This window comes from Arthrobacter sp. Soil762 (genome assembly GCF_001428335.1).
Lineage (GTDB): Bacteria > Actinomycetota > Actinomycetes > Actinomycetales > Micrococcaceae > Arthrobacter.
Genome location: NZ_LMSG01000012.1, coordinates 346,030 through 457,547 on the forward strand (window position 1 = coordinate 346,030; position 111,518 = coordinate 457,547).

Below are 111,518 nucleotides of genomic sequence, written 5' to 3' on the forward strand. Positions count from 1 at the left end.
GTTGCCGGACCGTCGGCGATGATGCCGCCGACCTCGAGGCGCTGGCCTTCGTTCACCAGGACACGGTTGTTGTAGCAGTTGCCCTGGTTGGAGCGTGCGAACTTGTTGATGCGGTAGTTGGTTTCCGTACCGTCGTCGTTGAGCATGATGACGAGCTCAGCGGAGACCTCGGTAACCACACCGGCCTTCTTCGCAATGGTGACATCACCGGCGTCGACGGCTGCGGCGCGCTCCATGCCGGTACCCACGAACGGGGCCTCGGAACGGACCAGCGGCACGGCCTGGCGCTGCATGTTGGCACCCATGAGTGCGCGGTTAGCATCGTCATGCTCGAGGAACGGGATCAGGGCCGTAGCCACGGACACCATCTGGCGCGGGGAAACGTCCATGAACTCGACCTCGCCGGCGGGAACGAGCACAGGCTCGCCTCCACCACCACGGGCGCGGACCAGGACGGTCTCTTCGGCGAACTTCTTGTTCTCATCCAGCGGAGCGTTGGCCTGTGCGATCAGGACCTCTGCCTCGTCGTCGGCCGTGAGGTACTGGACCTCATCGGAGACAACGCCTTCAGCGACGAGACGGTAAGGAGTCTCGATGAAGCCGAACGGGTTGATGCGGCCGTAGGATGCCAGCGAACCGATCAGACCAATGTTCGGGCCTTCAGGGGTTTCGATGGGGCACATACGTCCGTAGTGGGACGGGTGAACGTCTCGAACTTCCATGCCTGCGCGGTCACGGGACAGACCACCCGGGCCAAGCGCGGACAGACGGCGCTTGTGGGTCAGACCCGACAGCGGGTTGTTCTGGTCCATGAACTGCGACAGCTGGGAAGTTCCGAAGAACTCCTTGATGGCCGCAACGACAGGGCGGATGTTGATCAGTGTCTGCGGCGTGATGGCCTCGACGTCCTGGGTGGTCATCCGCTCGCGGACAACGCGCTCCATACGGGACAGGCCGGTGCGGACCTGGTTCTCGATGAGCTCGCCGACGGCGCGGATACGACGGTTGCCGAAGTGGTCGATGTCATCGATATCGACGCGCAGCTCGTGGTCCTGGCCGTCGCGCTTGCCCGTGAGGGTCTTCTCGCCGGCGTGCAGGGCAACCAGGAACTTGATCATGGCCACGATGTCTTCAACGTGCAGGACCGAAGCTTCCTTGTCGCCAAGGGAGCGGTCGATGCCAAGCTTGCGGTTGATCTTGTAACGGCCAACCTTGGCCAGATCGTAGCGCTTGGAGTTGAAGTACAGGTTGTCCAGGAGGGACTGGGCAGCCTCGACTGTGGGCGGCTCGCCCGGTCGCAGCTTCCGGTAGATGTCCAGCAACGCGTCTTCGCGGGTCTCGGTGGCGTCCTTCTCCAGCGTTGCACGCATGGAGTCGTACTGGCCGAACTCTTCGAGGATCTGGCCTTCGGTCCAGCCGAGGGCCTTCAGCAGAACGGTGACGGATTGCTTGCGCTTGCGGTCGAGGCGAACGCCGACCTGGTCGCGCTTGTCGATCTCGAGTTCAAACCATGCACCGCGGGACGGGATGATCTTGGCAGTGAAGATGTCCTTGTCACTGGTCTTGTCGGCGGTGCGCTCAAAGTAGGCGCCCGGTGAACGGACCAGCTGGGAGACGACCACGCGCTCGGTGCCGTTGACGACGAAGGTGCCCTTCTCCGTCATGAGGGGGAAGTCGCCCATGAACACGGTCTGCTGCTTGATTTCGCCCGTGTTGTTGTTCATGAACTCGGCCTTGACGTACAGCGGTGCCGAGTACGTTGCGTCCCGGTCCTTGCACTCGGCCATGGTGTACTTCGGGTCAGCGAACTCCGGATCGGAGAAGCTCAGGGACATGGTGCCCTGGAAGTCCTCGATCGGGGAGATCTCTTCAAAGATGTCCGACAGTCCGGACGAGGTGGCGACGCTGAGATCGTTTTCTTCGACGGCCTTCGCTACGCGCGCCTGCCAGCGTTCGTTTCCGACCAGCCAGTCGAAGCTGTCCGTCTGCAGGGCAAGGAGATTCGGAACGTCCAGCGGTTCGTGAATCTTTGCGAATGAGAGCCGGCGAGTGGCACCATCAGTGCTGTCGGCGGTGTTAGCGGTTTCGTTATTAGAGGTGCTCGAGGCGACCAAGAGGGATCCTTCCACAGACCTTCAGGCGTTTTCAGATCTCCCCCGCTGTGCACCCTGCGGAATGACTCCGCAGTGCTACCATCCGGTTCCGCTATATGACCCGGGCCGGGGCTTTCCATACAATGACGTTGTTGACGGCACGTTGATGGTCAGCTGCCAGGCAAAGCCCACCGCTATATGAAGGCTGAAGGTAAACAGGGAAGACGCAAATATCTACGATACGGCAAAACCAATTACGTGTCTACCCCACAACCGGACTTATTGCAAGCACTGATTTTTTGATACCGGAAGCGGCATCAGAGCCGGAGCGTAACGTCCTCAGCCGTGCAGGCCTGGGCGTTTGCGAAGACAGCATCACGCACACCATCCTTGGAAGCCTGCTCGGGATCGCCGCCGCTTTTCGCGGCCGTGGAGTGGTCAAGCGCGAGGACGCTGAGCGAGGTAAACAGTCCCACCAGGTTCCCCGACACCGTGTCCTTGGCGTCCTGCGCGGCAAAGTAGATGTCCTCGTAGGCGTTGGAATCGTCCTGGATGGCCTTGTAGTCGGCGTAGAGCGAGTTGAACGTCTCGCAGGCTCCCTTGACACCACCGGCCGGGGGCGCTGCTGACGGACTGGAAGAGCGCGACGGCGACGCGGTGGATGGTGCGGACGTGGACGCAGTGGGGGCTGCTGTGGATGAAGTGCTGTCCGGCGCAGGAGTGGCCACGCTGCAGGCGGTGAGTCCGGCGAGGCTGGCCATGGCTGCCGCCGCGAGGATTTTCTTCAAGATGCTGCTCCCTGTTTTGCGTTGCTCTGTTGCTTTCGTCTTCGCCGTCCACCCTACGCACCGCCGCGAGCACGCGCACATCCGGCGGATGGGTAGTTCTCCCCTGGTGGCCACGGCCCGCACGAATGGAATCACCGGCGCCCCTGCGGCGTTGGGATAAATAGGTGACAGGCCTCACGGTAGCCTTGGAAGTACATCGATTCAGAGCGGAAGAGATCACAATGGGCAACTCCAACGACAACAATGACGTGGTCATCCTGGCCGGTACGCGTACACCGCAGGGCCGGCTCAACGGGCAACTGGCGAGCTTCACCGCCGTCGAACTCGGAGCGCACGCGATCAGGTCCGCGATTGCCGCCAGCGGCGTGGAGGCCGGCCAGGTGGACGCCGTCATCATGGGCCAGGTACTGCAGGCCGGCGCCGGGCAGAACCCCGCACGCCAGAGCGCCATCGGAGCGGGAATCGGCTGGAACGTTCCCACGGTCACCATCAACAAGGTGTGCCTGTCCGGGCTGACCGCGGTGATCGACGCCGCCAGGATGATCCGCAGCGGCGACGCCACCGTGGTGGTGGCCGGCGGCCAGGAATCCATGACCCGTGCGCCCCACCTGCTGCCGGGTTCCCGCCAGGGCTGGACCTATGGCGCCATCCAGGCGCTGGATGTTGCGGCGCACGACGGCCTCACGGATGCGTTCGACGGACAGTCCATGGGCCTGTCCACCGAGACCAAGAACATGACCCTGGGCATTGACCGGACCTCGCAGGACAACGTGGCCGCCCACTCGCACCAGCGTGCGGCGCTGGCGGCGAAGAACGGCGTCTTCGACGACGAAATCGCGCCCATCAGCGTCAAGCAGCGCAGGGGAGATCCCATCGTTGTCTCCACCGATGAAGGGGTACGGCCCAACACGTCCATCGAGTCCCTGGCCGGGCTGCGGGCAGCCTTTGTCAGCGACGGAACCATCACCGCAGGCAACTCATCTCCCCTGTCCGACGGCGCCTCCGCACTGGTGCTGGCATCGCGCCGGTTCGCGGAGGAGAACGGCCTGGAATACCTGGCTGTGGTGGGGAAGCCCGGACAGGTTGCCGGTCCGGACAATTCCCTGCATTCGCAGCCGTCCCACGCGATCATGAACGCACTGCAGCGGGCGGAATGGAGCACCGCGGACCTGGACTTCATCGAAATTAACGAAGCGTTCGGTTCGGTCGCGGTGCAGTCGCTGAAAGACCTGGACTACCCGCTGGAGAAGTGCAACATCCACGGCGGCGCCATTGCCCTGGGCCACCCGATCGGGGCGTCCGGTGCGCGGTTGGCGCTGCACGCGGCCCATGAACTCAAACGGCGGGGCAGCGGGAAGGCCGCGGTCTCCCTGTGCGGCGGCGGCGGTCAGGGCGAAGCGCTCCTGCTGTACCGCGACTGATGGCGGGCAGGGACTGATGGCGGGGCAGGCGGACAACGGGGGCGCCGCCGTCGGACGTCAGCGCTTCCTTGCTGACGCCGCCGCACGCGGCCTGGACGTGCAGCTTGTGGAGCGGCTGGCTGCGCGGAGCCTCGAGGAGGCTGCCGGGATTCTGGGCATCACGCCCGCGGATATCGTGAAGTCCCTGGTGGTCAAGCACAAGGACGGGACGTTCCTGTTCGCGCTGATTCCGGGTGACCGGCAGATCTCCTGGCCAAAACTGCGGACCCTTGTGGGCGTCAACAAACTCTCGTTGCCGCCCGCGGCCGTGGCGCTTGGTGCGACCGGCTACGAACGCGGGACCATCACCCCGCTCGGCAGCACCACCGCCTGGCCGGTGTACGCGGACGCCACCATTGCCGGCCGCCGGATCTCCATGGGCGCCGGCGAACACGGCTACAGCGCGTTTGTGGACGCCGATGCGCTCACCGCAGCACTGGGCGCCGTCGTCGCCGATATCTCCGAACCGAACTAGGCACCACACCCAAGTAGGTCGCACTAACAGTCGTTTTGAGCGCTCATAACGACAGTTAGTGCGACCTACTTGGGTTAAATGCAGGAAAACCCCGCCCACCGAAGTGGACGGGGTTTTCCGTGAAGCGGCGTGAGTTACTTGAGGGTAACGGTTGCGCCGGCAGCCTGGAGCTGCTCCACTGCCTTTTCGGCAGCTTCCTTGGTGACGCCTTCGAGGACAGCCTTGGGGGCGCTGTCAACAACGTCCTTAGCTTCCTTCAGACCCAGGGAAGTGATTGCGCGAACTTCCTTGATCACTGCGATCTTCTTTTCGCCAGCTGATTCGAGGATAACGTCGAATTCAGTCTGCTCTTCAGCTTCTTCAGCTGCGCCGCCACCGGCGGGGCCAGCAACAGCAACTGCAGCTGCAGTAACTTCGAAGGTCTCTTCGAAGAGCTTGACGAACTCGGAGAGCTCGATGATGGTCAGTTCCTTGAAAGCTTCAATGAGCTCTTCGTTGGTGAGCTTCGCCATGGTGTGGCGTCCTTCCTATAGGTGGTGCTTGGCGGCCTGGGCCATTGCCTTCACACCGGAGTCTGGTGGGTGAAGAGAAACTAGTTCTCTTCGGCAGCGGGTGCTTCGGCGGGAGCCTCTGCAGCTGCTTCGGGGGCTTCGTCTGCGGCCGGAGCTTCTTCAGCGGCGGGAGCCTCGGCAGCTGCCGGTGCACCGTTCTCTTCTTCAAGCTTGAGGCGCAGAGCGTCAATCGTGCGTGCAGCGGCGGCAGCAGGAGCCTTGAGGATGCCTGCAACCTTGGCGAGCTGCAGCTCGCGGGACTCGAGTGCTGCCAGGGCAGCGACTTCGCTCGCGTTCAGTGCCTTGCCCTCGAAGTAACCGGTCTTGATGACCAGCTGCTTGTTGGCCTTGGCAAAATCCGTCAGGCTCTTGGCAGCGGCAACTGCGTCACCCTTGATGAACGCGATTGCAGTAGGGCCGGAGAGCTGGTCGTTGAATGCTTCGACACCAGCTTCCTTGGCTGCAATGGCGGTCAGGGTGTTCTTGACGACCGAGAACTTGGTGTCCTGGCCGAGAGAAACACGCAGCTGCTTGAGCTGTGCAACGGTGAGCCCGCGGTATTCGGTCAGGACAGCGGCGTTCGATTCCTTGAAATCGTTAGTGATCTCAGCTACTGCTGAAACCTTTGTAGGCGTTGCCATAACCCTCCTTCCGGGGATAGTGCCGGTATGCGACGGTCCCCGCTCAGATGAGCTAAAACTAAAAAACGCCCCGCGCAGATGCACGGGGCTTGGCTCAACACGGATTTCACTGTGGAGCGTTGCTTCGTTCACCTGCGCCGGCCGCCCTATGTTCAGGGTCCTTCGTCCAGAAATACATTTGGCCTCCCGCACGCAACTGCAGAGTTGAGCTGCGTTCAGGAGAATGGATTTCCAACAACCGACGGTCTTTGGTACTTCAAGCTTACGGGACCGGCCGCCGGACCACCAAATCGGCCTTAGCTCTTGCTGGTCCCCAGGTACGGGAGTTCCTTCTGCCAGATGCCGGTCACGCCGGCGGTGGTGAAGCCGAGCTGCTGGTTGACAGTCAGCAAGTACCTGTTCTCGGGGGCGTTCCAAGTGTAGATGACACGGGCATCGGGGAACTGCTCGGTGAGCCGCTCCATGTTGGCCACCTTGATCAGCAGCCCCAGCTTGTTCCCCCGGTGCTCCTGCAGGACCAGGGTGTCGTCCTGGAACACCACATCGGGCCGGTGGGCCAGGACGCTGATGGTGGTCAAGCCCACCAGGGCCCCGGTGGCCAGATGCTCGACGGCGGTGACCACCGTCCGCCGCCCCTGCGCGATGGTGACCTCTTCAGCCTCGCGGAGGATGCCGCCGTCGAACACCATGTCCTGCTCAACGGGAGGCTCAAGGGAAGGATCGACGTCGGCACCCGCCTGGTTCTCGAGGACGGCCACGGCTTCCAGCCACTCATCCGGGCAGCGGTCCGTCCAGTGATGGAGCCGGTACCGCCCGCTATTGGCTTCATCCGCCTCGGCCTGCAGATCCGCCACGAGTTTGGTGTCCAGCGGCAGGGCACAGGAGCTGAACTGTTCGATGTGCTGAAGCGTGTAGCCGGTCCGGCGCGCGAATTCGACTTCCCGGCTGTCCAGCGGCACAAAGCCCTGGCCTGAACCCGGCACCAGTTGGCCGGTCTCAAACTCGTGCAGGGACGCGCCGGGATGGTTGGTGTCAACGAGGATCAGAGTGCGGCCCTCGCTGCGCGCCAGGTGTTCAGCCGCGAGGAGCAGCTTGCGGCCCACTCCCTGGCGCTGGAATTCCGGCAGGATGTCCAGGGTGAACTCCGCCATATCCAGGTTGTCGGTCAGCGGCAGGGCAATGTCAACCGTACCGATGATCTGCTCCCCGGCCTTGGCCACCAGAATGACCTGGCGCTCATAGGGGTCGGCCAGCTCCAGGAGCTTCTCCAGCGGCGTGTACGCGAGGTCGTCGCTGCCCCAGGTCTGCATCCGGACTTTGCGGCCCACCTCGACGGCAGCCAGGAAATCCACCGCGTCAGGTGCGTCCAGGGTGTCCGGGATCCACAGCTGCTCAATCCGTACGTCTTCTGCCATAAGGTGCGTCATCCCAGCCGTTTCTGCCATTCGCCCTCATAACCAGCAGGTTTGAATCCAAGCAAATTATTTATCGCCAGCATATGCCGGTTTTCCACGGCGTTCCATGTCAGCACCGACCGCGCCGCCGGCCATCGATGCTGCGCGGCTCGGAGGTTCGCCGCCTTGATCAGCAATCCCAGCCTCTTCCCGCGGTGCCCGGAAGAAACCAGGGTGTCCTGCTGGGCAATGCTTGCAGGAATGCCCGGCCGCCAGTTCAGGACCGTGTAGGCGACGAGCTTGCCGGTAGACCCGTGCAGCGCCGCCGCGACCTGGCACTGCACGCCGCTGCGGCTGTTCGACTGCTCCTCCTGCCGGACCCTGGCAGGGTCCCAGTCCTCGGCTTCCCAGTCCAGGCCGGCAATGGGGACATCCTTGCTCATCCGGTTCTTGAGGACTGCGTATTCAGCCACGAGTTCGTCAGGACACGTATCAGACCAGCCCACCAGGACGTAGCCGGTTGCCCGTGCAGACGCCTCCATCTCCAGGGCGTCGAGTTGATTCGCCGGTACCGGCAGCGTGAGCCGGCTGGCCCTCTCCACCTGCTCAAGTTCGTAGCCCGCGCGTGCTGCAAAGGCCACGGCAGGGTCATCTGCAGGGAGCCCGCCCGCGCCGGATTTGGCGGGGATCAGCCTGGCCGCGTTCTCCACCGGTCCGGCGGGCAGCTCACAGTAGGCATCCAGGGAAGTGCGGCCGTTTTCCGCGGCCACAGCCTCGGCGTGCTCCAGCAGCCGGCGGCCCCACCCCTGGCGCCGGAAGGCTGCCGCCACGTCCACCATGATCCCTGCCGTGTACGTGTTTTCACGCAGGGGCAGGGTTACGGAGCAGGTTCCCACGCTTTGCTGGCCCAGCTGTGCTATGAACAGCAGGCGATCCTCATACTCATTGCCGCGCCAGTATTCCAGGCTCTCCATGGCTGTGGGGCAGCGGTCCAGGTCGCCCCACTTCTCCAGTTCATGTTTCTCGCGCAAGGCGTGGCACACGTGGAAGTCCATCACGCCGCCGGTGCCGCCCGCACTGGGGCCTGTCCCGGCGTCGAGCGCTGAAGGAATGGCGACTGCGGAGATCTTCAGCTGCTGGCCGGTCATGCCCCCCAGCCTAACCATCCGTTCGGTTTGGTCGCGGGCAGGCGGAGGCCGTTTGGTCCAGGGCTGTTGGTTTAAACCAAAGGACCGCCCGGCGCAGTGCCGGGCGGTCCTTTGGTGTGCCGGAATCCCGGCCGAAGTGCTGTTGAGGACTAGACCTCGGTCAGGACCTTCGTGACGTTGGGGTCGACGGCGATGCCGGGACCGAACGTGGTGGCCACGGTGGCCTTCTGGATGTAGCGGCCCTTGGAAGCGGACGGCTTCAAACGAAGCACCTCTTCCAGTGCTGCTGCGTAGTTCTCGGCCAGCTTGAGGGCGTCGAAGGAAACCTTGCCGATGATGAAGTGCAGGTTCGAGTGCTTGTCGACGCGGAAGTCGATCTTGCCACCCTTGATGTCGTTGACAGCCTTGGCGACGTCTGCGGTCACGGTGCCCGTCTTCGGGTTCGGCATCAGGTTACGGGGACCCAGGACCTTACCAAGACGGCCAACCTTGCCCATGAGGTCAGGGGTGGCCACGGCTGCGTCGAAGTCGGTCCAGCCGGCTGCGATCTTTTCGATCAGGTCATCGGAACCAACGAAGTCGGCGCCGGCAGCGATTGCTGCCTCAGCCTTGTCGCCCGTTGCGAAGACCAGGACGCGGGAGACCTTACCGGTGCCGTGGGGCAGGATAACGGTGCCGCGGACCATCTGGTCAGCCTTGCGAGGGTCAACGCCCAGGCGGAAGGCAACCTCAACGGTGGCGTCGAACTTGGACGGGTTGGTGTCCTTGGCGAGCGTTACTGCCTCGAACGGCGCGTAGAACTTCTCCGCGTCGATCTTGGCGGCTGCTGCCTCATATGCTTTGCTGCGCTTTGCCATGCTGCTTATTTCTCCTTGTGCAGTTGTGGTCTGCGGACCGCGCTGGGCCCTGCCACAGCCGAGGATCCTGGAAGGACCCTACGGCATTACGGTTTGTGCCGGTTGTCCGGCAGTGGTGCCGGTTTCCCGACGGTGAAGGCTATTAGCCTTCTACGGTTATACCCATGGAGCGGGCGGTACCGGCGATGATCTTCGCTGCGCCTTCGAGGCTGGTGGCGTTGAGATCTTCCATCTTGGTGGTGGCGATCTCGTTGACCTGCGCCTGAGTCAGCTTGGCAACCTTGACGGTGTGCGGGGTGGGTGAACCCTTGGCAACGCCTGCAGCCTTCTTGATGAGCTCTGCAGCCGGCGGGGTCTTGGTGATGAACGTGAAGGAACGGTCTTCGTAGACCGTGATTTCCACGGGGATAACGTTTCCGCGCTGGGCTTCTGTGGCAGCGTTGTACGCCTTGCAGAATTCCATGATGTTGACACCGTGCTGGCCAAGCGCAGGACCGATCGGCGGGGCCGGGTTAGCGGCGCCTGCCTGGATCTGCAGCTTGATGAGGCCGGTGACCTTCTTCTTGGGAGCCAATGTAAGGTCCTTCTCTCAATATCTTCCTGGGACACAGGAGCGTGCCTCAGGTTGTTGGCCGCCATGGCGAGGCGACCGGCCGTTCCGGGGCTGCTAAGCGGGCAGTCCGGAACGAATTCTGTGCGGCTAACTAGATCTTGCTGACCTGGTTGAATGCCAGCGTGACGGGGGTTTCGCGTTCGAAGATCGACACGAGCACCACGAGGGTCTGGGATTCCACCTTGATCTCGGAGATCGTGGCGGGGAGGGTCTCGAACGGACCTTCCTTGACGATGACCGATTCGCCGACCTCGAAGTCGACGTCAATCTGGGCGGCAGCATGCTTGACGGGCTTGCCCTTTTCGGCCTGCTCTTCTTCGAAGACCGGCGCGAGCATGGAGAAGACTTCGTCGAGGCGCAGCGGCACCGGGTTGTGGGCGTTGCCCACGAAGCCGGTAACACCGGGAGTGTGCCGGACGGCGCCCCAGGAGGCATCCGTCAGGTCCATGCGGACCAGGACGTAGCCGGGGATCCGGACGCGGTTGATGACCTTGCGCTGAGCGTTCTTGATCTCAACGACCTCTTCCATGGGCACCTGGATTTCGAAGATGTAATCTTCCATGTCCAGGGTCTGGATGCGGGTCTCAAGGTTGGCCTTGACGCGGTTTTCGTAGCCGGCGTAGGAGTGGATGACGTACCAGTCACCCTCCTGGCGGCGCAGCTTGGCTTTGAATTCGTCGGCGGGGTCAACCTCGGCCTTGGCGGCCGCAGCTGCCAGGGCGTCTGCATCGGCGTCGTCGCCCTCCGAGTCGCCTTCAGCCGGTTCGCCTTCTACGGCGTCATCCTCTGAATCGTCTGAATCGTCGGCGGAATCGGCGTCGGCGGATTCGGGCGCAGCGGACTCAACCTCGGACTCTTCACCGGCTTCAGCCGTGGGGGCCGCCGTGTTGTCCGTGGACTCTTCCAGCTCAGTCTCGGTTACCTCGAGCTCCTGCTCAGACACTTGGTCTCCTGCTTCCTCATTGCCTAACATGCCTATTTAAATGGCTCAATTCCGCACACCGCGTGGATTCTTCCGGTTTACCCGGACAAGGCCACGCGGCCTGCGGACGATTCGCCTTAGCGGTCCCCGGGAGCTATCCCGCCGAAGACCCAGCTGACCGCGGTTCCAAAACCGATGTCCAGCAGGCTGACGATCACCATCATGATGGCAACGAACACCAGCACCACGAGCGTGTAGTTGATCAGTTCCTTGCGGGTTGGTGCAACAACCTTCTTCAGTTCGCCGATGACCTGGCGAATGAAAAGTGCAATTCGAGCGAAGAAGTTTGCCTTGGCGTCCTTCTTAGCTGGGCGGCCCTTGGAGCTGCTGGCAGCTGTTTCGGTCACCTGGTCCTCGCTCATCTTTTGCAATGTTGGATTACCCGGTCCTGATCAGAACCATGGTTGCTGCGCTTGCTCCGGCATTCCGCCGGAACAGCTTGCGCAGGGCAGACAGGACTCGAACCTGCAACCTGCGGTTTTGGAGACCGCTGCGCTACCAATTGCGCCACTACCCTATGGATCGAAAACAGCATCCTGACAAACTTCCGCAGTTTGCACTGGGGCGCACGTCATCATCCGTGTTTTCAACACCGGAGAACCAGTCTACGCAACAACTTCGTCTACGTCGAACCAGCCTCATTCCGGACCGTCCAATCCGCCCTTGTGGGTGAGTTGACCTGCAGTCACATCCACGCCGGCAGCCCGAACGATCCGCTGAACAGCATAGAGTAGATCACGTCGAATTCCACCATTCAGCCTCCTGGCTGCAAGCGAAGAACGGACCCTGCCATGTCTGCCGCCCGCGTTTCCCAGCGCATTTCCGCAATTGCCGAATCCGCAACCCTGGCTGTTGATGCCAAGGCCAAGGCGCTGAAGGCAGCTGGCCGGCCGGTTATTGGCTTCGGGGCAGGGGAACCGGATTTCCCCACTCCGGACTACATTGTCAAGGCATCCATTGAGGCCGCCAGCCAGCCCAAGTACCACCGCTACTCCCCCGCCGCCGGCCTGCCGGAGCTCAAGAAGGCCATCGCCGAGAAGACTCTCCGCGACTCCGGCTACGCGGTGGATCCGTCCCAGGTCCTGGTGACGAACGGCGGCAAGCAGGCCGTGTACAACACCTTCGCCACGCTGGTGGATCCGGGCGACGAAGTGATTGTTCCCACGCCGTTCTGGACCACCTACCCGGAGGCCATCAGGCTGGCCGGCGGTGTCCCCGTTGAGGTTTTCGCCGGACCTGAGCAGGACTACCTGGTCACTATTGAGCAGCTTGAGGCCGCCGTGACGGACAAGAGCAAGATCCTGCTGTTTGTCTCGCCGTCCAACCCCACGGGCTCCGTGTACAGCCCGGAGCAGGTGGCTGAGATCGGCAAGTGGGCCGCCGCCAAGGGGCTCTGGGTGGTCACCGACGAGATCTACGAGCACCTGACGTACGACGGCGTCCCTTTCACGTCTATCGCTACCGCTGCCCCGGAACTGGGCGACAAGGTGGTCATCCTCAACGGTGTCGCCAAGACTTATGCGATGACCGGCTGGCGTGTGGGCTGGATGATCGGCCCGGCCGACGTCATCAAGGCGGCCACCAACCTGCAGTCACACGCCACGTCCAACGTTTCGAACATCATGCAGATTGCAGCCCTCGCCGCCGTCTCCGGACCGCTGACCGCCGTCGACGAAATGAAGGTGGCGTTTGACCGCCGCCGCAAGGCGATCGTTGCCGGCCTAAACGCGATCGACGGTGTTGAATGCCCGACGCCGAAGGGTGCGTTCTACGTCTACGCGGACGTCCGTGCGCTGCTGGGGAAGGAATTCCCGACGGCGGCAGGTACCGCAACGCCGTCGACCTCCGCCGAACTGGCTGCTTTGATTCTGGATGAGGTTGAAGTAGCCGTGGTGCCGGGCGAGGCGTTCGGCCCTTCAGGCTACCTGCGGCTCTCTTACGCCCTGGGCGACGAGGACCTGGCCACCGGTGTTGCCCGGCTTCAGGACTTCCTGGGCAAGGCCAAGTAGGCACGCTCTCTCACGTCCTGCAGGAAAAACCCAAACGCTCTATCACTCTCTTTAGGAAGAGTGATAGAGCGTTTGCTCTTAAGCCGCATCAAGTGAGAGAGCGTTCAGGAAAAAGGCACTTTAAGTGAGAGAGCGTCCGGGGTGGGCTAGAGCAGGCGGCGTTCGGCGGCCCACTTGGTCAGCTCGTGCCGGCTGGAGAGCTGCAGCTTGCGCAGCACCGCCGACACGTGGGTTTCCACGGTTTTGATGCTGATGAACAGCTCCTTGGCCACCTCCTTGTAGCTGTAGCCCCGGGCGATCAGACGCATCACTTCAAGCTCGCGGGCGGACAGCCTGTCCAGCTCGTCGTCGGCAATGTCGGCCGGAGCGGTGCCGAAGGCGTCCAGCACGAAGCCGGCGAGCCGGGGCGAGAACACGGCGTCGCCGCCGGCGACTCGGAACACGGCGTCGGTGATTTCGGCCCCGGAGATGGTCTTGGTGACGTACCCGCGGGCGCCGGCGCGGATGACCGAAACCACGTCCTCGGCGGCGTCGGAGACGCTCAGGGCCAGGAACTTGGTGGTGGCCAGGAGCGATGCGGAACCCGCGATGACTTCCCGGCCGCCGCCGCCGAGGCCGCCGGGCAGGTGCACGTCCAGGAGCACCACTTCCGGACGTTCCTGCGCGATCACGGCGATGGCCTGCTCAACCGTTGCCGCTTCCCCGACTACGTGGATGCTCTGATCGAGGTCGGCTTTGAGTCCCGAGCGGAAGATGGCGTGGTCGTCCACGATCACCACCCGGACCGGCGTTGCGGGGCGGATGGGCCCGGTCCCCTGTACGTTGTTCATGATTTCCCTTCAGCGTTGTCCGTTTGGAGCGCCGGCATTCCCAGCCGCACTTCCGTGCCGTCCGGCGTGCTGGTGATGGAGGCGGTCCCGCCGTGGCGTTTCATGCGTCCGATGATCGATTCGCGGACGCCGAGACGGTCTTCAGGCACCTCCTGCAGGTCGAAGCCCGGCCCCCTGTCCTTGATGAAGATTTCCGTCCGGCCATCGGAAACTTCGAGGTAGACAGAGACGGTCCCGCCGCCGTGCCGGGAGGCATTGAGCATCGCCTCACGGCTGGCCTGGACCAGGGCTTCATGGGATTCGGTCATGGCGGTGTCCCCGACGCTCACCACTTCCACGGCGTTGCCGAGCGAGTCTTCCACCTCGGCACCCACGGCCTTGATGCGGTCCGAAAGCTGGCCCGCCTCCTTGCCGGGGTCCTGGAACAGCCAGCTCCTGAGTTCGCGTTCCTGGGCCCGGGCGAGCCGGACGACGTCGTGCTCATTTGCCGCCCGCCGCTGGATCAGGGCGAGGGTCTGGAGGACGGAGTCGTGCAGGTGGGCAGCGATCTCGGCCCGCTCGGTCTCACGGATACGGCCCGCCCGCTCAGTTTCCAGGTCCCGCCAGAATTTGAGGGCCCACGGAAGAAGTACCAGCACCACGCCGCCCAGCACCGCCACCGATGCCAGCAGCGCCAGCCAGGTCTGTTCCCAGGATCCGGAACCGGACACCATCACCAGCACGCCGGCAACCACCAGCGCCAATCCGGCGGCCAGGCGCGCCCAGCCGCCTGCCTGATCGGCCTTGGTTTTGTCCACGAGCCCGGCGCGGCGGGTTTCGTCGAGCTGCATCCAGGCGATGGCTGCACCGCCCAGCACGGCAGCCGCGGGGATAAGGGTCTCCAGGGGCACGTCCACGCCCAGGAGCCGGGCAATCATGATGCCCGCCACGAGGAGGAGGCCTGCGCCCAGCAGAATCTCCTTGCCATAGCGCATGCTGCGGACCCGGAACCACGGCGGCCGCACGGCGGGCCCGTAGCTCGACCCGTAGCCGGCACCGGGACCGCCGGGGGAAACCCCCGGGGCGTTAGTGCCGGCGTCGGGATTTCCCCACCAGGGAGCGGCCGCGGGCGAGCCCTGCGACGGCGCCGCCGAGGGCGGCCCAGCGCTGAATGCCGGGTCAAGGCTGACGGCCGGGGCAATGGGCGACGCCGGACGTCTGGCATTACGGCGGGCACTTTCGTCGGCGGTGGGGACCATGATCCACAGCCACGCATAGAAGGCCAACCCGGCGCCACCGGCGAGGGTCGCGAGTGCCATGCCGATCCGCACGCTTTTCACCGGCCAGCCCAGATGCGCCGCGAGGCCGGCACATACGCCCGCGATGACGCGGTCGCTGCTGCGGACAAGCGGTGGGCGGGTGAGGGCGGTGGTCATGTGTCAATCCAAGCACGGATCAGGGTTCCCCGGACCCGATTCCGGCCTGAACCGGGGGTAACTCAGGGGCGAGTCAGGGTGTTCCCCAGTAGAGCTGCGCCGCCCCGGACGGCAGGATCGAAGTATGAACTCCCAGACCCCCACCCCCGATGACGGCCAGCCCACGGAACCGCTCCCCCCACGCGACCGGGACCAGCCAACCGAACCCCTGCTGCCACCCTCGGCTGCTTCGCAGGACACACCCCCGGACGCCGGTCCCTACGCCGGCCCGTATGCCGGCCCCTACGCAAGCCCGTCTCCGGGCCCGTACTCCAGCGCCAAAGCACCGGGCCAGTCCGGTGACTTCTTCACCTGGGTCCGGAGCCACGGCATCCAGCGCGGACGCGACCGGTGGATCGGCGGTGTCTCCAGCGGCATCGCGCACCGGATGGGCATCGATCCGCTGATTGTCCGCGGCATCTTCATTGTCCTCACCCTCTTCGCCGGAATCGGCGTCCTGCTCTACGGCCTGGCCTGGGCATTCCTTCCCGAACCCGACGGGCGCATCCACGTCCAGGAAGCCGGCGCCGGCCGCTGGTCCAGCGGCATGACAGGCGCCCTGATCACCACAGTGGTGGGACTCACCGGGCTGGGCGGCGGATTCTGGGGCTGGAGCCGCAACGGCTTTGGCGGATTCCTCTGGACCGTCTTCTGGGTGGGCGGCGCCATCTACTTCATCTACTACCTGACCCAACGCAGCAAGGCCCGGAATGGAGCTCCCATGAACGCGACACCGCAGCCGGCCGGCGGAGACTCCGGTTACTCGGCCTCCTATCCCACAACCCCCTATGCCGCGCCGTTTGCGGCCACGGACTCTGCTTCGACCGGCACGGCCGGCACGTCCGGCAGCGCACCCTACCTTCCGGTCCCGCCGTCGAGCGTCAACCCGCCCTATGGCGGCGACACTTACGGCGGCGGCAGCTACGGTGGAGGCGGCAGCGACGGCGGTGCCTACGGCGGCTACCAGCCACCGCAGGGCCCGGCACGCGCACCCAAGGTCCGCCCCTCCGGCCCCGGCGCCCCGGCAGTAGCCATTACAGCCGGAACAGCACTCCTGGTGGGTGGAGGGCTCAAGGCCCTGGACGCCGGCAACGTGATCAACCTCGGTGACGCCGCCAATGCGATCGTCTGGGCCAGTGGCGCAGCCGTCCTGGGCCTGGGCATCCTCATCGCGGGCCTTCGCGGCCGGACGTCCGGAATCCTCGGTTTCTTCGCCGTTGTTGCCCTGGTGATCGGCGGCATCTTCAACGTAGTGGGCAACGGCGACAGGGTCCGCTTCAGCCAGGTCGACTGGGCACCGACGAGCCAGCAGCAGGCGGCCGATGGCTTCAGCGTCACCGGCGGCCGGGGAACCGTTGACCTCACCCAATTGGCCGCTCACGCCCCGCTGGACTCAGACGTCGCGGTTCCCCTGGACATCACGGCGAGCAACGTCACCGTGATCCTCCCCAGCAACATTCCCGTGGACGTGAGGGCAGACATGACGCTGGGGAACCTCAACGAAGGCACCAACCACCGGGGCGGCATTACCTCCCGGGAGTCCAGCTACAACACCGACAAGCCAGGCGGCCACCTGATCATCCGGATCGACGGCACCGTCAGCAACGTCACCATCCAGGAAGGAAACTGACATGAGCAGCTTCGATCCGGCACCGGATTCATCTACCCCGCAAACCCCGACGACGGCCGGCCACCCCGGAGCCGACGCCCCACAGCAGCCATCCGCCCGCGTGGGCACCATAGTTTGGGGCCTCATCGTGATGGCGCTGGCCGCTCTGATCATCATCGCCCAGTTGGGTGTGGTGACCCTGAACGGCACCTACGTACTGATCGGCCTTATGATCGGCGCTGGCGCCGCGCTGGTGATCGGCGGGCTGCTTTCGGCCAGAAAGCGTGACAACGAAGCCACAACAGGGAAGTCTTGAACCATGGACAAGTTCTTCAGCATCGTCAGGGGCTTCGGCCTGAAACGTGGACCCCAACGCTGGCTGGGAGGTGTGTGCGGCGGCATTGCGGCAAAGCTCAACGTGGATGTGGCATTCGTCCGGATCGCTTTCCTGGTCTTCTGCCTCCTCCCCGGCCCCGCCGTCGTCCTCTACATCGCAGCGTGGCTGGTCCTTCCTGACCAGCAGAACTCCATCCCACTGCAGAAATTCCTGGACCGCCGCTCCATCAGCTGACCTCAGGCAGGAACCGCAAGGCCCCCGCTCCCCGGAATCGTTCCGGGAGCGGGGGCCTTTCTGCTGTCCTTGTCCACCGGCCGGTGGACAACAGGTTCAACCGGCCGGTGGACAACAGGTTCAACCGGCCGGGCCTGTTTGCCGGCACTCCGGGACTGCAACGCTGGAAGCATGAACACCTCCCTCATCCCCGGGCAGCGGCAATCCCCTGATGCCATCACCGTGCGCGGCCTCAACAAAATGTACGGCCTGCCCAAAGGCGGGACCCTCACGGCCGTGGACCAGCTGGACCTCACCATCCGTGCCGGCGAAACCTACGCCCTCCTGGGCCCCAACGGCGCCGGCAAGTCCACCACCATCGAGATCCTGGAAGGCCACCGGAAACCTGACAGCGGCGAGGTCATGGTTCTGGGAACGCGTCCCTGGAAGGCCCCGTCCTTCCGCGCCCGGATCGGCATTGTGCTCCAGGAGGCCACAGACTCCGGGGAACTCAGGGTTTCAGAGGCCCTGCGGTCACTGGCTGCCTGTTTCCCGGCGCCCCGGCCGGTGGACGAGGTCATTGAGGCCGTGGGGCTCGGGGGCAAGGGCGGCGTCCGCATCTCAACCCTTTCGGGCGGCCAGCGGCGAAGGCTGGACGTGGCGCTGGGGGTCATCGGCAACCCGGAAGTCCTGTTCCTGGACGAACCCACCACAGGCTTCGATCCGGAGGCCCGGCGCCAGTTCTGGGACCTCATCCGCCAGCTGAGCAGCGGCGGCACCACCATTGTCCTCACCACGCACTACCTGGACGAGGCCGAGCAGCTGGCGGGCCGGATCGGCGTCATCAACCACGGGCGGCTGATCGCCGAAGGCAGCCCGCAGGAGATCGGCGGCCCGGGCTTCCGGGTTCCCCGCGTCCGGTGGCGGGATGGCTCCGGCCTTCGGGAAGTGGTGACCGAGCAGCCGGCTTCCCTGGTCGCGTCGCTGTCCGACGGCGGCGCGATAGAGCCGGCGGAGCTCGCCGTCGTCCGTCCCAGCCTCGAGGACATCTACCTCCAGCTCATCGGCGCCGAACCCTCTGCCGTGCATCCATCCCGCCCGCCACCGACCGTCCGGCCTGGCGCCCATCAGTCCTGCGCCTGGGGCTTGGCCGGGTCCTGCTGGAGATCAAACTATTTAACCGTGACGTGCTATCTCTGGTCCTGTTCTTCCCGATCCTGATGATGTCCCTGTTTTGGAACTGTGTTCGGTGATGAGCCGGTCTTCGGAGCCGGCCCGGACGGTCAGGGCGGCATCACCCCGGCGCACTACTATCTGCCCGGTATGCTTGCGCTGAGCACCATCCTGAGCGGGTTCCAGAACCTGGGCACCCACGTGGCCACCGAGCGTTTCAACGGCACGGTGAAGCGGCTGGCCGGTACGCCATTGCCCGCAGCTTCGTACTTCATCGGGAAGACAGGCCAGACGCTCTACCTGATCGTGGCCCAGACTGTTCTCCTGCTGCTCGCGGCAGCCGTCCTGTTCGACGTCCCGCTGCCCCGGGACGCCGGGCAGTGGGGCCTGGTGGCGCTGCTGATGGTCCTGGCCACGGCAGCCTGGGCCACCGTGGCCATCGCGTTCACCGCTTTGCCCAAGTCGGCACAAAGCGCGTCCACGCTGGCGGTCCTGCCCGTACTACTGGCGGCACTGAAGCGGCTGCCGGATACCCTGCACCTGGACAGCCTCCGGCTGACCGTGGAGCTGCCCGACAGCCTGCCCCCGCTGCCGTCCACGCAGCAGGTGGCGCTGCTCCGGACAGCCCAGGAGGCACTCAACAACGTCCGCAGGCATTCCGGAGCCACGGCCGCGAAGGTACTGATGGATATCCCTGCCGGCGGCCCGCCGCTGCTCCGGCTGACCGTCACGGACAACGGGCAGGGTTTTGAAGTCTCGGCGGATCGCCAGGGATTCGGCCTGAAGTCGATGGCTGCCCGGCTGGACGAAATCGGTGGCCGGCTCCAGCTCACTTCCGCGCCGGGCGCCACCCGGCTGGTGGCGGTGGTCCCCACCGAGGCCCTCGGGCCCGGCGGCACGGACGCCGAGCCAGGGACCCGCGGTACGGACGCACCCCTGGCCGGAGCCGTGACATGAGCCTCCCGGAAACTGTGACTGTTGTCCTCGCCGATGACCACCCCGTGGTCCGGAGCGGCCTTGCTGCGCTGATGGACCTGCGGATGCCCATCCTTGACGGCGCCGGCGCCACCGCGCAGATCCGGGACCGGTTTCCTGACACCAAGGTGCTGGTGCTGACCACGTACGACGACGACTCCGACATCATGCACGCCGTGGAGTCCGGGGCGGTGGGCTATCTCCTGAAGGACACCGCCGGGGACCGCATCATCAAGGCCGTGCGCGCTGCAGCACGCGGTGAGACGGTTCTCGCCCCGCCGGTGGCGGCACGCCTGGTCTCGCGGCTGCGCGCGCCTGAACTGCCGCGGCTGACGGCCCGGGAGGTGGAGGTCCTCCGCTGCGTGGCACAGGGATTGAGCAATCCCCAGGTGGCCACGGCGCTCCACATTGCCGATGCGACGGTCAAGACCCACCTGCTGCGGGTCTTCAACAAACTCGATGTGGACGACAGGACCCGTGCCGTGGTCCTTGCCATGGAACGGGGTCTTTTGTAACCGGTTTGTGTCGTACCCCACACCGACCACTAGAATCTAGGGTGAGCTCAGCGTGGCGCTCTGCCTGTAAACCTTCACACCAGGATTTGAGCCGAGACATGAAAATTGGAATTCTTACCAGCGGTGGCGACTGCCCCGGACTGAACGCTGTCATCCGCGGTGCCGTCCTCAAGGGCATCGCCATCCACGGCCACGAATTCGTGGGGTTCCTGGACGGCTGGCGGGGTGTCGTCGAAGGCGACATCATCGACATCCCCCGCAGCATGGTCCGCGGCATCGCCAAGCAGGGCGGCACCATCCTGGGCACCTCCCGCACCAACCCCTTTGAAAACGGCGGCGGGCCGGAGGTCATCAAGGCCCACATGGACCGCCTCGGCATCGACGCCATCATCGCGATAGGCGGCGAAGGGACCCTCGCGGCCGCGAAACGCCTTACCGACGTCGGTCTCAAGATCGTGGGTGTCCCCAAGACCGTGGACAACGATCTTGACGCCACCGACTACACCTTCGGTTTTGATACGGCGGTCCAGATCGCCACCGAGGCCATCGACCGGCTCCGGACCACGGGCGAGTCCCACCACCGCTGCATGATCGCCGAGGTCATGGGCCGCCATGTGGGCTGGATTGCCCTGCACGCCGGCATGGCCGCCGGCGCCCACGCCATCCTGATCCCCGAGCAGAAGGTCAGCATCGAGCAGATCACCGAATGGGTCCAGGAAGCCCACGACCGTGGCCGCGCCCCGCTGATTGTTGTGGCCGAGGGCTTTGTTCCGGACCACATGGAATCCCCCCACTCCGAGCGCGGCCTGGACACGTTCGGCCGGCCCCGGCTGGGCGGCATCGCCGACCGGCTCGCCCCCGAGATCGAAAAGCGCACGGGCATCGAGACCCGCGCCACGATCCTGGGGCACATCCAGCGCGGCGGCGTCCCCTCAGCCTTCGACCGTGTCCTCGCCACCCGCCTGGGCATGGCCGCCATCGACTCCGTGGTGGAGGGCTACTGGGGCACCATGGTGGCGCTCAAGGGCACCGACATTGAACACGTGAGCTTCGACAAGGCCCTGGGCCAGCTGAAGACCGTCCCGCAGAACCGCTACGACGAGGCTGCGGTCCTGTTCGGCTAAACCCGATCAGCGCGAACGGACGCTTGAGGCCCCTCCGCTGTGGGGCCTCAAGTGTCCGTTCGCGCTTCCCTGTGCTGGGTAGGCTGGGGATATGACTCTTGACCCCGGTTCCGCCGCCATCATCCAGCTCGCTTGGGCCCGGCATTTGGGGCTCGACGACGGCGCTTTCGCTGCGTCTCTGACTTCCGGCGAGCGTATGGTCAGGGCCGACGACGCTGCAGAGACTGTGGAGTTCGTCAGGCTGTTCGGCAGCTCGGCACTGGTGGGGCCCCAATGGGTCATTGACGCCGCCGCCGCAATTCCGGACGAGGAGATGGCGCATCATGTGACCCTCCTGACCCTGACGCGGTCCCATGGAGGCCACGGCCTGGGCTCGGCGGCGTTGTTCTTCGCCGACGACCTGCCCCTGCGCCAGCCTTCCGAAGAGCTGACCGTGTCCCACGGAAACCCGGAGGCGATCGAGCTCGAAGGCCTGTGCCCGCCGGACGACGTCAACGAAGTGCACCTGTCAGAACTCGAAAACCGCTACACGATCCTCCACGAGGTGGACGGGCTGCGTGTTCCGGTGGCCTGCGGCGCCTACGGGGAATGGGAAGGACTTCTCGCGCAGATGGGGGTCCTGGTGGACCCCGAGTGGCGGCGCCGCGGACTGGGATCCGTGGCCGCATCGATCGCTGCCCACGAGGCCCTCGCGGCGGGCCTCATCGTCCAGTGGCGTGCCGAAGTCAGCAACACCGGCGCCGTGGCCCTGGCGCGGCAGCTGGGCCTGTCCACCGGCGGCATCCAGACCAGCGTGCACCTGGGCTGACGCCGTCTAGGACGGCTGCCCACTTTTGGGACGCTGCCTAGGACGCCCGGGTGGCACCCTCTACGGCCGGAGCCGCCGGCTGACCGCCCCAGCCCGCTGCTACCTTGGGCTTGGCGAAGAACAGTGCCACGGCTGCGCCCACCAGGATCATACCGGCAGGAAGCAGGATGGACTGTCCCATCGCCGTCGAGAATCCCTCATGGAGCGCCTCAGGCAACAGTCCGGAGAATTCCATTCCGCCGGACCCGGGACCTTGCGCGGGAAGCTCCGCGGCCAGGCGCGCCTGGATGAGCACGGCGATGGCCGCGCTGCCCAATACCGCGCCGATCTGGCGGGTGGTGTTGTAGACCCCGGAACCTGCCCCGGCCTGACGCGGGGGCAGGTTGCGCGTGGCCGTGGAGCTCAGGGGCGCCCAGATGCCGGCATTCGCGAACCCCAGGACAGCACTGGGCAGGAGGAAGAGCAGGATGGGGGTATCCGGGTGCATCAGGGCAGAGTTCCAGAACAGCGCCACGGCCATCAGGACCAGCCCGCCGGCAGTGATGTACTTCGGATCGACCCGGTCGATGATTTTGCCCACCACGGGCGCCAGTCCACCGGAGATGAGGGCCATGGGAACCATCATGAGCGCCGATTCGGTGGGCGTCATGCCCCGCACCAGCTGGTAGTAGAAAATGAGCGGCAGCGCGAAGGCGGTCACGGTGAAGCCAACGGTGGTGATCCCGATGTTTGCCAGGGAAAAATTGCGGTCCCGGAACAGGCCCAGCGGCAGCAGGGGCTCGCCCTTGTTGAAGCGCTGCCAGAGTATGAACGCCCCAAGCACCAGCAGGCCGGAGATGATAAGACCCCAGACGCTGACGGGGCCCACGATGGTCCCCCAGTTGTAGGTCTCGCCTTCCTGGATGCCGAACACCAGGAGGAAGAGCCCGACGGCGCTGAGCAGCACGCCGGGGATGTCGAACTTATGGGAGTGCGTGCTGAGGGTGGGGACGAACCGCCAGGCGAGGATAAATCCAACGATGCCGACCGGCACGTTGATGAAGAAGATCCATTCCCAGCCGAGGCTGTCCACGAGCAGGCCGCCCAGGATTGGTCCCACCAGCGTGGCCAGGCCCGCAGTGGCGCCCCACAGGCCCATGGCGGCCCCCCTGCGGTCCGGCGGGAAGATCCTGGTGATTACCGCCATGGTCTGCGGCGTCATGATGGCGGCACCCAGACCCTGGAAGATCCGTGCGGTGATCAGCGTCTGGACGTCACCGGCCAGTCCGCACCAGAGGGAGGCGAGCGTGAACACCACGAGGCCGGAGAGGTAGAGCTTCTTGGGTCCGAAGCGGTCGCCGAGCCGGCCAGTGATCAGCAGCGGCACGGCGTAGGCCAGCAGGTAGGCGCTGGTCACCCAAATCACGGCGTTGATGTCCGTTCCCAGTCCCTCCATGATGCTGGGGTTGGCCACCGAAACAATGGTGGTGTCGATCAGGATCATAAAGAACCCGATGACCAGGGACCAGAGGGCTGGCCAAGGCCGCGCTACATTTTCCAAGCCTCAGTTGCCCAGCAGATCGAGGATGTCCGTGCGGGCGAACATCTGCGCGGCAGCCCGGGCGGAGGGGCTGCCGGCGTCGGGATCTGCACCGGCGTCCAGCAACACGCGGGACACGTCCGTATACCCCTTGAATGCTGCACCGGCCAAGGGGGTCTGGCCGCGGTCGTTGGCCGTGTTGGCCTCTCCGCCGTGCTCAAGGATCAGCTGTACCGTCTCCGCGTGGCCGTGGTAGGCGGCCAACATCAGCAGCGAATCGCCCGCGGTGTTGGTCATGGTGGCGGGCGCCCCGGCCTCGAGATAGTTCCGCAGCAGACCGGTGTCCCCCTCCCGGGCAGCCTGGAAGAGCCGGTGCGCCAGTGCCACGGCTTCGTCGTTGGTCGTGGCCTCGGATTTGGCCGCGCCGGGCGTAGCGGCGTCGGGTGCGGTGTTCTCAGTCATGAGCGGGTCCCCCTCAGGAATCCAGTCTGGCGCCCCACTACCTGGCCGGCGTCGGGAGCAACAATTACTTCCTGGGCAGCGATATAAGGCTCCTCGCCGTCCAGCACGGTCAGCATTTCGTCCGGTGCGACAGACCGCTTGATGACGGCCAGCGCCACCGGGCCCATTTCGTAGTGCTGGGCAACGGACGTCACCGTCCCGACCTTCCGCTCGCCGAGCATGACCTGGCTGCCGGGCGCGGGCATTGTGTGCTGCGACCCGTCCAGCTGCAGGAACACCAGGCGCCGCGGCGGATGGCCCAGGTTGTGCACGCGGGCGATGGTCTCCTGGCCCTTGTAGCAGCCTTTGGACAGGTGCACGGCGGTACGGAGGAGGTCCAGTTCGTGCGGAATGGTTTTGTCGTCGGTTTCGGCGCCCAGCCTGGGGCGCCACGCAGCGATGCGGAGGGCTTCGGCCGCCATAACGCCGGCGAGCGGGCGGTCCGCCACGGTGTTCTCGAGTTCGGCGGCCGGCACCAGGTACTCGATCCAGGGCCGCTCCAGCCCCGGGTGTCCTTCCTCCGGGACCACGGCGTAGGAGTAGCCGCCGGCGCCGACATGCGGCCACGGATCCTGCCACGCCAGCAGTCCGGACCATTCCTCCACAGTCTTAGTGGACCCGAGAACTGCCCAGTCGGCGGAGACGTCGGTGACCTCGACGCGAAGCATGAACTTCATTTTGTTCAGCCACTCAGCCAGCGGTGCAGCCTCGGCGGCCTCAACGATCAGCCAGGTGGTCCCGCCGTCGTCCACTACGCGGGCGTCAAACTCGATCCGGCCCTGGACACTCAGCAGCAGAAGCTCGCTTGACTCCCCAGGCTGCAGGCCGGTGACTTGCTGGGAAGACAGGGTGTTCAGCCAGGTCAGCCGGTCCGGACCGCTGACGGTCACCACGCCGCGGTGGGAGAGGTCGACGACGGCGGTACCGGCTGCGAGGGCGCGCTGCTCACGCAGCGGCTCACCGTAGTGGGATGCGACGCCGGCGTCCGCGCCGGTGGCCTCGACGGCGCCGGGGCGCGACAGTAGTGGGCTGGGAGTAGTCATATTGGGGGAACGTCCTTAGGTCAGTAGGTATTCCGGTCTCGGGCAGCGGTCTCTCCTAGCTCCACCACCGTGGGTCGGCCACCTGGGGGCGGCGTCAGCGGTATTCGGGGTTCTCGAAGTCGAAGCGGGTTCCGGCTTTCCATTCTTCAGGAAGATTGCCGTACGCGGGAATCCCGCCGGCGTCCTTGAGCATCCGGGCAAAATGCAGCAGGTTCCAGGTCATAAACGTGGTGTTGCGGTTGGTGAAGTCGGATTCGGGACCGCCGGAGCCTTCGTCCAGGTAGCTCGGGCCGGGACCCACCGGGCCGATCCAGCCGGCGTCGGCCTGCGGCGGGATGGTGAAGCCGACATGCTGCAGGCTGTACAGCACGTTCATGGAACAGTGCTTGATGCCGTCCTCGTTGCCGGTGATCAGGCAGCCGCCAACCTTGGGGTAGAACACCCACTGGCCCTTGTGGTTCAGTTCCCCCGAATGGGCGTAGAGCCGTTCGATCAGCTTCTTGGTCTGGGAGGAGTTGTCGCCCAGCCAGATCGGACCGGCAACCACCACAATGTCGGCTTCTTCAACAGCCGGGTACAGTTCCGGCCACTCATCGGAGGGCCATCCGTGCTCGGTCATGTCGGGGTAAACACCGCTGGCGATGTCGTGATCGACAGTCCTGATCACCCGGGTGCTGACGCCCTGCTTCTCCATGATGAGGCGGCTGACGTTGATCAAGCCCTCGGTGTTGCTGATCTCCGGCGACCGTTTAAGGGTCCCGTTGAAGAACACAGCCTTCAGGTCGCTGTAATCCGTAGAGTCCTGCGGTGCAGCCATGACGCTCCCTTGATTCACTCGCCGGTGTTGCCCAGAAAGCCAAGTCTACTGATGACCGGTGACACGGCAGGGCGTCAGGAAACCTTTTTCAGGAAAGCCGAGGCGTGCGCTTCGAGGCCCTTGCCGGGCTGCGACGTTCCGCCGGTGGCCACGTCCCAGCGCCAGAGCAGGTTGCCGTCCACCAGCCCGAAGATCCGCGTGGCCGCGCTGTAGTCCTTGGAATGGCTCCCACGCATCACCATGTCGGTGGTCAGCTGGATCTGCGGGCCCTTGATCTGGCCGTAGTAGAGCTCGGAGATCCCGCCGGGATGTGAGATGGACACAGAGATATCGAACCCGCCGTCTTTATTGCGGAGCGCTTCGACTTCGTCGGCGCTCTTGAGTGCGGGAACAATATCGGCCGGAATCAGGCCCGGTCCGCCGTCGGCATCAAGCTGTTTGCGCTCCAGCGCCCAAAAACCGGTCTCAACTGTCAGCGGCCGCAGGCGCGTGCCGTCGTCGTCGGTTAACCAGCTCTCCGCGCGGTACTGAAGGTACGGCAGGCCGTTGTGCGTGAAGGAGACATGCTGGAGGAAGTGTTCCGAGTCCTCGTCCCCGCTGCCGAGCCGGCCGCTGCCTTCCCACTCACCGATGAGCCAGGAAAGCGGAACAAGTTCGGGTGTCAGATCTGTAGGAATTTCTATCGGCACGGCAATTACCTCAGGAAAATGCTATCTCGTTGAACGGGTTTACTTCTGGCCTTTGAAGAGGCGGTAAACCACAAAGCCGGCGAACCAGGCCATGGACAGGCTGGCGATGCCGAGCAGGACGAGGAAGAAGATTTCAAAAGCAAGTACGGACATGATGCCATCCTAACCGGTTAGTAGATGAGTAGTTTGTCTATGAAGTAAGCCAGCGAGCCCACGGCCGAAACCGGCGCAAGCCCCATGCTAACCGCAGCCAAAAGATTCAGCGGACCGCCGCGGAGTGTTACGAGGCGGCGGAAGCTGACCAGCACGGCGCCCACCACAACGCCGAAGATCGCCGCCGGCAGAACTGCAATGTCGGAGAAGACCAGGCCAGCGAGCGGCCCGGCAAGTCCTGCCATCACGATGCCGAGGGGGGCCACGATACTGTCCGGCCAGCGGATGAGGCCGGCCAGCAGCGCCACGGCAGCGCTGATGGCTGCCACCAGGAGCATCTCGCGGACGCCGTTGAAGCGCGCGCCGGCTATCCAGCCTGCCCCCAGGCACGAGAGGAGCACCCCGGCGCAGCAGCCCAGGGTGGACTCAAGCCGTTGGGCCTGGCCCGTGCCTCGGATGAGCTGCACCACAAACACAGCCATCATTCCCAACGCCATGAACGCCGGCGTCCAGTCCAGGAAACCCGGGGCGGGGACAAAACCGGCAGCGAGCGCCGATCCGACGCCGGGCAGCGCGATGACGGCTGCAAGGGTCTTTTTCGCGGGGATGCGGAGAAAGTGGGGCCAGCCGATGCCTACCGCCACAGCAATCACCACAGCGACGCCGATGAGTGCCTCGCGTGAGATGTAGACGCCGGCGATGATCGCTACGAGTCCCGCCACTCCGACAACACCGATGACCCACGAGCCCAGTGACTTTGCCGGGGCCTGAACCTCGGCGGTCATCGGGAACCCGGCCGGCCGGTTCGCTTCGGCTTCGACTCTGCACTCAATTCGTGGCATCCCATTCTGGCTGTGGACCCGGCGGCTCGGCCTTCGGTGTCAGGGCGTTCTGCCCGACGGTTCAATCCTGCCTTATGTGACCCGGATATGTCGCAAAACGAAGGTTTGAGGGGGCGGAATCCGTGCTGTCGTGCAGGCCGGTGGGTATACTCAGAGTTCAGCTACGCTTCCTGCTACGGATGCCGGCCGGATTGATTCTTGGTCGGCCAAGTCCGCTGCAGTGAGATAGTACCGGCCGGTGAAAACCCGGTTCAGTCGCCCGAAGATGCGCGGACGCCCCTTGGAGGAACAATGTCGCACATCCTGCTATTGACGAACAGCACCGGTTCTTCGGTGGACATTCTGCCTGCCCTGGAATTGCTGAACCACCGCGTGCACATCCTCGCCGCGGAACCCACAGCCCTGCTGGAGACCGATCCCTGCGATATTGTGCTTCTCGACGCCCGCAAGGACCTGGTGGGCGCCCGCTCCCTCACCCAGCTGCTCAAGGCCACAGGTCTGAGCGCACCCCTGGTCCTGATCCTGACCGAGGGCGGCATGGCTGCAGTTTCTTCAGCCTGGGCCGTGGATGACATCGTGCTCGATTCAGCCGGTCCCGCCGAAGTGGAAGCCCGCATCAGGCTCTCCGTAGCGCGGGCCGTGCCGGACAAGGATGACGCCCCCACGGAGATCCGGGCGGCAGGCGTGGTCATCGATGAAGCGAGCTATACGGCCCGCGTCAACGGAGCGCCCCTGAACCTGACGTTCAAGGAATTCGAACTCCTCAAATACCTGGCCCAGCACCCCGGCCGCGTCTTCACCCGCCAGCAGCTGCTCACCGAGGTGTGGGGGTATGACTACTATGGCGGCACGCGCACCGTGGACGTCCACGTCCGGCGGTTGCGTGCCAAGCTTGGCGCCGACCACGAAAACCTGATCAGTACGGTCCGGAACGTCGGCTACCGGCTGACTCTTGTGCGGCAGCAGGAAGACGAACTGACGGAAGCCTGACACCGTTCAATACAGGAACAGCCCCGGACCGCTGGTCCGGGGCTGTTGCTGTCTTAGTGATGCTGTATTTGTGGAGGACATACGGGTCGAACGTATCGAGGCCACCCCACTGGTGGATCCCCCTCGTTCCCACCGTTACCGGCGGGTGAGATATCGACTATACGTGCCTGCCCCGGGGCCATCAAATCGGAGCGCCTTCCGGCCGGGGCGTATAGCCTAGCCTCATGAGTCCTGCGCACCCGGAAAAATGGCCCGTCCTTATTGTCCACGGCGGTCTGGAAGAACAGCTGCTGACGGACTGCGTGGCGCTCCTCGCAGCTGCCGAGGAGTCTGACGGCAACCCCTCGCTTTCCGAGCAAACGGTGATGACGCTCCGCGCCGGGGACTCTGCAGAGCATTCCCTCCTGACCCTGGCGCTCTACGCGCCGGACGAGGACTCCGATCCCTCCTCCGGCCAGGACCTGGCCGGGTTTGCCGTTGTTGTGGAGGATCCGGACGGCAGCGGAGTGCTGGAAATTGCCGTCCACCCCAGCTACCGCAACCAGGGCGTGGCGGACCGGCTTGTTGGCGCACTCCAGTCCGGGCGAGGCCTGGATGGACTGAAGGCGTGGTCCCATGGCAACCACGAGGCAGCCGCGGACCTCGCCGCCCGCTACGGCTACGGTCCAGTGCGCGAACTCTGGAAGATGAGGCTGACCACCGCAACGGCAGAACTGCCCGACGTCGGCCTACCGGATGGCGTCACACTCCGCCCCTTTGTACGGGGCAAGGACGAGGACCGCTGGCTGGCTGCGAACCGCGCCGCATTTGCCCACCACCCCGAGCAGGGCTCGATGTCCCGCGCGGACCTGGATGCCCGCATGGCCGAGGACTGGTTTGATCCCGCCGGCTTCCTGTTGGCCGTGGACGCCGAGGACCGGTTGCTGGGATTCCACTGGACCAAGGTGCATCCGCGCCACGGCGCCCACCCGGCGATCGGCGAGGTCTACGCGGTGGGCGTCACACCGGCCGCGCAGGGTATGGGCCTGGGCAAAGCACTCACAGTGGCTGGCATCAGGCATCTGCAGGGCCTGGGGCTTCACGCCGTCATGCTCTACACGGATGCCGACAACACCCCTGCCGTTTCCCTCTACCGGGCCCTGGGCTTCACACGCTGGGATATGGACGTGATGTACGGACCGCTGGCCTCCGTTTAGTGGCGCCCGGGTGAGTTATCCCGCTCGTGTGACTAACGCCTTCGGGTGGCCCGAATCTAGGGCTTGTGGACGCTGATTGATTGTAAGGTTGGTAAAGAACCGCGCCGGCCGAGGGCCAGCATCAAGCGCCAGGTAAGAGGAGAGACCATGAAACCGGAACCCGCCGGAACAGTCACGTCCGAGGGCGCTTCAGCGCCGGTGCGCGCGCGCTTCGGCTCATCCGAAGTCCCTGCCTCGCGCGCAACGCAGGACCGGATCGACATCCCCGAGTTTGCGCCCAACCTTGTGCCCGAAGGGGACATCCGGCCGGACCGTTTCCTGGACCGCGAGCTCAGCTGGCTGGCTTTCAACTCCCGCGTCCTGGAACTCGCCGAAGATCCCACGCTCCACCTCCTGGAACGCGTGGCCTTCCTGTCCATCTTCGCGTCCAACCTGGACGAGTTCTTTATGGTCCGGGTGGCGGGCCTGAAGCGGCGCATCGCCACCAACCTCGCCGTGCCCTCCCCTGCCGGCCTCAGCCCTGTCGAGGTGCTGGAGAAGATCGGCGACGAAGCCCACCGCCTCCAGCAGCGCCATGCCCAGGTCTACGCCGAACAGATCCGCCCCGCCCTGGCCTATGAGCACATCCACCTGATGCACTGGGACGAACTGGACGACACCGCCAAGCAGCAGCTCAGCGCCATGTTCGCCGAAAAGGTCTTCCCGATCCTGACGCCGCTGGCCGTGGACCCGGCACACCCGTTCCCCTACATTTCGGGCCTCTCCCTCAACCTGGCCGTGGTGGTCCGCAACCCCGTGAGTGACAAGGAACTTTTCGCCCGCCTCAAGGTTCCGGACCAGCTTCCCCGACTGATCTCCATCGACGGTCCGCGGGCCGGGGCCGTGGCGGGACGCGTGGCGCGTTTCATCGCGCTTGAGGAAGTCATCGCCGTCCACCTGGACAAGCTCTTCGCCGGCATGGAAGTCCTGGAACACCACATCTTCCGCGTCACCCGCAACGAGGACCTCGAAGTGGAAGAGGACGACGCCGAGAACCTCCTGCAGGCGCTGGAGAAGGAACTGCTGCGCCGCCGGTTCGGCCCGCCCGTCCGCCTCGAAGTCACCCACGACATCAACCCGAACATCCGGGCCCTGCTCATCCGTGAGCTCGGAGTGGACGAGTCCGAGGTGTACTCGCTCCCGGCTCCGCTGGACCTCCGCGGCCTGTCAGTCATTGCCGGAATTGACCGTGCCGACCTTCACTACCCCAAGCACATGCCGCACACGTCCCGGTTCCTCAACGAGTCCGAGACGTCCAAGGCCGCCAACGTTTTCTCGGCCATGCGCCGCCGCGACATCCTGCTCCACCACCCATACGACTCCTTCTCCACCTCGGTGCAGGCGTTCCTGGAACAGGCGGCCGCGGACCCCAAGGTCCAAGCCATCAAGCAGACCCTGTACCGGACCTCGGGCGACTCCCCCATCGTTGACGCCCTGATCGATGCCGCCGAAGCCGGCAAGCAGGTGCTGGCCCTCGTGGAGATCAAGGCCCGGTTCGACGAGCAGGCCAATATCTCCTGGGCCCGCAAGCTGGAACAGGCGGGCGTCCACGTGGTCTACGGCATCGTGGGCCTGAAAACCCACTGCAAGCTGTCGCTGGTGGTCCGCCAGGAAGTGGACGGGCTACGCCGCTACTGCCACATCGGCACCGGCAACTATCATCCCCGCACGGCCCGCTACTACGAGGACCTTGGCCTGCTGACCGCCAATGACCAGGTGGGCGAGGACCTTTCCAAACTGTTCAACCAGCTCTCCGGCTATGCGCCGAAGTCCACGTTCAAGCGGCTCCTGGTTGCTCCGCGCTCCGTCCGCTCCGGGCTGATCGACCGCATCGAGACCGAGATCCGCAACGCCCGGGCCGGGCTGGCCGCCAGGGTGCAGATCAAGGTCAACTCCATGGTGGATGAAGCCATCATCGACTCCCTTTACCGCGCGTCCCAGGCCGGCGTGATGGTGGACGTCATTGTGCGCGGCATCTGCTCGCTGCGTCCCGGCGTTCCGGGCCTCAGCGACAACATCACGGTGCGCTCCGTGCTGGGCCGATTCCTGGAACACTCCCGCGTGTTCGCCTTTGCCAACGGCGGCGATCCTGTGGTTTACATCGGCTCGGCGGACATGATGCACCGGAACCTGGACCGCAGGGTCGAGGCCCTGGTCCAGCTGTCCAATCCCGACGACATCAGCTACGTCCTTAACCTGCTGCGCCGCTACATGGATCCGGAGACAGCCAGCTGGCATCTGGATAGCCAGGGCCTATGGAACCGGCACCACATTGCCGACGACGGCAGCCACCTCGACGACATCCAGTCCTGGCTGCTGGCGTCGCGCACGCGCCAGCGCAGCCTGAGCCGTCGGTAGGGCTACGGCGTTGGCGAGCGACATCCTCGTAGCAGACCAAACAGAACATTCCGGCGAGGCAGTCGCCGTCGTCGCAGCCGGGGCGCTGCCCTGGCGTATCAACTCTGAAGGTCTCGAAGTCCTGCTGATCCATCGTCCGCGGTATGACGACTGGTCCTGGCCCAAGGGCAAGATCGACGCCGGTGAGACCCTTCCTGAATGCGCGGCCCGTGAGGTGCAGGAGGAGATCGGACTGGATGCGCCCCTGGGCATTCCGCTGCCGCCCATCCACTACCGGGTGCCTGCTGGGCTGAAGGTGGTCCACTATTGGGCGGTCCACGTCAACGGAGCCCCCCTCGTTCCCGACGGCAAGGAGGTGGACCGCGTGGTGTGGTGCGCCCCTGAAACGGCCGCGGGGCTGCTGTCCAATCCGACCGACGTCGTTCCCTTGGAGTACCTGCGGGCAGCCCATGGCCGGGGTGATCTCAATACGTGGCCGCTGATTGTGGTGCGGCATGCAAAGGCCAAGCCCCGCTCGTCCTGGTCCAAAGCCGAGGGTGAACGGCCCCTGGCCGCGACGGGAATCAGGCAGGCGCAGGCCGTGGGCCGGCTGCTGCAAGCCTGGAAGCCACCGCGCGTGGTGACGAGTCCCTGGCAGCGCTGCGTGTCAACCGTGGCCCCATACCTGAGGGCAACAGGGGCCAAGGTCAAACTGGTGGAAGCGCTGACGGAACACCGGCACGCCAGGACTCCCAAAAAAACCGCTGCCGCCATTGAGTCGCTCTTGGAGAAGGCACGGCCCGTCGCCGTCTGCACGCACCGTCCCGCACTGCCCACCATCCTGGGCCAGCTGGGCAAGCACATGCCAGGCCGCGTGCGCGCGCTCCTGCCGGACGCCGACCCGTACCTGTCCCCTGGTGAGCTGGTGGTGTGCCACGTGGCCATCGACAACAGGCGCCGCATCGTGGCAGTGGAGCAGTTCAAGCCCTTCGACGACTAGCGTTTTTTGGTCAATGCCGGGCGCGACGCCACAGCCTGTTGACCCCGAGATGTTTGTATCAAATACTTAGTACATTGATGCGCAAAATCTGGGGGATGATGTGCCGGGCGTCGACGGTCTCGAAATAGCGGTTCACAACGTGCCGCCCATGGTCCCGTTGTGGCCGTTCCTGTTGGCCGCCGGCCTGTACCTGCTGTTGCGGTGGGTGATCAGGGCCCCGGGCGGCGGGACCACCGCCGTGACGGTTTCCCAGCATGCGCTGTGGATCGGCGTGATCGGATGGTTGGCTAGCTCCCTGCAGGCCGCGTGGACTGCGGGCATCCTTCCGGCGGGCAACACATCGCCCACCCTGGCCACGCCAACAAGCATCCTCGGAGCTTTGGCGTGGCCGGTCCTGGGCTGCCTCGCGGTCCATGCCGTGGGGCAGCTGAGCTACCCCGGACCCCGGCTCCCCCGCCGGCTGGCCTCCCTGGAGATCCGCCGCATCCCGTACTACCTGCCCCGTCCCCTCGCCTGGACTGTCGCCGCGATCTTTCTGGGTTCGGCGCTGCAGATCGGGTTTGTGGCTGGCCTTCCCGCCTACGACTCCATCCCGTATGGCGCTTTGCAGGAAGACCCCAGCAGTTTCAGGCGCACCGGTGGGGACGGCCGGATCCAGGGCTACGTTTTGGCCGCCTGCCTGGGCGCCGCCTGGCTGACCCTGGCGTTGGGAACCGCGCTGGTGCTCAAACTCATCAGCCACCGGAGGCAGCTCGAGGCCCTGGATGCACCGGAGAATGACCTGCTGCGGACCATCGCCATGAACAGGCTTTTGAGGACCGTCGCAACCATCGCCGTCGGGCTTGCCGCGGTGGCAGGCAATTTTGCTGCCCGGCCCGATCCGGCCGCCAATGTAGCCAGTTGGACCAACCCGGCCGGATTCGCGGCGTTCGTAGTGCTGCTGGTCATGTGGGGGTGGGCGCCACCCAAGCTGCCCAGCGTCCAGGTCAACGGCAAGGGGAACAGGGCGGCGCTCTTAGAATCACCGGCCGCCGCGCATCCGGCAACCCGTCTCGTTGTTTCCCTCGGGGCAGCCATGGGGTTCACTCCGGTAGCAGTCGCCGTACTGGGATTGTTCGTGCCCGGTCTCTATTTCCCCGGCCCCGGTCTTCCGGGGCTGCCGGTGCTGTTTGTCGCGCTGATGGCGGCAGCCGTTCTGCTGGTGCCTGGGGCCGGCGAGCTGCTGCTCCAGCGCAGCTATGGCACCCACGGGATACCGCGGACATGGCCGCGGCAGGTGGTGAGCCCGGCCTTGCTCACCACGGCGATCGTCGCCGTCGTACTCTTCGTCGCGATCACGGTGCTGACTGCTGCGGGGGAATGGGACCTGCGTGAGGCCGGGCTGGACGGTTTCCTGCGCCCGGGCGGCACGCCCCCCGATGGTTCTCCCGGCTGGGTGATCGCGGCGGTTGCGACGGCGGCCGTCGCGGCCATCGCCGGCCTGCCGGTTGTTGCGGCCCGGAGGCGTCGCAGCATATCCACCGACATCCACGGCCTGGACGCCGCACTGCGGGCCATCACGGTCCATCGTGTGGTGCGGACGTTTGCCGCCTACTGCACAGCCCAAGCAGGCGTGCTGCTGATGACGGCAAGCCGGGCCTGGCCGCCGTTGCTGGGCCTGCCGGCAACAACCTGGGCAGCCCCGTGGCAGCCGGCCATCATTGCGGGGGTGCTGCTCGCGGCCGCCGGCGTGGTGGTCGCCGTCATCCCGGTCAAGGGTTTCGCCCGGACTCCGGCCGCCCCGGTGAAGCCTGCCCGGGAAGGGGTGCCGTGAACTCCGGCATCTCCGTCGACCTGCGCTCGGCAACCCCGCCGTTTGAACAGATCCGCTCGCAGATCAGCGCCCTGATCGCCACCGGAACACTCACCGCCGGAAGCAGGCTGCCCACTGTCCGCAGCCTGGCCGCCGATCTGGGCATCGCCGCCGGAACTGTCGCGCGGGCGTACAAGGAACTTGAGGCTGCCGGATTCATTGAATCCCGACGGCGGAACGGCACCGTCGTCGCGCAGCCGGCACCGGGCGGCGCCCAGCAAGCAGGCGGGCCGGTGCCGGAAGCGGTGACTGCCGCCGTCGACCTTTTGGTCAATGCCGGGCGCGACGCCCGGCTCACCGATGAACTGCTGCTCGATCTGGTCCGTAGCAGGCAGAGGAAGGGCTGATCCGATGCGCGGCAGGCGGCCAGCGTTGAGGCCAGCCGCGGGACCCTTGCGGGGTCGGCAGGGCTTCGCCCGGTAGACTTTAGCCGTGAGCATCCCGACGCCTTATGAAGACCTCCTGCGCGACGTCCTGGCCCATGGCACGCACAAATCCGACCGCACGGGCACCGGAACCACCAGCGTTTTCGGCCGTCAACTGCGCTTTGACCTTGGCCGGAGCTTCCCGCTGATCACCACCAAACGCGTGCATTTCAAGTCCGTGGCGGTGGAGCTGCTGTGGTTCCTGCGCGGCGAATCGAACGTCAAATGGATGCAGGACCAGGGCGTCAGCATCTGGAACGAGTGGGCCGACGCGGAAGGCGAACTGGGTCCCGTCTACGGCGTCCAGTGGCGCAGCTGGCCCACCCCTGACGGCGGCCATGTTGACCAGATCGCCGAGCTGGTGGAGAACCTCAAGACCAACCCGGACTCGCGCCGGCACATCGTGTCTGCCTGGAACGTCTCCGAGCTCAAGGACATGGCACTGCCCCCGTGCCACGCGTTCTTCCAGTTCTACGTGGCCGACGGCAAACTGTCCTGCCAGCTGTACCAGCGCTCTGCGGACATGTTCCTGGGCGTGCCCTTCAACATTGCCTCCTACGCCCTGCTCACCTGCATGATTGCGCAGCAGGTGGGGCTGGAGCCTGGCGAGTTTGTATGGACAGGCGGCGACGTCCACATCTACGAGAACCACATGGACCAGGTCCTGAAGCAGCTGGACCGGGAACCGTATGAATACCCGCAGCTGAAGATCACCCGGAAGCCGGCCTCGATCTTCGACTACACGCTCGAGGACTTCGAAGTGGTGGGCTACCGGCACCACCCCACAATCAAGGCCCCAATCGCCGTATGAGCACCGAGAACGCAGCAGACCCCCAGGACTTCACGCAGGAACTCGCCGGTTCCGTGACCGGCGTCGGCCTTGTGTGGGCGCAGACGTCGGGCGGTGTGATCGGCAAGGACGGCGACATGCCCTGGCACCTCCCTGAGGACCTCAAGCACTTCAACCGGCTGACCATGGGGCACCCTGTGATCATGGGGCGCAAGACGTGGCTGTCGTTCGCGGACAAGTACCGTCCCCTGCCCGGCCGGACAAACATTGTGATAACCCGGCAGAAAAACTGGGGCGAATCGCCCGAGGCGGATGGCGCCGTCGTGGTCCCCTCCCTGGATGATGCCCTCCTTGAGTCGCAGTTCGTCGACGGCGGCGGGACCGTCTGGATCCTGGGCGGCGGGGAAGTCTTCCGCCAGTCCACCGAACTCGCCAACGTCGCGGTGGTCACCACCATCGATATGGAGGCCGACGGCGACACGTTCGCTCCGGAGCTCGACGAGACCTGGGAGGCGGCGGCCTCCGTCCCGCCAGACGGGTGGCTGACGGCGGCCAACGGAACGCGCTACAGGTTTACCAAATGGATTAGGACGCAGGGCTGAGATGTTGAAAAAACCGGAAACACTGTTTGTGCTGGGCTACATGCTGCTGCCGCTGCTCGCGCTGCTCTCTGCGATCGTGGGCCTGACCATGATCCTGGGCGGCAACAAGATCGCGGGGGCCATCGTGCTTGTGGTGGTGACGCAGGTGTTTGCCTTCGGCGCCTTCTACGCGTTGCGACTCCGCAAAGCCGCGGTGCTGGAGGAAACCAACCGCAGCTGACGCCTGTTTCCTCCCGCACGCCGTCGTACGCATCCCCGCGCGAGTGACGTAACCGACTGCGACCTGCGCGATCCGGCGTCTAAACTGGACGAATGACTACAGCAGCTACCCCCTCCGTCGGCCTGGTCGGATGGCGCGGCATGGTCGGCTCCGTCCTGATGCAGCGCATGCAGGACGAGGGCGACTTCGCCAACATCAACCCGGTGTTCTTCTCCACGTCAAACGCGGGAGGCGCCGCCCCGTCGATTGCCGGTGCTGCCGCTGGCGCCGCCGGCAAGCTTGAGGACGCGTTCGACGTCGACACGCTGGCTAAGCTGCCCATTATTGTCACCGCCCAGGGCGGGGACTACACCAAGCGCGTGCACACCGAGCTGCGAGGCCGCGGCTGGGACGGCCTCTGGATCGACGCCGCCTCCACGCTGCGCATGAACGACGACTCGATCATCGTGCTTGACCCGATCAACCGCGACGTCATCGACAAGGGCCTGGTCAACGGCACCAAGGACTTCATTGGCGGCAACTGCACCGTTTCCTGCATGCTCATGGGCCTCGGCGGGCTGTTCAAGAACGGCCTCGTCGAGTGGGGCACATCCATGACCTACCAGGCGGCCTCCGGCGGCGGCGCCCGGCACATGCGCGAACTGCTCAGCCAGTTCGGCACGCTCAACGCCGAGGTCAGCTCGGAACTGGACGACCCGGCGTCGGCCATCCTGGAAATTGACCGCAAGGTCCTGGCCCACCAGCGCTCCGACATCGACGCCACCCAGTTCGGCGTGCCACTGGCCGGCTCCCTCATCCCGTGGATCGACGCGGACCTCGGCAACGGACAGTCCAAGGAAGAGTGGAAGGCCGGGGTTGAAACCAACAAGATCCTGGGCACCTCGGACGAAAACCGGATCATGATGGACGGCCTGTGCATCCGGATCGGGGCCATGCGTTCGCACTCGCAGGCGCTGACGCTCAAGCTCCGCGAGGACCTCTCCGTGGCCGAGATCGAGAAGCTCCTCGCCGAGGACAACGAGTGGGCCAAGGTCATCCCGAACACCAAGGAAGACTCCATGGCGGGCCTGACCCCCGTGGCCGCGTCCGGCACCCTGGACATCCCCGTGGGCCGCATCCGCAAGATGGAAATGGGCCCGGAGTACATCAGCGCCTTCACCGTGGGTGACCAGCTGCTCTGGGGCGCCGCCGAGCCGCTGCGCCGCATGCTCAACATCGCCACCGGGAACCTCTAACCTCCCGCGGCTCCCCGCTACTTGAACGGCCCTGCCCCGCAGGAACGGTGCTGCCCCGCACCGCTTTTGCGGGGCCGGGCCGGTCGTGTTCTGCAGGGCGGCGAATGGGGCCTGGCTTAGCTGTCCAGGAATGCGAGGTACTGTACCGCGGCCTTGCTGAACACGGCCTGCGCAGCGGGTCCAAGTGGCTGCGAGTCATCAAACAGTTCAGGCACGACGGCGGCGCTGCGGCTGGTTCCGGCCCGCGCCCACGTGCCGATCACCACTCCCCCGGCCACGACGGTCTTCTTGAATACTCCGTTGCCGCCCGGGACGATCTTGTTGGCGTGCTCCCGCGCCAACACCAGGCTGCGGTCCTGATAGCCCAGCAGGAACTCGTCGAAGCCCGGCAGCAGGAGCACGGAGCGTTGCCCGGGCACGCCGTCGTCGAGCATTGATGCAGTCTCCGGTGACATCCAGTAGTGGACGCCCCCGAATTCCAGCTCCACCAGCTGCCCGCTGACCAGCTCAAACGCCGCCCGAACGTCGGTCAGGGGAATCTGCGTCCACCAGGCGAAGTCGCGGACGGTGGCAGGGCCGTGGCTGCGAAAGTAGCGCAACATGAACTCGGCGATCGCTTCCTGCCGCTCAAGCTCGCGCGACACCGGAATCCAGTCATCGAACGCCACCAGCAGCTGCTGGTTCCCCGCCAATGGCCCTTGAACCAGCCAGGCGTTCCGGCACAGCGTCCCCAAGAGGTGGATCCCCCGCTGGCCGCTGGTGGGCTGCCCGGCTGCCTCAAACACCTCGAAGAGTTCGGTCCGGCTCACGGGACCGCCGGCCGCAATCCGCTCCAAGGCAACGTCGCGGCACTTCTCGATGTCCGCCCAGGTGATGTCCAGTTCCCGGTGCCGGCCGGCAATGATGCGGCTAAGACGCTCGGTGGTGAGGTCCAGCATCCAGCGCAGATCCTCTGGAGCAACGAAGTGCAGGGTGCCGCGCATCGGCCAGGACCGGACCACCCTTCCGCTGTCCAACGCGGCGCGAACGTCAGTCAACCCTGCGCCCGGAACGCGGACGCCGATGGCCCAGAACGCGGCCTGCAGGTCCTGAGCCTGCGTGGCCGTCATCCAGCGGACCGCGGCCTCTACGGAGCCGAGTCCGGGGCCAAACAGTCCTTGGGAGGCGAGGCGTAACCTGCCCATCACCTTGGGGCTTACATGGTTCACTGCCATGTCCTCATCGTAGGACCCGGCCCGATAGGGTGTAAGCATGACTTTGGGGAGTTTGTGGCAATTGTTCGCGCGCGGAACACAGGCATGGCTGGTGGCAGGGACCGTATCCGTCCTGGCCGGCGTGGCCATCGGGCTGGCCCCGGCCATTGGTTTCCAGCCCCTGGGATTCCCGGGAGGCGGCGGCGAGGCACCCCTGGAACTCTTATTGCCTTCCCTGTTCCTGTCGCTCGGCGGAGGGTACGCCGTGCTTTTTCCCGGCATCCGGGTGGGCCGCGGCAAGGTCCGCATTGTGCGCGACTGGAAGCTCTATCCCGTCAGCGGCCGGCTGATCTGGGTCCTCGCCCATGCCACCGCCGTGATCGGTTTGGTGGCCTGCATCGTCGCGGCCGCGACCCACCCCGCAGTTCCCGGACTTTTGGTCTGGCTGTTTATGGGTCCATATTTGGCGCTGACCGGCTGGGCCGCCGCCCTGCTGGGCATGGCCACGAACGTCCGGCTGACGGGCGCCGTTGACGGGCGCACGGCGCCGGTCACGCAAGCAAGCTGACGCCTTCAACGAGCTGAACGCTAGAGCGTCACGCCGATGAGCAGCGGTTCCGGGTGCAGTTCAATGCCAAAGCGTTCGACGACGCCGGCGCGCACCTCGCGCGCGATGGCCAGCATGTCCTTGGCGCTGGCCGAGCCGCGGTTGGTGATGGCCAGCGTGTGTTTCGTGGACAGTGACGCCCGCCCGCCTGAGGCGCTGCCTTCCTCCAGGCCATAACCCTTGCCGAACCCTGCCTGGTCGATCAGCCACGCGGCGGACAGCTTCACCAGCCCGTCCGCCCCGGCGGGGTACTGCGGCGCGGACTCCGGCAGCGTTGCCGCCACGTTCACAGGGACTACCGGGTTGGTGAAGAAGGAGCCGGTGGAATAGGTGTCCCGGTCCTCGGGATCCAGGACCATGCCTTTGGATGCCCGCAGCCTCAGGACCTCCCGGCGGACATCGTTGGAGTACGCGCGCTTGCCTGCCTCCACGCCCAGGGAGCGGGCCAGCTCGGCGTAGCGGATGGGTGCGCTCATCCGGCCCAGCGGGAGCTGGAATTCCACGGTCAGCACGATGTAGCGGGGTGATCCCTCGACAGTGGTCTGCTTCAGGATGGAATCGCGGTAGCCGAACTTCAGCTCGGAGTTGGTGAAGGTCTGGACCGCGTTCCGGGTCCGGTCCCATGTGCGTACCGCCGCGATGGTCTGGGAGACGTCAGATCCGTAGGCCCCGACGTTCTGCACCGGCGTGGCGCCTGTGGCTCCCGGGATGCCGGAGAGTGCTTCAATGCCGGACCACGCATGCAGCACGGCGTGCTCCACCAGGGCATCCCAGTTGTGGCCGGCCTGGACCACCACTGCCACGCCGCCGCAGGAATCCTCGGCGTTGACGGTGAACCCTTCCGAGGCGATCCTGATCACGGTGCCGGGGAACCCGTCGTCGGAAATCAGGAGGTTGGAGCCGCCGCCGATGATGAGTACCCGCTCCCCCGCGGCGTCTGCCGTGCGGACGGCGTCGATGATCTCCGCCTCGGTGCTGGCCTCAATGTACTTGCCGGCGGGTCCCCCGACGGCGGCGGTGGTCAGGTGGGAGAGCAAAATGGAAGTCACCAGACCACACTATAGGGAAACCTAGGCAATCTTCCGGGCCACCGGCGAGAGCAGGAAGGTGGCCACCAGCATGACCATCACGGCCAGCAGCGAGTGCAGGATGCCCACGTGTTCGGCCAGCAGCCCCAACAACGGCGGCCCGCACAGGAAGGCGCCGTAGCCGATGGTGGACACGACGGAGACGCGGGCCGCGGCCTTGGCGGGATCGTCCGCCGCGGCCGACATGCCCACCGGGAACCCCAGCGAGGCGCCGAGTCCCCAGATGGCCAGGGCCACAAAGGCCAGCCATGGAACGGGGGCAAACACAAACAGGCCGAGCCCGAACACTGCCAGCGCGGCGCACCAGCGCATAACCGGAACGCGGCCGAAGCGGTCCAGGACCACCGTGCCAGCGAACCGTCCGATGGTCATAAAGGTCACGAAGAGCCCGTAGCCGGCGGCTCCGGCGGCGTCGGTCTGGCCGTGCCCGTCGGCGAGGGCCAGGGCCACCCAGTCCCCTGCTGCACCTTCGGCCAAGGCAAGCCCCAGGACCATGACTCCGAGCAGCAGAGTGCGCCGGTCGCGCCAGGCCTCCGCAATTTTCCGCTTGTTGTCCAGCGGTGCACCGGAACCGTCAGCCGGCGCCCCGGCGGTGACAATGGGGATCGGGCCCGTGAACGGGTCCTCGAAGTTGTCCGGTACATACGTCCGCTCCCCCGCGACCGGGGTGACATCCGCACGGAACCAGGCTGCCGCCGTCGTCACCGAGACGGCAACCACGACGCCGGCCGCCGCCAGGTGCCAAAACACCGGGACCGAGGCGGCTGCGGCCCACGCGCCAAGGCCGGCACCTGCCACGGTGCCGAGGCTGAACGCGCCGTGCAGCCTGGGCATGATGTGCCGGCCCACCGCGCGTTCCACCGAGGCGCCCTCGACGTTGGAGGCGGTACTCCAGCTGGCGGAACCCAATCCGATGACGGCAAGTCCCATGGCCACCGCAATAGGCGTGGCCAGGACCGATGTTCCAAATCCGGCGATCGCCATGCCGCAGGCCACCATGATGGCGCCGGCGCGGATGGTCCGTTTGGAGCCCAGGCGGAGCACGATCAGCCCCGATGCGGACACAGAGATAAACGACCCCAGCGTCATGCAGAGCAGCAGCAAACCGACAGTGCCGGGGGTCAGGTCCAGCCCGTCGCGGATCGCCGGAAGCCGGGACACCCAGGACGCGAAGGCAAATCCGCTGCCGGCATAGGCAACCACCACGGCATTGCGCCAGGCAGTGACCTCGGCAGTTGTGTTTACGGTCAAAGGATCATGAAAGCCTGACGACGGCCTGGGCCTTCATCAGCACTTTCTGGCCGGCGGCAACCACGGTGAGGTCAACACGGGCGGTGCCCGCCTCGGCGTCGAGCTTTCCGATGGCGCCGCTGACCTCGATGGTGGCCCCGGGCTCCGTGGTTCCGGTGGTGTCGGTGACCAGGACCGGCTTGGTGAAGCGGGTCTGGAAGTCGACGACGGCGGCGGGGTCGCCTGCCCAGTCGGTCACCAGCTGGACGGCGGCACCCATGGTGAACATGCCGTGGGCGATCACACCGGGCAGTTCCACGCCGGTGGCGAAGGCTTCGTTCCAATGGATGGGGTTGAAGTCGCCGGACGCGCCGGCGTACTTGACCAAGTCCGTGCGGCTGACCTCGACGGTGCGGCTGCCGATGTCCTGGCCTGCCGAAAGTTCGCTGAAAGTGGGGCTCATGGTTACTGTCCCTCTCCGCGGACGAGGATGGATGAGGTGGTGGTGGCGACGCTCTCACGCGAATCGTCTGCGGCGAGGGCAAAGATTTCCTGGCGGGTGGTGATCATGGCCCCGCCACCCATGGCGCGGACGCCGTCAACGTGCAGTTCCGCCACCAGCCGGTCGCCGGCGAAGATGGGGCGGTGGTGGATGAAACGCTGGTCGGCGTGGACCACGCGGGTGAAGTCGATGCCCGCATCCGGATCCTCGATCAGCTGGGCGTCGGCGCGCTGCGCGATGATGATGGCGAACGTGGGCGGCGCCACCAGGTCACTGTGGCCCAGGGCCTTGGCTGCCTCGACGTCGAAGTGGGCTGGGTGCGTGGCCTTGACGGCGCGGGCGAACTCGCGGATTTTCTCGCGGCCGACGTCGTATACCTCTGCGGCAGGGTAACTGCGGCCCTGCAGGTCCGGATTGATAGTCATGACCTCAAGCCTATCGTTGCCAAGCGTCCGGGAGGGCCTTGCAGGGTCCTGATATGATGAATTCATCATTCCATCAAGTCACGGCCGTTGTTTTGCGGTGCTTGCCTGGACCGCCATTCCGCACAGGAGCGCCGCCCATGTTGTCTCCCGCCCAGGCTCCGCTCTATGAGATCAAGGCCAACCTGTTCAAGGCCCTTGCCCACCCGGCACGGATTCGGATCCTGGAACTGTTGGCTGCCGCTCCGGAGAACACGGCTGCCGTGAGTTCCCTCCTCGCCGAAACCGGGCTCGAGGCCTCCCACCTCTCCCAGCACCTGGCCACCCTGCGCAAGCACAAAGTGGTCACCTCAGTGCGGTCCGCCAACTCCGTGACTTACCGCCTGGCACACCCGGGAGTTTCGGAACTTCTCGCCATCGCGCGGACCTTCCTGCTGGACAGCCTCACCGACTCCAACGAACAGCTCCGGCTGGCGCAGCAGCTGCCGGCGGGGCCCCTCCCGGAGGGATCCGCCCCGTGAGTTACGACCATCGCCCGGTCTCGCGGGGAATCAGCAGGCTCCTGCCATCCCGGGTCGACTATATGGGCATCCGGCAATCTTGGCGGGTGGATCTGCTGGCCGGCATTACGGTAGGCATCGTGGCGCTGCCGCTGGCCTTGGCGTTCGGCGTCAGCTCCGGGGTGGGCGCCGAGGCCGGTCTCATCACGGCGATCGTGGCCGGGCTGGTGGCGGCCGTGATGGGAGGCTCCCCTGTCCAGGTATCGGGACCCACAGGCGCCATGGTGGTGGTCCTTGCCCCGGTGGTGGCAGTCCACGGCACCGGCAGCGTGGCACTGCTGTCCCTCATGGCTGGACTGCTGGTCTGCATGCTGGGAATCAGCGGCCTGGGCCGGGCAGTGGCGTTCATCCCCTGGCCGGTTGTGGAAGGTTTCACGCTGGGCATCGCCGCCATCATCTTCCTCCAGCAGGTTCCGCTCGCCACCGGCACCTCCGGCATCCCGGGACACAATACCCTGCTGGCAGCCGTCGAAGCGGCATCCGGCGCTGTGGCTCCAACAGTCCTGCTGACCCTCGCCCTCGTGGCGGGCGTCGCCGTCGTGATGGTCCTGGTGCAGCGGCTGTTCCGGGCCCTACCTGCGAGCCTGCTCGCGGTGCTCCTGGCGACCACGGCCGCCGAACTCCTGCAGCTGGAGATCCCGCGGATCGGCCCGCTGCCGCACTCCCTGCCATCCCCTACCCTCCCCGCCTTCGATCCGGCTTCGCTGGGCAGCCTGGCCATGCCCGCCGTGGCAATTGCGGTCCTGGCCTCGATCGAATCCCTGCTCTCCGCCCGGGTGGCCGCAGGCATGACCGGGCCGGACGGCGCACCAAGCGGGGCCTACAGCCCCGACCGGGAGCTCACAGGCCAGGGCCTGGCTTCCATCGCCGCGGGCCTGTTCGGCGGCATGCCGGCCACCGGCGCGATCGCACGAACGGCCGTCAATGTGCGGTCCGGAGCCAAAACCCGGATGGCCGCCGCGGTCCATGCCGTGGTGCTTCTGGGCATTGTCTACCTGGCATCGGGAATGGTCAGCCGGATCCCGCTGGCAGCCCTGGGCGGGGTCCTGATGGTCACCGCGGCGCGGATGGTGTCCCGCCGCACCGTTGCCGCGATCCTCCGCTCAACGCGATCGGACGCGGCGGTTTTTATCCTCACGGCAATCGTCACTGTGGCTTTCGACCTGATCGTCGCGATCCAGATCGGCCTGGCCGCAGCAGCGCTCTTCACCCTGCGGAAGTTCGCCTCGCTGAGCAGTGTGGAGCGCGAGGAGATTTCGGGGCCGAGCAGCGAAGGTGATGAGCATATTGCCATCTTCCGGCTGGATGGTGCCATGTTCTTCGGCGCGGCGGAACGGATACTCCAGGAGATCAGCCAGGTGAAGGACGTCCAGGTGGCCATTATCAGGCTCTCCCAGCTGCGGATGCTCGACGCCACAGGCGCCCATGCCCTCGTGGAAGTCATTTCTGCCCTGGAGCTGCGCGGCATCACGGTGCTGCTCAAGGGTGTCCGGCCGGACCATCTTGCCCTGGTAACGAACGTTGGGGTGATCCGTTCGCTCCGCCACCACAAGCATCTGTTCGAGGACCTTGCAGCGGCCGTGGAACACGCCCGCAGCCATGTCCGCAGGAACGCGGCTTATCGCTTGTAGTTCTTCCGGATGGTCTGGCCGCGCACCACAATCCCGGCGATGTGCAGGAGGAGGCCGACACCGATCAGCGGCAGGGAAGCTGTGGCCAGGCCCTGGTTTCCGGAGGTGTTGCCGATCAGGTTCAGGATGATCCCGACGCCGATGAGGCCCATGGCGCCGAAGACCAGGACTTTGTACGAGGTGGGCGCTGACTCCCAGAATTCTTTGAGCACCGTGACAGTCTACCGAGCAGGTTCAGAACAGGGATTCCTGCACGGCCGGCACCTCCGAGGCGAAGTCCCCGAGGACGATGGTCCGGGCAGCCAGCCGGCCAAGGTTCACTACAAAGGCCGCATCCGTTCCGGCCAGGCTGACGAGGGCGTTGGTCCCGCTCAGCGAGGTGATGCCGAAGCCGTGCTTTCCCTGCTCCAGCGGATGGGGGTACGCGTGGCGCGGCGTTGGGGCGCAGAGCCCTGCCACCTGCGCCGGCCGCACCCAGAGTTCGTCCACAATGCTGAAACCTTCTGGGCTGAAATCGTCGACGGCGGCCTGGCCCAGCAGCGTGCGGACCGCGGCCGCGTGCCGCTCATTGATGCCGTCCAGGGCTGCCGCGGGCAACGGCTCCGCGAGGGCCTCGGCTTTGGCGGCGGAGCGGACCTGCTGGGCGAGGCCTGCCTCGCGCGTCACCATGTCCTCGAGGAGCCGCACCACCCGGCCGTCCTCCGCCCTGGCAACGTACCGCGCTACCACCGCGCCCTGCTCCGCGAGCCGGTTCCATTTCCTCACGTGGGACGCCGTGCCCACCTTGCTGGCTCCGCCGGCGAAGGTGGCCACGTAGAGCCAGTGATCCTGCAGAAGGTACGTGCGCAGCCCGTCCGGAACACGGCCGCCCCGGTGGAAATCGTGGATGAGGCGGGAATCGTCCAACACAAAGCAGCGTTCGCACTGCTTGCCCTTCACGGCGGGGGCGCTGGCCGGGCACAGGATGTGGTCGCGGCTGCTGGCTGAGTGGACCTTGTGGTGCCCCAGGCAGAACCTGCCGTGATCGGCCACCGCGAAACCGAGCCTGGCGCCCGCCTCAAGGCTGACCTCGCGGAGATCCCCGGCCGGTGACTGGATGCGCAGAACCGGGCTGCCGCCGTCGTGCCTTACCGTCTGCGCCGGGGCGCCATCCCAAAAGACCCCGTGAACCAGATAGCGCGTATCGGTCACGGGGTCTCCTGTGCTTGGGTGTTCGGGTGGCGTTACAGCGCCGGCTGCACGCCGAACGCTATGGCGAGCTTCATGATCTTTTCGGCGCGGCCCAGGCGGGGCAGGTCCGAGCCGTCACGGATGACGCGGCCATTGGCCTCGAAGTCGGACATAAAGTCCGTGGCCCAAGCGACGTCCGACGGCGTGGGGCTGATGACCTCGTTGATGACGTTCGTCTGGTCGATGGCCAGGCATAGCTTGCCGGTCATGCCCATCATCACGGTGATGCCGGTCTGCTCGCGCAGGATGGGGTGGTTGGTGCCCACGGTGGGGCCGTCGATGGGGCCCGGGAGGTTGCCCACGCGGCTGGCGACCACCAGCTTGGCGCGGGGGTAGGCCATGGCCTCCGGGGTGGCCGCCATGCCGGTGTCGCGGCGGAAGTCGCCGGAGCCGAACGCCAGGCGGAAAGCACCCTGGGCCTTGGCGATGTTGTTGGCTTCCTCGATACCCAGAGCGGATTCGACGAGCGGGATGACGGGCGTCTTGCCGTCCATCCGGTGGAAACTTTCGGTCACCTGGTCAGCTGATTCGGTCTTGGCGAGCATCACGCCGAGCAGGCCGGGCGTACCGCGCAGCCCTGCAAGGTCATCGGCCCAGAACGGGCTGGTGGCATCGTTAATGCGGACCCAGGCCTGGCCGCCGCCGCTGAGCCAGTCAATCACGTGTCCGCGCGCCTCGTCCTTTTGCGACGGGTCCACGGCGTCCTCGATGTCCAGGATTATCGAGTCAGCACGCGAAACAGCCGACTGGTCAAACAGGTCGGTCTTCATGGCATTGACCAGAAGCCACGAACGGGCGATTTCTGCTGGGATGTTGCGCTTGGGGCGTAATGTCTCGGTGGCGGTGGGTGACGTCATGCTACTACCGTATCTGCCCGGGCACCGCCAGCGCTAAGCCATGGCGCCGGACGTGCCGAACAATACAGATACGACCGGCCGGCGCCGGTGGTCGAGTCTGTCGAGACCCAGCTTTCGACAAGCTCTACCACCGGTTTGGACCGGCTTAGTTCCCTGTGAGTTCCGCATGGAGCTTTCGGACGCGGGCGTTGATGTCGTCGCGGACGAGGCGCATGCGCTCCGTGCCTTCGATGCCCCGGGTGGAAGGTTCGTCGGTTTCCCAGGTTTCGAAGCGCGTGCCTTCGCGGGGTTCGAGCTTGGCTTCGGTGCCCAGAACGATCACGACGTCGACAGCGCCAAGCACCTCGTCGGTGACGGCCTTAGGGTGTTCCCCCGTAATGTCGATGCCGAGTTCGTTCAGGGATTCCACCGCCTCGTTGTTCAGGCAGCTGCCCGGTTTGGTGCCTGCCGAGTAAACGGTGACGTCGTCGCCGGCGAGGTCCCGCATGAGTCCGGCCGCGAGTTGGGACTTGCCGCCGTTCTTGCTGCAAACGAACAGGACGCGGGGCGTGTTGGTGGTGTCGGTCATGCGTTGGTGTCTTCTTTCTGTTGTGCGGAGCGGCCGTGGACCAGCCCCGTGGGGAATCCAATGAGGACCGGTTCCCGTGCGTCGCGGCCGGCCCCGACGTCGCTGGAGCATACCCCGGTCTCGGGCAGTTCAAGGTGGACAGTGTCCGCCGCGGCCTGGTCGCCGGAGAGTGCCGCGGCGACGGACCTGACCTGTTCGTAGCCGGTAGCCAGCAGGAAGGTCGGGGCACGGCCATAGGACTTCATGCCGACGATGTAGAAGTCCTTTTCCGGGTGGGCGAGAAGCCTGGCGCCATGCGGCTGGACCGTGCCGCAGGAATGGAATTCGGGGTCGATCAGCGGACCCAGCTCCACTGGGGCCTCGACGGCTGGATCAAGGTTGAGCCGGAGCTCGCGCAGGATGTCCAGGTCCGGCCGGAAGCCTGTGCAAGGGATGATGACGTCGGCGTCCAAGGTGCGTCCGTCGGCGGCTTCGACGCTGACGTGGGTCTCCAGGGTCTTCAGTGAGGAGATGCCAAAGCCGGTGCGCAGTTCGATGGTTCCTGCCTCAACGAGTCGGCGGAGCCGGGCGCCTAGTTGGCCGCGGGCGGGCAGGCCGTCAGCCTCTCCGCCGCCGTAGACCTTTTCAGCGGATGCTCCGCGTACGGCCCACAGGATTGTGGTTCCAGGTTCTTCCTTGGCGAGGTCTGCCAGATTGATCAGTGTGTTCGCGGCCGAGTGCCCGGCTCCCACGACCAGTACGCGACGATTCGCAAAGGTGGCACGGTCCCGCCCTGTGACGTCCGGCAGGGGCGAGGAGATCCGGGCGGCGGCCGTGTCTTCGCCGATGGCGGGCAGCCCGGAGGTACCGAGCGGGTTGCGGGTGGACCAGGTGCCGGAAGCGTCAAGGACGGCGGCCACCGTGTGGTCGCGGACCTCACCGTGCTCGTGTTCGACCCGGACGGTGAAAGCGGTGGTGTCACGGTCCCGAACGTGGGTTTTGTCCATGCCCTGGCGTGTAACGGCAATGACGCGTGCGCTGGTCTGGAGGCGGGAGGAGATCTCCGGGGTTGCGGCCAGCGGGGCGAGGTAATTATCGATCAGTTCCCCGCCGTACGGGAGTGCCGTCAGGCGAGGAGCTACCCAGCCGGCGCCTTCCAGTAGATGCACGGCCGCGGCGTCGAGGTTGAACCGCCAGGGTGAGAACAGCCGGATGTGGCGCCACTGTTCGATGGCGGATCCCGCCGTCGGGCCGGCCTCGAAGATCAGCGGTTCGAGGCCGCGTTCGAGCAGGTGGGCTGCGGTGGCGAGTCCGATGGGGCCGGCGCCGATGACGGCGACGGGAAGGGTCTTCACTGGATCCATGCTGTCCTCTGTTTCATCCGTTGGTGTGCGGTTCGATCGGGGTGCCTGCCGGAGCCTTGTGGGACCGGCAGGCCGGGGCGGTGCTGTTCAGCAGCAGTCCGGATCGTCCTCGTCGCAGGAGCCCGCATCGGTGCAGCAATCGGTGTCCATCCAGCTCACCCCCTCTCCCTAATCGCGGGGTGTGGTTACTTGGCGGCCGGGATCAGCGAGCCGATGAGCCCTTCGATGCGCGTCTTGATCTCGTCGCGGATGGGGCGGACGGCGTCTACGCCCTGCCCGGCGGGATCCTCCAGGACCCAGTCCTCGTAGCGCTTGCCGGGGAAGTAGGGGCATTCGTCGCCGCAGCCCATGGTGATCACGACGTCGGACTCCTTGACGGCCTCGGTGGTGAGGACCTTCGGGATCTCGGCAGACATGTCGATACCCAGTTCGGCCATGGCCTCGACGGCGGCCGGGTTGACCTTATCTGCGGGCTGCGATCCGGCGGAACGAACCTCAATGCCACCCTTCGAAAGGGTGGTCAGGAAGGCGGCTGCCATCTGGGAGCGGCCGGCGTTGTGGACGCAGACGAACAGGACGGAGGGCTTCTTGGCGGTTTCGGTGCTCACGTGGTTTTCTCCTGGAATCAGAACATTGATGATTATCGATGCATGCAGTATCGAGCGAAAGATTGATGATTGTCAATATGTGAATCCGCCGGAATATCAGGCAGCGCGCAGGCGGGGCGCGAGGTCTTTGACGCGATGGAAGATGTCAGTAAAGGCGCCCTCAAAGGCCTCCCTGGTGTTCAATCGCAGCGGATCCGGGACAGACCAATGGATACCCCGAAGGCCGGGGAGTTCCTCGTGGGCGTTGTCGCACACAGTCACGACGAAGTCTTCATCGCGCCCCACGTCATCCAGCCGGCGCGGGGAAACGTCCGCGAGGGCGACGCCGTGGCGGCGGGCTACATCAATGGCCCCCCGGGCAATACTTTCCGCGGGATGAGTTCCGGCCGAGATCGAGGGGATTCCGCTGATCTGATTCCAGAGTGCGGCGGCCAGTTGCGACCGGGCGCTGTTCCGCGTGCACACGAAGAGGACACGACTGGCCCCATGCTCAGCCCCCGGCACCAGCCCTTCGAGCGCCCCGGCGGCAAGCCGGAAGTAGCTGCGCCGCCTGTCCGCTTCTGAGCGGTGACGGATCGTCAGCCCGGCACCCTCCAACACGCGCAGGTGGTGGGACAGCAGGTTAGAGGGCATCCCGAGCTCAGCTTGAAGCTCTGTAGGGGCAAGATCCCCCAGCGTCAGCAGGTCCACAATGCGCAGCCGCGCGGGATCTGCGAGGGCGGCATGTTTTGCGACCCGCGTCTGAAAGTCCTCAACTGGGTCAGTATTCATTGGTTCAATTTTGACTGAGTTAATTTCTTGCGTCAAGCTGTTGGTATGACTTCACATCAGCCGCCGCTGTGGCGCCGCGCCGTCGCCGAACTCCTCGGCACCGGCCTGCTCGTATCCATCGTCGTCGGCTCCGGGATCGCGGCACAGCAACTCTCTCCGAACGACGTCGGCCTGCAGTTGCTCCAGAACAGCACCGCCACAGTGCTGGGTCTGACGGTGCTGATCCTGGTGTTCGGTCCCGTCAGCGGCGCGCACTTCAATCCCGTGGTCTCGCTCGTTGACTGGATCCTCGGCCGGCGCACCGGCGCCGGACTGACCCTGCCGGACCTCGGTACATACGTGGTTGCCCAAACCGTTGGTGCAATAGGCGGCAGCGTGCTCGCGAACGCCATGTTTGCGGTGGGAACCTCCATCTCGGTCAAGGACCGTGCCACCACTGGGCACCTGCTGGGTGAAGTCGTCGCCACCGCGGGCCTCGTCCTGCTGATCTTCGCCCTGGCCGCCACCAACCGGGGCGTCCTCGCAGCCCCCGCTGTGGGTGCCTACATCGGCGCCGCCTACTGGTTCACGTCCTCGACGTCGTTTGCGAACCCCGCCGTGACGGTCGGCCGCATCTTCAGCGACACCTTCGCCGGGATCGCGCCGGCTTCTGTCCCCGGCTTCGTCGCCGCTCAGCTGATCGGGGCGGCAGTAGGCCTCGGGCTCCTCGTCGTCCTGTTCCCCACCGCCGCCCGCAGCGCGGACGACGCCGTTCTTCCGCACTCGTCGGAAAAGACCAGCGCCTAGACTCGGCCGGCAGGTCCGTCTCCGGAGTGTGGCCACTTCCGGGCCCAACGGCAGGATTCATACATTGATGGCGGTCAATATTCGGGCATAATGGGTACATGAAAACGCTGCCCGTTCTCGATCCGATCACGGACGAAGCTTGCTGCACCCCGGCAGGACAGCCCGCCCTTGGCGCAGAAGAGGCCAAGCAGAAGGCCCTGGTCTTCAAAGCCCTGGCCGACCCCAACCGGCTGCGGCTGCTGTCCATCGTTAAGGCCGAGTCCTCCGGCGAATCCTGCGTCTGCGACCTGACTGATCCCCTGGACCTGGGCCAGCCCACAGTCTCCCACCACCTGAAAATCCTGGTGGACGCCGGTCTGCTGCACCGCGAAAAGCGCGGAACCTGGGCCTATTACTCCCTGGTTCCGGGTGCACTTGACAGCGTGGCCGGGCTTCTGGCGACCCTCTGACCACCCTCAGGGGAGGGTGCCGCCCCGCGCCGCAATCCACAACCCGTACCAGTCGGCCCGGGTCATGGCCTTCGCCACCCGGGCCGCGTCCGCGCAGGCCGCGATTCTCGCCGGATTCACGGTGCCGATCACGGGCGCAATGCCGGCCGGATGCTTCATCAGCCACCCCAGGAGGACAGCTTCCCCCGTGGTGCCGTACTGACCGGCAAGCTCCGCAACCATCGCAGCCGCGGCAGTCTCCGCCGCCGTCGGGTTTTGCGGAACTGCCCCCGTGTACAACCCCTGCGCCAGCGCACCGTAAGCCTGCACGGTAACGCCGTTGCTCCTGCAGTACTCCAGGGTCCCGTGCGGGAAGCTGTAGTCCATCGACTCCGGATGGTTCACCAGGACCTGGCTCTCCAGCCAGGCCCGCTTCAGCAGGCTCATCTCCAGCTGGTTGGCCACCACGGGCGCCTCCAGCCGCTCCTGCAACGCCTTGATCTGCGCGCCGGACATGTTGGACACCCCAAGCGCCCGAACCTTGCCGTCGGCCAGCAGTTGCCCGACGGCGGCCGCCACCTCCGCCAGGTCCGTCAGGGGATCCGGACGGTGCAGCAGGAGGACGTCCACGTGGTCCGTCCGTAGCCTCTTCAGGCTGCCGTCCACGCGTTCCAGGATGGATTCCCGGCTGAGGTCATAGTGTGTGGCCAGCCCGCGTTCGCGGAGCCGGATCCCGCACTTGGTCTGCAGCCGGATCCGGTCACGCAGGCCCGGCGTTGCCGCGAGGACTTCGCCGAACACGGCCTCGGACTTGCCGCCACGATAGATGTCCGCGTGATCGAACAGCGTGATGCCGGCGTCCAGCGCGGCCTCTACGGCGGCAGCGGCCTCGTCCACATGCTGCACGTCATGCGGTTCATCGGACCAGCTGCCGCCCAGGCCCATGCAGCCGTAGATGAGTTCCTGCGCGGAGGATGGAACGTTGTGTTCAGTCATTGCTTCACTCTTTCATGAGCCGGAGCAGACACACAGGTGGCGGGGCCCGGCCGGGTCCCGCCACCTGTTTGATCTTGGGTTACGTCAGCGCAGCCAGGCAGTGCTGTTGGCGCCCAGTTTGCCGTCCACCAGCGGGGCACTACTGACCAAGACGGTGCCTGCCGGCAGGTCGACGGCGGCGTCCCCGAAGTTGGTAACGGACTGCCAGCTACCGGGGCGGCGGAAATGCAGGACCTCCGGGTTGCCGGTCTCCACCCACTCCAGCTCCTCGCCGGCCTGCAGTTCGCGGCGCAGCTTCAGTGCCGTGCGGTACAGCTCCAGGGTGGAGTTGTCGGTGCCGTCCTGCGCCTCCACCGCGTACTTGCTGAACCAGTCCGGCTGCGGCAGGTGCGCGCCGCCGTCGCCAAAGCCGAAGGAGGTCCCTTCAACCTTCCAGGGCAGGGGCACCCGGCAGCCATCACGGCCCACCTCAACGCCCCTGTTCCGGAAGAACGCGGGATCCTGGCGCTCGGAGTCCGGAATCTCCGCCACTTCCTGCAGGCCCAGTTCCTCGCCCTGGTACAGGTAGGCCGAGCCGGGCACAGCGAGCATCAGCAGGGTGGCGGCGCGGGCACGGCGCTCGCCAAGGTCCACGTCGAGTTCCTCCTTGGGGCCGCCGGCCAGCAGCCAGCCCTTCCCGTCCTGGCCCTTGGCGTGCTTCTTGCCCTTGGACGCCTTGGGCAGGCCGTAGCGCGTGGCATGCCGGACGACGTCGTGGTTGGAGAAAACCCAGGTGGAGGACGCACCGGTCGCGGCGGCTTCGGCGAGGTTGCGGGTGATGATTTCGCGGAAATCCTCGGCATCGAAGTCGGCCTGCAGCAGGTCGAAGTTGAACGCCTGGCCCAGGCCCTCCGGGCTGGCGTAGCGGGCACGGCGGGTAGCGTGCACCCATGCTTCGGCGACGGCGGTGCGGGGCGGGTTGTATTCGTTGAAGACTTCGCGCCATTCGAGGTAGATGTCGTGGACGTCGTCCCGGTCCCAGAAGGGGTGCGAACCGTCGTCGAACCCGTCCGTCCCCGAGTTGGCCTCGGTCAGCTCCAGTTTGGAGAGAAGCGGCTCGGTGAGATCCTTGGTGAGGGCATGGGCCACGTCCACGCGGAAGCCATCCACGCCGCGGTCGGACCAGAAGCGCAAGGTCTTGAGGAAGTCATCGCGGACCTCGCGGCTGGACCAGTTCAGGTCCGGCTGCTCCTTGGCAAAGATGTGCATGTACCACTGGCCCGGGGTTCCGTCGGGTTCGGTGATGCGTTCCCAGGCCGGTCCGCCGAAGACGGAGTCCCAGTCCGACGGCGGGAATTCGCCGTTGGGTCCTTTGCCGTCACGGAAGATGTAGCGCTCACGGGCGGCGGAACCCTTCGGCGAGGCGAGGGCCTCCTTGAACCATTCGTGCCGGTTCGAGGAGTGGTTGGGGACGATGTCGGCGATCAGCTTGATGCCGGCGGCGTGCAGCGCCTTGGCCATCTCGTCGAAGTCCGCCAGCGTGCCCAGCTTGGGGTCCACGTCGCGGTAGTCGTCCACATCGTAGCCGCCGTCGGCCAGGGCCGAGGGATAGAACGGGCTGAGCCACACGGCGTCGATCCCCAGTTCCTTCAGGTACGGGACCTTGGCCGTGATGCCCTTGATGTCACCCATCCCGTCACCGTTTGAATCGGCGAAGCTGCGCGGATAGATCTGGTAGACCGCGGCCTGGCGCCACCAGTTGGGATCGGCCAGGCGGTCGGAATCGGACAGGGTTGCCAGAGTGGCAGTGGTGGACAAAGGATGATCCTTTTCTCTTGGTTGGGTTGTTCTAGCTAGGTGGATAAGTCTGGCTATTTAACGGCCCCGCGCATGACTCCGGACAGTACCCAACGTTGGGCCAGGATGTAAACCACCAGCGTGGGGGCCATGGCCATCAGGTACGACGCGAATGCGAGGCTGTAGTTGGTGTTGAACTCGCCCTGGAACAGCATTTGGACCACGGGGAGGGTCTGCAGGGCCGGGTCGGCGATCATCATCTGCGGCAGCAGGAAGTCGTTCCACGAACCCAGGAAGGCGAAGATGCCTACCGTGGCGTTCATGGGGGCCAGCAGCGGGAAAATGATCTTGCGGAACACCTGCCAGGTGGTGGCGCCGTCTATCCGGGCGGATTCCTCCAGCTCCACCGGGATGGAGCGGACGAAGGCGATGTACAGCAGCGCGTTGAACGAGATTCCGCCCAGCACGTGCAGGAAGACGACGCCGGCCGGGTTGTCCAGGCCGAGCAATGCCGTCTGCTTGATCAGCGGCAGGATGATCACCGGGAACGGAATGAACATGGCGGACAGAAGGTACACAAAGGAGCCGCGGAAGAACCGGTGGTTCCAGTTCCGCGCGATGGCGTAGGCAACCAGCGAGCTGCAGGCCAGCGAGCCGAGGACACTGAAGACGGTGACGAATGCCGTGGACAGAAAGGCCCGGGGGAAGTTCGTGGCCACGTAGGCGGCTGCGAAGTTTTCCCAGTTCAGCGGGTTCGGCCAGGCAAGCCCGGTCCCGGTGCCGATCTGGTCCGGTGTTTTCAGCGCCATGGCAACGGTGAAGTACAGCGGCAGCAGGACAGTCAACGAGGCCACCAGCATCAGGGTGGTGAGCCACCAGTTAACCCTGAAGCCTTCGCGGCTGGAGACTCGTTTTGTGCGGACCCGGGCGCTGCGCCGTGGAAGTAGTGATGTGGTCATTAGAGAGATACCCCCCGGCGCTGGATGAGGCGCAGCTGGATGACGGAGATCAGCAAAGTGATCAGGAAGTAGATGACTGCATTGGCCATCTGGTAGGAATAGTCGCCACCCGTGAAGCCGGAGAAGATGCGCATGGCCACTGACTGCGTCGCCATGCCGGGTCCGCCGCCGGTGAGGCCCACGATGATCTCGTAGGTTCCCAGGAATCCCTTGAACCCGAGGATCACATTGATGACGAGATATCCGAGGATGAGGGGCAGTGTGAGGCTCAGGAACTGGCGGAAGCTGCCGGCCCCGTCCAGGTCCGCGGCTTCGTAGACCTCCGCTGGCACGCTCTGGAGCCCGGCGAGGTAGATGATGGTGGCTCCGGGCGCGGCCTGCCACACGGTGACCAGCACAATGGCCAGCCAGGCGAGGTTTTCGTTGGCCAGGATGCTGGTGGCAAGCGGCGTTAAGCCGAACCGCTCGGCCAGCACCGGAAGGGTGTTGGAGAACAGGTAGTTGAACACGAAGGACACCACCAGGGCGGACAGCACCATGGGGATAAAAAACACGGTGCGGATGCCGGTTCGCCACTTGATTTTCGCATTCAGTCCAAGGGCGATGGCCAGTGCCACGACGTTCACCACCACGGTGGTGGTCAAGGCAAAAACGAACGTGAAGATGTAGGACTGCAGGATTGCCGGGTCCTTGAAGATGTTGACGTAGTTGGACAGGCCGATGAACTTCCAGTCACCGTAGCCTGCGTAGTTGGTGAGGCTGAAGAACACACCAACCAGCGCTGGCAGGGTGATGAAGAAGGCGAAGAGTGAGAGGACCGGCACCACCATCCAGTAGTAGGTGGGGTCGATCCGGCGCTTGGACCGGACAGCGAGCGCACGGGCGGGGTCGTTGTGCGCGGCCGTGGCTGTCTCAGCCGGCAGGGCGGTTGCGGTCATGGGGGCTCCTGGAATCGTAGTGGGCATCAGACCGCTGTCCGCTCGGCGACGCGGCGCCATTCGTCGTCGACCGCGGTCAGGAACTGTTCACCGTTCTTGTTGAAGACAAAGGACTGGATGTAGTTGTTCATGGGGACCGACGGCGGGAAGTATGTTCCGGCGCCCTGGTAGTAGCGGCCTTCAGCCACGTGGGCGGCAACACCGCGGAGATGGGGGTTGCTCACGGCAGGGGCGCCCATCAGCGGAGAGAACGCCGCGTTCTTCTCGTTGTACGTGTTGACCACGGACGGTTCCAGCAGGTAGTTGAGGAACCTCTCCGCAGCGGCCCTTTTCCGCGTGTTCCGGGTGATGGAGAGTGCCATGTCCACGTTGACGCGCACCTTGGTCTGGTCCGGGTCGTTGGTGACCGGCAGCGGAAACGTGCCCAGCTTGATGTCCTTGTTGGCCTGAACCAGCTGGGAGAGCGCCCACGGCCCCTGCAGATACATGGCGGCCTGGCCCTTTCCGAAGGCGGCATTTCCGTCAGAGTAGTTCTTGCTGGCCGCCCCGTTCTGTGAGTAGGACGCAAGCTGCAGGATTTTTGGCAGCGAGGAGCGGTAGTGGTTGCTGAATGACTCGGGGGCGGACTGCGGGATGTTGGCCCCCCTGGCCATCAGGTCCCTGAAGAATCCCCCGACGTCGAGCATTCCGCCGGTGACGTAGTCGAAGGCACCCTGGCGGAGGGTCCAGGCGTCCTTGAATGTCCCGTAGATCGGCGTGATGCCTGCTGCTTTGAAGGTCTCACACGCGGCGATGAAGGCGTCCCACGTGGTTGGAACAGCCACACCGTGGGCTGCGAAGATGTCGCGGTTGTAGATGACCCCGGCCGCGGCAATGGAAAACGGCAGGGCGCTGGTTTCGTGCCCCTTGTATTGCCCCCAGGAACTGATGAGGTCCTGGAACTTCGGATCGATGGTCTTGGCCACGGGAAGGCCGGACAGGTCGGCGAAGATCCCCTTCCGGACGAACTCAGCCGTTTCGGTGGCGAATCCCCGGGTCACTACGTCCGGCGGATCGTTCCGGACCAGGCCGGGGACGAAGTTGCCCTCGTTGAAGTCCTGGATCACCCGGATATCAGGATTGAGCGCCTCGAAGTCCTTGATCACCTGGTTGAAGTAGTTCACCACCTCCGGCTTGTTCTGCATGAAGCGGAGTGTGGTGACACCGTTCTGCTGGCCTGCGTGGCCGGCACAGCCGGAGAGCGGAATGAGGACTGCCGCCCCGGCCAGACCGGCCACCCGGAAGAGGGAGCGCCTGCTGGGCAGCGTTGCGGCCGCCATGACGCCGTTCACAGGGCGGGAGCCGAAGTACGGCAGCGGCTGGGAGAGGACTGTGATGAAGGCGGGCAGTGCTTCGGGATGCGGTTCACTGTTGCTCCTTTGCAAAGGCTGACTGAAGGATTTTGGAGAAGACTGGTGGCTCGGCGGCCGTCCAACCCACCTGGCCAAGCATTGTTTATTTGGAATCTAAATTTAGTTCCTCAAGTATTATGTGGTGCAGAGCACAGAGAGGTCAACACCCATGACTGAAATATCCGTGGCAACGCCCCAATTACTACGTCGGGTGAGTGCCGGAGCCGTCCTTGACTTCATGCGCGCCTCAGAAGCGGTGACTGTCACCGAGGTCATGGAGGCCACCGGACTCACGCGGGCCACGGCCATTGCGGTATGCGAGGACCTCATGCAGCGGGGCTGGATCCGGGAGCTGGAAAACCAGCGGGCCTTCGGCGGCTATCAGAAAGGCCGGCCTGCACGTCGGTTCGAACTCAACGAACGCGCAGGCTACGTTCTGGGCATGGACGTGGGTGTCTCCAAGGCCACCGTGGTGGTGTCGGATCTCCGTGGGAAGGCCCTAGGCAGGTCCAGCCAGCCGTTCGCGGAAGCAGACATCCCGGCCGAGGAACGCATCGCCGTCATTGACCGCACCGCCATGATGGCCCTGCACAGCGTGGGAGCCTCCCCCGATTCCGTTCTGGCGGTCTGCGCCGGCATTGCGGCGCCAGTGGACCGTAACGGCGAGGTGCTGGTGACGCAGCACTTCTGGGGACTGTTCGACGTCGGCCTGAAGGCTGCCCTGCGGGATCGGCGGGGCTGGACGGTATTGCTCGAGAACGACGCGAACCTGGCCGCACTCGGCGATCGCTGGAGGGGTGCCGCTGCCGGCGTGGACGACGTCGTGGTCATCCTCGCCAGCGAGCGCTTCGGCTCGGGAGTGATCGACGGCGGGCGGCTGCTGCACGGCCGGGGCGGAGGCGCCGGCGAGCTCGCCTTCCTCGACATGGTGGAGGGTGTGGGAGATACCTACGGCATCGCCGCTTTGGCAAGGACGTGGGCGGCTGACGCCCTTTCCGGCAAGGCCAAAACATCCCTCCGGGAGTTTGCCGCCGAAGGAGTCGAGGCGGAGCAGGTCTTCGCGGCTGCTGCCGACGGAGATGCCGTGGCGCGGGCGATCCTCGAACGGCTCGCCGACAGGATGGCCAGGGTCATCGGGGCTCTGTCCACCATCATCAACCCGGAACTGGTGGTCATCGGCGGCGCCGTGGCCAAGTCTGCGGGCGTGCTGCTTGGGCCGATCGCCGAACGCCTGAAGGAATACACTGTCACTCCCGCGCGGGTGGCGGTTTCCCCGCTGGGCGATTCGATCGTGACCGTCGGCGCCGTACGGTGCGCCCTCGACTATGTGGAAAAGAACACCCTGGACCTGGAGCTCGCAACGCAGGCCTAAGCCACCCGCTACGGCTGCGGCTCCAGGGCGGCGGCAATCGGGAGTGTGCCGTCACTGAATTCGATGGTCCTCCCCGCCGTTTCGGGCAGGTCAAGCACCGCGGCGGCCACACTGGCCGTGTTACTGCGGGAGGTTGCCCGGCTGCCCTCCGTTCCGGGGTCCACTTCGATGAGCCCTGTCCCCGGCTGGTCCGTCAGCGTCCCCGGACCCAGGATGGTCCAGGCCAGTGCGGTGCCGCGCAGGTACTCATCCGCCGCCGCCTTGGCGTCCGCGTAGGCAAAGAAGCTGTTCTCCGCCGGGACGCCGTGGTCCGGCCCCGCGCCCAGGTAGGACACCATCACATAACGCCCGACGCCGGCCTCCGCCGCCGCGTCCATCGACCGGATGGCCGCGTCCCGGTCCACCGCATAGGTGCGTTCCGGGCTTCCTCCCCCGGCCCCGGCGGACCAGACCACGGCGTCATGGCCCCTGAGGGCGCCGGCGATTGCCGCCGTCGTCGAATTCTCAACGTCCAGCACCGACGGCGTAGCGCCGGTAGCCGCGACGTCAGCGGCATGGTCCGGGTTGCGGATGATCGACGTGACGCTGTGACCTTCGGTTGTAAGAAGCGTGGACAGGTGGAGGGCCACTTTGCCGTGGCCGCCGATGATAGCGATGCTGGTCATGCCCCCATTCTGCCCCTTATGCCCGTGTGCGGTAGCGGAGGTAGACCACGCCGTTGCCGAACCTGTGCTCCTCAAGGAGCTCCAGCCGCAGGTTCAGCCCGTCCGGCAGGAAGCGCAGTCCTCCTCCCACGGCCACCGGATTGAGGAACACGCGGCATTCGTCCACCAGCCCGGCGTTGAGCGCCGCAGCGGCCAAGGTGGGGCCACTGATGCCCATGTGCGCGTCCATGGCGTTCTTGAGGTCCCGGACGGCGTCGGGAACAAAGGTCCGCTCGATCCTGGTCTTGGCCGTGGATACGGCGGTGAGGGTTGTGGAGTAGACAACCTTGTCTGCCCCTTGCCAGATCCGTGCGAAGTCCCGGATGTAGTCCGGCTGATCGGGGGTATCGAAGGTTTCCCAAGCCGACATGACCTGGTACATGCGGCGGCCGAAAAGGTAGGTGCCCACATCGCGTTCGAGATCATTGACGAACGTGTGGACTTCCTCGTCCGGTTCGCTCCAGCTGAAATTGCCGTCCGTATCCGCGACGTAGCCGTCGAGGGAGGCGATGCCTGAGTAGATGAGCTGGCCCATGCGGCCCATTGTGCCGCCGTCGTCCGTCCTTGGATAGGCGCACCACTCATTTGATGGTGAACTGCTGCGCCATGGTCCAGAGGTTGGTGGTGGTCCAGTAGATCAGGACGCCGATCGGGAAAAGGACTCCACCCACGCCGAAAATGATCGGCAGGGCATACAGGATTATCTTCTGCTGGCGCGCGAGGGGATTGTCTGCGGCTTCGTCAGGCACGGTCCGGGCCACGATGCGTCGTTGCGTGATGAACTGCGAGGCCGTCATGGCCAGGATCATCACGATAGTCAGTACCAGGACCGCCGATGGGTCGCCGGCACTGCCGTGCAGCACCGACGCTGACAGCGGGGCTCCGAAAATGCTTGAGTCGTCGAACTGCACAGCCTGTTCGTGGGTCATCGCACCGATGCCTCGGTCCTGCCTGGCTGCCGTTGGGATGCCGGAGAGGACCTGGAAGAGCGCGAAGAAGAACGGCACCTGGATGAGCATCGGCAGGCAGGCGGACAGAGGGTTGGTTCCGTGTTCCTTGTAGAGGGCCATCTGTTCCTGGGCCATGGCCTGCCGGGACAGCGGATCGGTCTTGCCCTTGTACTTGTCCTGCAGCCTCTTCAGGTCCGGCTGCAGGAGCCGCATCCGGCGCTGGGCGCTGACCTGCCGCAAGAACACCGGAATCAGGGCGGCACGGATGATCAGCACGAGGCCGATGATGGACACAGTCCACGTCCAGCCGCTCGCCGCCGGCATGCCCATGGTGCTCAGGACGTCGTGGATTCCGACCATGATGGCGGACACAAGCCAATTGAACGGACCCATGATTGTTCCGAAGAAGTCCACTGCAATCCCCCATCGCCACGTGCAGCAAAGCTACGGCGAAAAGCAGCGCATGTCACGGCCTTGCACCGCGGCAGGCACACAGTCTTGCGGGAAACAGAAAAGCCCCCGGAATCCGTGGATTCCGGGGGCTTAGCCTGTAGCGGTGGGGAGGCTCGATCTCCCGACCTCACGATTATGAGTCGTGCGCTCTAACCAACTGAGCTACACCGCCACGAATGAGAAAAACCTGCGCCAAGCCGGTCAAAAACCGCCTTGACACAGGCCCTCATCCAGAGCCCCCCACCGGAATCGATCCGGTGACCTCGTTCTTACCAAGAACGCGCTCTACCACTGAGCTAGGGGGGCAACGAGTAAATACTCTACCGGAAGATTTGGCCACCAACAAATCGGCTCCAGAACGGTGTCAAAGGCGCCAAAAGTGCCGGAAATTCGGGCTTCCTGGGCCCTCCGGACGGCCCATGACACGGCCGGGGGACGGATCCCTGAAGGGATGTGACCAAGCGAACTTAAGCAGCAACCTTAAAGCAGAACGGGCCGGCAGGAAGCCGGCCCGTTCTCAGTTCACTCTAGGAAGCAGTGGTTACCACTTGTTGCGGGGCTTGAAGCCGCCTTCGGTGCGCGGCTTGCGTGCCGCGTCGGTGCCCACGCTGCGCTCGTTACGGTCGCTGAAGGAGCGGCCGCCGCGGTCAGCGGAGCTGCGCTCGCCGTCGGTCTTGCGGAATTCCTTCTTGAACCCGCCGTTGCCCTTGAAGTTGCCGCCACGGTCGCCGCCACCGGCGCCGCCGCCGGAGTAACCACCACGGTCGCCACCGCCGGAGTAACCGCCTCGCTCGCCGCCGCCACGGTTGCCCTGGTAGCCGCCGCGGTCGCCGCCACGGCTGCCCTGGTAGCCGCCACGCTCGCCGTCACCGGAAGGCTTGCGGCCGTTGTCCAGCTCGAGGTGGATCAGCTCGCCGCCGATCCGGGTGCGGGACAGAGCCTTCAGCTGGTCGGCACTGAGGTCCGCCGGGAGCTCCACGAGGGAGTGGTCCGCACGGATGTCGATGCCGCCGATCTGGGCCGAGGAGATGCCGCCTTCGTTGGCAATGGCGCCCACGATGGACCCCGGCATAACGCGCTGGCGGCGTCCGACGGCGATCCGGTAGGTGGCGTTGCCCTCGGTGAGCGTACGGGTCGGGCCACGTGAGCCGAAGCCGTCCTTGGAGCGCTCGCGCTTCTGGAAATCGGGAGCTGCGGCCAGTTCCTTGACCAGCAGAGGCTGACCGCCCTGGGCCATAACGGCCAGCGCAGCAGCGATCTCCGAGGCCGGCACGTTGTGCTCTTCCTCGTAGGAGGAGATGAGGTCGCGGAACGCGGCAACGTCCTCGGACTCGAGGGTTTCCGTGATGCGCTCGGCGAACTTGCCCAGGCGCAGCGTGTTCACGGTCTCGGCCGTGGGCAGGTGCATCTGCTCCACCGGCTGGCGCGTTGCCTTTTCGATGGAACGCAGCAGGTACTTCTCCCGCGGCGTCATGAACAGGATGGCGTCGCCGGAACGGCCTGCACGGCCGGTGCGGCCGATGCGGTGGACGTAGGACTCGGTGTCGTGCGGGATGTCGTAGTTGACCACGTGGCTGATGCGCTCAACGTCAAGGCCACGGGCCGCGACGTCGGTGGCCACCAGGATATCGATGCGGCCTTCCTTCAGCGCCTCGACAGTGCGTTCGCGCTGCTGCTGCGGGATGTCGCCGTTGATGGCGGCAGCCTGGAAGCCGCGGGACTTCAGCTTGTCAGCCAGGTCCTCGGTAGCCATCTTGGTGCGCACGAAGGCGATAACGCCGTCGAACTCTTCAACCTCGAGGATGCGGGTGAGGGCGTCAAGCTTGTGCGGGCCCATGACCTGCAGGTACCGCTGGCGGGTGTTGGCGCCGGTGGTGGTCTTGGACTTGACCGAGATCTCGGCCGGGTTGTTCAGGTACTGCTTGGACATGCGGCGGATCTGGCTCGGCATGGTGGCCGAGAACAGTGCCACCTGGCGGTCCGACGGGGTCTGCTGGAAGATCTGCTCCACGTCTTCGGCGAAGCCCATGCGCAGCATTTCGTCAGCCTCGTCCAGCACCAGGTACTGGAGCTCGGACAGGTCCAGGGAACCCTTGGAGATGTGGTCGATCACACGGCCGGGAGTACCGACAACAACCTGGGCACCGCGGCGCAGGCCGGCGAGCTGGGGGCCGTAAGCGGAGCCGCCGTAGACGGGGAGGACGGTGAAGTCATCGATGTGCTTGGCGTACGAGGTGAAGGCCTCGGCAACCTGGAGCGCGAGCTCGCGGGTCGGAGCCAGGACCAGGGCCTGGGTCTTGCGGGACGGGCCGTTGAGGTCGTGGAGCTCGGCCAGGCGGGACAGGGCCGGTACTGCGAATGCTGCAGTCTTACCGGTGCCGGTCTGGGCGAGGCCCACAACGTCGCGGCCTTCCAGCAGCAGCGGGATGGTTGCTGCCTGGATGGGGGAAGGCTTTTCGTAGCCGACGTCCATCAGGGCGGCGAGGACGCGGGCATCGATGCCGAGGTCGGCGAACTTGACGCCCTCTTCTTCTTCGGCTTCCTCAGCCTTGGCGGGAGCTTCGGTCTTAGCTACGGGAGCTTCTTCAACCTTGGCAGCAGGCGCTTCGGTCTGAGCGGCAGGCGCTTCTTCAACCTTGGCGGGGGCTTCTTCAGCGGGAGCGGCGGGCGCTTCGGCTTCAGTGGCGGCGGGCTCTGCTGCGGGGGCAACGGCCTCAGTGAACTCGACGGCGACGGTTTCGACAGTTACTGCTTCAACGGTGGCGTCATTTTGATTTTCGGGCATAGGGAAATTTCCTCATCCATAGGGGGCCAGGCGGCACAACCCGAGGTGAGCGGAGCCGCAGTACATGTGCCGTGGGTGCCGGGCATACATTGACCGGCCGGTCACTTAGAAGTCCGGCGCTTTCGCAATCCCGTGGCAGGACTTCCCGCTGCATCTCTTGGCTGCTATCCCAGCAGTCTGTACAGCGTTTTCTTTAGCCGGCTCTCCCTATGAAAATGCCCGCATCACAATAGCGGGCCCCAACACTTGCCAGTCCTGCCTCAAAAATTGGGCAGGAATAAGGGATTTCCGGAGTGGGGGATGTTTCAAGTGTAAGGTACAGATCCGCTTTGCGGCTAATTGAACGCACGACGGCGGCGGTGAGCTTGCGCACACGGCCGTCAGTTCCATACGGCTGAGGCCGTAACGCTACCGTCCCAGCCGCCGCAAGAGCGCCTCAAAGGTGTCGTGGTACTCGGGCTGGAGGCGGATCTCACCGTCGGCGTCGGCATCCCGCAACGCTTCCATGGACTCAAGGTCAGGTTCGCTGAACCACTTTCCGATGGTGATGCCATGGGTCGGCACGAAAAGCCGGTGGATGTGGTCGCCGGCCTGGATGGTACCGGTGCGGATCACGCGCAGGTAGGTACCAACCCGGCCCGCTTCCGTGAAACGCCTGACCCATTGCGGCTCCCCCATCCGACGCTGGAAGGCGGCGCACGGGACGCGCGGCGAGGTGACTTCAACTTCGACGTCGAGCCCGATCTTCCAGCGTTCCCCAATCACTGCCCCGGTGGTTTCGATGCCCGCAACACGGAGGTTCTCGCCGAAGATCCCGGGCGGGACGTCGCGCTGAAGCTCCTTCGCCCAGTAGTCGGCATCATCCTGGGAGTAGGCGTAGATGGCCTGGTCCTCCCCGCCATGGTGGACCCGGCTCGCCTGGACGTCACCGTGGAGGCCGAGTTTGTGTACCTTAACGGGACCTTCCACCGGCCGCTTGTCGATGGCGGTGACTCCCACGCTGCCTTCATCGGGAAGGAGCTGGTGGACGCGGCAGACGGCTAGCACTGATGCGGTTTCCATGGCTCCAGTGTAGGGTTCCCGGCGTTCCAGCCGCCGTTGGAACCGGAGATGGGCAGTTCTCACCCGTTTCGTGCTCGCAGCCGGACCGGGCAGAGACTACGCTGATTTCAGGATTGAGCTTCCGGCGCACGGCTGCGCCCACATTCAGCATGGACTACCAAGGGGGACGTCATGGACCCGGAAAAGGACCAAGGCAACGGTCCGGACAAGGACCTGGCCAAAGGCCAGGGCACCGGTCAAGGCAAGGACCAGGGCGCGCCGAAGCCGCCTCCGTGGCAGGTTCCCAAGCCGGAGCTGCGCCCCGAACTCCTGAACCAGCCCACCCCGTCGGTGGATCCGTTCGCTAAGGACCGCGAGCGCCAGACCCAAGATGCGGCCGCGCGCAAGAAGCGCTCCCAACGCCGCACCGTCGTCGTGGGGTTGGGAGTCACGGCCCTCCTCGCCGGCACCATCACCGCCGTCGTGGCCAGCAACCAGGATGAACCCGAGTACGCCCAGGTCTGTTTCAACGACGAAACCGGCGAACGCGTCGAGGATACGCAGTGCAACAGCTCGGCCGGCCGGAGCGGCGCACTATTCGCGTGGTACTTCTACTCCCGCGGCGCCAGCGTGCCAGCGGTGGGGCAGAACCGGTCCTCATATCCGAGCTATACCAGCACCATCCCCAGCGGCGCCAAGGCATCCACCGGGTACAGCACCAAGGGCGGCACAGTCAGCAGGGGCGGCTTTGGCAGCAGCTCCAAGGGCTCAAGTACGGGGGGTTAGGCGTGAAGCGGTTGTTATCGGAGCCCAGGCCCGGCTGGAAGCAGAAGATCGAAGAGCAGGGCCTGGTCTTCTCCACCACCACCATGCCCGACGGTAAGAAGATCGAATACTGGAACGAGTCCGCCTACTACGAATTCACCATGGACGAGGTGGAGACGCTGGAGGTCACGGCCGAGGACATGCACAAGATGTGCCTGGAGGCAGCCAGGTTCCTGGCCACGGGCGCCATGGGGAACATCGGCATCGGCGCGCAGGCGCTGGAGCTCGCGGCTGAGTCTTTGCAGGCCGCGGACATGGATGTCTACGGGCGCTTCGACTTTATCTATGACGGCCAGGGCGGACCGGCCAAGATGCTGGAGTACAACGCGGACACCCCCACGGGACTGATCGAGGCCGCCGTCGCCCAGTGGTTCTGGCTGCAGGACGTGTTCCCGGAAAAGGACCAGTGGAACGGCATCCACGAGGCCCTGATCCGGCAGTGGAAGAAGATGCAGTACCGCACCGGCATGAGCACGCTCCACATAGCCCATTCCGAGGCTGAGGAGTCCGGCGAGGACTGGATGACGGCCGCGTACATGCGGGACGTGGCCAGCCAGGCGGGCTGGACCACCATCGGCATCAACATGTCCGACATCGGCTGGGATCCCAACCTGAACCGCTTTGTGGACCTGGACAACTTCATGATCAGCACCATGTTCAAGCTGTACCCGTGGGAGCTGATGATGAAGGAGCCGTTCGGGCACCGGCTCCTGCAGCGCGCACATAATCCCCGTTGGGTGGAGCCTGCATGGAAAATGCTGCTCTCCAACAAGGCCTTGCTGGCTGCTCTGTGGCACCTGTACCCGGACCACCCCAACCTGCTGCCGGCCTACCTCAACGAGCCCGGGCCCCTGAAGGAATGGGTGGCCAAGCCGCTGCATGGGCGCGAAGGGGACAACATCAAGATCCACGCCCCGGGCATCAGCCTGGAGCAGCCCGGCGGGTACGGCCATGAGGGCTGGTGCTACCAGCAGTTCCATGCGCTGCCCGACTTCGACGGCAACCACCCCGTCCTCGGCCTCTGGGTGGTGGACGGCGAGTCCGTGGGCTGCGGGATCCGCGAATCGGACGGCCCCATCACCGATTACTTCTGCCGTTTTGTGCCCAACACCATTGACGCCCCGGCGCCGCTTTCAGCGCAGGCCCACTCCAGCAAGGCAGGTATCGCACTATGAGCACCCTGATATCCCAGAGCCCGGTGACCGTATGAGTGCGGAGACGACGACGGCGGGCGGCGCTCCCGGCGGACCGTCCGGCGGTGCCGTCCCGGCCAAGGGGCTCCGGGCGGGGATCCTGGACCTCGGCGACTCGGTCATGCTGGGCCTCGCATCCACGGCGCCCGTGTATTCGCTGGCCGCCACGCTGGGCCTGATCGTGGCCGTCAACGGAAACTACACTCCCCTGATCCTGGTCCTCGGGTTCATCCCAGTCCTGTTCATCGCATACGCCTTCCGGGAGCTGAACAGCGCCATACCGGACTGCGGCACCACGTTCACCTGGTCCCGCCGGGCGTTCGGTCCCTGGGCGGGCTGGCTGGGCGGCTGGGGTGTTGCCCTGGCCGGCATCGTGGTCCTGGCCAACCTCGCGCAGGTGGCAGGCCAGTACCTGTGGCTGCTGATCGGCGACGGCTCAGTGGCCGAAAACAAGGTGGTGGTCACGGCCACGGGTGTGCTGTTCATTGTCTTTATGACCTTGGTGAACTACCGGGGCATCCGGCTGGGCGAGCACGTCCAGCGGGTCCTGACCTACGTGCAGTACGTCTCGCTGGGCATCTTCGCGCTGGCCATCATTGTGCGGATCGTAGGTGGGGTGCCTGGCGGAGCCACAACAGGCCAGGCGTTCGACTTTGAGTGGTTCAACCCGGCCGGTGCCTTCGCCGACCCCTTCGCCGTAGTGCACGGTTCGCTCCTTGCCCTGTTCATCTACTGGGGCTGGGATACCTGCCTGGCGGTGAACGAGGAGACCGAAAACCCGACCACCACGCCGGGGCGCGGCGCCGTCATTTCGGCCTTTGTCCTGGTGGCCATCTACGTCTCGGTGGCCTTGCTGGTGATGATGTACGCCACGGTTGGCACCGAGGGCATTGGCCTGGGCAACGAAGCGAACCAGTCCGACGTCTTCCTGGCGATGAAGGACGTGGTCCTGGGTCCGTGGGGCTGGCTGATTGTGGTGGCCGTGCTGGCCTCGGTCCTGTCGTCCACGCAGACCACCATCCTGCCCACGGCCCGCGGCACACTGTCGATGGGCGTGCACGGTGCGCTGCCGCCGAGGTTCGGCGAAGTCCACACCCGCAACCAGACCCCTGGATTCTCGACGCAGGTCATGGGCGCAGCGGCCGTGGTGTACTACGTGGCCATGAGTTTCCTCAGCGAAAACCTGCTCTCCGATTCCATCAGCGCCATCAGCCTGTTCATCGCCTTCTACTACGCGCTGACGGGCTTCGCGTGCTTCTGGTATTTCCGGGGCACTTTCCGGGAGTCTGCCCGCGACCTCTGGTTCCGGGGCATCCTTCCGCTGCTCGGGGCGCTGATCCTCACGGCGGCGTTCTTCATCTCGGCTGTCCAGATGTGGGATCCGGCGTACGGTGACACGCAGATCTTCGGTGTCGGCGGGGCGTTTGTCAGCGGCGTGGTGCTCCTGGCCTTGGGCGTCGTCCTGGCCGTTGTCTGCCGGTTCCTGCCGTCAACGCGGGAATACTTCACCGGGAAGCCGACGGCGGAGGCCGCCACACCGGCGTCGGCCTAAGATACACAGATGAGCGACGCTGAAGTCACCGCCGAAATGCCCCTGACACCGGACCCGTCCGACGTCCTGGCCCTTAGTGCGCTGCTGAGCGCTGACGAGCGGGCACTCCAGCAGCGGATCCGCGACTTCACCGACCAGCGGATCAAGCCGAACATCGCCCGCTGGTATGACGACGCCGTTTTTCCGCTGGAGCTCGCTCCCGAACTCGGCGAGCTGGGCGTCCTGGGGATGCACCTGGAAGGCTATGGCTGCCCCGGCCGCTCCGCCGTCGAATACGGCCTGGCCGCGATGGAACTCGAGGCCGGCGATTCCGGGATCCGGACCTTTGTCTCTGTGCAGGGGTCCCTGGCCATGACGGCCATCCACAAATGGGGCTCGGAGGACCAGAAGCAGGAGTGGCTCCCCCGGATGGCTGCCGGCGAAGTCATCGGCTGCTTCGCCCTGACCGAACCCACGGCGGGTTCCGATCCCTCCTCCATGACCACTTTCGCCCGCCGGGACGGTACCGGGGACGGCGCCGGCTGGGTCCTGGACGGTGCCAAGCGCTGGATCGGGCTGGCCTCCGTTGCCGGGGTGATGGTGGTGTGGGCCAAAACCGACGACGGCGTCCGCGGCTTCCTGGTGCCGGCCGGTACGCCGGGTGTGACCGCCACCCCCATCGCACAAAAACTCTCCATGCGTGCTTCCATCCAGTGCGATGTGGTGTTCGACCGCGTCCGGCTGGGACCGGAGGCCATGCTGCCGGGCGCGGTGGGCCTGCGCGGGCCGTTTACCTGCCTGAACGAGGCCCGCTACGGAATCGTGTGGGGTGCCATGGGCGCCGCGCGTGATTCCTACGAGGCTGCCCTGGCCTACTCCCAGGACCGGCTGCAGTTCGGCAAGCCGCTGGCCGGGTACCAGCTGACGCAGGAAAAGCTGGTGAACATGCTGCTGGAGATCCAGAAGGGGACCATGCTGGCGTTCTACCTGGGGCGCCTCAAAGACGAGAGGAAGCTCCGGCCCGAGCAGATCTCGCTGGGCAAGCTGAACAACGTGCGCGAGGCCATCAAGGTCGCCCGGGAAGCCCGTTCGATCCTCGGCGGCAACGGCATCACGCTGGACTACTCGCCGCTCCGGCACGCTGCCAATCTGGAGTCAGTCCGCACCTACGAGGGCACCGACGAGGTCCACATGCTCGTCCTTGGTCAGCACATCACGGGCCTCGGCGCGTTCCGGTAAGCCCACCCGCCCCTCCCCTGTTGGAGCTGGCCGGGCTATGCATGTCGTTATTCGGGCAGGACGACCAGCTCAAGGTAGCCACGCAGGCACCCTGCCATGTCCACGCTCTTAGGCGACAAAAGCCACTGCGTTTGGATGCCGTCCCACAGGGCAATCAATGATGCCGCGGCGGCTTCCGGCTGGACACCGGGACGCAGCCGCCCTTCCTGGGCCAGCTGAGTGAACCGCTGGGCGTAGCTCCGCCGCAGCCGGTCAAATCGTTCTGTGAAGAATTCGCGACCCGGATGGCCGTCCGTGACGGATTCCGCACAAAGCACGGTGTACAACTCAATGACGCCCGGGATCTCTTCGTTGAAGCGCGCTTGGCGGATCACGGCGTCAATGAGCGTTTCCTCCGGATCGGGAGGCGTTGTGCCATCTCCGGATATCGAGTCGCGCCAATCGAGTACGGCCAGCAGCAGATCACTCTTCGTCGGGAAATAATGCAGGAGGCTCGTCTGGCTCATTCCGACGTGGTCGGCAACGTCCTGCAATGAGCCGCCTCGGTACCCGTGGGCCGCAAACACGGCGTGCGCGGCAACAAGGATCGCCTGCCGGCGTTCCGTCGACTTCGCATATGGTCCCCGCCGGGAGGGCCGGCTCGCCTCGTTTGTGGTCATGGCAAGCCAGTGTACAGGCGGATATGGGGGATAAATTCAAAATTCGAGTGAGTACTCGAATTTTATGTTAGCCTTTCTCGTATCAGTCCCAGATGTGTCGGGCCTCACAGTCTTGCCATGGTGGTCCTGCAGCGCTTCTGGCGCGGCGGGCTTACAGAAGGAGCAGTCAAGTAATGTCCCAGTCCACAGCATCCGGGCACACCGCCGATGTTTCCTACATCATCGACCCCGGACCGGGATCGGGCAGGCGGACCGCCGCCCGCTCCTGGCTGCACAGCGACGCCCCCACCCAGTCGCTCAACGGCAATTGGCGCTTCCGGCTCCTGCCCGGCGCACCGGGAACTCCCGGGGGCCGCGGCGTCCTGCCCGCCGGCGAAGCTGTGGAGGGCCTCGCCGAGGAGACCTTCGATGACTCCTCATGGGACGAGATCGTCGTCCCGGCCCACTGGGTGCTGGAAGGCGACGGGCGCTATGGGCGGCCGATCTACACGAATGTGCGTTTTCCCTTCCCCACCGATGCACCCAACGTCCCCGATGAGAATCCCACCGGCGACTACCGGCGCACCTTCGAACTGCCGGAGGCATGGACCGAAGCCGAACGGATCCTGCTGCGGTTCGACGGCGTCGAGTCGCGGTACAAGGTTTGGGTCAACGGGGTGCCGATCGGCGTCGGCGTCGGGAGCCGGCTGGCCCAGGAGTTCGACGTAACGGACGCTGTCCGCCCGGGATCGAACGTGCTGGCCGTCCGGGTGCACCAATGGTCGGCGTCGAGCTACCTCGAAGACCAGGACCAGTGGTGGCTGCCTGGCATCTTCCGTGACGTGACGCTCCAGGCCCGGCCCGCGGGCGGCATCGACGATGCCTGGCTGCGCACCTCGTTCAGCGGCTCCGGTGATTCCGGAACAGGTGACTCCGGCGCCGGCGCCATTGACCCTGAAATCACGGCAACCGGTGACGCCTTTCCGGTGACGCTGTCCGTGCCGGAGCTGGGCGTGGACGTCACGTGGACCTCCGCGGCGGACGTTGCCCCGGTGGCGATCGACGCCGTCGAACCGTGGTCTGCCGAGATCCCGCGGCTGTATGACGCAACGGTGAGCAGCGCTGCCGAAACGCTCTCCCTCCGGCTGGGGTTCCGCACCGTGGAAATCGTGGGGGACCGCTTTTTGGTGAACGGCCGGAGGGTGGTTTTCCACGGCATGAACCGCCATGAGACGCATCCCGACCGGGGCCGCGTCTTCGACGAAGAATCTGCCCGCGCCGATCTGGCCCTTATGAAGCAGTTCAACGTCAACGCGATCCGCACCAGCCACTATCCCCCGCATCCCCGGCTACTGGACCTGGCCGATGAAATGGGGTTCTGGGTGGTGCTTGAGTGCGACCTCGAAACGCATGGCTTCACCGCCCAGCAGTGGGCCGGAAATCCCAGTGATGATCCTGCCTGGCGCGAAGCCTTCGTGGACCGCATCGAGCGCACCATCGAGCGCGACAAGAACCACCCCTCCATCGTCATGTGGTCGCTCGGTAACGAGGCCGGCACGGGCGCCAACCTCGCCGCAATGGCCGCGTGGGCCCATGCGCGCGACACCGGACGCCCGGTCCACTATGAGGGCGACTACAGCGGCGCCTACACGGACGTGTATTCGCGGATGTACTCCTCCGTCCCCGAGACCGAGGCGATCGGCCGGGACGACTCCGGATCCCTGCTGCTCGACTGTTCCGCCGCCGAGTCGGCACGCCAACGGACCAAACCCTTCATCCTGTGCGAGTACGTTCACGCGATGGGCAACGGCCCCGGCGCCATCGACCAGTATGAGGACCTCGTTGACCGTTACCCACGGCTGCACGGTGGCTTCGTCTGGGAATGGCGGGACCACGGCATCCGCACACGCACGGAAGACGGCACCGAATTCTTCGCCTATGGCGGCGATTTCAACGAGGTCATCCACGACGGCAACTTCGTGATGGACGGAATGGTCCTCTCCGATTCGACGCCGACTCCGGGACTTTTCGAATACAAGCAGATCGTGGCGCCGATCCGTTTGGGCTTCGGCACCGGGGTGCCAGTCGGAACAGCGTCCGACGACGGTGCGCGGCAATTCGTCACGGTCGCGAATCTGCGGCACTCGGCGGACGCGTCCGACGTCGTGCTCCAGTGGCGGACGGAGGTGGACGGCGTCCGCAGCGACTCGGGCGAACTGGCAATCGCCGGCGCGTCCGGAAAGGCGCTTGCAGCCGGCGAATCGGCGCAGCTGGAGCTGCCGGCGTTTGCCGTCTCAGGTAAAGGTGAGCACTGGCTCACCGTTGAAGCCGTGCTCAGCAAGGACACCGGCTGGGCTCCGGCCGGGCACGTGATTTCGGCCGCCCAGCTGGATCTCTCGGAGCCTGCGGCACCGGTTCAGGCGCCGCGCCCGCTGGCTTCCACAGGCCGGACCGGCTCTCTGGGGGCCGAGTCTGCGGGTGCCGAATCCTTGGGAACCGGAACGGTAACCCTCGGACCCGCGGTCTTCGAGGAGGGCCGGCTCGTGTCACTTGGCGGTTTGTCCGTGGCCGGTCCCCGCCTGGAGCTCTGGCGTGCACCGACGGACAACGACGGCGGAGCGGGCCACGGCAGTTACGATCTCGCCGACCCCTGGCTGAACAACGGAAACGGCGTGCCCGCCCCGACGTCGGCCTCGGTCTGGCGCAAAGCAGGCCTGGACCGCCTGACTGCCCGCGTGGAAAAGATCTCAGCGAACGATTCAGGCGTGGCGGTCCGGACACGGTATGCGCCGGCCGACAGCGCTGACTCCGTGACGGTCGAAGAGCAGTGGCAGCTCACGGATGGGGAGCTGTGGCTTCGCCTGGACATCGTCCCCAGCGCTGGCTGGAACATGATCTGGCCGCGCATCGGGGTCAGGTTCGATCTGCCCGGCTCCGTCGACGGCGCCTCCTGGTTCGGTGCCGGGCCGCGGGAATCGTACCCGGACAGCATGCACGCGGCACTGATCGGGCGGTATTCGGCGGCAATCGACGACCTCACGGTGCCGTACGCGAAGCCCCAGGAGAGCGGGCACCGCAGCGCCGTACGTTCGCTGGAGCTGAACAACGCGGGCGCGCCCTGGCTGAGGATCGAGACGGTGGCCGATGCCCGCGGGCGCCGGCCCGGTTTCACCCTGGCCCGTCACACCGCACAGGAGGTCAGCTCCGCAGCCCATCCCCACGAGTTGCCTCCGAGCGAGCACAGCTACCTCTACCTGGACGCCGCCCAGCATGGTTTGGGTTCACGGGCCTGCGGCCCGGACGTCTGGCCGGACTTCGCCCTCCGTCCGGAGGCCCGCACGCTGACGCTGCGCATAGGAACGGCCCAGTAGCCGCCGAGATGGCACTTCGCGGCAAGGTCAGGCCGCGACTGCCGCGAAGTGCCATCTCGACGCGTTCCGGACCGGGTTACGCAGCTCCGACCGGGACGGGTTCCTTGGCGCCTGCGTCCTTGCGGATGGTCGCGCTGATCACGGCGGCGATGGTGCACATGGCGGCCGCGCCGAACCAGGCGTAGGTGTACTGGCCGGTGGCGTCCCGGATGGCGCCGGCGCCGAGGGCAGCAGCGGCCGCGCCCAGCTGGTGGGCCGCGAACACCCAGCCGAACACCACGCTGCCGTCCGCGCCGAACGTTTTCCGGCAGATTGCCGCGGTGGGCGGCACGGTTGCCACCCAGTCCAGGCCGTAGATCACCACAAAAACGATCATGCTCGGCTGGACGGTGGCGCTCAGGAGCAGCGGCAGCACCAGCAGGCCGATCCCCCGGAACTGGTAATAGACGGCCAGCAGGATTTTGGGGTTGTAGCGGTCGGTCAGCCAGCCGGAGGCGATGGTGCCCAGAATGTCGAAGATCCCGACGACGGCGAGCAGCCCGGCAGCGGTGGTTTCGGGCATGCCGTGGTCGTGGGCAGAGGGGATGAAGTGGGTGCCGATCAGCCCGTTCGTGGTTGCCCCGCAGATCGCAAAACCGGCCACGAGCGCCCAGAAGGTCCGTACTCTGCTGGCCCGTTTGAGTACCTGGAGGGCGCGCACTGCGGCGTTGCTGCTGCGCCCGCTTTCCACGGTGTCAGGTGCCATAGCGGGGGACCCGGCCGTTCCCTCCTCAGGTGCCGTTTCACCGTAGGGCAAGGCGCCGACGTCGGCCGGTGAGTTTTTCAGGAACTTCAGCACCAGCGGAACCACCGCCAGCGCGCCGGCGGCGATCAGCAGCGAAGCCTGCCGCCAGCCCGGATCCTGGGCCAGCATGGCGATGAACGGCAGGAAGACCAGCTGGCCCGCGGCGCTGCCGGCGGTCAGGATGCCGATCACCAGGCCCCGGCTCTTGGAGAACCAGGTGTTGGCGATGGTGGCGGCAAAGACGAGCGCCATGGAGCCGGTGCCGAGCCCGATCAGCAGTCCCCAGGTCAGGAGGATCTGCCAGGACTGGGTGACCAGGACCGTGAGCGCGCTGCCGGCGCCGATCATCACCAGGGCGGTGGCGGTGACGGCCCGGATCCCGAACCGTTCCATCAGGGCCGCGGCGAAGGGGGCGGTCAGGCCAAACAGCACCAGGTTGATGCTGACGGCCGCGGACAGGACGGTGGTGGACCAGCCGAACTCCTGCTGCAGCGGCACCATGAGGACACCCGGGGCGGCCCGGAATCCGGCGGCGCCCACGAGGGCCAGGAAGGCGACGGCCGCGACGATCCAGGCGGGGTGCAGTCGCCGGCGGCGCGTGGTTTCGGTGGCACTCATGCGGCCGTGGCCAGCTGGACGGGGGCGTCCGTCCGGGTGAGACTGTGCCAGCTGGTGTTGGCGGCCGTGAGCCGTTCCCCGCAGCCGGTGCAGGTGTCCGCGGAGCCGGTCCGCTGGCCGCAGCCGGAGTGGATGACGAACATGTGGGCCTGGTCAGAAGGTGCCGGGAGGTGCTTTTCCGCCCACATAACCACGGCGTTCAGGACCGGGAGGGCGTCCTCACCCTTAGGAGTCAGGACGTACTCCTGGCGGGGGCGGCCGCCGTCGTCGTACGCCTTCTTCTCAAGCAGCCCCGACTCCACGAGACCCGCCAGGCGCCTGGTGAGCACCGAGTCCGCGACGGCGAGCCGGGCCTTCATTGCGTCGAAGCGCCCGTTGCCGAAAAAGACCTCGCGGAGCACCAGCATGCTCCAGGGGTCACCCAAAATGTCGAGACCTCGTGCCATGCTGCAGTTGCGCTGGGACCAGTCGGAGCGGAGAACCATAAAGGCACCCTAGCTAACTTTCTTGAAGAAAGCCAGGGTGCCTCTGGTTGGCGAGCGCGGTGTTACCGGAGCGCGGCGCTACTTGAGGAAGGTGAAGGCGCGCTCGAGGTCGGCGATGAGGTCTTCCACGTCCTCGATGCCACAGGACAGCCGGATCAGGTTGACCGGAACAGCCAGTTCCGTGCCCTTGACCGATGCGTGGGTCATCTCGGAGGGGTAGTTCATCAGCGATTCGATGCCGCCCAGGGATTCCGCCAGCGTGAACACCTGCGTGTTTTCCGCGACCGTGCGGGCCGCCGCCTCTCCGCCCTTGAACTGGACGGACACCATGCCGCCGAACTTCTTCATCTGCTTCTTCGCCAGCTCGTGGCCGGGGTGGGAGGGCAGGCCCGGGTACAGGACGGCCTCCACCTCGGGGCGCCCGAGCAACCATTCGGCCACAGCCTGGCCGTTGTCGCTGTGCCGGTCCATGCGCACGCCGAGTGTCTTCAGGCCACGGGTGGTGAGGAACGCGTCCATGGGGCCGGACACCGCACCCACCGCGAACTGCACAAAGCCGATCTTCTCCGCGAGGTCCGCGTCGTTGACCACGATGGCGCCGCCCACCACGTCGGAGTGCCCGCCGATGTACTTCGTCGTGGAGTGGACCACGACGTCGGCACCCAGGGCGAGCGGGGTCTGCAGGTAGGGCGACGCGAAGGTGTTGTCCACCACGAGGAGGGCCCCGGCGTCGTGTGCTATTGCGGCGAGCGCCTCGATGTCGGTGATCTTCATCAGCGGGTTGGAGGGCGTCTCCACCCAGACGAAGCGGGTCTTGTTCGCGGCCACGGCTTTGCGCACCGCGTCCAGGTCAGCCATGTCCACGGGGGTGTTGCCGATCCCCCAGTCGCCGAGCACGCGGTTGATGAGCCGGTAGGTGCCGCCGTAGGCGTCGTTGCCGAGCACAATGTGGTCGCCGGGCCGGGTCAGCGCCCGGATCAGGGAGTCCTCCGCCGCGAGGCCGGAGCTGAAGGAGTACGCGTGGCTTCCGCCTTCGAGTGCCGCGAGCTGCTCCTGCAGGGCGTCGCGCGTGGGGTTGGTGCCACGGCCGTATTCGTAGCCGTCGCGGAGCCCGCCGATGCCGTCCTGGGCGTAGGTGGAGCTGAAGTGCACCGGCGGAACCACGGCGCCGGTGCGGGGCTCGAAGGCCTGGCCGGCGTGGACGGCGCGCGTGTTGAAACCCTGGTTTTCAGAAACAGACATGGAGTTCCTTTAGCTAGTTGCTGAGGTAGGCAAGGAGGTCGTGGCGGGTGAGGATTCCCACCGGGGCGCCGACGAACGTCACCATCACGGTGTCCACGTCGGAGAGCAGCTCGCGGGCTGCGGAGATGGTTTCCAGCGAGCCGATGACCGGCAGCCTGGGGCCCATATGCTCGGAGATCTTGTCCGTCAGCTTGGCTTCGCCGCGGAACAGCTTGGAGGTCAGGGTGCGTTCGTCCACGGCGCCGAGGACCTCGCCCATCACCACCGGCGGTTCCTGCGAGAGGACCGGGATGTGGCTGACACCGAACTCGTTCATGATGTTGATGACGTCGCGGACGGTCTCGTTGGGGTGGATGTGGACCAGGTCCGGCAGCTCGCCGGTCTTGAACTTGATGACCTCGCCCACGGACGCTTCCTCGCCGCCGGAGAGGAAGCCGTAGGAACGCATCCACTGGTCGTTGAAGATCTTGGCGAGGTAGCCGCGGCCGGAGTCCGGGAGGATGACCACCACTACGGCGCTTTCGGGGAGGTCACGGGCGGTCTGCAGCGCAGCCACCACCGCCATGCCGGACGAGCCGCCCACCAGCAGCCCTTCCTCGCGGGCCAGACGCCGGGTCATGGCGAAGGAATCGGCGTCGGAGACGGCAATGACATCGTCCGGGACGGATTTGTCGTAGTTGGCCGGCCACATGTCCTCGCCCACGCCCTCGACGAAATACGGGCGCCCGGTACCGCCGGAGTAGACCGAACCTTCGGGGTCCGCCCCGATGATCCTGACCCGGCCGCCGTCGGCCTCCGGACGGTCCGCCGAGATCTCCTTGAGGAACCGGCCGGTGCCCGTGATGGTGCCGCCGGTGCCGGCGCCGATCACGCAGTGCGTGACCCGGCCGTCCGTGTCCTGCCAGATTTCCGGCCCCGTGGTCTCGTAGTGGCTGCCGGGGGCGGCCGGGTTGGAGAACTGGTCGGGCTTGTAGGCGCCCGGAATTTCCGTGACCAGGCGGTCCGAGACGCTGTAGTAGCTCTGCGGGCTGTCCGGGGCCACGGACGTGGGCGTGACCACTACCTCGGCGCCGTAAGCCTGAAGCACGGCGCGCTTGTCCTCGCCCACCTTGTCCGGCACCACGAAGATGCATTTGTAGCCCTTTTGCTGGGCGACGAGCGCCAGGCCCACGCCGGTGTTGCCCGACGTCGGCTCAACGATGGTCCCGCCGGGCAGGAGCTTGCCCGTCCGTTCGGCCTCTTCGATCATTTTCACCGCGATGCGGTCCTTGATGGACCCGCCGGGATTGATGTATTCCAGCTTGACCAGGACAGTTGCCTTGAGGCCTTCCGTCACGTGGTTGAGCTTGATGAGCGGCGTGTTACCGATGAGGTCCAGGACGGACTGCGCGTACTTCATAGGTACAAAGTTACCGCCTGCCGCCGCAGGTCCTGCCCGGGGCTCAGCTCCCTGCCGAGGAATCTGTCTGCCAGAGGCCCATGGTGTTGCCTTCGGTGTCCTTGAAATAGGCATAATAGCCCATTCCCGGAACGGCGTCCTTGGCCTGGGCGACAGTACCTCCAGCGGATTCGACCTGCGCCAGCGCGGCGTCCACGTCCTCCACATCGATGGTGATGATGGGGGTCTTGAGGTTGTCCGTGCGGGGGAACAGGGCCCCGTTGATGGCCCCTGGCGCGCTTGGCAGACCTGTCTGTTCGTCCGACGGGGTGGTGATGGCGATGGTGTAGTCCATCTCCTGCATGGGGGTCAGGGTCCAGCCAAACGCGCTTTGGTAGAAGGTGTTGGCGCGTTCCTTGTCATCGGAGGGAATCTCGAAATGCACAACTCCAGCCACAGCATGCTCCTTTGAATGCGAGGGGAAGGCGCGGACTCCACGCGCCACACGATGGAGTCTAGTCCTGGCATCTTTGGTCTGTAAGGGGCTCCGGAAGCTACCTTGTCAGCCCACCGTGGGACCATGAATACATGACCATCCTTGACGCCCCCGCCCGGCTTGCCGCCGCCGCGGATGCGTCCCTGCGCTGGCATCCGGACGGCCCGTACAGCCTGCACCAGACGCTGGGCACTCTCCTGCGGGGTACCGGAGATCCGTCGTTTTCGTTCGGGCCGGACGGGTTATGGACGGCGTTTACGACGCCGGACGGCCCGGTCACGCTGCGCCTCACCGCCGCTGCAGATAGGGCTGTTGACGCCGCTGTTGACGCGCAGGCCTGGGGTCCCGGTTCCGCCGCCGGACTCGCCGGCGTGCCCCGGCTCTTGGGCGCCGGGGACGACTGGTCAGCGTTTGACGAACCGGACTTCCATGCCACGCTCCCCCGGATGGTCCGTGACGCCCGACGCCGGAACCTGGCTGTCCGGCTGCCCTCCACCGGGCGGGTGGTTGATTGCCTCGTGCCCACTATCCTCGAGCAGAAGGTCACCGTTATTGAGGCCCGCCGCGGCTACCGGTACCTGATGTACCGGTTCGGCTCGCCGGCTCCGGCGGCCGGAAGCGCGGCGCCGGAAGGGCTCCGCCTCCAGCCCACCCCGGAGCAGTGGCTGCGCATCCCCTCGTGGGAATGGCACCAGGCCGGCGTGGGGCCCCAGCGTTCGGCGACCGTTATGCGGGCGCTGCGATCCGCCGTCGCGCTTGAACGGCTGGCCGCCCTTCCGTCCGCGGAGGCGGCAGCAAAGCTGCAGGTGATTCCCGGTATCGGGGTGTGGACCGCGGCCGAAGTAGTGCAGCGGACCCACGGTTGCCCGGACTCCATCGCGGTGGGCGACTACCACCTCGCCGCCTATGTGGGCGCCGCGCTCACCGGCCGCCGGACCGACGACGCCGGCATGCTGGCCTTGCTTGAGCCGTGGACGGGGCACCGGCAGCGGGTGGTCCGGATGATCGGCCTGAGCGGCTTCCGCAAACCGACGTTCGGGCCGCGGATGACCATCCAGGACCACCGCCGGCACTGACGGTTCCGCCGTGGACTCGGGCCGCGGATGGGTATAGCGTGGCGCCATGGAGCCCGCACCAGAGCCCCGGAATTCCGCATTCTCTGGAGTCACCCATGATCCACACCGACAAACTGACCAAGACATTCACCGTCAAGAAGGAAACGGTAGAAGCCGTCAAGGGAGTCGACATCGATGTTGCCCCGGGCGAGCTTGTGGCGTTCCTTGGCCCGAACGGTGCGGGAAAATCCACCACCCTGCGCATGCTCACCACGCTGCTCCGGCCCACTTCCGGCACGGCAACTGTCGCGGGGGTGGACGTCGCAGCGGACCCGGCCGGAGTACGCGCCCGGATCGGCTACATCGGCCAGGGCAACGGCGGCGGCCACAGCTTCCGGGTCATCGACGAACTGATCATGCAGGGCCGCTTCTACGGTATGAACTCCACGGATGCCGCTGCCCGGGCACAGGAGCTCCTCACGTCCATGGACCTGGCCGACCTCGCCAAACGCACCGTGGTCAAGCTGTCCGGCGGGCAGCGGCGGCGGATGGACGTGGCGCTGGGGCTGATGCACTCCCCGCGGCTGCTGTTCCTGGATGAACCGTCCACCGGCATGGACCCGCAGAACCGGGCGAACCTGTGGAACCACATCATGCGGTTGCGCGCCGAGCACGGCACCACCATCGTCCTGACCACGCATTACATGGACGAGGCCGATTCGATGTCCGAGCGCGTGATTGTGATCGACCATGGCCAGATCATCGCCGATGACACGGCCGCCCGGCTGAAGGCCAACCTGGCCGGTGACCTGCTTGCCGTCGAGGTGGCGGCAGATTCCGCCGCGGGTGTGCGCGGGCTGCTGAGGCGGGCCGCCGCGGGCGGTGAGGTCAACGAAAACTCGTACGACGGCGTAGTCCGCTTCCGCCTCCGGCTCACCGAAGGCGCCCGGCTGGCGCCGGTGCTGCTGCAACAGATGAACGACGCCGGCGCTCCCGCCCAGTCCCTGGAGCTGAAACCGCCGACCCTGGACGACGTGTTCCTGGAGCTGACCGGCCGCAACCTGCGGGAAGGAGCAAACCGCTGATGGCTGTGCAAAGCACCGAGGTCCTGGAAAAGCCAGGCCTGGTCCAGATCCTGCATGACACCAGATTCGTCTTTTGGCGCGAGATGCTGCTGCCACTGCGGGACCCCTTCTCGCTGGTCTTTTCGCTGCTCCAGCCGCTCGTGTTCCTGGGCCTCTTCGGCCCGTTGCTCGGCGCGGCAGTGGGAGCACCGGCATTCGGCGGCCAGTCCACGCTGCAGTGGTTCCTGCCCGGCGTCGTGGTCATGATTGCCCTGTTCGGCACGTCAATGACGGGCTCCAACCTGCAGTACGAGCTGATGACCGGTTCTTATGAGCGGATCCTGGCCACGCCGCTCTCCCGCTCGTCGCTGATGATCGGGCGGGCGCTGAAGGAATGGGCACCGCTGGTGGTGCAGGGTCTGCTGATCGCCTTGGTCTGCATCCCGTTCGGCTTTGTGTTCTACCCGCTGCATGTGCTGTTCGGCCTGGTCATCCTGGGGATCTTCGGGATCGGGCTCGGCGCCCTCTCCTACGCCTTGGCTCTGGTCTCGCAGAACAAGGAGTGGATCTTCTGGGGCGTGCAGCAGACGCTGCTCTTCCCGCTGATGATCCTGTCCGGCATCATGCTGCCCATCGAGGCCGGACCGGACTGGATGAAGACCGCCAGCCTCTTCAACCCCCTGACCTACCTGGTGAACGCCGAGCGCGAACTGTTCGCCGGCAGCGTCGGGACCGACACGCTCCTGGGCCTCCTCGCCGCATCGGTGACGGCCGCCGTCGGACTTGTAGTGGGTGTGCGGGCCATCAACCGCAACATCAATTAGGGCCCCTGCCCAGCAGCATCAGTGAGAGCCCAGGCGGGCGGCGTAAGCAGCGGCTTCAGCACGGTTGCGAAGGCCGAGCTTCTCCAGCACGCTGCTTACGTGGTGGGCCACCGTTCTGTGGCTGATGAACAGCTGCACCGCAATTTCAGGATTTGAATAGCCCTCCACCAGCAGCCCCAGGATTTCATGCTCTCGCCGGGTGAGAATGCCTGCCTCGCGGGGAACGGACCGGCCCCCGGCGCCCCACGATCGCAACAGTGCCGCTGCCGTATCGGCATCATGGGACGCCCCCAGCTTGTCAAGCGCTGACAGTGCAGCGCGGGCTTCGGAGATGGCGAGCGTGGGCTGGTCTTGGGCTAAAAGACGCGCAAGTTCCAGTCGCGTGCGCGCGGCTTCCAGCGGAAGTTCCAAGTGGCCGAACCATTTGAGGGCGTCTTCAAAGTAGCCCGTGGCAGGCTCCAGCCGGCCCTCGGCGGCAGCAACCCGGCCTCTGGCCAGGGCGGCATGCGCGGACACCAGGCGTAGTCCTCCGGCGCTGGCGTCAAGGTCGCCAAGGTGCTCGGCGAGCACTGCAGCAGCGGCAGGATTTCCTGCTGCCAATTGTGCCTCCACCAGCAGGCTGCGTGCGCTCGCTGTCTCCAGGGAGGTCCGGTGCCCGCCAGCGTGCAGTGGAGGAACGACGTCGCCGGTACCCTCAATTTCCGAACGAAGCCAGCGCTCTGCCAGGGCCACGGCCGCGGCCGGTTCGTTGCTTCCGAGTGCCAGTCCTGCCGCCACCAGGCTGGTCTCGACCGGAGCGCCGATCCTCTCAATCAAGGCCTTGGCCTCGTCGAAGTGACCTTGGCGCACACGGAGATCGGCGAGGCTCGCGACGGCCCTGTGGTACATACCGGGGAAGACGTCCTCGGTACTCGCCGCCGCGCGCTGCAGCTCGGCCTCGGCTTCGGCCCAATGACCCGTCAGCAGGAGCACACGGCCGTGGACCATCCGGCACTGAGCGTAAAGGTATGGACAGCCGTAGGTCCGCATGTAGTCATCTGCAGCCAGCGACCACTGGGTAGCCCGTCCGAGGTCGCTGAGCAGGTCGCAGACCGTCAGCATCGAGCAACTCGCCATGACCACTGTGTAGAACGTCGTTCCATCGCCACCCAGGGCGCTGGCCATGGCCTCGTCCACGCAGCGAAGCCCGGCCTGGACTTCTCCCTCCTTGACCAGGACAACGCCACGCTCGGCAAGGGCACAGACGCCGAGGTCCGGGTCGCCCAATTCATGCGACGTGGCCAGCGCGCGCTCGATCAGGTCGCGACAGTGATGGGCGTCCGTGGCCAGCAGCGCCGCACAGAAATCAAGCCAGGCCCGGGACAGTCGGTCGTCAGGCCCGGCCATGCTCTCCGCGCGTGCCAGCCAGCCCCGCGCCGCGGCCTCGTTGCCGAGGGACATCCCGTAGACAAGGCACAGCCACACAGCGGAATCGATGGCTTCCGGAACATTGCCGGCACGGCGGCTGGCAGCGTAGGCGCGCTCACGGCAGCGGACACTTTCACCGAGGTCGCCGAGAAAAAAGAGGGCGTCGCCCAGGCCTGCGAGCGCGCCCGGCGATCCGGTGCCCGCGAGGACTTCCTCAAAAGCGGCGCGCGCATCCACCCACCGCCCCGCTTCCAGTGCCGCGTAGCCTCTCGCTGTCACTTCCTCCAGCGCCACGATTCAATTAGAGCACTTGACACTGCCGTTCTCTAGGGACGGAACTACGGGCGCGGGCCGCCCCGGATCCGCCTGGTGGGCTCCGCCGGCATAGGCCACAAAATGGGTCAGTTGACCCATCCGCCTGGCCTTGGAGCCGGGCAGTCTGAAGTTGTCTCGAACAACGGACAACAGGACCAATAAAGGAGCAAACGATGAGTGCAGACGCAATTGCCAAGTCAGTAGACGCCATGAACTCTCATGATGCGAAGGCCTTCGCCGCAACCTATGCCGCGGACGCGGTTGTCCACGACCCGCTCTACCCGCAGCCGTTGAAGGGGCGGGACGCCGTTGAGCAGGACATGGTGGAACTCCTGCGGGCCTTCCCGGACGTCAGTCTCACCGTGGGGCCCCTGTTCCAGGACGGCGGGACGTTCGCAGCCGAGTACACCCTGCGCGGGACGCATCAGGGACCGTTGGCATCGCCCGGCGGCGAGATTGCCGCCACCGGAAATTCCTTCATCAATAACGCGGCTGTCTTCTCGACGTTCAATGCTGACGGGGAAGTCACGGAGGAACGCCGCTACTACGATGCAGCCGGCATCATGGCGCAGCTTGGGGTGACCCCGGCACCCTGAGCCGGGGAGCGGTGGCTTAACCGTCCGTTCGCGCTCAACGAGGGGGCTCAGACAGCGCGAACGGACACTTGCGGCCCCGGTTGTGGGACGCTGCGCGTCAGAGGCCCAGGCGGGCCACGGCTTCCTCGCGCATCTCCACTTTGCGGATCTTCCCGGAAACGGTCATGGGGAAGCTTTCGCGGACATCCACGTAGCGCGGGATCTTGTAGTGGGCCAGCTTCCCGCGGCAGAAGTCCGCGATTGAAGCAGCGTCCAGCGGTTCCGCGCCCGGCGTGAGGATGACGCAGGCCATGAGTTCCTCGCCGTACTTGGCATCGGGCACCCCGATCACCTGCACGTCCTGGATGGACGGGTGGCTGTACAGGAACTCCTCGATCTCGCGCGGGTAGATGTTTTCGCCGCCGCGGATCACCAGGTCCTTGATCCGGCCTTCGATCACTACGTAGCCCTCGTTGTCCATCCGGGCGAGGTCGCCGGTGTGCATCCAGCGGTCGGCGTCGATGGCTTCCGCGGTCTTGTCCGGCTGGTCCCAGTACCCGGCCATCACGGCGTAACCCCGGGTGCACAGCTCGCCGATCTCGCCGCGCTCCAGCACCTCGCCGGTGCCAGCGTCCACAATCTGGCTTTCAAGATTCGGCATGGTGCGGCCCACAGTCTCGGTGCGATGCTGCAGCGTGTCACCGTTCCGGGTCATGGTGGAAACCGGGGAGGTCTCGGTCATGCCGTAGCAGATGGCCACATCCACCATGTGCATCTCCGAGATCACCCGGTTCATCACATCGATGGGGCACACCGATCCCGCCATGACGCCTGTCCTGAGCGTGGCAAGGTCGTAGGAGGCAAAGTCCGGCAGCGCCAGCTCCGCGATGAACATGGTGGGCACGCCGTACAGCGATGTCCCGCCGAAATCCTGGACCGCTTCCAGCGCCGCCGCCGGCGTGAAACCGCGGCCGGGGATGATGGTGGCCGCGCCGTGGCTGAGCGCGGCCAGGTTGCCGATCACCATCCCGAAGCAGTGGTAGAACGGCACCGGAATCACCACGCGGTCGTGTTCGGTGTAGCCCAGGAGCTCACCGATGGAGTAGCCGTTGTTCAGGATGTTGTGGTGCGTCAGGGTTGCGCCCTTGGGGAAGCCGGTGGTCCCGGAGGTGTACTGCAGGTTGATGGGATCGTGCGGGTCCAGGTCCGCCATGCGCGCCTTCAGGCCGGAATGGCCGACGGCGTCAGCCCGCTTGAGCAGCTCGGCGTAGGTCAGCTCCCCGTCACTTTGGGGGTCACCGGCGTCGAGCCCGTCCATGCCGTAATCCGGCAGGAACACCAGTTCCCGGAGGTCAGGACATCCGGCGAGCGCCAGGCGGGCCATCCCCACGTAGTCGCTGTTCCGGTCCGACGGTGCCGCCACCAGCATCCGCATGCTGTTCTGCTTCACCACAAACTCCAGCTCGTGACTGCGGTAGGCCGGGTTCACGTTGACCAGGATGGCACCGGCTTTGGCTGTGGCGTACTGCAGCAGCGTCCACTCGGCGCAGTTCGGGCTCCAGATGCCCACCCGGTCCCCCTTGGCCACCCCCGAGGCGAGCAGTGCACGCGCGAGGCGATCGACGTCGTCGTTCATTTTCGTGTAGCTCCAGCGGCGGGCGTCAGCGCCCGGGACCGGCGCGGCCTCGATCAGCGCGTCGTGGAAGGGGAACCGGGCCACCACCCGTTCAAAGTTCTGGCCGATGGTTTCGTCGAGGAGCGGGACGTCAGTGTCCCCGGCTGTGTAAGCGCGCATGCTGGCACGCTACCGCCTGGCCCCCGGCAATGAAAGCGCAAGAGAAGCGCAACAGGAGGGTGTCCGCGCGTAAACAGGGCGGGCGTGCATCCCGAGTCCCGATATTGTGAAATCCATGAGTGCACCCATCGACCTGCAGGCCACGTTCATCCCCAACGACGGCGAGTTCTTCCGCGTGAAGCTCGCCCTGGAAATCGCCATCGACGAGGTGGTGAACGAACCCGGCTGCATCCGCTACGAGCTGACCGAAGCCACCGAAGAGAAGCTGGTCCTCACGGAACAGTGGAAATCCGAGGAACTGCTTGCGAAGCACTCCAAGGGCACCGCCGTCCAGGACCTGAACGAATCCCTCAGCGCGCTGCTGGCCGAGCCCGTGCTGCTGGAACGCCTGTAACCCTCGCTTTAACGATCGACTGCTCCGTAAGTGCCGTTTTGAACGTTCAAAAGGGCCCTTACGGAGCAGTCGATGTTGTTAAGCGCTTACGCCTCGGGGATCTGTGAGCCGTCCTGCGGGCCGGCGCTCCTGGTGACGGCCGGGTTGCTTTCCGCGGCCGCTGCGGCTTCCGCCTGCGAGCGCGCCACATGGGCGTGGACTTCGTCCATGTCCAGGGCCTTGACGGCGTCGATAACCTGCTCCAGCTGCTGGGCGTTCAGGGCACCGGGCTGGGAGAAGACCAGGACCTTTTCGCGGAACGCCATCAGGGTGGGGATGGACGTGATGCCGGCCTCGGCGGCGAGCTGCTGCTGGGCTTCAGTGTCCACCTTGGTGAAGGCGACGTCAGGGTACTTCTCGGAAACGGCACTGTACGTTGGCCCGAACTGCTTGCAGGGACCGCACCATTCAGCCCAGAAGTCCACCAGGACAATGTCGTTGCCTTCGATGGTCGATGCGAACTGTTCACCTGTGATATCTAGGGTAGCCATGCCTTCAACGGTACGCGAGGCGCAGGCGGATGTCCCAGCCGGGTGCGCCCTGTTCGCTCCCCGCGTCATCGGGAATATCCGTGGCGGGACCGTGTACACCGGGCACGGCGAGGCCTACCCTTGGGGTCATCAGCCGCCAACTGCCGCACACAGGAGGGTTCATGGCCCAGGCTATCTCCACCCGGTCCCTCACTAAGAAATTCGGCCGGCGCGAGGTGCTCCACGGGGTGGATTTTGCCGTCGAAGCGGGCTCAGTGTTCGGCGTGATCGGCCCGAACGGCGCCGGCAAGACCACCACCATGCGCTGCCTCTTGGACATCATCCGCCCCACCTCCGGGGAGGTCAGGGTCCTGGGCAAGGACCCCCGTGCGGGCGGCCCGCAGCTCCGCCGCCGGATCGGTTACCTTCCGGGCGAGCTGTTCCTGGAGGGCCGCGTCACGGGGCGGACGCTCCTGGCCCACTACCAGGCCATCAGCGGCCCGGTGGCGCCGGGCAGGATCGACGCGCTGGCCGAACGGCTGGGCCTGGACCTGGACAGCCACACCCGCAAGCTGTCCAAGGGCAACAAGCAGAAGCTCGGCCTGGTCCAGGCGTTTATGCACGATCCCGAGCTCCTGGTCCTCGATGAGCCCACCAGCGGCCTGGACCCCCTGGTGCAGCAGGAATTCCACGCCATGATGCGGGAAGCGCAGCACAAAGGCCAGACCATCTTCCTCAGCTCCCACGTCCTCAGCGAGGTCCAGCAGACCGCTGACACCGTGGCGATTCTCCGGGACGGCAGGATCATCGCCGTCGAGTCAGTGAGCGGGCTTCGGGAAGGTGCGGTACGGCGGGTCCGGTTCACTGCGAACGGAACAACAGCGCACGACGCCGGCGCGCTGCTGGGTGGGGTGCCCGGCGTCGGGCACGTTGAGGTGCTGGAGTCCGGCGGCAGCATCACCCTTTCGGCGACCGTGGAGGGGGCCATCCAGCCGCTGGTCAGGGCCCTGGGCACCCTGGAGCTGACCGACCTGGTGCTGGAGGAACCGGATCTTGAGGAGTCGGTGCTGAAGATGTACTCAAGTCCGGCAGACACCGGCCCCGCAGACGCCGGACAGCGGGAGGCCGCGCGATGAGCACCACACTCCCGCTGTTCCGCCGGGCCTTCTTTGATTCCTGGCGCTCCACGGCGGCGTGGGCCGCGGGCCTGGCCGCCGCCACGTTCCTCTACTTGCCGCTGTACCCGTCCCTCGGCGGGAGCGCGCAGATGCAGGACATGATCGATGCCCTCCCGGCCGAGATGACCAAGGCGCTGAACTACGACCAGATCGCCACCGGTCCCGGGTACACCCAGGCCACGCTGTTCGGGCTGATCGGCTTCCTGCTGATGACCATCGCTTCCGTGGGATGGGGTGCGGCTGCGGTGGGTGGCGACGAGGAATCCGGCCAGCTGGAGCTGACCCTCGCCCACGGGGTGACCCGCGTCCAGGTGGTGCTGGAACGAGCGCTGTCCCTGTTCCTGCGGGTAGTGCTGCTCGCGGCCCTGGTCTTTGTGCTGGTCCGGCTGCTCAATGATTCCGCCCAGCTTAATATCCGGCCCGAGAACCTCTTCGGCGCAGCGGTGCTGTTTGCCGGGCTGGCACTGCTGAGCGGAACGGCCGCGCTCTGCGCCGGGGCTGTGTCCGGCAGGCGGACGTACGGGCTGGCCGCGGGCGCGGCCGTCGGCGTTCTTGGTTACGTCTTCAACGCCGTCGGCCGGCAGAGCGAGGACGTGGAGTGGCTGCTGGACCTGAGCGCGTACCACTGGGCTTACGGAAATTCCCCGGTGGCCAACGGCGCGGAGTGGGCCGCGGCCGGGTGGCTCTGGGGAATTTCGGCGGCGCTGGTGGCCGGGGCCGCGTTCGCGGTGAACAGGCGCGACGTCGGCACGTAGCTTCCGGGTGACCGGCGCTTAGGCCTTGGTTTCCCGGGTGAGGCTGTCCCAAAGGTGCGGCGCCGGCGTCCGGCTGCCGGGCAGGGCGTTGGTCTCACGCCATTCGTGGATCCACTCGGGCAGCACCAGGTCCGCCGGGGGCTGTCCGAATTCGCGCAGGATCTCCTCCTGGCTGACCGGCCTGCCCTTGGTGACCAGGCGGGTGGCGATGTAGGCACGCGCGTAAATCTCGCCGTCGGACACCATGCGCTGCTCAAAGTAGATGGCCTTGGCATCCAGGCCGATGATCTTTGTTTCGATGGTGTACTGCTGCCACAGCTGCAGCGACTTCCGGAAGGCGATGGTCTCCCCGGCCGCCACCGGGCTCCAGCCGCGCCGGCGCATGGTCTTCCATACGCCGCTGCGGACCATCAGGTCGAAGCGGCCCAGGTCCATGAGGGAAAAGTACATGCCGTTGTTGATGTGCATGGCGATGTCGATGTCGGTGGGCAGGACGCGCAGCGGCAGGGACGAAGCGTCCCAGATGGTCAGTGCGGAGCGGCGGGCGGACGTGAACAGCATCAGGAGGGTTCGCAGAAGCAGGTGCATCCTCCAATGTTACCCATCAGTAACTTGCTGGCAAGTCCGTAGGTCCGGCCCGCCACGTAGGATGTGGCGCATGACGCAACAACGCTACCGGGACCTCGCCGAGTGGCCCCTGATGGGGACTGCACTGGTTTTCCTGGCGGCGTATGCGTGGCAGGTGATTGGCCGCGTCGACGGCAGCGGCGCGGAATGGCTGGAGACGGTGCTTTGGCTGACGTGGGGTATTTTCGCCGCTGCGCCTGCTCCGGCTGGTCACGCTGCTTTCGGTGCTGCACAGGACCATCGGCGAGACCCTCAGAGGCCGGGTGGTCACGTACGTGGCGGGATCGGCGGCGCTCCTGGTATTTGTGGGCGCGCTGGCGGCACTGGACGTTGAACAGTCGGCCCCGGACGCCAAGATCCTGACGTTCGGCGACGCTCTCTGGTGGGCCATCACCACCATCACCACGGTGGGTTACGGCGACATGTACCCCGTGACGCCGATCGGCCGGTTGGTGGCCTCGGCGCTGATGATGAGCGGCATTGCCGTGCTGGGTGTGGTCACCGCGTCCATCGCCTCCTGGCTTGTCCAGCGTGTAGAGGAGTCCACGGAAGCTGCCGCGGAGTCCGTGGAGGAACCCTTGCGGGCAGAGCTCGCCGGCCTGGCCACGGAGATCGCTGCGCTGCGGCGCCAAGTGGCCGAGCTCAAGGACCGCCCCTCGTTGTAGGAATGTCCCGGTAGAAATGTCCAGCGGGGCAGGCGGCTGGACACCGAGTAGTCGCCGCCGCGGGGCCAAGTATTCGGCGGAAAAATTCAGGTAACGCCTACTCGTGCAGTGCCTGGCGCAGCTTCCTAGACTCGAAATTCCTAGGGCCAAACAAAGTTGCCGGCGCATCCTCCGAGCTGGGGTGGATGATGCCGCTTCATAGCGGGGCATCCGTATCTTCTGGGTATGCGGGCGCTCCCATCATGCGCGCTTTCCGTGCGCGGTTCCGTCATAGACCGGCACCGCGCAGCGCATCACTCCTCGATCCGTCCTGCATTGGAACTCGCGGCACCACTGCCGCCCTGTTGCCGGACCGACCTGCGATGGGCCACCCATGTTCCAGTTGACCGCACCTGTTCCCGAACCACCCCGCCGTAATTTCGAAACCGATGTCCCGCGGGCCGACCTCCTGACACCGGGACGCCGGCCGATCAGCAACAAGCTGTGGGCCGGCATGGCCACCGCCGCCGTGATTTCCGCCTTCGGAGTCGGCGCACTGGCCGGCCCCGTCCCAGCGGCAAAGTTGTCAGCGCCGGCGGAGGCCATCACGACGGCGGCGGCGCCAGTTGTGCGCGTTGCCCGGCCTTTGGCCGCGGTGCCGTTGGATGCGCCCTATGTTGGGTCCGTTGAGTTTGGCAGTGCGGGAGCTGGCACTGCGCAGCCGGAGGTCGCAGCTGCAGTGCCTGCGGCGCCGGCAGAGGCTCCCCCGCCACCAGCTCCCGAACCTGCTCCGGCACCCGCGGGCGACCCCAACCTCTACACAGTGGTTCCCGGCGACACAGTGGGTGGGATCGCGGCCAGGTACGGGGTTGACACAAACGCGATGCTGGCCGCCAACGGGCTGGGCTATTACAGCATCATCGTCCCGGGCCAGACGCTGAAACTGACGGGACCCGCCGTCGAGGTTTCCGCGTCCGCTCCGGCTGCGGCCGCCGCTGCACCCGCTGCTGGATCACCGGCCTACATCCCCGCCCCGGCGCCGGTCCAGGCCGCGCCCGCTGTCCGCACCATCTATGTCGCGGGCGCTGGCGGACAGGCCATGGTGGACGCGTGCATCGGGCCGATCCACTACACACCCAATGACGGCTATTCGCTGTTCATCACGGAGCACGACTTCTGCGGCGGGTGGGCGCGCTTCTCCGGCATCGGCGTGGGCGAGACCGTCAGCATTCCGGGTTACGGGACATACACGGCGACAGCCAGGGGCCAGGTCCCCAACCCGGGAACCACCAACGATGTCATCGCTGTATTCGGCGGATTCCCCCGGGCCATCCTGCAGACGTGCATCCCGGGGACCAACCAGATGCTCCTGATCGCCCTGAACTAGGCTCTGGTCCGGCCGGGTTTTCGCGGTCCAGGGTTTCCAAAGCTTGTTCGCGGTTCCGAACCTTTCAGGTAAGGAGCCGCGAACAAGGCCATGCGGGAATTAGTCAGACTATGCAGGCATAGGGTGGCGTTCCGAGATGTGCTCCACCAGTTCGCCCACTCGCTCCTCGGAGTAGTTCCGCGCAATGTCGCCCTGGCTGATGATGCCGACCATCCTGTGGTCGACGATGACCGGGAGGCGCCTGACCTGGTACCTCTCCATGATTTCGATGGCTGCGTCAACGCTGGCGTCGGCATCCACCCAGTAGGGCTTGCCGGCGGCCAGTTCGCTGGCCAACATCTCGCGGGGATCACGGCCGGCAGCAACGCACCTGAGCACGATGTCGCGGTCGGTGATCATGCCCTTCAACTTGCCGTCATCGCCGCAGATCGGCAGCGATCCACAATCCAGATCCAACATCATCCGGGCGGCATCTGCGAGGGACTGATGCTCCTTAATACACTGTGCATCCGTGGTCATAAATTCACGTACAACGCTCATGGTTCTCCTTCATCGATTGATGTATCGACGCAGGGCATCGGGGTCACATGCGCCGATGGTGCCAGCCTACGCCCGGGCCAACGCTGCTGTCGACGACGGTTTCTCCCCGATTTCGGGCACAAAAAAGCCTCCGGAACCTGGTGGTTCCGGAGGCTTTTCCTTGGGTGGCAGATGAGGGATTCGAACCCCCGTAGGCGTTGCCAGCTGATTTACAGTCAGCCCCCTTTGGCCGCTCGGGTAATCTGCCGAACTTCAAAAGAAGATCACCCCCGGCTGCAGTGTTCAGAACGTCCGTTTCCGGGCCGTTCCGCTTCCAGTAACCGCGGGCAAGACAACTTTACAGAACTTCTGCCGAAACATCGAATCGAGGCGGCAGACCCCTGGAAATGCCGCCAGAAGCCCCGCAATTCCGCGGAAAACCCGAGGACTCAGGCGTCGCCGAGAATCCGTCCGGCCAGCCTTGCCTCGAACTTCACGGCTTGCTCCTCGGTGATCTGGTTCAGCTGGACCGCCCGCAGCAGGTCCTCGCTCACACCCTCCATGCGGGCCGAGGCACCCGGGACCGGGCTGAAGATGATGGAGCCTGCCAGCGCTGCAGCGGCGACTGACGTGGCAGCAGTGGCAACGGCGCCCGCGGCTGCGGCGGTGGTTCGGGTGACGTAACGGATGGCTTTGTGTTGCATGGCTTTCCCTTCGGCCTGTTTCCAACTCGTTCAACTCTCGCCTGCCCGCCTTCGTTCCCGCAGTGCGTTCGCTATGAGGGAACTGTGAATCAGGAACAGTCCCGAATCCACAACAGCGCCGCACGCGCACCAGCGCCACAGGCGGGCGATCCGTATTAGGCTGGAATGCAGAGATCCACGCCCTGCAGAGCCAATGTCAGGGCAACCACCGGCACAAGGAGAATCATGGCAGGCGAGTCAACGTTCGACGTCGTAAGCAAAGTGGACAAGCAGGAAGTGGCCAACGCGCTGAACCAGGCACAGAAGGAACTTGTCCAGCGCTACGACTTCAAGGGCGTCGGCGCCGAGGTCGACTTCAGCGGCGAGAAGATCCTGATGAAGGCGAACTCGGAGGAACGTGTGCTGGCCGTGCTGGACGTCCTCCAGTCCAAGCTGATCCGCCGCGGTATCTCGCTGAAGTCCCTGGACACCGGCGAACCTTACCCCTCCGGCAAGGAATTCCGCCTCGAAGCCTCCATCAAGGAAGGCATCGAGCAGGACCTGGCCAAGAAGATCAACAAGCTGATCCGCGACGAGGGCCCCAAGGGCGTCAAATCCCAGATCCAGGGCGACGAACTCCGCGTCTCCTCCAAGTCCCGCGACGACCTGCAGTCTGTCATGGCGCTGCTGAAGGACTTTGACGAGGCGGACCTGCAGTTCGTCAACTTCCGCAGCTAGCCACCAGGCCTTCGTTTTCGAGGCGCAAGAATTCTGCCGCTGACAAAAGACGCCGGCGCTACCTGAATACGGGCAGCGCCGGCGTTTTTGCGTGTCACGGTTGAAAGTACGACGGCGGCGCCCGGGTCGGTCAGTCAGCCTCAGTTCAGCGGCCGGCCGGCAATCCGTTCCAGCCGGGCGATCCGCTCCTTCATCGGCGGGTGCGTGGCGAACAGCTTGGTCATCGCCCCGCCGCGGAACGGGTTGGCGATCATCAGGTGCGAGGTGTTGACCAGCTTCTGCTCCTGCGGCAGCGGCGCGATCCGCACCCCCTGCTCAATCTTGCGAAGGGCTGAGGCGAGCGCCAGCGGATCGCCCGTGAGCTGCGAACCGTCCTCGTCGGCGTCGTACTCGCGGGTCCGGGAGATGGCCAGCTGGATCAGCGAGGCGGCAAACGGTGCCAAAAGGGCCATCGCCAGCATAGCCAGCGGGTTTGAGTTGCGCCGGTCGCCGCCGAAGAACAGCAGCATCTGGCCCACGGATGTGATGACGCCGGCCACCGCGGCTGCCACCGAGGACGTGAGGATGTCCCGGTTGTACACGTGCATCAGCTCGTGCCCCAGGACCCCGCGCAGTTCGCGGGCATCGAGCAGCTGCAGGATCCCTTCGGTGCAGCACACGGCGGCGTTTTTGGGATTCCGGCCGGTGGCGAACGCGTTCGGGTTCATGGTGGGTGAGAGGTAGATGCGGGGCATCGGCTGGTTGGCCCGGACGGAGAGCTCCCGGACAATCTGGTAGAGCTGTGGCGCCTGGGCCTCCGTGACAGGGTAGGCCTGCATGGAACGGATGGCGATCTTGTCGCTGTTCCAGTAGCCGTACGCGGTGGTGGCCACTCCGATCATGGCCATGATCCAGATGGGCGCTGAACTGCGTGTATTGATCCCGATCAGTCCGCCCAGGCCCAGGAGCACCGCCCACAGGACGCCGAAGAGCGCCGCAGTTTTCAGGCCGTTGTAATGCTTGTGCACGTCCACTCCTCCACGTCGCCTTTGACAAAGTTGCCCCGACAAGTTGCCCCAACAAGGCATGGCCCTATGGCACCGGGTCACGGGCATCGTACTGCCGGAAGCCCGGCTGCAGCTGTGCCGCCAGCCAGGCCACCGCGATGCACAAAACCCCGCCCAAGAGCAGGACCCAGCCCTCACTGAGAATCTTAGTCCCGCCGCCTGCCAGCAGGTCACCCACGCGCGGCCCACCGGCCACCACCACAATGAAGACCCCCTGGAGCCGTCCGCGCAGGTGGTCCGGCGCAGCGGCCTGCAGGATGGTGTTGCGGAAGACGGCACTGATGGAGTCGGCGATTCCGGCCAGGGCACAGCACAAAGCCGCCGGGACCAGCCAAACTGTGGCCCCGCCGTCGTCCGTCCGTCCTGCCAGGAGCACCACCACACCGAAGCCCGCAATCGAGGCGCCCCAGCCCATCACCGACCACACCACGGCACTCCCCTGCCACCGGACATGGCCGAGCGGCCCCGAAAACAGGCCGGCCAGGAACGCGCCCACCGCGCTGGAGGCCAGCAGGATGCCCACCGTGGTTTCGCCGCCGCCGATCATCAGCGCACCGATGGCGGGCATCAGGGCGCGGGGCTGGGCGAGGATCATGGCCACAAGGTCGATGATGAAGGTCATCCGCAGGTTGGGCCGGGTGCCCAGGAACCGGAACCCTTCGATGACAGAGCGGATTCCGGCCCGTCCGGCGCTTCCGGAGGGCGGCATGGACGGCAGCCTGAAGACCGCCCAGAGCACAAACGCGAAGCTGATGAAGTCGATGGTGTAGGTCCAGCCGAAGCCCACCCACGCCACCAGCACCCCCGCCAGCAAGGGTCCCACCGTCAAGGCCAACCCGAACGACATCATGCTGAGCGCGTTGGCCGCGGGAAGCAGTTCCTTGCGGATAAGCGTGGGGATGATGGCACTGCGGGCCGGCTGGTTGATTGCCTGGGCACCGCTCTGGAGCGCCACCAGGAGGTAGAGAATCCAGACGTTTCCCAGCTGCAGCCAGGACTGCAGCGCGATCAGGCCGGTGGTCATCCACAGGACGGACGTTGCCAGGAGCGCCACCGTGCGGCGGTTGTGGGAGTCGGCGATGGAGCCGCCCAGCAGGCCGCCGAACACCAGCGGCACCAGCGCGAACACACCCAGCAGTCCCACATAGAAACTGTCCTGCGTGAGCCGGTATATCTCCAGGCTCACGGCCACCAGCGTGAGCTGGCTCCCCACGGCCGAGACGGCGGAACCCAGCCAGAGCCGGCGGAAGGCCGGGCTCTCCCGGAGCGGTGTGATATCGGCCAGCAGTTTCCCCACCCTGCAACCCTAATGGCGCAGCAGTGTCCTGTTCTGTCACACGCTTGGTATCCTCAGGCGGGGGAAAGGAGTCGGCAAATGCATGTGTCCAGGCGGCTGCTTTTTGCCTCGGCTTGCTGGGAGGTTGCCCGGCCCCGGACCGCCCTGAACGCCGGCCATCTCCTGATCAGGCTCACGAATCCGGCCATGGCGTTCGATCTCCGCTCCGCCACCGACTGGCTGCACTGCCACAACACCGCCCGGCAGGCCCTCGCCGAAGTTCTGGGGGCCGGCCGCTGCACCGTTATGTTTGCGCACCAGTGGCACCCCATCGGAGCGGCCATCGGCGAACCGGAAGCGGAATCCTCTACGCCCACGTTCCACGTCTTCGGGCGCTGGGACGCCGAGCCGGTCACGCCCGGCGAACAGCTGCGCCTGCCCGTTCAGCGCCGCGTGCCGGCCGCAGCGGAAGAACTTAGCGAGTACGACGGCGGCCTCCGCACCGCCCTGCGCCGGCTGGCTGTTGCGCGCCCGGCGGAGCCCGTCCCGCCGGTGGAAGGCACCCTCCCGGAACTCACTGCCAGGACCCCGAATTTCAAGGCCGGGGCGCACCACACGGTGCTCGCGCCGGCGTTGCCGCCTGCGCCGGGCGGTCCCGGCCTGACACCCGGCCATCTGCTGGCGCTGGCCGCCGCCGTCGAGATCCTGGCAGCCCGCCCCGGCGTGACCGGGCTGAGCTGTTTGGCGCCCGAACCCGGACCCGGCGGCCTGGAAGTCCATGCCATGGGCCGCTCGGCAGGAGAATCCCGCAACCCCATGCAGGAATTCCTGGACCTGCCGGAGGTAAGCCAAGCCTTATTGTGATCGACTCATAATAAGTGCTTCAATAGAAGCATGAATGAACACTTTGGCGGCCACGAGGCATGGGCTGCGGCCCTGCGTGCCCACGGCCGCCGGGTGACCAAACAGCGGCTCGCCGTGCTGGCCGCCGTCGAACACCATCCGCACTCCCCCGCGGAGAGCATCCTGGCCGCCGCGCGCACCGAACTTCCGGAGCTGACCGCGCAATCGGTATACGTGGTCCTCGGCGACCTGACCGATCTGCACATGCTGCGCCGCTTCGAGCCGCCGCATTCCCCCGCCCTGTACGAAACCCGCGTCGGTGACAACCACCACCACGCCATCTGCATCAGCTGCGGCCGCGTGGAGGACGTCGAATGCGCCGTCGGGCACGCGCCCTGCCTCACCCCGCACTGGGATGAGAACTCCAAGCCGATGACCATCCAGATCGCCGATGTGATGTACCAGGGCATCTGCCAGGACTGCCAGGCGTCCCAAAAACTTCCTTCTGAACGTCCCAAGTAATCGAGAAATAGGAGAAAAATGACTGCGAACATCTCTACAACCCAGTCCGGCGCGCCCGTCACTTCCGACGCGCACGCACAATCCGTCGGTGCCGACGGCGCCATCATCCTCACGGACCACTACCTGATCGAAAAGCTCGCCCAGTTCAACCGCGAGCGGGTGCCGGAGCGCGTAGTGCACGCCAAAGGCGGCGGCGCGTTCGGTACGTTCAAGGCCACCTCGGACATCTCCAAGTACACGAAGGCTGCGTTCCTGCAGCCCGGTGTTGAGACCGAGATGCTGATCCGTTTCTCCTCCGTCGCCGGCGAAGCAGGCTCCCCGGACACCTGGCGCGACCCCCGCGGTTTCGCCGTCAAGTTCTACACCTCCGAGGGCAACTACGACCTTGTGGGCAACAACACCCCCGTCTTCTTCATCCGCGACGGCATCAAGTTCCCGGACTTCATCCACTCCCAGAAGCGCCTTCCGGGCACGCACCTGCGCGATGCCGACATGCAGTGGGACTTCTGGACCCTGTCCCCCGAGTCCGCACACCAGGTCACCTGGCTCATGGGCGACCGTGGCCTGCCGGCCTCCTGGCGTGAAATGCAGGGCTACGGCTCGCACACTTACCAGTGGATCAATGCCGCGGGCGAGCGCTTCTGGGTCAAGTACCACTTCAAGTCCAACCAGGGCGTCAAGACCATGTCCGGTGACCAGGCTGCAGAGCTGGCCGGCTCGGACGCGGACTTCTACATCCGCGACCTGCAGGACAACATCGCCGAGGGCAACTTCCCGTCCTGGGAACTGCACGTCCAGGTCATGCCGTACGAAGACGCCAAGGGCTACCGCTTCAACCCGTTCGACCTCACCAAGGTGTGGCCGCACTCGGACTACCCGCTGATCCACGTGGGCACCATGGAGCTGACCAAGAACCCGGAGAACTACTTCGCGCAGATCGAGCAGGCCACCTTCGCGCCGTCGAACTTCGTACCGGGCATCGCCGCTTCCCCGGACAAGATGCTGCAGGCCCGCATCTTCTCCTACGCCGACGCACACCGCTACCGCGTGGGCACCAACCACGCGCAGATCCCGGTGAACCAGCCCAAGAACCAGGTCAACAACTACAGCCAGGACGGCGCCGGGCGTTACCACTTCAACGCCCCGTCCGTACCGGTTTACGCCCCCAACTCCTTCAACGGCCCTTCCGCCGTTGAGCCGGCTTCCCCCGCCGGCGGCTGGGAGAACGACGGCGAGCTCACGCTCTCCGCACACTCCCTCCACGCCGAGGACGGCGACTTCGGCCAGGCCGGCACCCTGTACCGCGAGGTGTTCGACGACGGCGCCAAGGCCCGTCTGCTGGACACCATCACCGGTGCGGTGGGCGGCGTAAAGAACGCCGACATCAAGGAACGCGCCATCCAGTACTGGACCAACGTGGACGCCGAACTCGGCGCCAAGCTGCGCGCCAACCTGGGTGCCGGTGCCTCTGACTCCGACGCCGAGGCTGCCAACAAGATCGGCTAGCCTTTCTGCCCCTGTGGTGCAACGTCCGCCCCGTCACGGTTTCCGTGACGGGGCGGTCTTGTTTCCACCCAGCTCTTGTTCCCACATGGCTCTGGTTTCCACATAGGAGCCTGCCGCTCTGGCCGGGCTGCCCGGTGGTCCCTAGGATCACTGCATGAGTACATTCCAGGGCATCCCTGCAGGGGCATTCGCGTTCTATGCCGACCTTGAGCACAACAACAACCGTGAGTGGTGGCTGGAGCACAAGGACAGCTACAACACCCTGGTGCGGGATCCGGTCACCGCCCTGCTGGCCGAACTGGAGCCGCGGTTCGGTCCGGGCAAGATCTTCCGGCCCAACCGGGACATCAGGTTCTCCCAGGACAAATCGCCCTACAAGACTGCCCAGGGAGCGTTCGCGTCGTCCCAGGAAGGCGTGGGGTATTACGTCCAGGTGAGCGCCGAGGGGCTGCTGGTGGGCGGCGGCTGCCACACCAGTTCGCCGGCCCAGCTGGCCCGCTTCCGGAACTCCGTGGATGCGTCCGGGACCGGCGAATCGCTGCGGCACATCGTGGAGACCGTGGCTGCCGCGGGCTTTGCCGTGGAGGGCGAAAAGCTCAAGACCGTGCCGCGCGGTTTCGACAAGGACCATCCCCGGGCGGAGCTGCTGAAGCACAAGTCGCTGTCCGCCGGCATCGAGCTGGGCCAGCCGGAGTGGCTGGATTCGCCGGCGGCGGTGCAGGAAATCGAGGCGCTGTGGGACAAGCTGCGGCCCTTGGTGGACTGGGTGGGCCGGCATGCGGCCCCGTGACGCCGTGCTTCCTGTAGATGGGATCGCTCCCTATACGTGGGATAATTGGGGGCATGGAAGCTAATCCCGCAGGGGCCCGCACGCTGGAGCGCGGACTCAGCCTGCTCGACCACGTCGCTGCGGGCGCCCACCGGCTCGAGGACATTACCCAGGCCTCGGGTCTCAGCCGCTCGGCGACCCACCGCATGCTGACCACTCTCGTGGCGGGCCGGTACCTCAGCCAGCAGCCGGACCACAGTTACCACCTGGGCATCAAACTGCTGGAGCTCGGCACCAAGGCGGAGGCAAAGATCAGCCTCCCGGACACCGTGCAGACCATCCTCGCCGGGATCGCCAAGACCACGCAAGACACCACGCACCTGGGCATCCTCAGCGGCGACGATGTCCTGTACCTGGCCAAGGCCCGCGGCCATCGCGGCATTGAAATGGCGTCCCGTCCCGGGGCACGGTTGCGGGCGCAGAACACCGCCATGGGCAAGGCCCTGCTGGCAGCCCAGTATGGAAATGACGAGGCCGTCCGCGCCTTCGATACCGCGGCAATCGCCACACCGCGCTCCATCCAGGATGTTGACGCCTTCCGGGCGGTGCTGGACCAGGCCAGGGCGGACGGCTACGCGCTGGATGACCAGGAGAACGAACTCGGCATCACGTGCGTCGCCATCGCCATCCCGGACCTGCTCGGCAGGGTCGCGGCCGCAGTCTCCATCTCGGCCCCCAGCGTTTACATGACCCAGGAACGGATTGAGTCACTCGTGGCGCTACTCCAGGACGTGCAGCCTGAGCTCAGCCGCTGCCTGCCGCCAGGATTTGAAAGGGCCTGGATCTAGCGTCCACACGCCGATCCAGGCCCTTTCCGCCGGTCCCTTTACGGGGCCAGTTCCCGCTACGGGGCCAGTTCCCGCTACGGGATCAATTCCGGCTGACGGGCTAACCCCGCTCAGCGCGCCACGGGTTCCGTGGCGTCCAGCATGGCCAGCTCGTGCCTGCGCGGCATGCCTTCCCAGTCGCCGGGCACCAGGCAGGCAAAGGCCCCCGTGCGGACCGCGGTCAGCAAACGCTCCTGCACCGGGGCCCCGGCCAAGAGGTCCGAGATGTAGCCGGCCACAAAAGCGTCGCCGGCCCCCACGGTGTCGATGGCGTTGACGCGGACGGCGTCCTGCACGTATTCCACTCCATCGATCACGGCGGCACAGCCTGCGGCTCCCCGCTTGATGACCGTCTGGCTTGGACCCAGAGCGGCGACCCGGCGGGCGAGCTCCAGGGAGTCGTCGGACTTTCCCACCGCGATGGCGGCTTCGTCGTCCCCGGCGAACACGATGTCCGCCTGGGCAATGAAGTTCCGGAAGATGTCACGGGCTTCGTCGGCGGACCACAGCGCGGCGCGGTAGTTGAGGTCGAATGAAACCAGGACACCTGCTTCACGGGCAACCTCCAGCGCATACTGCGCCGCCCGGGCTGCCTCCGGCGAAAGCGCCGGCGTGATGCCCGTGAGGTGCAGCAGCCGGGCGTTGGCAATCCGCTCGGCCGGGATGTCCTCCGGGGACAGCCGGGAGCCGGCGCTTCCGGCCCGGTAGTACCAGACCTTGAGCTGGTCCATGGTGCGCCGCTCTTTGATCATGAGGCCGGTGGGTGCCGACTCGTCCCGCAACGGGTCCACCACGATGCCCTCGGCGGCGAGTTCGCGCAGGACAAGTTCACCGAGGCTGTCGTTGCCGACGCGTCCTACCCAGGTCACCGACGTGCCGAGGCGCCGCAGCGCGATGGCAAAGTTGCTCTCGGAACCGCCCATGCCCAGGCTGAGCGAGGACACCTGGGCCAGCGGACCGGGCGTCTCGGCCTTCATGAGGCCCATCGTTTCGCCGAGGGTCACGACGTCGGTGAAAGTCACCGGGCACCCCTCGCCTGGACGGCGTCTGCCACCAGGGAACTGAGCTGCCGGGCGCGGGCGGTGAGGGCGGCGAGGTCGCCGCCGGAGAACGCATCACGGAGCAGCGGTCCGCCCAGGCTGACGGCAAGCGCCCCCGCGGCGATCCAGTCCGCGGCGTCATCGATGCCGATGCCGCCGGACGGAATGACCCGCATGTCGGGGAAGGGCCCGCGAAGCTGCCCAATGTAACTGGGGCCGACGGTGGAGGCGGGGAACAGCTTCACGGCCGTTGCCCCGGCCTGCATGCCGGTCAGCAGTTCGGTGGGGGTCAGCCCGCCCGGGAACACCGGAACGCCGGCCGCAACCGCAGCGCGGATCACGTCCGTCACCATGGCGGGCGTCACAAGGTAGTCCGCGCCGCCGTCGAGCGCCTGCGCAGCCTGGTCGCCGGCGGTGACGGTGCCGACGCCGATCTCCGCGTCGGCGCCGAACTGCCGTTTGATGTCGGGCAGGAGGTCGAACACGCCGTCGGTGCTGAGGGTCAGTTCGATGGACCGGACGCCGCCTTTGACCAGGGCGTCGATGACCGGCGCGTATTCCCGGGCATGCCGGGCGCGGAGGACGGCCACCACAGGGTTGGCCTGCAGGATGGCGGAAACGGGAGGGCCCTGGAGATCGCTCACCGGGCCAGCCACCCGCCGTCGACCGGCAGTACTACGCCGTGGATGTAGTCCGCAGCCGCGGAGGCCAGGAACACCACCGCACCGGCGAGATCGCCGCCGGTGCCCCAGCGCGCGGCCGGGATCCGCACCGAGATCTGTTCATGGCGCTGGGCGTCTGCCAGCAGCGCCTCGTTCATGTCAGTGGCGATGTAGCCCGGCGCAACCGCATTGACGTTCACGCCGCGGGGCGCCCATTCGTTGCAAAGCGCCTTGGTCAGCTGTGCCACGGCACCCTTCGACGCGGCGTAGGCCGGAACCCGCAGGCCGCCCTGGAACGTGAGGAGAGAGGCCATGTTGATGATCTTTCCGCCGCCGCGTTCCACCATCGGGGTGCCGAAGCCCTGGCACAGCTGGAAGACGGCGCGGGTGTTGATGGCCATCACGCGGTCGAAGTCGGACAGCGGGAACTCGGTTGCGTCGTGCCGGATCTGGGTTCCGGCGTTGTTGACCAGGATATCGATCTGGTGTCCCGCGAGCGTTTCGGCTGTGGCGGCGGCAACGGATTCTTCGCTGGCCAGGTCCACGTGGACCGCGGCGGCGCTGACGCCTGCCTTTTCCGCAGCGGCTGCCAGTTCCGGGGCCATGGGGCCGCGCTGGAGTGCCACAACGCCGGCACCGGCGTTGACCAGCCCGAGCGCGATGCCCAGGCCGATCCCGCGGGAGGCGCCAGTTACGGCCGCAGTTTTGCCACTGAGGTCAAACGGCGATTTCTGTGGAGTGGGGTTCATGAACTTTCCTGGGTTTTCGCGGCGGGCGCCGCGGCTGGGCTGACAAAGACTTTGAGGACGCGTCCGGACGCCATCGCCTGGTCAAAGGCCTGGCGTGTGTCCTCCAGGGCGAACACCTGCGTGGGAATGCGGTCCAGCCCCAGCTCACGGCTCTCGATGAGTTCCACCGCGCGTTCCACGGCCGCCCTGGTGTAGACCCGGACGCCCACCACGGTGTTCTCGGCGAACGTCAGGGCCTGGAGGTCCAGTTCGACGGGCTTTTTGTAGACGCCGACGAGCACGATGGTGCCACGGACACGGACGGCCCGGGGCAGCATCGCGGCGACCGCGGGGTGGGCGGCGGAGTCGAAGACGATGTCCGCGCCGTCCCCGCCGGTAGCGGCAAGGATGGCCTGGATCGGGTCGTCCCCGGGTGCCACCGTGGCGAAACCGAGTTCCTCGGCCACCTGGCGGCGGGCCTCGGAGGGCTCCGAAATGAGGACGCTGCCGGCTCCCTGGTGGCGTGCCACCAGGGCTGTCAGGATACCGATGGGCCCGGCGCCGAAGATCACCACCCCCTCGCCGCCGGTCAGGCCGGCCCGGGAAACCGCGTGGACGGCCACAGCCAGGGGTTCGGCGAGGGCGGCCTCCTGGAGGGGCACGGCGTTGCTGACCGGGATGAGCGCGGAGGCAGGCAGTGCCACGTATTCGGCGAGGGAGCCGGCGACGTCGATCCCGTACAGTTTCAGCGCCCGGCAGACGTGGGTGTCCCCGCCGCTGCACGGGTGGCATTCGCCGCAGTGGATGAGGGGCTCCACGGTGACCCGGGTGCCCGCCGCCGGGCCGGTCTCGGCCGCGACCTCCACGACGCCGGTGATCTCATGGCCCATGACCAGGGGAGCCTCGGCGCGGGGGTGCGTTCCGTGCAGGATGGAAAAGTCCGAGCCGCACAGTCCGGTCATTTCCGTCCTGATCAGCGTCCAGCCCGCGGGGATGTCCGGCACGGGCAGCTGCCGCGGTTCGATCGTGTCCGGCGCTGTCCATACGGCGGCGCGCATGGTGCCGTTCAGGAGTGCCGCGCTCATACCAGCACTCCTGCGTTCATCACGTTGCGCGGCATGCGTCCGGCGCATACTTCGAGGACGTTTTCGAGGGTGCGGCGTTTCAGTTCCGCATAGGATTCCTCGCTGTACCAGGCGGCGTGCGGTGTCAGCACGGCGTTTTCGCAGCCGATCAGGGGGCTGGTCAGGGCCAGGGGTTCTTCTTCGAAGACGTCCAGCCCTGCGCCGTAAAGCTGGCCGCTGGCCAGGGCGTCGGCAACCGCGGCGGTGTCCACCACTCCCCCGCGGCAGGTGTTGACCAGCACACCGCCACGTTTCATCCGCGCAAGCACGCCGGCGTTGATCAGGTGGTGCGTATGGGAGTTGAGCGGAACGTGGAGGGACACCACGTCTGCGCGGGAAATCACTTCCTCAAACCCGACGACGGCGACTCCCTCCGCCGTCGTCGTACCGATTTCGGCGAGCGGGTCAGACCCGATCACCGTGTAGCCCAGCCCCCTGGCCTTGCGCGCGGTGGCCGCGCCGATCAGTCCCAGGCCCACCACGCCGAACACCCTGGTGGACATCCGGTGCAGGGGCTGGACGGGGAGCAGCGAGTGTTCCCCGCGCCGCATGCCGCGGTCCAGCCGGGTGATTCCGCGGGCCAGGCTGACGGCCAGGGCAATGGCGTGGTCGCTGACATCCTCGGTGCCGTAGTCCGGCACGTTGCAGACGGCGACGCCGCGGGCGGTGGCTGCCTCGACGTCGATGGTGTCCACGCCCACGCCGTACCGGCCGATCGCCTTCAGCTGCGGCAGGGCAGCCAGGACTCGGTCCGTAATGGGGGCGTACTGGACCACGATGGCGTCGGCGCCGGCAGCGGCCGCAATGACGTCGTCCTCGGTCCGGCACTGGGCGAGGACCAGTTCCACGCCGGCGGCGTCGGCGACGGCCTGCTCCATGGCGATGGAGTCGTGGTCGCAGTCGGTGATGACGATGCGGGTGGGCGTGGCTGGCATTACTTGGCGTCCTCTTCTGTGAGCAGGTCACGATCGACGGTTTCGGGGGCTTTGATGGTGGTGACGAGGCTGATGCCCATCATGGCCATCATGTAGATGGCGACGGGGATCCAGGAGCCGCTGAAGGCGGTGACCAGCGCCGAGCAGATGAGCGGGGCGATGCCGCCGCCGAAGACGGACGAGAATTCCCGGCCAAGGGCGACGCCGGCGTAGCGGTAGCGGGAGCCGAAGAGTTCGGGGAAGTACGCTGCCTGGACGCCCACGGATCCCTGTGCGGCGAAGATGAAGCCGAGCACGATCACCAGCGAAATCAGGAAAAGGTTTCCGGTGTTCAGCAGCAGGAAGGCCGGGATGGGGAAGACAAACAGGAACGCCGTGATGATGAGGTACATCCGGCGGCGGCCGTAGCGGTCGGACAGGCTGCCGAAGGCGTACGCCGAGACGCAGGCGAAGAGCGCGCCCACCAGCAGGACCTTGGGGATGAACGTCGCGTCAATCTTGAGCTGCGTGATCAGGTAGGAGCCCAGGAAGACCTGGAAGATGTAGGAGTGCGCGTTGGCGCCCACGTTCATAAAGAAGACCCGGAACAGGCCCGCACGGCCGTTCTTGACGACGTCGGCCACGGGGGTGGCGCGGATGACGCCGGCGATTTCTTCCTTCTTTTCCTCAAAGACCGGTGATTCCTTCAGCTTGCGGCGGATCACGTAGGCGGCGATGGTGACGAAGATCGACGAGAAAAACACAAGCCGCCAGCCATAGGCTTCCAGGGCTTCGCGGGGCATCATCTGCACCAGGATCCAGACGACGGCGCCCATCGCGGTGCCGGCGGCGGCACCAACGAAGACGAGCGAGGCGTAGCGTCCGCGGCTGCCCTTCGGCGCCGTTTCCGCCACCAGGACCACGCCGCCGGCCTGTTCGGCGCCGGCACCGAATCCCTGGAGGAAGCGGCAGGCAACCAGCAGCACGGGGGCCCAGATGCCCGCCTGCTCGTACGTGGGCAGCAGGCCGATGGCGAAGGTGGCGATGCCCATCAGGAAGAGCGTGGCAACCAGCACCCACTTGCGTCCCAGCCGGTCACCGTACTTGGAGAAGAAGAGGCCACCGAGGGGGCGTGCCCCGAAGCCGACGGCGTAGGCACCGAACGCGGCGATGATGCCGATGGCGGGGTCGATGTTCGGGAAGAAGATCTTGTTGAAGATGATCGCCGAGGCGGTTCCGTAGATCACAAAGTCGTACTGTTCGAGCGCGGTGCCGATCAGGCCGGCCCATGCGGCCCTGCGGACGGGCGCTTTGTCGGTGGCCCCGGGGGACACCTCATTGCCTTCGGGGTCCAGGACCGCCGATTTACTGCGAACAACATCGTTCTCAGCCACAGTTCACCATTTCTCTTTGGTGCCGAAGCACGTTTCCGATTATCGGGACAACATCCCGAAAACTTCAAGCACGACTATATAGGTCTTATCGGCCAGATCACAAAAGGCGGGTTAAACGGCAGAGGCACCCTGCCACCAAAGGGTGGACGGGTGCCTCTGTCTTGTTGTGCAGCTTTGTTGGCTGCGGGGGTACGGGCCTACGGGCGGGCGAGTACCTCGTCGTCAGCTGCGGCATCACTGCCGGAAAGGCGGGCGTCCGCGCTGGCGTCCGCGCTGGAATCCGCGCCGGAATCCGTGGCGTCCACGGCGGACTTTGCTGCGGCGAACTTTTCGTTCAGGCGGGAGTGCCGCTGGCCGTAGGCGAAGTAGATTACGACGCCGATAACCAGCCAGCCGGCGAAGAAGATCCACGTCTCCACAGCGAGGTTCGTCATCAGGTACAGGCACAGGGCGGCCGAAACCACCGGGAGGACCTTGCCGAACGGCACGCGGAAGGACGGCTTCAGGTCCGGGCGCTTCTTGCGCAGCACCAGGATGCCCAGGCTCACCACGACGAACGCGGACAGCGTGCCGATATTGATCATTTCTTCCAGCAGATCCACGTTGGTCAGGCCTGCCACAAGTGCTACTGCGGCGCCGCAGATGATCTGGAGGCGGACCGGCGTCGAACGCTTTTCGCTGGTCTTGGACAGCGCGCGGGGCAGCAGTCCGTCGCGGCTCATGGCCAGCACCACGCGGGACAGTCCCATCAGCAGCACCATGATGACGGTAGTGAGGCCGATCAGGGAGCCGAAGGCGATGACCTTGGCCGCGGTGGTGTTGCCGACGGCCTCGAACGCGGTGGTGAGGGTGGGCGTTTCTGCTGCCGCGAGGTCCGTGTAGGACACCATGCCGGTGAGCGCGAGGGACACCAGGATGTAGAGCACCGTCACTACGGCCAGGCCGCCGAAGATGCCGCGCGGCAGGGTCTTCTGCGGGTTCTTGACTTCCTCCGCGGACGTGGCCACGACGTCAAAGCCGATGAAGGCGAAGAACACCAGGGCCGCGCCGGCGAAGATACCGAGGGTGCCGTACTGGGCAGGCGCGGCGCCGGTGAGGAAGCCGAAGAATGACTGCTTCATGACGTCCGCGGCGCCACCGGCGGTGGGTTCCGCGGCGGGCACGAACGGCGTGTAGTTCTCGAACTTCACGTACGTGAAGCCCACGACGATCACAAACAGCACAACGGCGATCTTGATCAGGGTGAAGACGTTGCCCACGCGGGCGGAGAGCTTGGTGCCCAGCACCAGGAGCACCGTGAAGACGGCAACGATCAGGAAGGCGCCCCAGTAGAGGTCCACGCCGCCGAGCGACAGTGCCGGCGGCACGTCGGCCCCCATCAGCGCGAACACCTTGCTGAGGTAGATGCCCCAGTACTTGGCGATCACGGCCGCGGCGGTGAACAGTTCCAGGATCAGGTTCCAGCCGATGATCCATGCCAGCAGTTCGCCCATGGTGGCGTATGTAAAGACGTAGGCCGATCCGGCGACCGGAATGGCAGTGGCGAACTCGGCGTAGCACATGATGGCCAGGGCGCAGGTGACGGCGGCGATGGCAAACGAGACGGTCACTGCGGGGCCTGAGAAGTTGGCCGCTGCCTTGGCGCCCACCGAGAAAATACCGGCACCGACGGCGACGGCGACACCCATGATCATCAGGTCCCAGCTGCTGAGCGACCGCTTGAGCTTGCGTCCGGGTTCATCGGCGTCGGCGATGGACTGCTCGATGGATTTGGTCCGGAGAAGGTTCATAAGGAGATCCACAATCCTGATAGGGGATGGAAACAGACTTATCAACTTTACTGTCCGGCCACTGGACGGTTCCAACTGTCCCGTATCGTGAGACGCCCATGGTGGCGAAGTTAATTGCGGAAAACACCTTGAGGCCCTCCTTTTGGAGGGCCTCAAGGCTAAAGCATCGAACTGCCTAGACCGGCCAGTCCATCAGCTTTGACCGGATCAGGAACCGCTTACCTTCCGGCGACTCAACCGAGAACCCGCTCCCCCGGCCCTGGACCACGTCCACGGTCAGATGGGTGTGGCTCCAGTAGTTGAACTGCTCCCTGGACATCCAGAACTCGAGGGGCTGCGGCTGCACGCCGTCGGCGATGTCGAACAGCCCCAGGAGTACGTCCGCTTCCGCGGTGATGAACTCCCCGGCCGGATAACACATCGGCGAGGACCCGTCGCAGCAGCCGCCGGACTGGTGGAACATGAGGGGCCCGTGCTGGCCCCACAGCTTCCTGAGCAGTCCCAGGGCCTCGGCGGTGAGCGCCACGCGGGAGATGTCCTCCCCGGGCAGCGTCACTGCGGCGTCAAGCCTCGCCTCCATCATCAGTACGTAATGACGACGCGGCCGTCGATCTTGGCGTGTTTCATCTCGTCAAGAACGGCGTTGACCTCGGAGAGCTGCCGGGTGGACACCGTGGGATGGATCTTGCCCTCGGCGTAGAACTCGAGGGCTTCCTCCAGGTCCTGCCGGGTCCCCACGATCGAGCCGCGGACGGTCAGGCCCTTGAGCACAATCTCGAAGATCGGTGCCGGGAAGTCGCCCGGCGGCAGGCCGTTGAACACAATCGTCCCGCCCCGGCGGGCCATGCCGATCGCCTGGCCAAAAGCAGACGGGTGTACTGCGGTGACCAGGACTCCATGGCAACCTCCGGTTTCACGTTGGATGACTTCGACGGGATCTTCGTGCAGCGCGTTGACGGTGAGCTCGGCGCCGTGCTTCTTGGCAAGGGCGAGTTTGTCGTCCGCGATGTCCACGGCAGCAACCCGCAGTCCCATGGCAACCGCGTACTGGACGGCAATGTGCCCCAGTCCGCCGATACCGGAGATGGTGACCCACTGTCCGGGCCTGGCCTCGGTCATTTTCAGGCCCTTGTAGACCGTGACGCCGGCACAAAGCACCGGGGCGACTTCAACGGGGTCCGAGCCCGCCGGGATGCGGGCGGCAAAGCGCGTGTCCACGAGCATGTACTCCCCGAAGGAGCCGTCCACACTGTAGCCGGCGTTCTTCTGTACCTCGCAGAGTGTCTCCCAGCCGGTGCGGCAGTACTGGCAGTCGCCGCAGGCGGACCAGAGCCAGGCGTTGCCGACGAGGTCGCCGACGGCGAGGTCGGTGACACCCTCGCCCAGGGCAACCACTTCGCCCACGCCTTCGTGGCCGGGAATGAACGGCGGTGTCGGCTTGACCGGCCAGTCGCCCTCAGCCGCGTGGAGGTCTGTGTGGCAGACGCCGGTGGTGATGACCTTGACCAGCGCCTCACCCCGGCCCGGGGTGGGAATGGGGAGGGTCTGGATCTGAAGATCCTTGCCGAATTCGGTTACTACTGCTGCTTGCATTGTCGTCGTCATTGGCGAAATCCTTGCGTAGATAAAGCGGTGGTGCGGTGGAGGTGGTGCTGCCTTCCTGAGGGGTGGCCAGGACGGTGCAGGCAGGGACGGACCAGTGCTGACCCGTCCCCGCCCGGGCTAAGGGCGGCTTAGAAGAAGCCGAGCTTGTTCTCGTTGTAGCTGACCAGGAGGTTCTTGGTCTGCTGGTAGTGGTCCAGCATCATGGAGTGGTTTTCACGTCCGATGCCGGAGGACTTGTACCCGCCGAACGCGGCGCCGGCCGGGTAGGCGTGGTAGTTGTTGACCCAGACGCGGCCGGCCTGGATCTCACGGCCCGCACGGTAAGCGACGTTGCCGTTCCGCGACCAGACGCCGGCGCCAAGCCCGTAGAGGGTGTCGTTGGCGATTTCCATCGCGTCGTTGTAGTCGCTGAACCGGGCGACAGACACAACAGGTCCGAAGATCTCCTCCTGGAAGATCCGCATCTTGTTGTGGCCTTCGAAGACGGTGGGCTGGACGTAGTAGCCGCCGGCCAGGTCGCCTTCCAACTCGGCGCGGGCGCCGCCGGTAAGCACCTTGGCGCCTTCCTGCTTGCCGATGTCGATGTAGGAAAGGATCTTTTCGAGCTGGTCGTTGGAGGCTTGGGCCCCGAGCTGGGTTTCGGTGTCCAGCGGGTTGCCCTGGATGATTTTCTCCACCCGGGCCACCGCATCAGCCATGAAGGAATCGTAGATGTCCTCCTGCACCAGGGCGCGGGACGGGCAGGTGCAGACCTCGCCCTGGTTGAAGGCGAAGAGCGCGAAGCCCTCCTGCGCCTTGTCGTAGAACGCGTCGTCGGACTCAGCAACGTCGTTGAAGAAGATGTTCGGGCTCTTGCCGCCGAGCTCCAGGGTGACGGGGATCAGGTTCTGGCTGGCGTACTGGCTGATGAGGCGCCCGGTGGACGTCTCGCCGGTGAAGGCGATCTTGCGGATCCGCGGGCTGGACGCGAGCGGTTTGCCGGCCTCGACGCCGAAGCCGTTGACCACGTTGAGGACACCGGCGGGCAGCAGGTCACCGATGAGTTCCATCAGGACCAGAATGGACGACGGCGTCTGCTCGGCGGGCTTGAGGACCACGGCGTTGCCGGCTGCGAGGGCCGGGGCAAGCTTCCAGACGGCCATCAGGATGGGGAAGTTCCAGGGGATGATCTGGCCGACGACGCCGAGAGGCTCGTGGTAGTGGTAAGCGGTGGTGTCGTCGTCGAGCTGGGAGAGCCGGCCTTCCTGGGCGCGGACGGCCGAGGCGAAGTAGCGGAAGTGGTCCGCGGCGAGCGGGATGTCCGCGTTCAGGGTTTCGCGGATCGGCTTGCCGTTGTCCCAGGATTCGGCGACGGCGAGCATCTCGAGGTTCTCGTCGATGCGGTCGGCGATCTTGTTCAGGATGGCGGCGCGCTCGGCGACGGAGGTCTTGCCCCAGGACGGTGCGATCTTGTGGGCGGCGTCCAGTGCCAGCTCGATGTCTTCCGCGGTGCCGCGGGCAACTTCGCAGAAGACCTTGCCGGTGACGGGTGTGATGTTCTCGAAGTACTGGCCCTTGACGGGGGCAACCCACTCGCCGCCGATCCAGTTCTCGTAGCGGTCCTTGAACGTGACCTTCGAACCCTCGGTACCGGGCTGTGCGTAAACAGTCATTGC

At 65.8% G+C, this 111,518-nt stretch carries 111 protein-coding genes, 4 tRNA genes and 1 pseudogene (1 of these 116 running past the window's edge); 47 read left to right on the forward strand and 69 right to left on the reverse strand.

Annotated features, from left to right (window positions below):
• Positions 1-2,114 carry the 5' portion of a DNA-directed RNA polymerase subunit beta gene (gene rpoB / locus ASG77_RS09615; RefSeq protein ID WP_056344405.1) on the reverse strand. The gene continues 1,396 nt to the left of window position 1, outside the view, so only the first 2,114 of its 3,510 coding nucleotides appear in the window; its start codon is at positions 2,112-2,114; the stop codon falls past the left edge of the window.
• A gap of 296 nt (positions 2,115-2,410) precedes the next feature.
• Positions 2,411-2,881 (reverse strand): hypothetical protein, encoded by a 471-nt coding sequence (locus ASG77_RS09620; protein ID WP_056344408.1) that lies wholly within the window; start codon positions 2,879-2,881, stop codon positions 2,411-2,413.
• Between the two features lie 221 nt (positions 2,882-3,102).
• Here ASG77_RS09620 and ASG77_RS09625 point away from each other — a divergent pair, with 221 nt between their 5' ends.
• Both ASG77_RS09625 and ASG77_RS09630 read left to right on the forward strand, forming a co-directional pair.
• Positions 3,103-4,302 carry an acetyl-CoA C-acetyltransferase gene (locus ASG77_RS09625; protein ID WP_056344411.1) on the forward strand — a complete coding sequence of 400 codons (1,200 nt, stop codon included), beginning with the start codon at positions 3,103-3,105 and terminating at the stop codon, positions 4,300-4,302.
• A 16-nt stretch (positions 4,303-4,318) separates the two neighbouring features.
• Entirely contained in the window at positions 4,319-4,816 is a 498-nt protein-coding gene (locus ASG77_RS09630; protein WP_056344413.1) for an aminoacyl-tRNA deacylase, read from the forward strand.
• Positions 4,817-4,950: 134 nt separating this feature from the next.
• Here ASG77_RS09630 and rplL read toward each other — a convergent pair whose 3' ends face one another.
• The 9 genes from rplL to ASG77_RS09675 all read right to left on the reverse strand — a co-directional run bounded on the left by rplL (position 4,951) and on the right by ASG77_RS09675 (position 11,519).
• A complete protein-coding gene (gene rplL, locus ASG77_RS09635) occupies positions 4,951-5,328 on the reverse strand; it encodes a 50S ribosomal protein L7/L12 (RefSeq protein WP_056344416.1) in 378 nt (125 codons plus the stop codon).
• A gap of 80 nt (positions 5,329-5,408) precedes the next feature.
• A complete protein-coding gene (gene rplJ / locus ASG77_RS09640) occupies positions 5,409-6,008 on the reverse strand; it encodes a 50S ribosomal protein L10 (protein ID WP_056344420.1) in 600 nt (199 codons plus the stop codon).
• A 296-nt stretch (positions 6,009-6,304) separates the two neighbouring features.
• Positions 6,305-7,423, reverse strand: a complete 1,119-nt coding sequence (locus ASG77_RS09645) for a GNAT family N-acetyltransferase (protein WP_056345156.1) — start codon at positions 7,421-7,423, stop codon at positions 6,305-6,307.
• Positions 7,424-7,431: 8 nt separating this feature from the next.
• On the reverse strand, positions 7,432-8,550 hold the full coding sequence (locus ASG77_RS09650; RefSeq protein WP_056344423.1) for a GNAT family N-acetyltransferase: 1,119 nt from the start codon (positions 8,548-8,550) through the stop codon (positions 7,432-7,434).
• Positions 8,551-8,699: 149 nt separating this feature from the next.
• Positions 8,700-9,407, reverse strand: a complete 708-nt coding sequence (rplA, locus tag ASG77_RS09655; protein ID WP_056344426.1) for a 50S ribosomal protein L1 — start codon at positions 9,405-9,407, stop codon at positions 8,700-8,702.
• 142 nt (positions 9,408-9,549) lie between these two features.
• Positions 9,550-9,981, reverse strand: a complete 432-nt coding sequence (gene rplK, locus ASG77_RS09660; RefSeq protein WP_024365990.1) for a 50S ribosomal protein L11 — start codon at positions 9,979-9,981, stop codon at positions 9,550-9,552.
• A 130-nt stretch (positions 9,982-10,111) separates the two neighbouring features.
• Complete coding sequence (nusG, locus tag ASG77_RS09665) at positions 10,112-10,963, reverse strand: transcription termination/antitermination protein NusG (protein WP_056344429.1); 852 nt, start codon at positions 10,961-10,963, stop codon at positions 10,112-10,114.
• Between the two features lie 116 nt (positions 10,964-11,079).
• Positions 11,080-11,364, reverse strand: coding sequence for a preprotein translocase subunit SecE (gene secE, locus ASG77_RS09670; RefSeq protein WP_056344431.1), 285 nt, complete (start codon positions 11,362-11,364; stop codon positions 11,080-11,082).
• A gap of 82 nt (positions 11,365-11,446) precedes the next feature.
• Positions 11,447-11,519 (reverse strand) — tRNA-Trp (locus ASG77_RS09675).
• Positions 11,520-11,793: 274 nt separating this feature from the next.
• Between ASG77_RS09675 and ASG77_RS09680 the strand changes: the two genes are divergently transcribed.
• Positions 11,794-13,011: a pyridoxal phosphate-dependent aminotransferase gene (locus tag ASG77_RS09680; protein WP_056344433.1), complete on the forward strand. Its 1,218-nt coding sequence runs from the start codon at positions 11,794-11,796 to the stop codon at positions 13,009-13,011.
• Between the two features lie 146 nt (positions 13,012-13,157).
• On the opposite strand, the gene ASG77_RS09685 is transcribed toward ASG77_RS09680, so the two are convergent.
• Positions 13,158-13,841 (reverse strand): LuxR C-terminal-related transcriptional regulator, encoded by a 684-nt coding sequence (locus ASG77_RS09685; protein ID WP_056344435.1) that lies wholly within the window; start codon positions 13,839-13,841, stop codon positions 13,158-13,160.
• Positions 13,838-15,256: an ATP-binding protein gene (locus ASG77_RS09690; protein WP_056344439.1), complete on the reverse strand. Its 1,419-nt coding sequence runs from the start codon at positions 15,254-15,256 to the stop codon at positions 13,838-13,840. Before ASG77_RS09690 ends, ASG77_RS09685 begins: the two co-directional genes overlap by 4 nt.
• A gap of 124 nt (positions 15,257-15,380) precedes the next feature.
• Between ASG77_RS09690 and ASG77_RS09695 the strand changes: the two genes are divergently transcribed.
• The 8 genes from ASG77_RS09695 to ASG77_RS09730 all read left to right on the forward strand — a co-directional run bounded on the left by ASG77_RS09695 (position 15,381) and on the right by ASG77_RS09730 (position 22,049).
• Positions 15,381-16,925, forward strand: a complete 1,545-nt coding sequence (locus ASG77_RS09695; protein ID WP_056344443.1) for a PspC domain-containing protein — start codon at positions 15,381-15,383, stop codon at positions 16,923-16,925.
• A 1-nt stretch (position 16,926) separates the two neighbouring features.
• Positions 16,927-17,220 carry a hypothetical protein gene (locus ASG77_RS09700; protein ID WP_056344447.1) on the forward strand — a complete coding sequence of 98 codons (294 nt, stop codon included), beginning with the start codon at positions 16,927-16,929 and terminating at the stop codon, positions 17,218-17,220.
• Positions 17,221-17,223: 3 nt separating this feature from the next.
• Complete coding sequence (locus tag ASG77_RS09705) at positions 17,224-17,475, forward strand: PspC domain-containing protein (protein ID WP_056344450.1); 252 nt, start codon at positions 17,224-17,226, stop codon at positions 17,473-17,475.
• 171 nt (positions 17,476-17,646) lie between these two features.
• On the forward strand, positions 17,647-18,675 hold the full coding sequence (locus ASG77_RS09710) for an ABC transporter ATP-binding protein (protein ID WP_082575931.1): 1,029 nt from the start codon (positions 17,647-17,649) through the stop codon (positions 18,673-18,675).
• Between the two features lie 21 nt (positions 18,676-18,696).
• The gene (locus tag ASG77_RS09715; RefSeq protein WP_056344452.1) at positions 18,697-19,584 is read left to right on the forward strand and encodes an ABC transporter permease; all 888 of its coding nucleotides are present in this window, start codon (positions 18,697-18,699) and stop codon (positions 19,582-19,584) included.
• Complete coding sequence (locus ASG77_RS09720; protein ID WP_056344456.1) at positions 19,581-20,117, forward strand: LuxR C-terminal-related transcriptional regulator; 537 nt, start codon at positions 19,581-19,583, stop codon at positions 20,115-20,117. The genes ASG77_RS09715 and ASG77_RS09720 overlap by 4 nt, the downstream gene beginning before the upstream one ends.
• Positions 20,118-20,215: 98 nt before the next feature.
• A complete protein-coding gene (locus ASG77_RS09725) occupies positions 20,216-21,241 on the forward strand; it encodes an ATP-dependent 6-phosphofructokinase (RefSeq protein WP_056344459.1) in 1,026 nt (341 codons plus the stop codon).
• Positions 21,242-21,332: 91 nt separating this feature from the next.
• Positions 21,333-22,049: a GNAT family N-acetyltransferase gene (locus ASG77_RS09730; protein WP_056344461.1), complete on the forward strand. Its 717-nt coding sequence runs from the start codon at positions 21,333-21,335 to the stop codon at positions 22,047-22,049.
• Positions 22,050-22,086: 37 nt separating this feature from the next.
• On the opposite strand, the gene ASG77_RS09735 is transcribed toward ASG77_RS09730, so the two are convergent.
• The 6 genes from ASG77_RS09735 to ASG77_RS09760 form a co-directional block, all read right to left on the reverse strand.
• Positions 22,087-23,589 (reverse strand): DHA2 family efflux MFS transporter permease subunit, encoded by a 1,503-nt coding sequence (locus ASG77_RS09735; RefSeq protein WP_056344463.1) that lies wholly within the window; start codon positions 23,587-23,589, stop codon positions 22,087-22,089.
• A gap of 3 nt (positions 23,590-23,592) precedes the next feature.
• Complete coding sequence (locus ASG77_RS09740) at positions 23,593-24,030, reverse strand: ankyrin repeat domain-containing protein (RefSeq protein WP_056344466.1); 438 nt, start codon at positions 24,028-24,030, stop codon at positions 23,593-23,595.
• Positions 24,027-25,112: a CAF17-like 4Fe-4S cluster assembly/insertion protein YgfZ gene (gene ygfZ / locus ASG77_RS09745; RefSeq protein WP_056344469.1), complete on the reverse strand. Its 1,086-nt coding sequence runs from the start codon at positions 25,110-25,112 to the stop codon at positions 24,027-24,029. Before ygfZ ends, ASG77_RS09740 begins: the two co-directional genes overlap by 4 nt.
• A gap of 94 nt (positions 25,113-25,206) precedes the next feature.
• Complete coding sequence (locus ASG77_RS09750; protein WP_056344472.1) at positions 25,207-25,929, reverse strand: flavodoxin family protein; 723 nt, start codon at positions 25,927-25,929, stop codon at positions 25,207-25,209.
• A 74-nt stretch (positions 25,930-26,003) separates the two neighbouring features.
• Positions 26,004-26,618: an FABP family protein gene (locus tag ASG77_RS09755; RefSeq protein WP_056344475.1), complete on the reverse strand. Its 615-nt coding sequence runs from the start codon at positions 26,616-26,618 to the stop codon at positions 26,004-26,006.
• Between the two features lie 170 nt (positions 26,619-26,788).
• Complete coding sequence (locus ASG77_RS09760; RefSeq protein ID WP_056344478.1) at positions 26,789-27,556, reverse strand: hypothetical protein; 768 nt, start codon at positions 27,554-27,556, stop codon at positions 26,789-26,791.
• 348 nt (positions 27,557-27,904) lie between these two features.
• Here ASG77_RS09760 and ASG77_RS09765 point away from each other — a divergent pair, with 348 nt between their 5' ends.
• The 10 genes from ASG77_RS09765 to asd all read left to right on the forward strand — a co-directional run bounded on the left by ASG77_RS09765 (position 27,905) and on the right by asd (position 38,299).
• Positions 27,905-28,603 (forward strand): winged helix-turn-helix transcriptional regulator, encoded by a 699-nt coding sequence (locus ASG77_RS09765; protein ID WP_056344481.1) that lies wholly within the window; start codon positions 27,905-27,907, stop codon positions 28,601-28,603.
• A gap of 224 nt (positions 28,604-28,827) precedes the next feature.
• Positions 28,828-29,799, forward strand: a complete 972-nt coding sequence (gene mshD, locus ASG77_RS09770; protein ID WP_056344484.1) for a mycothiol synthase — start codon at positions 28,828-28,830, stop codon at positions 29,797-29,799.
• A 147-nt stretch (positions 29,800-29,946) separates the two neighbouring features.
• A complete protein-coding gene (locus ASG77_RS09775; protein ID WP_056344486.1) occupies positions 29,947-32,196 on the forward strand; it encodes an RNA degradosome polyphosphate kinase in 2,250 nt (749 codons plus the stop codon).
• A 10-nt stretch (positions 32,197-32,206) separates the two neighbouring features.
• On the forward strand, positions 32,207-33,175 hold the full coding sequence (locus ASG77_RS09780; protein ID WP_056344488.1) for an NUDIX hydrolase: 969 nt from the start codon (positions 32,207-32,209) through the stop codon (positions 33,173-33,175).
• A gap of 148 nt (positions 33,176-33,323) precedes the next feature.
• Positions 33,324-34,988: a hypothetical protein gene (locus ASG77_RS09785; RefSeq protein ID WP_235564427.1), complete on the forward strand. Its 1,665-nt coding sequence runs from the start codon at positions 33,324-33,326 to the stop codon at positions 34,986-34,988.
• On the forward strand, positions 34,985-35,374 hold the full coding sequence (locus tag ASG77_RS09790; protein ID WP_056344490.1) for a GntR family transcriptional regulator: 390 nt from the start codon (positions 34,985-34,987) through the stop codon (positions 35,372-35,374). The genes ASG77_RS09785 and ASG77_RS09790 overlap by 4 nt, the downstream gene beginning before the upstream one ends.
• 85 nt (positions 35,375-35,459) lie before the next feature.
• A complete protein-coding gene (locus ASG77_RS09795; protein WP_056344494.1) occupies positions 35,460-36,263 on the forward strand; it encodes a thymidylate synthase in 804 nt (267 codons plus the stop codon).
• Positions 36,260-36,844 carry a dihydrofolate reductase gene (locus tag ASG77_RS09800; protein ID WP_056344497.1) on the forward strand — a complete coding sequence of 195 codons (585 nt, stop codon included), beginning with the start codon at positions 36,260-36,262 and terminating at the stop codon, positions 36,842-36,844. The genes ASG77_RS09795 and ASG77_RS09800 overlap by 4 nt, the downstream gene beginning before the upstream one ends.
• Before the next feature lies 1 nt (position 36,845).
• Positions 36,846-37,064 (forward strand): NF038396 family protein, encoded by a 219-nt coding sequence (locus ASG77_RS09805; RefSeq protein ID WP_056344500.1) that lies wholly within the window; start codon positions 36,846-36,848, stop codon positions 37,062-37,064.
• A gap of 92 nt (positions 37,065-37,156) precedes the next feature.
• Positions 37,157-38,299 carry an aspartate-semialdehyde dehydrogenase gene (gene asd / locus ASG77_RS09810; protein ID WP_056344503.1) on the forward strand — a complete coding sequence of 381 codons (1,143 nt, stop codon included), beginning with the start codon at positions 37,157-37,159 and terminating at the stop codon, positions 38,297-38,299.
• A 116-nt stretch (positions 38,300-38,415) separates the two neighbouring features.
• Here the strand turns inward: asd and ASG77_RS09815 are convergent, their stop codons facing one another.
• A complete protein-coding gene (locus ASG77_RS09815) occupies positions 38,416-39,513 on the reverse strand; it encodes a winged helix DNA-binding domain-containing protein (protein WP_056344505.1) in 1,098 nt (365 codons plus the stop codon).
• A gap of 37 nt (positions 39,514-39,550) precedes the next feature.
• On the opposite strand from ASG77_RS09815, the gene ASG77_RS09820 reads away from it, so the two are divergent.
• Positions 39,551-40,060: a hypothetical protein gene (locus ASG77_RS09820; protein WP_156380241.1), complete on the forward strand. Its 510-nt coding sequence runs from the start codon at positions 39,551-39,553 to the stop codon at positions 40,058-40,060.
• Between the two features lie 20 nt (positions 40,061-40,080).
• Here the strand turns inward: ASG77_RS09820 and ASG77_RS09825 are convergent, their stop codons facing one another.
• From ASG77_RS09825 to ASG77_RS09840, 4 genes are read right to left on the reverse strand one after another with little or no spacing between them, the layout of a single operon-like run.
• The gene (locus ASG77_RS09825; RefSeq protein WP_056344511.1) at positions 40,081-41,148 is read right to left on the reverse strand and encodes a UDP-N-acetylmuramate dehydrogenase; all 1,068 of its coding nucleotides are present in this window, start codon (positions 41,146-41,148) and stop codon (positions 40,081-40,083) included.
• A 21-nt stretch (positions 41,149-41,169) separates the two neighbouring features.
• Positions 41,170-42,438 carry an MFS transporter gene (locus ASG77_RS09830; RefSeq protein WP_056344514.1) on the reverse strand — a complete coding sequence of 423 codons (1,269 nt, stop codon included), beginning with the start codon at positions 42,436-42,438 and terminating at the stop codon, positions 41,170-41,172.
• A gap of 4 nt (positions 42,439-42,442) precedes the next feature.
• On the reverse strand, positions 42,443-42,880 hold the full coding sequence (locus ASG77_RS09835) for a MaoC family dehydratase (protein WP_056344517.1): 438 nt from the start codon (positions 42,878-42,880) through the stop codon (positions 42,443-42,445).
• A 2-nt stretch (positions 42,881-42,882) separates the two neighbouring features.
• Positions 42,883-43,344 (reverse strand): FAS1-like dehydratase domain-containing protein, encoded by a 462-nt coding sequence (locus ASG77_RS09840; protein ID WP_056344520.1) that lies wholly within the window; start codon positions 43,342-43,344, stop codon positions 42,883-42,885.
• 137 nt (positions 43,345-43,481) lie between these two features.
• On the opposite strand from ASG77_RS09840, the gene ASG77_RS09845 reads away from it, so the two are divergent.
• Together ASG77_RS09845 and ASG77_RS09850 are read left to right on the forward strand one after the other, a co-directional pair.
• A complete protein-coding gene (locus tag ASG77_RS09845; protein WP_056344523.1) occupies positions 43,482-43,862 on the forward strand; it encodes an ArsR/SmtB family transcription factor in 381 nt (126 codons plus the stop codon).
• A gap of 62 nt (positions 43,863-43,924) precedes the next feature.
• The gene (locus tag ASG77_RS09850; RefSeq protein WP_056344527.1) at positions 43,925-45,532 is read left to right on the forward strand and encodes a SulP family inorganic anion transporter; all 1,608 of its coding nucleotides are present in this window, start codon (positions 43,925-43,927) and stop codon (positions 45,530-45,532) included.
• Here ASG77_RS09850 and ASG77_RS09855 read toward each other — a convergent pair.
• The 7 genes from ASG77_RS09855 to ASG77_RS09885 all read right to left on the reverse strand — a co-directional run bounded on the left by ASG77_RS09855 (position 45,520) and on the right by ASG77_RS09885 (position 50,909).
• Positions 45,520-45,744, reverse strand: a complete 225-nt coding sequence (locus tag ASG77_RS09855; RefSeq protein ID WP_056344528.1) for a DUF3188 domain-containing protein — start codon at positions 45,742-45,744, stop codon at positions 45,520-45,522. The two genes, ASG77_RS09850 and ASG77_RS09855, sit on opposite strands and share 13 nt — an antisense overlap.
• Positions 45,745-45,766: 22 nt before the next feature.
• Positions 45,767-46,723, reverse strand: a complete 957-nt coding sequence (locus tag ASG77_RS09860; RefSeq protein WP_082575932.1) for a DUF2797 domain-containing protein — start codon at positions 46,721-46,723, stop codon at positions 45,767-45,769.
• 32 nt (positions 46,724-46,755) lie between these two features.
• On the reverse strand, positions 46,756-47,619 hold the full coding sequence (locus ASG77_RS09865) for an HpcH/HpaI aldolase/citrate lyase family protein (protein ID WP_056344531.1): 864 nt from the start codon (positions 47,617-47,619) through the stop codon (positions 46,756-46,758).
• A gap of 145 nt (positions 47,620-47,764) precedes the next feature.
• Positions 47,765-48,187 carry an arsenate-mycothiol transferase ArsC gene (locus tag ASG77_RS09870; RefSeq protein ID WP_056344536.1) on the reverse strand — a complete coding sequence of 141 codons (423 nt, stop codon included), beginning with the start codon at positions 48,185-48,187 and terminating at the stop codon, positions 47,765-47,767.
• Positions 48,184-49,530 (reverse strand): FAD-dependent oxidoreductase, encoded by a 1,347-nt coding sequence (locus tag ASG77_RS09875; protein ID WP_056344539.1) that lies wholly within the window; start codon positions 49,528-49,530, stop codon positions 48,184-48,186. The genes ASG77_RS09870 and ASG77_RS09875 overlap by 4 nt, the downstream gene beginning before the upstream one ends.
• Before the next feature lie 185 nt (positions 49,531-49,715).
• Complete coding sequence (locus ASG77_RS09880; RefSeq protein WP_056344542.1) at positions 49,716-50,138, reverse strand: arsenate reductase ArsC; 423 nt, start codon at positions 50,136-50,138, stop codon at positions 49,716-49,718.
• Positions 50,139-50,234: 96 nt separating this feature from the next.
• Positions 50,235-50,909 (reverse strand): arsenate reductase/protein-tyrosine-phosphatase family protein, encoded by a 675-nt coding sequence (locus tag ASG77_RS09885; protein ID WP_056344545.1) that lies wholly within the window; start codon positions 50,907-50,909, stop codon positions 50,235-50,237.
• Between the two features lie 45 nt (positions 50,910-50,954).
• Here ASG77_RS09885 and ASG77_RS09890 point away from each other — a divergent pair, with 45 nt between their 5' ends.
• Positions 50,955-51,695 (forward strand): aquaporin, encoded by a 741-nt coding sequence (locus tag ASG77_RS09890; RefSeq protein WP_056344547.1) that lies wholly within the window; start codon positions 50,955-50,957, stop codon positions 51,693-51,695.
• Positions 51,696-51,793: 98 nt separating this feature from the next.
• Positions 51,794-52,144, forward strand: a complete 351-nt coding sequence (locus tag ASG77_RS09895) for an ArsR/SmtB family transcription factor (RefSeq protein WP_056344549.1) — start codon at positions 51,794-51,796, stop codon at positions 52,142-52,144.
• Positions 52,145-52,150: 6 nt separating this feature from the next.
• Here the strand turns inward: ASG77_RS09895 and ASG77_RS09900 are convergent, their stop codons facing one another.
• The 5 genes from ASG77_RS09900 to ASG77_RS09920 form a co-directional block, all read right to left on the reverse strand.
• Positions 52,151-53,119 (reverse strand): aldo/keto reductase, encoded by a 969-nt coding sequence (locus ASG77_RS09900; RefSeq protein WP_056344551.1) that lies wholly within the window; start codon positions 53,117-53,119, stop codon positions 52,151-52,153.
• An 84-nt stretch (positions 53,120-53,203) separates the two neighbouring features.
• Complete coding sequence (locus ASG77_RS09905; RefSeq protein ID WP_056344553.1) at positions 53,204-54,916, reverse strand: glycoside hydrolase family 13 protein; 1,713 nt, start codon at positions 54,914-54,916, stop codon at positions 53,204-53,206.
• 53 nt (positions 54,917-54,969) lie between these two features.
• Positions 54,970-55,854, reverse strand: coding sequence for a carbohydrate ABC transporter permease (locus tag ASG77_RS09910; protein WP_056344556.1), 885 nt, complete (start codon positions 55,852-55,854; stop codon positions 54,970-54,972).
• Entirely contained in the window at positions 55,854-56,792 is a 939-nt protein-coding gene (locus tag ASG77_RS09915; protein WP_056344559.1) for a carbohydrate ABC transporter permease, read from the reverse strand. The genes ASG77_RS09910 and ASG77_RS09915 overlap by 1 nt, the downstream gene beginning before the upstream one ends.
• A gap of 26 nt (positions 56,793-56,818) precedes the next feature.
• The gene (locus ASG77_RS09920) at positions 56,819-58,216 is read right to left on the reverse strand and encodes an ABC transporter substrate-binding protein (RefSeq protein ID WP_235564432.1); all 1,398 of its coding nucleotides are present in this window, start codon (positions 58,214-58,216) and stop codon (positions 56,819-56,821) included.
• Between the two features lie 136 nt (positions 58,217-58,352).
• Here ASG77_RS09920 and ASG77_RS09925 point away from each other — a divergent pair, with 136 nt between their 5' ends.
• Positions 58,353-59,555, forward strand: coding sequence for an ROK family transcriptional regulator (locus tag ASG77_RS09925; protein ID WP_056344562.1), 1,203 nt, complete (start codon positions 58,353-58,355; stop codon positions 59,553-59,555).
• A gap of 8 nt (positions 59,556-59,563) precedes the next feature.
• Here ASG77_RS09925 and ASG77_RS09930 read toward each other — a convergent pair whose 3' ends face one another.
• From ASG77_RS09930 to ASG77_RS09960, 7 genes are all read right to left on the reverse strand, one after another.
• A complete protein-coding gene (locus tag ASG77_RS09930) occupies positions 59,564-60,220 on the reverse strand; it encodes an SDR family oxidoreductase (RefSeq protein ID WP_056344565.1) in 657 nt (218 codons plus the stop codon).
• 16 nt (positions 60,221-60,236) lie between these two features.
• Positions 60,237-60,794 carry a dihydrofolate reductase family protein gene (locus ASG77_RS09935; protein ID WP_056345170.1) on the reverse strand — a complete coding sequence of 186 codons (558 nt, stop codon included), beginning with the start codon at positions 60,792-60,794 and terminating at the stop codon, positions 60,237-60,239.
• A 46-nt stretch (positions 60,795-60,840) separates the two neighbouring features.
• Complete coding sequence (gene yidC / locus ASG77_RS09940; RefSeq protein ID WP_056344568.1) at positions 60,841-61,623, reverse strand: membrane protein insertase YidC; 783 nt, start codon at positions 61,621-61,623, stop codon at positions 60,841-60,843.
• A gap of 137 nt (positions 61,624-61,760) precedes the next feature.
• Positions 61,761-61,834, reverse strand: a tRNA-Met gene (locus ASG77_RS09945).
• Between the two features lie 62 nt (positions 61,835-61,896).
• Positions 61,897-61,968 (reverse strand) — tRNA-Thr (locus tag ASG77_RS09950).
• A gap of 235 nt (positions 61,969-62,203) precedes the next feature.
• Positions 62,204-64,447, reverse strand: a complete 2,244-nt coding sequence (locus ASG77_RS09955) for a DEAD/DEAH box helicase (RefSeq protein ID WP_056344573.1) — start codon at positions 64,445-64,447, stop codon at positions 62,204-62,206.
• Between the two features lie 408 nt (positions 64,448-64,855).
• A complete protein-coding gene (locus ASG77_RS09960) occupies positions 64,856-65,509 on the reverse strand; it encodes an MOSC domain-containing protein (RefSeq protein WP_056344577.1) in 654 nt (217 codons plus the stop codon).
• Between the two features lie 171 nt (positions 65,510-65,680).
• On the opposite strand from ASG77_RS09960, the gene ASG77_RS09965 reads away from it, so the two are divergent.
• From ASG77_RS09965 to ASG77_RS09980, 4 genes are read left to right on the forward strand one after another with little or no spacing between them, the layout of a single operon-like run.
• Positions 65,681-66,274 (forward strand): hypothetical protein, encoded by a 594-nt coding sequence (locus ASG77_RS09965; RefSeq protein WP_056344580.1) that lies wholly within the window; start codon positions 65,681-65,683, stop codon positions 66,272-66,274.
• A gap of 2 nt (positions 66,275-66,276) precedes the next feature.
• The gene (locus ASG77_RS09970; RefSeq protein WP_056344583.1) at positions 66,277-67,488 is read left to right on the forward strand and encodes a glutathionylspermidine synthase family protein; all 1,212 of its coding nucleotides are present in this window, start codon (positions 66,277-66,279) and stop codon (positions 67,486-67,488) included.
• 31 nt (positions 67,489-67,519) lie between these two features.
• Positions 67,520-69,058, forward strand: coding sequence for an APC family permease (locus tag ASG77_RS09975; RefSeq protein ID WP_056344586.1), 1,539 nt, complete (start codon positions 67,520-67,522; stop codon positions 69,056-69,058).
• 9 nt (positions 69,059-69,067) lie between these two features.
• Complete coding sequence (locus ASG77_RS09980; protein ID WP_056344589.1) at positions 69,068-70,276, forward strand: acyl-CoA dehydrogenase family protein; 1,209 nt, start codon at positions 69,068-69,070, stop codon at positions 70,274-70,276.
• 47 nt (positions 70,277-70,323) lie between these two features.
• Here the strand turns inward: ASG77_RS09980 and ASG77_RS09985 are convergent, their stop codons facing one another.
• Positions 70,324-70,935, reverse strand: coding sequence for a TetR/AcrR family transcriptional regulator (locus tag ASG77_RS09985; protein WP_056344592.1), 612 nt, complete (start codon positions 70,933-70,935; stop codon positions 70,324-70,326).
• Positions 70,936-71,108: 173 nt separating this feature from the next.
• Here ASG77_RS09985 and ASG77_RS09990 point away from each other — a divergent pair, with 173 nt between their 5' ends.
• Positions 71,109-74,285 carry a glycoside hydrolase family 2 TIM barrel-domain containing protein gene (locus ASG77_RS09990; protein ID WP_082575933.1) on the forward strand — a complete coding sequence of 1,059 codons (3,177 nt, stop codon included), beginning with the start codon at positions 71,109-71,111 and terminating at the stop codon, positions 74,283-74,285.
• 76 nt (positions 74,286-74,361) lie between these two features.
• Here the strand turns inward: ASG77_RS09990 and ASG77_RS09995 are convergent, their stop codons facing one another.
• The 5 genes from ASG77_RS09995 to ASG77_RS10015 all read right to left on the reverse strand — a co-directional run bounded on the left by ASG77_RS09995 (position 74,362) and on the right by ASG77_RS10015 (position 79,249).
• Positions 74,362-75,687 carry an MFS transporter gene (locus tag ASG77_RS09995; RefSeq protein ID WP_056344595.1) on the reverse strand — a complete coding sequence of 442 codons (1,326 nt, stop codon included), beginning with the start codon at positions 75,685-75,687 and terminating at the stop codon, positions 74,362-74,364.
• Positions 75,684-76,172 carry a winged helix-turn-helix transcriptional regulator gene (locus tag ASG77_RS10000; protein WP_056344597.1) on the reverse strand — a complete coding sequence of 163 codons (489 nt, stop codon included), beginning with the start codon at positions 76,170-76,172 and terminating at the stop codon, positions 75,684-75,686. Before ASG77_RS10000 ends, ASG77_RS09995 begins: the two co-directional genes overlap by 4 nt.
• A gap of 78 nt (positions 76,173-76,250) precedes the next feature.
• A complete protein-coding gene (locus ASG77_RS10005; RefSeq protein ID WP_056344599.1) occupies positions 76,251-77,414 on the reverse strand; it encodes a cystathionine gamma-synthase in 1,164 nt (387 codons plus the stop codon).
• A gap of 13 nt (positions 77,415-77,427) precedes the next feature.
• Positions 77,428-78,813, reverse strand: a complete 1,386-nt coding sequence (locus tag ASG77_RS10010; protein ID WP_056344601.1) for a cystathionine beta-synthase — start codon at positions 78,811-78,813, stop codon at positions 77,428-77,430.
• A 43-nt stretch (positions 78,814-78,856) separates the two neighbouring features.
• The gene (locus ASG77_RS10015; RefSeq protein WP_056344604.1) at positions 78,857-79,249 is read right to left on the reverse strand and encodes a VOC family protein; all 393 of its coding nucleotides are present in this window, start codon (positions 79,247-79,249) and stop codon (positions 78,857-78,859) included.
• A 131-nt stretch (positions 79,250-79,380) separates the two neighbouring features.
• Here ASG77_RS10015 and ASG77_RS10020 point away from each other — a divergent pair, with 131 nt between their 5' ends.
• From ASG77_RS10020 to ASG77_RS10030, 3 genes are all read left to right on the forward strand, one after another.
• Positions 79,381-80,364, forward strand: a complete 984-nt coding sequence (locus ASG77_RS10020) for a DNA-3-methyladenine glycosylase family protein (RefSeq protein ID WP_056344606.1) — start codon at positions 79,381-79,383, stop codon at positions 80,362-80,364.
• A gap of 95 nt (positions 80,365-80,459) precedes the next feature.
• Positions 80,460-81,428, forward strand: coding sequence for an ABC transporter ATP-binding protein (locus ASG77_RS10025; protein ID WP_056344609.1), 969 nt, complete (start codon positions 80,460-80,462; stop codon positions 81,426-81,428).
• On the forward strand, positions 81,428-82,231 hold the full coding sequence (locus tag ASG77_RS10030; RefSeq protein WP_056344612.1) for an ABC transporter permease: 804 nt from the start codon (positions 81,428-81,430) through the stop codon (positions 82,229-82,231). The genes ASG77_RS10025 and ASG77_RS10030 overlap by 1 nt, the downstream gene beginning before the upstream one ends.
• 18 nt (positions 82,232-82,249) lie before the next feature.
• Here ASG77_RS10030 and ASG77_RS10035 read toward each other — a convergent pair whose 3' ends face one another.
• A complete protein-coding gene (locus ASG77_RS10035) occupies positions 82,250-83,932 on the reverse strand; it encodes a LuxR C-terminal-related transcriptional regulator (protein WP_056344615.1) in 1,683 nt (560 codons plus the stop codon).
• 194 nt (positions 83,933-84,126) lie between these two features.
• Here ASG77_RS10035 and ASG77_RS10040 point away from each other — a divergent pair, with 194 nt between their 5' ends.
• The gene (locus tag ASG77_RS10040; RefSeq protein ID WP_056344618.1) at positions 84,127-84,549 is read left to right on the forward strand and encodes an ester cyclase; all 423 of its coding nucleotides are present in this window, start codon (positions 84,127-84,129) and stop codon (positions 84,547-84,549) included.
• 97 nt (positions 84,550-84,646) lie between these two features.
• Here the strand turns inward: ASG77_RS10040 and ASG77_RS10045 are convergent, their stop codons facing one another.
• Positions 84,647-86,323, reverse strand: coding sequence for an AMP-binding protein (locus tag ASG77_RS10045; protein ID WP_056344621.1), 1,677 nt, complete (start codon positions 86,321-86,323; stop codon positions 84,647-84,649).
• Between the two features lie 115 nt (positions 86,324-86,438).
• Between ASG77_RS10045 and ASG77_RS10050 the strand changes: the two genes are divergently transcribed.
• Complete coding sequence (locus tag ASG77_RS10050) at positions 86,439-86,717, forward strand: putative quinol monooxygenase (RefSeq protein ID WP_056344624.1); 279 nt, start codon at positions 86,439-86,441, stop codon at positions 86,715-86,717.
• Between the two features lie 86 nt (positions 86,718-86,803).
• On the opposite strand, the gene trxA is transcribed toward ASG77_RS10050, so the two are convergent.
• Both trxA and ASG77_RS22850 read right to left on the reverse strand, forming a co-directional pair.
• Positions 86,804-87,247 (reverse strand): thioredoxin, encoded by a 444-nt coding sequence (trxA, locus tag ASG77_RS10055; RefSeq protein WP_056344627.1) that lies wholly within the window; start codon positions 87,245-87,247, stop codon positions 86,804-86,806.
• 4 nt (positions 87,248-87,251) lie between these two features.
• Complete coding sequence (locus ASG77_RS22850) at positions 87,252-87,377, reverse strand: hypothetical protein (RefSeq protein ID WP_268760659.1); 126 nt, start codon at positions 87,375-87,377, stop codon at positions 87,252-87,254.
• A 31-nt stretch (positions 87,378-87,408) separates the two neighbouring features.
• Here ASG77_RS22850 and ASG77_RS10060 point away from each other — a divergent pair, with 31 nt between their 5' ends.
• Both ASG77_RS10060 and ASG77_RS10065 read left to right on the forward strand, forming a co-directional pair.
• Complete coding sequence (locus ASG77_RS10060; RefSeq protein ID WP_056344630.1) at positions 87,409-88,362, forward strand: ABC transporter ATP-binding protein; 954 nt, start codon at positions 87,409-87,411, stop codon at positions 88,360-88,362.
• Positions 88,359-89,159: an ABC transporter permease subunit gene (locus ASG77_RS10065; protein ID WP_056344635.1), complete on the forward strand. Its 801-nt coding sequence runs from the start codon at positions 88,359-88,361 to the stop codon at positions 89,157-89,159. Before ASG77_RS10060 ends, ASG77_RS10065 begins: the two co-directional genes overlap by 4 nt.
• Before the next feature lie 18 nt (positions 89,160-89,177).
• Here the strand turns inward: ASG77_RS10065 and ASG77_RS10070 are convergent, their stop codons facing one another.
• Positions 89,178-89,747 carry an acyl-CoA thioesterase gene (locus ASG77_RS10070; protein ID WP_056344639.1) on the reverse strand — a complete coding sequence of 190 codons (570 nt, stop codon included), beginning with the start codon at positions 89,745-89,747 and terminating at the stop codon, positions 89,178-89,180.
• A 70-nt stretch (positions 89,748-89,817) separates the two neighbouring features.
• Between ASG77_RS10070 and ASG77_RS10075 the strand changes: the two are divergent.
• Positions 89,818-90,451: pseudogene (locus tag ASG77_RS10075) on the forward strand (potassium channel family protein).
• Positions 90,452-90,824: 373 nt separating this feature from the next.
• A complete protein-coding gene (locus ASG77_RS10080; RefSeq protein ID WP_056344642.1) occupies positions 90,825-91,817 on the forward strand; it encodes a LysM peptidoglycan-binding domain-containing protein in 993 nt (330 codons plus the stop codon).
• A gap of 108 nt (positions 91,818-91,925) precedes the next feature.
• Here the strand turns inward: ASG77_RS10080 and ASG77_RS10085 are convergent, their stop codons facing one another.
• The 3 genes from ASG77_RS10085 to ASG77_RS10095 all read right to left on the reverse strand — a co-directional run bounded on the left by ASG77_RS10085 (position 91,926) and on the right by ASG77_RS10095 (position 93,040).
• A complete protein-coding gene (locus ASG77_RS10085) occupies positions 91,926-92,357 on the reverse strand; it encodes a CBS domain-containing protein (RefSeq protein ID WP_056344643.1) in 432 nt (143 codons plus the stop codon).
• 165 nt (positions 92,358-92,522) lie between these two features.
• Positions 92,523-92,604 (reverse strand) — tRNA-Tyr (locus ASG77_RS10090).
• Between the two features lie 181 nt (positions 92,605-92,785).
• A complete protein-coding gene (locus ASG77_RS10095; RefSeq protein ID WP_056344646.1) occupies positions 92,786-93,040 on the reverse strand; it encodes a hypothetical protein in 255 nt (84 codons plus the stop codon).
• 225 nt (positions 93,041-93,265) lie between these two features.
• Here ASG77_RS10095 and ASG77_RS10100 point away from each other — a divergent pair, with 225 nt between their 5' ends.
• The gene (locus ASG77_RS10100) at positions 93,266-93,757 is read left to right on the forward strand and encodes a YajQ family cyclic di-GMP-binding protein (RefSeq protein ID WP_056344649.1); all 492 of its coding nucleotides are present in this window, start codon (positions 93,266-93,268) and stop codon (positions 93,755-93,757) included.
• A gap of 140 nt (positions 93,758-93,897) precedes the next feature.
• Here ASG77_RS10100 and htpX read toward each other — a convergent pair whose 3' ends face one another.
• The gene (gene htpX, locus ASG77_RS10105) at positions 93,898-94,764 is read right to left on the reverse strand and encodes a zinc metalloprotease HtpX (RefSeq protein ID WP_056345177.1); all 867 of its coding nucleotides are present in this window, start codon (positions 94,762-94,764) and stop codon (positions 93,898-93,900) included.
• A 64-nt stretch (positions 94,765-94,828) separates the two neighbouring features.
• Positions 94,829-96,100 carry an MFS transporter gene (locus ASG77_RS10110; protein WP_056344652.1) on the reverse strand — a complete coding sequence of 424 codons (1,272 nt, stop codon included), beginning with the start codon at positions 96,098-96,100 and terminating at the stop codon, positions 94,829-94,831.
• A 78-nt stretch (positions 96,101-96,178) separates the two neighbouring features.
• Here ASG77_RS10110 and ASG77_RS10115 point away from each other — a divergent pair, with 78 nt between their 5' ends.
• From ASG77_RS10115 to ASG77_RS10135, 5 genes are all read left to right on the forward strand, one after another.
• Positions 96,179-96,943 carry a hypothetical protein gene (locus ASG77_RS10115; protein WP_056344654.1) on the forward strand — a complete coding sequence of 255 codons (765 nt, stop codon included), beginning with the start codon at positions 96,179-96,181 and terminating at the stop codon, positions 96,941-96,943.
• Between the two features lie 30 nt (positions 96,944-96,973).
• Positions 96,974-97,444 (forward strand): Fur family transcriptional regulator, encoded by a 471-nt coding sequence (locus ASG77_RS10120; protein WP_056344656.1) that lies wholly within the window; start codon positions 96,974-96,976, stop codon positions 97,442-97,444.
• Between the two features lie 18 nt (positions 97,445-97,462).
• A complete protein-coding gene (locus ASG77_RS10125) occupies positions 97,463-98,950 on the forward strand; it encodes a catalase (RefSeq protein ID WP_056344659.1) in 1,488 nt (495 codons plus the stop codon).
• A gap of 154 nt (positions 98,951-99,104) precedes the next feature.
• On the forward strand, positions 99,105-99,740 hold the full coding sequence (locus tag ASG77_RS10130) for a DUF2461 domain-containing protein (RefSeq protein WP_056344662.1): 636 nt from the start codon (positions 99,105-99,107) through the stop codon (positions 99,738-99,740).
• Positions 99,741-99,793: 53 nt separating this feature from the next.
• Entirely contained in the window at positions 99,794-100,567 is a 774-nt protein-coding gene (locus tag ASG77_RS10135) for an IclR family transcriptional regulator (RefSeq protein WP_056344666.1), read from the forward strand.
• A 110-nt stretch (positions 100,568-100,677) separates the two neighbouring features.
• Here ASG77_RS10135 and ASG77_RS10140 read toward each other — a convergent pair whose 3' ends face one another.
• From ASG77_RS10140 to exaC, 10 genes are all read right to left on the reverse strand, one after another.
• Positions 100,678-101,628 (reverse strand): sugar kinase, encoded by a 951-nt coding sequence (locus tag ASG77_RS10140; RefSeq protein WP_235564434.1) that lies wholly within the window; start codon positions 101,626-101,628, stop codon positions 100,678-100,680.
• Positions 101,625-102,290 (reverse strand): bifunctional 4-hydroxy-2-oxoglutarate aldolase/2-dehydro-3-deoxy-phosphogluconate aldolase, encoded by a 666-nt coding sequence (locus tag ASG77_RS10145; RefSeq protein WP_200950737.1) that lies wholly within the window; start codon positions 102,288-102,290, stop codon positions 101,625-101,627. The genes ASG77_RS10140 and ASG77_RS10145 overlap by 4 nt, the downstream gene beginning before the upstream one ends.
• Entirely contained in the window at positions 102,287-103,057 is a 771-nt protein-coding gene (locus tag ASG77_RS10150) for an SDR family oxidoreductase (RefSeq protein ID WP_056344670.1), read from the reverse strand. The genes ASG77_RS10145 and ASG77_RS10150 overlap by 4 nt, the downstream gene beginning before the upstream one ends.
• Positions 103,054-104,121 (reverse strand): zinc-dependent alcohol dehydrogenase, encoded by a 1,068-nt coding sequence (locus ASG77_RS10155; RefSeq protein ID WP_056344673.1) that lies wholly within the window; start codon positions 104,119-104,121, stop codon positions 103,054-103,056. Before ASG77_RS10155 ends, ASG77_RS10150 begins: the two co-directional genes overlap by 4 nt.
• Entirely contained in the window at positions 104,118-105,095 is a 978-nt protein-coding gene (locus tag ASG77_RS10160; RefSeq protein WP_056344676.1) for a C-terminal binding protein, read from the reverse strand. The genes ASG77_RS10155 and ASG77_RS10160 overlap by 4 nt, the downstream gene beginning before the upstream one ends.
• Positions 105,095-106,468, reverse strand: a complete 1,374-nt coding sequence (locus tag ASG77_RS10165; RefSeq protein ID WP_235564436.1) for an MFS transporter — start codon at positions 106,466-106,468, stop codon at positions 105,095-105,097. Before ASG77_RS10165 ends, ASG77_RS10160 begins: the two co-directional genes overlap by 1 nt.
• A gap of 197 nt (positions 106,469-106,665) precedes the next feature.
• Positions 106,666-108,258, reverse strand: a complete 1,593-nt coding sequence (locus ASG77_RS10170) for an amino acid permease (RefSeq protein ID WP_056344679.1) — start codon at positions 108,256-108,258, stop codon at positions 106,666-106,668.
• Positions 108,259-108,433: 175 nt separating this feature from the next.
• Positions 108,434-108,841, reverse strand: a complete 408-nt coding sequence (locus tag ASG77_RS10175) for a DUF779 domain-containing protein (RefSeq protein WP_056344682.1) — start codon at positions 108,839-108,841, stop codon at positions 108,434-108,436.
• Positions 108,841-109,863 (reverse strand): alcohol dehydrogenase AdhP, encoded by a 1,023-nt coding sequence (gene adhP, locus ASG77_RS10180; protein WP_200950739.1) that lies wholly within the window; start codon positions 109,861-109,863, stop codon positions 108,841-108,843. Before adhP ends, ASG77_RS10175 begins: the two co-directional genes overlap by 1 nt.
• A 128-nt stretch (positions 109,864-109,991) precedes the next feature.
• Entirely contained in the window at positions 109,992-111,515 is a 1,524-nt protein-coding gene (gene exaC, locus ASG77_RS10185; protein ID WP_056344688.1) for an acetaldehyde dehydrogenase ExaC, read from the reverse strand.
• Between the last annotated feature and the right edge of the window lie 3 nt (positions 111,516-111,518).

What these genes read in the sequence shown, in the direction of transcription:
- ASG77_RS10030 (WP_056344612.1), top strand. Translation starts at nt 81,428, where the DNA reads ATGGCTGTGCAAAGCACCGAGGTCCTGGAAAAGCCAGGCCTGGTCCAG.
- ASG77_RS09650 (WP_056344423.1), bottom strand. Translation starts at nt 8,550, where the DNA reads ATGACCGGCCAGCAGCTGAAGATCTCCGCAGTCGCCATTCCTTCAGCG.
- ASG77_RS09740 (WP_056344466.1), bottom strand. Translation starts at nt 24,030, where the DNA reads ATGACTGAGAACACCGCACCCGACGCCGCTACGCCCGGCGCGGCCAAA.
- ASG77_RS10095 (WP_056344646.1), bottom strand. Translation starts at nt 93,040, where the DNA reads ATGCAACACAAAGCCATCCGTTACGTCACCCGAACCACCGCCGCAGCC.
- ASG77_RS09800 (WP_056344497.1), top strand. Translation starts at nt 36,260, where the DNA reads ATGAGCACCGAGAACGCAGCAGACCCCCAGGACTTCACGCAGGAACTC.
- ASG77_RS10010 (WP_056344601.1), bottom strand. Translation starts at nt 78,813, where the DNA reads ATGAAGTACGCGCAGTCCGTCCTGGACCTCATCGGTAACACGCCGCTC.
- ASG77_RS22850 (WP_268760659.1), bottom strand. Translation starts at nt 87,377, where the DNA reads ATGACCCCAAGGGTAGGCCTCGCCGTGCCCGGTGTACACGGTCCCGCC.
- ASG77_RS09850 (WP_056344527.1), top strand. Translation starts at nt 43,925, where the DNA reads ATGGGCATCCGGCAATCTTGGCGGGTGGATCTGCTGGCCGGCATTACG.
- ASG77_RS10175 (WP_056344682.1), bottom strand. Translation starts at nt 108,841, where the DNA reads ATGATGGAGGCGAGGCTTGACGCCGCAGTGACGCTGCCCGGGGAGGAC.
- ASG77_RS09915 (WP_056344559.1), bottom strand. Translation starts at nt 56,792, where the DNA reads ATGACCGCAACCGCCCTGCCGGCTGAGACAGCCACGGCCGCGCACAAC.
- ASG77_RS10045 (WP_056344621.1), bottom strand. Translation starts at nt 86,323, where the DNA reads ATGCGCGCTTACACAGCCGGGGACACTGACGTCCCGCTCCTCGACGAA.
- ASG77_RS09985 (WP_056344592.1), bottom strand. Translation starts at nt 70,935, where the DNA reads ATGACCACAAACGAGGCGAGCCGGCCCTCCCGGCGGGGACCATATGCG.
- ASG77_RS10170 (WP_056344679.1), bottom strand. Translation starts at nt 108,258, where the DNA reads ATGAACCTTCTCCGGACCAAATCCATCGAGCAGTCCATCGCCGACGCC.
- ASG77_RS09930 (WP_056344565.1), bottom strand. Translation starts at nt 60,220, where the DNA reads ATGACCAGCATCGCTATCATCGGCGGCCACGGCAAAGTGGCCCTCCAC.
- ASG77_RS09980 (WP_056344589.1), top strand. Translation starts at nt 69,068, where the DNA reads ATGAGCGACGCTGAAGTCACCGCCGAAATGCCCCTGACACCGGACCCG.
- ASG77_RS09890 (WP_056344547.1), top strand. Translation starts at nt 50,955, where the DNA reads ATGACTTCACATCAGCCGCCGCTGTGGCGCCGCGCCGTCGCCGAACTC.
- ASG77_RS09895 (WP_056344549.1), top strand. Translation starts at nt 51,794, where the DNA reads ATGAAAACGCTGCCCGTTCTCGATCCGATCACGGACGAAGCTTGCTGC.
- ASG77_RS09910 (WP_056344556.1), bottom strand. Translation starts at nt 55,854, where the DNA reads ATGACCACATCACTACTTCCACGGCGCAGCGCCCGGGTCCGCACAAAA.
- ASG77_RS09805 (WP_056344500.1), top strand. Translation starts at nt 36,846, where the DNA reads ATGTTGAAAAAACCGGAAACACTGTTTGTGCTGGGCTACATGCTGCTG.
- ASG77_RS10025 (WP_056344609.1), top strand. Translation starts at nt 80,460, where the DNA reads ATGATCCACACCGACAAACTGACCAAGACATTCACCGTCAAGAAGGAA.
- ASG77_RS10040 (WP_056344618.1), top strand. Translation starts at nt 84,127, where the DNA reads ATGAGTGCAGACGCAATTGCCAAGTCAGTAGACGCCATGAACTCTCAT.
- ASG77_RS10120 (WP_056344656.1), top strand. Translation starts at nt 96,974, where the DNA reads ATGAATGAACACTTTGGCGGCCACGAGGCATGGGCTGCGGCCCTGCGT.
- ASG77_RS09700 (WP_056344447.1), top strand. Translation starts at nt 16,927, where the DNA reads ATGAGCAGCTTCGATCCGGCACCGGATTCATCTACCCCGCAAACCCCG.
- ASG77_RS10135 (WP_056344666.1), top strand. Translation starts at nt 99,794, where the DNA reads ATGGAAGCTAATCCCGCAGGGGCCCGCACGCTGGAGCGCGGACTCAGC.
- ASG77_RS09875 (WP_056344539.1), bottom strand. Translation starts at nt 49,530, where the DNA reads ATGGATCCAGTGAAGACCCTTCCCGTCGCCGTCATCGGCGCCGGCCCC.
- ASG77_RS09955 (WP_056344573.1), bottom strand. Translation starts at nt 64,447, where the DNA reads ATGCCCGAAAATCAAAATGACGCCACCGTTGAAGCAGTAACTGTCGAA.
- ASG77_RS09765 (WP_056344481.1), top strand. Translation starts at nt 27,905, where the DNA reads ATGTCGCACATCCTGCTATTGACGAACAGCACCGGTTCTTCGGTGGAC.
- ygfZ (WP_056344469.1), bottom strand. Translation starts at nt 25,112, where the DNA reads ATGACTACTCCCAGCCCACTACTGTCGCGCCCCGGCGCCGTCGAGGCC.
- ASG77_RS10000 (WP_056344597.1), bottom strand. Translation starts at nt 76,172, where the DNA reads ATGGTTCTCCGCTCCGACTGGTCCCAGCGCAACTGCAGCATGGCACGA.
- ASG77_RS10160 (WP_056344676.1), bottom strand. Translation starts at nt 105,095, where the DNA reads ATGCCAGCCACGCCCACCCGCATCGTCATCACCGACTGCGACCACGAC.
- ASG77_RS09870 (WP_056344536.1), bottom strand. Translation starts at nt 48,187, where the DNA reads ATGACCGACACCACCAACACGCCCCGCGTCCTGTTCGTTTGCAGCAAG.
- ASG77_RS09815 (WP_056344505.1), bottom strand. Translation starts at nt 39,513, where the DNA reads ATGGCAGTGAACCATGTAAGCCCCAAGGTGATGGGCAGGTTACGCCTC.
- ASG77_RS09900 (WP_056344551.1), bottom strand. Translation starts at nt 53,119, where the DNA reads ATGACTGAACACAACGTTCCATCCTCCGCGCAGGAACTCATCTACGGC.
- ASG77_RS10155 (WP_056344673.1), bottom strand. Translation starts at nt 104,121, where the DNA reads ATGAGCGCGGCACTCCTGAACGGCACCATGCGCGCCGCCGTATGGACA.
- ASG77_RS09935 (WP_056345170.1), bottom strand. Translation starts at nt 60,794, where the DNA reads ATGGGCCAGCTCATCTACTCAGGCATCGCCTCCCTCGACGGCTACGTC.
- secE (WP_056344431.1), bottom strand. Translation starts at nt 11,364, where the DNA reads ATGAGCGAGGACCAGGTGACCGAAACAGCTGCCAGCAGCTCCAAGGGC.
- ASG77_RS10100 (WP_056344649.1), top strand. Translation starts at nt 93,266, where the DNA reads ATGGCAGGCGAGTCAACGTTCGACGTCGTAAGCAAAGTGGACAAGCAG.
- ASG77_RS09975 (WP_056344586.1), top strand. Translation starts at nt 67,520, where the DNA reads ATGAGTGCGGAGACGACGACGGCGGGCGGCGCTCCCGGCGGACCGTCC.
- exaC (WP_056344688.1), bottom strand. Translation starts at nt 111,515, where the DNA reads ATGACTGTTTACGCACAGCCCGGTACCGAGGGTTCGAAGGTCACGTTC.
- ASG77_RS09630 (WP_056344413.1), top strand. Translation starts at nt 4,319, where the DNA reads ATGGCGGGGCAGGCGGACAACGGGGGCGCCGCCGTCGGACGTCAGCGC.
- rplJ (WP_056344420.1), bottom strand. Translation starts at nt 6,008, where the DNA reads ATGGCAACGCCTACAAAGGTTTCAGCAGTAGCTGAGATCACTAACGAT.
- ASG77_RS09865 (WP_056344531.1), bottom strand. Translation starts at nt 47,619, where the DNA reads ATGACGTCACCCACCGCCACCGAGACATTACGCCCCAAGCGCAACATC.
- mshD (WP_056344484.1), top strand. Translation starts at nt 28,828, where the DNA reads ATGAGTCCTGCGCACCCGGAAAAATGGCCCGTCCTTATTGTCCACGGC.
- ASG77_RS10085 (WP_056344643.1), bottom strand. Translation starts at nt 92,357, where the DNA reads ATGAGCGTTGTACGTGAATTTATGACCACGGATGCACAGTGTATTAAG.
- ASG77_RS10150 (WP_056344670.1), bottom strand. Translation starts at nt 103,057, where the DNA reads ATGAACCCCACTCCACAGAAATCGCCGTTTGACCTCAGTGGCAAAACT.
- ASG77_RS09690 (WP_056344439.1), bottom strand. Translation starts at nt 15,256, where the DNA reads ATGACCACCGCCCTCACCCGCCCACCGCTTGTCCGCAGCAGCGACCGC.
- ASG77_RS09720 (WP_056344456.1), top strand. Translation starts at nt 19,581, where the DNA reads ATGAGCCTCCCGGAAACTGTGACTGTTGTCCTCGCCGATGACCACCCC.
- rplA (WP_056344426.1), bottom strand. Translation starts at nt 9,407, where the DNA reads ATGGCAAAGCGCAGCAAAGCATATGAGGCAGCAGCCGCCAAGATCGAC.
- ASG77_RS09625 (WP_056344411.1), top strand. Translation starts at nt 3,103, where the DNA reads ATGGGCAACTCCAACGACAACAATGACGTGGTCATCCTGGCCGGTACG.
- ASG77_RS09835 (WP_056344517.1), bottom strand. Translation starts at nt 42,880, where the DNA reads ATGAGCCCCACTTTCAGCGAACTTTCGGCAGGCCAGGACATCGGCAGC.
- ASG77_RS09695 (WP_056344443.1), top strand. Translation starts at nt 15,381, where the DNA reads ATGAACTCCCAGACCCCCACCCCCGATGACGGCCAGCCCACGGAACCG.
- ASG77_RS10080 (WP_056344642.1), top strand. Translation starts at nt 90,825, where the DNA reads ATGTTCCAGTTGACCGCACCTGTTCCCGAACCACCCCGCCGTAATTTC.
- ASG77_RS09685 (WP_056344435.1), bottom strand. Translation starts at nt 13,841, where the DNA reads ATGAACAACGTACAGGGGACCGGGCCCATCCGCCCCGCAACGCCGGTC.
- ASG77_RS09965 (WP_056344580.1), top strand. Translation starts at nt 65,681, where the DNA reads ATGGACCCGGAAAAGGACCAAGGCAACGGTCCGGACAAGGACCTGGCC.
- ASG77_RS10115 (WP_056344654.1), top strand. Translation starts at nt 96,179, where the DNA reads ATGCATGTGTCCAGGCGGCTGCTTTTTGCCTCGGCTTGCTGGGAGGTT.
- ASG77_RS09750 (WP_056344472.1), bottom strand. Translation starts at nt 25,929, where the DNA reads ATGGCTGCACCGCAGGACTCTACGGATTACAGCGACCTGAAGGCTGTG.
- ASG77_RS10125 (WP_056344659.1), top strand. Translation starts at nt 97,463, where the DNA reads ATGACTGCGAACATCTCTACAACCCAGTCCGGCGCGCCCGTCACTTCC.
- ASG77_RS09820 (WP_156380241.1), top strand. Translation starts at nt 39,551, where the DNA reads ATGACTTTGGGGAGTTTGTGGCAATTGTTCGCGCGCGGAACACAGGCA.
- trxA (WP_056344627.1), bottom strand. Translation starts at nt 87,247, where the DNA reads ATGGCTACCCTAGATATCACAGGTGAACAGTTCGCATCGACCATCGAA.
- ASG77_RS09710 (WP_082575931.1), top strand. Translation starts at nt 17,647, where the DNA reads ATGAACACCTCCCTCATCCCCGGGCAGCGGCAATCCCCTGATGCCATC.
- rplL (WP_056344416.1), bottom strand. Translation starts at nt 5,328, where the DNA reads ATGGCGAAGCTCACCAACGAAGAGCTCATTGAAGCTTTCAAGGAACTG.
- ASG77_RS09645 (WP_056345156.1), bottom strand. Translation starts at nt 7,423, where the DNA reads ATGGCAGAAGACGTACGGATTGAGCAGCTGTGGATCCCGGACACCCTG.
- ASG77_RS10065 (WP_056344635.1), top strand. Translation starts at nt 88,359, where the DNA reads ATGAGCACCACACTCCCGCTGTTCCGCCGGGCCTTCTTTGATTCCTGG.
- ASG77_RS09960 (WP_056344577.1), bottom strand. Translation starts at nt 65,509, where the DNA reads ATGGAAACCGCATCAGTGCTAGCCGTCTGCCGCGTCCACCAGCTCCTT.
- adhP (WP_200950739.1), bottom strand. Translation starts at nt 109,863, where the DNA reads ATGACGACGACAATGCAAGCAGCAGTAGTAACCGAATTCGGCAAGGAT.
- ASG77_RS09785 (WP_235564427.1), top strand. Translation starts at nt 33,324, where the DNA reads ATGGTCCCGTTGTGGCCGTTCCTGTTGGCCGCCGGCCTGTACCTGCTG.
- ASG77_RS09730 (WP_056344461.1), top strand. Translation starts at nt 21,333, where the DNA reads ATGACTCTTGACCCCGGTTCCGCCGCCATCATCCAGCTCGCTTGGGCC.
- asd (WP_056344503.1), top strand. Translation starts at nt 37,157, where the DNA reads ATGACTACAGCAGCTACCCCCTCCGTCGGCCTGGTCGGATGGCGCGGC.
- ASG77_RS10060 (WP_056344630.1), top strand. Translation starts at nt 87,409, where the DNA reads ATGGCCCAGGCTATCTCCACCCGGTCCCTCACTAAGAAATTCGGCCGG.
- ASG77_RS09680 (WP_056344433.1), top strand. Translation starts at nt 11,794, where the DNA reads ATGTCTGCCGCCCGCGTTTCCCAGCGCATTTCCGCAATTGCCGAATCC.
- ASG77_RS09885 (WP_056344545.1), bottom strand. Translation starts at nt 50,909, where the DNA reads ATGAATACTGACCCAGTTGAGGACTTTCAGACGCGGGTCGCAAAACAT.
- ASG77_RS10070 (WP_056344639.1), bottom strand. Translation starts at nt 89,747, where the DNA reads ATGCACCTGCTTCTGCGAACCCTCCTGATGCTGTTCACGTCCGCCCGC.
- ASG77_RS09705 (WP_056344450.1), top strand. Translation starts at nt 17,224, where the DNA reads ATGGACAAGTTCTTCAGCATCGTCAGGGGCTTCGGCCTGAAACGTGGA.
- ASG77_RS09840 (WP_056344520.1), bottom strand. Translation starts at nt 43,344, where the DNA reads ATGACTATCAATCCGGACCTGCAGGGCCGCAGTTACCCTGCCGCAGAG.
- ASG77_RS10020 (WP_056344606.1), top strand. Translation starts at nt 79,381, where the DNA reads ATGACCATCCTTGACGCCCCCGCCCGGCTTGCCGCCGCCGCGGATGCG.
- ASG77_RS09925 (WP_056344562.1), top strand. Translation starts at nt 58,353, where the DNA reads ATGACTGAAATATCCGTGGCAACGCCCCAATTACTACGTCGGGTGAGT.
- ASG77_RS09760 (WP_056344478.1), bottom strand. Translation starts at nt 27,556, where the DNA reads ATGACCGCCGAGGTTCAGGCCCCGGCAAAGTCACTGGGCTCGTGGGTC.
- ASG77_RS09990 (WP_082575933.1), top strand. Translation starts at nt 71,109, where the DNA reads ATGTCCCAGTCCACAGCATCCGGGCACACCGCCGATGTTTCCTACATC.
- ASG77_RS09845 (WP_056344523.1), top strand. Translation starts at nt 43,482, where the DNA reads ATGTTGTCTCCCGCCCAGGCTCCGCTCTATGAGATCAAGGCCAACCTG.
- ASG77_RS09725 (WP_056344459.1), top strand. Translation starts at nt 20,216, where the DNA reads ATGAAAATTGGAATTCTTACCAGCGGTGGCGACTGCCCCGGACTGAAC.
- ASG77_RS10130 (WP_056344662.1), top strand. Translation starts at nt 99,105, where the DNA reads ATGAGTACATTCCAGGGCATCCCTGCAGGGGCATTCGCGTTCTATGCC.
- ASG77_RS10050 (WP_056344624.1), top strand. Translation starts at nt 86,439, where the DNA reads ATGAGTGCACCCATCGACCTGCAGGCCACGTTCATCCCCAACGACGGC.
- ASG77_RS10005 (WP_056344599.1), bottom strand. Translation starts at nt 77,414, where the DNA reads ATGTCTGTTTCTGAAAACCAGGGTTTCAACACGCGCGCCGTCCACGCC.
- ASG77_RS09995 (WP_056344595.1), bottom strand. Translation starts at nt 75,687, where the DNA reads ATGAGTGCCACCGAAACCACGCGCCGCCGGCGACTGCACCCCGCCTGG.
- ASG77_RS09775 (WP_056344486.1), top strand. Translation starts at nt 29,947, where the DNA reads ATGAAACCGGAACCCGCCGGAACAGTCACGTCCGAGGGCGCTTCAGCG.